This is a genomic window from Bacillus sp. FSL K6-0972 (assembly GCF_037976035.1).
GTDB lineage: Bacteria > Bacillota > Bacilli > Bacillales > Bacillaceae > Bacillus > Bacillus haynesii.
Window position 1 is genome coordinate 1,283,403 of the sequence record NZ_CP150260.1, and the last position, 111,071, is coordinate 1,394,473.

The 111,071-nt window shown below is 46.5% G+C and carries 133 protein-coding genes, 1 tRNA gene, 2 pseudogenes, 2 riboswitches and 1 other annotated feature (2 of these 139 cut by a window edge); of the genes and pseudogenes, 93 read left to right on the plus strand and 43 right to left on the minus strand.

Annotated features, from left to right (window positions below):
- On the plus strand, positions 1-766 hold the end of the coding sequence (locus MKX80_RS06425) for a carbamoyl phosphate synthase large subunit (protein ID WP_234112870.1). It extends 2,324 nt beyond the left edge of the window; the window shows 766 of its 3,090 coding nt (coding positions 2,325-3,090); the start codon falls outside the window, past its left edge; the stop codon is at positions 764-766.
- Complete coding sequence (gene argF / locus MKX80_RS06430) at positions 754-1,704, plus strand: ornithine carbamoyltransferase (protein WP_268315964.1); 951 nt, start codon at positions 754-756, stop codon at positions 1,702-1,704. Before MKX80_RS06425 ends, argF begins: the two co-directional genes overlap by 13 nt.
- A gap of 34 nt (positions 1,705-1,738) precedes the next feature.
- Here the strand turns inward: argF and MKX80_RS06435 are convergent, their stop codons facing one another.
- Positions 1,739-2,551, minus strand: coding sequence for an undecaprenyl-diphosphate phosphatase (locus MKX80_RS06435; RefSeq protein ID WP_065643386.1), 813 nt, complete (start codon positions 2,549-2,551; stop codon positions 1,739-1,741).
- Positions 2,552-2,732: 181 nt separating this feature from the next.
- On the opposite strand from MKX80_RS06435, the gene MKX80_RS06440 reads away from it, so the two are divergent.
- Complete coding sequence (locus MKX80_RS06440) at positions 2,733-2,912, plus strand: YjzC family protein (protein ID WP_003180573.1); 180 nt, start codon at positions 2,733-2,735, stop codon at positions 2,910-2,912.
- A 72-nt stretch (positions 2,913-2,984) separates the two neighbouring features.
- Here MKX80_RS06440 and MKX80_RS06445 read toward each other — a convergent pair whose 3' ends face one another.
- Positions 2,985-3,170 (minus strand): YjzD family protein, encoded by a 186-nt coding sequence (locus MKX80_RS06445; RefSeq protein WP_003180576.1) that lies wholly within the window; start codon positions 3,168-3,170, stop codon positions 2,985-2,987.
- A gap of 240 nt (positions 3,171-3,410) precedes the next feature.
- Between MKX80_RS06445 and MKX80_RS06450 the strand changes: the two genes are divergently transcribed.
- The 4 genes from MKX80_RS06450 (at position 3,411) to MKX80_RS06465 (ending at position 6,041) form a co-directional block, all read left to right on the plus strand.
- Complete coding sequence (locus MKX80_RS06450) at positions 3,411-4,145, plus strand: hypothetical protein (protein ID WP_234113171.1); 735 nt, start codon at positions 3,411-3,413, stop codon at positions 4,143-4,145.
- Between the two features lie 86 nt (positions 4,146-4,231).
- Positions 4,232-4,807, plus strand: a complete 576-nt coding sequence (locus MKX80_RS06455; protein ID WP_073426281.1) for a hypothetical protein — start codon at positions 4,232-4,234, stop codon at positions 4,805-4,807.
- Positions 4,808-4,891: 84 nt separating this feature from the next.
- The gene (locus MKX80_RS06460) at positions 4,892-5,845 is read left to right on the plus strand and encodes a BMP family ABC transporter substrate-binding protein (protein ID WP_073426282.1); all 954 of its coding nucleotides are present in this window, start codon (positions 4,892-4,894) and stop codon (positions 5,843-5,845) included.
- Positions 5,846-5,870: 25 nt separating this feature from the next.
- Entirely contained in the window at positions 5,871-6,041 is a 171-nt protein-coding gene (locus tag MKX80_RS06465) for a ComZ family protein (protein ID WP_073426311.1), read from the plus strand.
- 51 nt (positions 6,042-6,092) lie between these two features.
- Here MKX80_RS06465 and MKX80_RS06470 read toward each other — a convergent pair whose 3' ends face one another.
- Complete coding sequence (locus MKX80_RS06470; RefSeq protein ID WP_154997989.1) at positions 6,093-6,326, minus strand: hypothetical protein; 234 nt, start codon at positions 6,324-6,326, stop codon at positions 6,093-6,095.
- A gap of 169 nt (positions 6,327-6,495) precedes the next feature.
- Between MKX80_RS06470 and MKX80_RS06475 the strand changes: the two genes are divergently transcribed.
- From MKX80_RS06475 to MKX80_RS06515, 9 genes are all read left to right on the plus strand, one after another.
- Positions 6,496-7,434, plus strand: coding sequence for a beta-ketoacyl-ACP synthase III (locus MKX80_RS06475; RefSeq protein ID WP_073426284.1), 939 nt, complete (start codon positions 6,496-6,498; stop codon positions 7,432-7,434).
- Between the two features lie 21 nt (positions 7,435-7,455).
- Positions 7,456-8,694: a beta-ketoacyl-ACP synthase II gene (fabF, locus tag MKX80_RS06480; protein WP_073426285.1), complete on the plus strand. Its 1,239-nt coding sequence runs from the start codon at positions 7,456-7,458 to the stop codon at positions 8,692-8,694.
- An 87-nt stretch (positions 8,695-8,781) separates the two neighbouring features.
- Positions 8,782-9,570 carry a DUF2268 domain-containing protein gene (locus MKX80_RS06485; RefSeq protein WP_268328656.1) on the plus strand — a complete coding sequence of 263 codons (789 nt, stop codon included), beginning with the start codon at positions 8,782-8,784 and terminating at the stop codon, positions 9,568-9,570.
- Positions 9,571-9,761: 191 nt separating this feature from the next.
- Positions 9,762-10,736, plus strand: coding sequence for an ABC transporter ATP-binding protein (locus MKX80_RS06490; protein WP_075753440.1), 975 nt, complete (start codon positions 9,762-9,764; stop codon positions 10,734-10,736).
- 42 nt (positions 10,737-10,778) lie between these two features.
- Complete coding sequence (locus tag MKX80_RS06495) at positions 10,779-11,762, plus strand: dipeptide ABC transporter ATP-binding protein (RefSeq protein ID WP_216929470.1); 984 nt, start codon at positions 10,779-10,781, stop codon at positions 11,760-11,762.
- Between the two features lie 112 nt (positions 11,763-11,874).
- Positions 11,875-13,506, plus strand: coding sequence for a peptide-binding protein (locus MKX80_RS06500; RefSeq protein ID WP_182070870.1), 1,632 nt, complete (start codon positions 11,875-11,877; stop codon positions 13,504-13,506).
- A 75-nt stretch (positions 13,507-13,581) separates the two neighbouring features.
- The gene (locus MKX80_RS06505; RefSeq protein WP_182070869.1) at positions 13,582-14,532 is read left to right on the plus strand and encodes an ABC transporter permease; all 951 of its coding nucleotides are present in this window, start codon (positions 13,582-13,584) and stop codon (positions 14,530-14,532) included.
- An 18-nt stretch (positions 14,533-14,550) separates the two neighbouring features.
- A complete protein-coding gene (gene opp4C / locus MKX80_RS06510; RefSeq protein WP_075218384.1) occupies positions 14,551-15,465 on the plus strand; it encodes an oligopeptide ABC transporter permease in 915 nt (304 codons plus the stop codon).
- A 128-nt stretch (positions 15,466-15,593) separates the two neighbouring features.
- Positions 15,594-16,346 (plus strand): YjbA family protein, encoded by a 753-nt coding sequence (locus MKX80_RS06515; protein WP_182070868.1) that lies wholly within the window; start codon positions 15,594-15,596, stop codon positions 16,344-16,346.
- A 244-nt stretch (positions 16,347-16,590) separates the two neighbouring features.
- On the opposite strand, the gene trpS is transcribed toward MKX80_RS06515, so the two are convergent.
- A complete protein-coding gene (trpS, locus tag MKX80_RS06520; protein WP_182070867.1) occupies positions 16,591-17,583 on the minus strand; it encodes a tryptophan--tRNA ligase in 993 nt (330 codons plus the stop codon).
- Between the two features lie 52 nt (positions 17,584-17,635).
- Positions 17,636-17,857: a binding site (T-box leader), on the minus strand.
- A gap of 461 nt (positions 17,858-18,318) precedes the next feature.
- Between trpS and MKX80_RS06525 the strand changes: the two genes are divergently transcribed.
- From MKX80_RS06525 to spxA, 7 genes are all read left to right on the plus strand, one after another.
- Entirely contained in the window at positions 18,319-19,944 is a 1,626-nt protein-coding gene (locus MKX80_RS06525; protein WP_154994807.1) for a peptide ABC transporter substrate-binding protein, read from the plus strand.
- 95 nt (positions 19,945-20,039) lie between these two features.
- Positions 20,040-20,975: an ABC transporter permease gene (locus MKX80_RS06530; RefSeq protein ID WP_268310188.1), complete on the plus strand. Its 936-nt coding sequence runs from the start codon at positions 20,040-20,042 to the stop codon at positions 20,973-20,975.
- Between the two features lie 4 nt (positions 20,976-20,979).
- The gene (locus MKX80_RS06535) at positions 20,980-21,897 is read left to right on the plus strand and encodes an ABC transporter permease (RefSeq protein WP_003180613.1); all 918 of its coding nucleotides are present in this window, start codon (positions 20,980-20,982) and stop codon (positions 21,895-21,897) included.
- A 4-nt stretch (positions 21,898-21,901) separates the two neighbouring features.
- Positions 21,902-22,978: an ABC transporter ATP-binding protein gene (locus MKX80_RS06540; protein ID WP_182070866.1), complete on the plus strand. Its 1,077-nt coding sequence runs from the start codon at positions 21,902-21,904 to the stop codon at positions 22,976-22,978.
- A gap of 1 nt (position 22,979) precedes the next feature.
- On the plus strand, positions 22,980-23,903 hold the full coding sequence (locus tag MKX80_RS06545) for an ATP-binding cassette domain-containing protein (protein ID WP_154994813.1): 924 nt from the start codon (positions 22,980-22,982) through the stop codon (positions 23,901-23,903).
- Between the two features lie 230 nt (positions 23,904-24,133).
- Positions 24,134-24,712 (plus strand): GNAT family N-acetyltransferase, encoded by a 579-nt coding sequence (locus MKX80_RS06550; protein ID WP_003180619.1) that lies wholly within the window; start codon positions 24,134-24,136, stop codon positions 24,710-24,712.
- Positions 24,713-24,889: 177 nt separating this feature from the next.
- Complete coding sequence (gene spxA, locus MKX80_RS06555) at positions 24,890-25,285, plus strand: transcriptional regulator SpxA (RefSeq protein WP_009328833.1); 396 nt, start codon at positions 24,890-24,892, stop codon at positions 25,283-25,285.
- 31 nt (positions 25,286-25,316) lie between these two features.
- Here the strand turns inward: spxA and MKX80_RS06560 are convergent, their stop codons facing one another.
- Positions 25,317-25,979 (minus strand): TerC family protein, encoded by a 663-nt coding sequence (locus MKX80_RS06560; RefSeq protein ID WP_154994815.1) that lies wholly within the window; start codon positions 25,977-25,979, stop codon positions 25,317-25,319.
- Positions 25,980-26,150: 171 nt separating this feature from the next.
- Between MKX80_RS06560 and MKX80_RS06565 the strand changes: the two are divergent.
- From MKX80_RS06565 to MKX80_RS06600, 8 genes and pseudogenes are all read left to right on the plus strand, one after another.
- Positions 26,151-26,279 (plus strand): annotated as a pseudogene (locus MKX80_RS06565) (hypothetical protein).
- Positions 26,261-26,899, plus strand: a complete 639-nt coding sequence (gene mecA / locus MKX80_RS06570) for an adaptor protein MecA (protein ID WP_009328831.1) — start codon at positions 26,261-26,263, stop codon at positions 26,897-26,899. Before MKX80_RS06565 ends, mecA begins: the two are co-directional and overlap by 19 nt.
- Before the next feature lie 277 nt (positions 26,900-27,176).
- The gene (locus MKX80_RS06575; RefSeq protein ID WP_268332793.1) at positions 27,177-27,416 is read left to right on the plus strand and encodes a hypothetical protein; all 240 of its coding nucleotides are present in this window, start codon (positions 27,177-27,179) and stop codon (positions 27,414-27,416) included.
- The gene (locus MKX80_RS06580) at positions 27,413-28,249 is read left to right on the plus strand and encodes a glycosyl hydrolase family 8 (protein WP_268332794.1); all 837 of its coding nucleotides are present in this window, start codon (positions 27,413-27,415) and stop codon (positions 28,247-28,249) included. The genes MKX80_RS06575 and MKX80_RS06580 overlap by 4 nt, the downstream gene beginning before the upstream one ends.
- A 40-nt stretch (positions 28,250-28,289) precedes the next feature.
- On the plus strand, positions 28,290-28,466 hold the full coding sequence (locus tag MKX80_RS06585) for a hypothetical protein (RefSeq protein ID WP_268332795.1): 177 nt from the start codon (positions 28,290-28,292) through the stop codon (positions 28,464-28,466).
- Positions 28,467-28,742: 276 nt separating this feature from the next.
- Entirely contained in the window at positions 28,743-29,759 is a 1,017-nt protein-coding gene (locus MKX80_RS06590; protein WP_268342705.1) for a tripartite tricarboxylate transporter substrate binding protein, read from the plus strand.
- Between the two features lie 98 nt (positions 29,760-29,857).
- A complete protein-coding gene (locus MKX80_RS06595) occupies positions 29,858-30,313 on the plus strand; it encodes a tripartite tricarboxylate transporter TctB family protein (protein WP_234112882.1) in 456 nt (151 codons plus the stop codon).
- A 22-nt stretch (positions 30,314-30,335) separates the two neighbouring features.
- Entirely contained in the window at positions 30,336-31,841 is a 1,506-nt protein-coding gene (locus tag MKX80_RS06600) for a tripartite tricarboxylate transporter permease (RefSeq protein ID WP_043925626.1), read from the plus strand.
- 19 nt (positions 31,842-31,860) lie between these two features.
- Here MKX80_RS06600 and MKX80_RS06605 read toward each other — a convergent pair whose 3' ends face one another.
- Together MKX80_RS06605 and MKX80_RS06610 are read right to left on the minus strand one after the other, a co-directional pair.
- Positions 31,861-32,580, minus strand: coding sequence for a response regulator (locus MKX80_RS06605; protein WP_154994822.1), 720 nt, complete (start codon positions 32,578-32,580; stop codon positions 31,861-31,863).
- Between the two features lie 22 nt (positions 32,581-32,602).
- On the minus strand, positions 32,603-34,198 hold the full coding sequence (locus tag MKX80_RS06610; protein ID WP_154994824.1) for a sensor histidine kinase: 1,596 nt from the start codon (positions 34,196-34,198) through the stop codon (positions 32,603-32,605).
- A gap of 119 nt (positions 34,199-34,317) precedes the next feature.
- Here MKX80_RS06610 and MKX80_RS06615 point away from each other — a divergent pair, with 119 nt between their 5' ends.
- Positions 34,318-35,466 (plus strand): competence protein CoiA family protein, encoded by a 1,149-nt coding sequence (locus MKX80_RS06615; RefSeq protein WP_182070863.1) that lies wholly within the window; start codon positions 34,318-34,320, stop codon positions 35,464-35,466.
- A 212-nt stretch (positions 35,467-35,678) separates the two neighbouring features.
- The gene (gene pepF, locus MKX80_RS06620; protein WP_315941034.1) at positions 35,679-37,508 is read left to right on the plus strand and encodes an oligoendopeptidase F; all 1,830 of its coding nucleotides are present in this window, start codon (positions 35,679-35,681) and stop codon (positions 37,506-37,508) included.
- Between the two features lie 58 nt (positions 37,509-37,566).
- Here pepF and MKX80_RS06625 read toward each other — a convergent pair whose 3' ends face one another.
- The 5 genes from MKX80_RS06625 to MKX80_RS06645 all read right to left on the minus strand — a co-directional run bounded on the left by MKX80_RS06625 (position 37,567) and on the right by MKX80_RS06645 (position 40,964).
- Entirely contained in the window at positions 37,567-37,734 is a 168-nt protein-coding gene (locus MKX80_RS06625; RefSeq protein WP_234112886.1) for a hypothetical protein, read from the minus strand.
- Between the two features lie 411 nt (positions 37,735-38,145).
- The gene (gene spxH, locus MKX80_RS06630; protein ID WP_043925631.1) at positions 38,146-39,048 is read right to left on the minus strand and encodes a protease adaptor protein SpxH; all 903 of its coding nucleotides are present in this window, start codon (positions 39,046-39,048) and stop codon (positions 38,146-38,148) included.
- Positions 39,045-39,443: a thiol management oxidoreductase gene (locus MKX80_RS06635; RefSeq protein WP_154994830.1), complete on the minus strand. Its 399-nt coding sequence runs from the start codon at positions 39,441-39,443 to the stop codon at positions 39,045-39,047. The genes spxH and MKX80_RS06635 overlap by 4 nt, the downstream gene beginning before the upstream one ends.
- A gap of 282 nt (positions 39,444-39,725) precedes the next feature.
- A complete protein-coding gene (locus MKX80_RS06640) occupies positions 39,726-40,379 on the minus strand; it encodes a lytic transglycosylase domain-containing protein (RefSeq protein ID WP_154994832.1) in 654 nt (217 codons plus the stop codon).
- Positions 40,380-40,391: 12 nt separating this feature from the next.
- Positions 40,392-40,964 carry a CYTH domain-containing protein gene (locus MKX80_RS06645; protein ID WP_182070861.1) on the minus strand — a complete coding sequence of 191 codons (573 nt, stop codon included), beginning with the start codon at positions 40,962-40,964 and terminating at the stop codon, positions 40,392-40,394.
- A gap of 130 nt (positions 40,965-41,094) precedes the next feature.
- On the opposite strand from MKX80_RS06645, the gene MKX80_RS06650 reads away from it, so the two are divergent.
- The 4 genes from MKX80_RS06650 to MKX80_RS06665 are packed head-to-tail and all read left to right on the plus strand — an operon-like array spanning position 41,095 to position 43,848.
- Positions 41,095-41,460 (plus strand): hypothetical protein, encoded by a 366-nt coding sequence (locus MKX80_RS06650; RefSeq protein WP_154994836.1) that lies wholly within the window; start codon positions 41,095-41,097, stop codon positions 41,458-41,460.
- Positions 41,461-41,491: 31 nt separating this feature from the next.
- Positions 41,492-42,127 (plus strand): GTP pyrophosphokinase family protein, encoded by a 636-nt coding sequence (locus MKX80_RS06655; RefSeq protein WP_043925636.1) that lies wholly within the window; start codon positions 41,492-41,494, stop codon positions 42,125-42,127.
- A gap of 18 nt (positions 42,128-42,145) precedes the next feature.
- Entirely contained in the window at positions 42,146-42,946 is an 801-nt protein-coding gene (locus MKX80_RS06660) for an NAD kinase (protein WP_154995000.1), read from the plus strand.
- Between the two features lie 11 nt (positions 42,947-42,957).
- The gene (locus tag MKX80_RS06665; RefSeq protein WP_268342699.1) at positions 42,958-43,848 is read left to right on the plus strand and encodes an RluA family pseudouridine synthase; all 891 of its coding nucleotides are present in this window, start codon (positions 42,958-42,960) and stop codon (positions 43,846-43,848) included.
- Between the two features lie 14 nt (positions 43,849-43,862).
- Here MKX80_RS06665 and prpE read toward each other — a convergent pair whose 3' ends face one another.
- Positions 43,863-44,603: a bis(5'-nucleosyl)-tetraphosphatase PrpE gene (gene prpE / locus MKX80_RS06670; RefSeq protein ID WP_339228202.1), complete on the minus strand. Its 741-nt coding sequence runs from the start codon at positions 44,601-44,603 to the stop codon at positions 43,863-43,865.
- 272 nt (positions 44,604-44,875) lie between these two features.
- Here prpE and MKX80_RS06675 point away from each other — a divergent pair, with 272 nt between their 5' ends.
- The 10 genes from MKX80_RS06675 (at position 44,876) to MKX80_RS06720 (ending at position 53,692) form a co-directional block, all read left to right on the plus strand.
- Positions 44,876-46,720 carry a monovalent cation:proton antiporter family protein gene (locus MKX80_RS06675; protein ID WP_154994842.1) on the plus strand — a complete coding sequence of 615 codons (1,845 nt, stop codon included), beginning with the start codon at positions 44,876-44,878 and terminating at the stop codon, positions 46,718-46,720.
- 59 nt (positions 46,721-46,779) lie between these two features.
- A riboswitch (TPP riboswitch) is annotated at positions 46,780-46,888 on the plus strand.
- An 83-nt stretch (positions 46,889-46,971) separates the two neighbouring features.
- The gene (gene tenA / locus MKX80_RS06680; protein ID WP_216929169.1) at positions 46,972-47,673 is read left to right on the plus strand and encodes a thiaminase II; all 702 of its coding nucleotides are present in this window, start codon (positions 46,972-46,974) and stop codon (positions 47,671-47,673) included.
- Entirely contained in the window at positions 47,648-48,259 is a 612-nt protein-coding gene (gene tenI / locus MKX80_RS06685; protein ID WP_268342695.1) for a thiazole tautomerase TenI, read from the plus strand. Before tenA ends, tenI begins: the two co-directional genes overlap by 26 nt.
- The gene (gene thiO, locus MKX80_RS06690; protein WP_268315972.1) at positions 48,243-49,352 is read left to right on the plus strand and encodes a glycine oxidase ThiO; all 1,110 of its coding nucleotides are present in this window, start codon (positions 48,243-48,245) and stop codon (positions 49,350-49,352) included. The genes tenI and thiO overlap by 17 nt, the downstream gene beginning before the upstream one ends.
- The gene (gene thiS / locus MKX80_RS06695; protein ID WP_003180678.1) at positions 49,349-49,552 is read left to right on the plus strand and encodes a sulfur carrier protein ThiS; all 204 of its coding nucleotides are present in this window, start codon (positions 49,349-49,351) and stop codon (positions 49,550-49,552) included. Before thiO ends, thiS begins: the two co-directional genes overlap by 4 nt.
- Positions 49,553-49,558: 6 nt before the next feature.
- Positions 49,559-50,326: a thiazole synthase gene (locus MKX80_RS06700; RefSeq protein ID WP_009328814.1), complete on the plus strand. Its 768-nt coding sequence runs from the start codon at positions 49,559-49,561 to the stop codon at positions 50,324-50,326.
- Positions 50,323-51,333 (plus strand): thiazole biosynthesis adenylyltransferase ThiF, encoded by a 1,011-nt coding sequence (locus MKX80_RS06705; protein WP_003180683.1) that lies wholly within the window; start codon positions 50,323-50,325, stop codon positions 51,331-51,333. The genes MKX80_RS06700 and MKX80_RS06705 overlap by 4 nt, the downstream gene beginning before the upstream one ends.
- A 24-nt stretch (positions 51,334-51,357) precedes the next feature.
- Positions 51,358-52,176, plus strand: coding sequence for a bifunctional hydroxymethylpyrimidine kinase/phosphomethylpyrimidine kinase (thiD, locus tag MKX80_RS06710; protein ID WP_154994852.1), 819 nt, complete (start codon positions 51,358-51,360; stop codon positions 52,174-52,176).
- Positions 52,177-52,332: 156 nt separating this feature from the next.
- Positions 52,333-53,109, plus strand: coding sequence for an enoyl-ACP reductase FabI (gene fabI, locus MKX80_RS06715; RefSeq protein WP_003180687.1), 777 nt, complete (start codon positions 52,333-52,335; stop codon positions 53,107-53,109).
- Positions 53,110-53,212: 103 nt separating this feature from the next.
- A complete protein-coding gene (locus tag MKX80_RS06720; protein ID WP_154994853.1) occupies positions 53,213-53,692 on the plus strand; it encodes a CotO family spore coat protein in 480 nt (159 codons plus the stop codon).
- Positions 53,693-53,729: 37 nt separating this feature from the next.
- On the opposite strand, the gene MKX80_RS06725 is transcribed toward MKX80_RS06720, so the two are convergent.
- The 5 genes from MKX80_RS06725 to MKX80_RS06745 all read right to left on the minus strand — a co-directional run bounded on the left by MKX80_RS06725 (position 53,730) and on the right by MKX80_RS06745 (position 56,307).
- Positions 53,730-54,179, minus strand: a complete 450-nt coding sequence (locus MKX80_RS06725) for a CotY/CotZ family spore coat protein (RefSeq protein ID WP_154994855.1) — start codon at positions 54,177-54,179, stop codon at positions 53,730-53,732.
- A 150-nt stretch (positions 54,180-54,329) separates the two neighbouring features.
- Complete coding sequence (locus MKX80_RS06730) at positions 54,330-54,812, minus strand: CotY/CotZ family spore coat protein (RefSeq protein WP_043925650.1); 483 nt, start codon at positions 54,810-54,812, stop codon at positions 54,330-54,332.
- Between the two features lie 132 nt (positions 54,813-54,944).
- Complete coding sequence (locus MKX80_RS06735; RefSeq protein WP_154994857.1) at positions 54,945-55,451, minus strand: spore coat protein; 507 nt, start codon at positions 55,449-55,451, stop codon at positions 54,945-54,947.
- Between the two features lie 67 nt (positions 55,452-55,518).
- Positions 55,519-55,872, minus strand: a complete 354-nt coding sequence (locus MKX80_RS06740) for a spore coat protein (RefSeq protein WP_154994859.1) — start codon at positions 55,870-55,872, stop codon at positions 55,519-55,521.
- 48 nt (positions 55,873-55,920) lie between these two features.
- The gene (locus MKX80_RS06745; protein WP_154994861.1) at positions 55,921-56,307 is read right to left on the minus strand and encodes a spore coat protein; all 387 of its coding nucleotides are present in this window, start codon (positions 56,305-56,307) and stop codon (positions 55,921-55,923) included.
- A gap of 146 nt (positions 56,308-56,453) precedes the next feature.
- On the opposite strand from MKX80_RS06745, the gene MKX80_RS06750 reads away from it, so the two are divergent.
- From MKX80_RS06750 to MKX80_RS06770, 5 genes are all read left to right on the plus strand, one after another.
- On the plus strand, positions 56,454-56,810 hold the full coding sequence (locus MKX80_RS06750) for a DUF1360 domain-containing protein (RefSeq protein ID WP_182070856.1): 357 nt from the start codon (positions 56,454-56,456) through the stop codon (positions 56,808-56,810).
- A 76-nt stretch (positions 56,811-56,886) separates the two neighbouring features.
- On the plus strand, positions 56,887-57,012 hold the full coding sequence (locus tag MKX80_RS06755) for a hypothetical protein (RefSeq protein WP_255204428.1): 126 nt from the start codon (positions 56,887-56,889) through the stop codon (positions 57,010-57,012).
- A gap of 83 nt (positions 57,013-57,095) precedes the next feature.
- Positions 57,096-57,305 (plus strand): hypothetical protein, encoded by a 210-nt coding sequence (locus MKX80_RS06760; RefSeq protein WP_154994865.1) that lies wholly within the window; start codon positions 57,096-57,098, stop codon positions 57,303-57,305.
- 79 nt (positions 57,306-57,384) lie between these two features.
- Positions 57,385-57,516, plus strand: coding sequence for a YjcZ family sporulation protein (locus MKX80_RS06765; protein ID WP_011197781.1), 132 nt, complete (start codon positions 57,385-57,387; stop codon positions 57,514-57,516).
- A 126-nt stretch (positions 57,517-57,642) separates the two neighbouring features.
- The gene (locus tag MKX80_RS06770) at positions 57,643-57,900 is read left to right on the plus strand and encodes a stage VI sporulation protein F (RefSeq protein ID WP_003180710.1); all 258 of its coding nucleotides are present in this window, start codon (positions 57,643-57,645) and stop codon (positions 57,898-57,900) included.
- Positions 57,901-57,938: 38 nt separating this feature from the next.
- On the opposite strand, the gene MKX80_RS06775 is transcribed toward MKX80_RS06770, so the two are convergent.
- Entirely contained in the window at positions 57,939-60,218 is a 2,280-nt protein-coding gene (locus tag MKX80_RS06775; RefSeq protein WP_216929166.1) for an ATP-dependent helicase, read from the minus strand.
- Between the two features lie 121 nt (positions 60,219-60,339).
- Between MKX80_RS06775 and MKX80_RS06780 the strand changes: the two genes are divergently transcribed.
- Complete coding sequence (locus MKX80_RS06780) at positions 60,340-60,597, plus strand: hypothetical protein (RefSeq protein ID WP_176275948.1); 258 nt, start codon at positions 60,340-60,342, stop codon at positions 60,595-60,597.
- A gap of 37 nt (positions 60,598-60,634) precedes the next feature.
- On the opposite strand, the gene MKX80_RS06785 is transcribed toward MKX80_RS06780, so the two are convergent.
- The 10 genes and pseudogenes from MKX80_RS06785 to MKX80_RS06830 form a co-directional block, all read right to left on the minus strand.
- Positions 60,635-61,222, minus strand: coding sequence for a DedA family protein (locus MKX80_RS06785; RefSeq protein WP_043925657.1), 588 nt, complete (start codon positions 61,220-61,222; stop codon positions 60,635-60,637).
- Between the two features lie 95 nt (positions 61,223-61,317).
- The gene (locus MKX80_RS06790) at positions 61,318-61,497 is read right to left on the minus strand and encodes a hypothetical protein (protein WP_326849674.1); all 180 of its coding nucleotides are present in this window, start codon (positions 61,495-61,497) and stop codon (positions 61,318-61,320) included.
- Between the two features lie 152 nt (positions 61,498-61,649).
- Positions 61,650-61,748: pseudogene (locus MKX80_RS06795) on the minus strand (UTP--glucose-1-phosphate uridylyltransferase); the annotation flags it as partial.
- A gap of 31 nt (positions 61,749-61,779) precedes the next feature.
- Positions 61,780-62,175: a GtrA family protein gene (locus tag MKX80_RS06800; protein ID WP_268342694.1), complete on the minus strand. Its 396-nt coding sequence runs from the start codon at positions 62,173-62,175 to the stop codon at positions 61,780-61,782.
- A gap of 164 nt (positions 62,176-62,339) precedes the next feature.
- On the minus strand, positions 62,340-62,759 hold the full coding sequence (locus MKX80_RS06805) for a GNAT family N-acetyltransferase (protein ID WP_076790557.1): 420 nt from the start codon (positions 62,757-62,759) through the stop codon (positions 62,340-62,342).
- Between the two features lie 9 nt (positions 62,760-62,768).
- Positions 62,769-63,278, minus strand: a complete 510-nt coding sequence (locus MKX80_RS06810) for a YjcG family protein (protein WP_154994873.1) — start codon at positions 63,276-63,278, stop codon at positions 62,769-62,771.
- A 64-nt stretch (positions 63,279-63,342) separates the two neighbouring features.
- The gene (locus tag MKX80_RS06815) at positions 63,343-64,065 is read right to left on the minus strand and encodes an esterase family protein (protein ID WP_234112892.1); all 723 of its coding nucleotides are present in this window, start codon (positions 64,063-64,065) and stop codon (positions 63,343-63,345) included.
- 111 nt (positions 64,066-64,176) lie between these two features.
- Positions 64,177-64,632 (minus strand): helix-hairpin-helix domain-containing protein, encoded by a 456-nt coding sequence (locus MKX80_RS06820; RefSeq protein ID WP_154994875.1) that lies wholly within the window; start codon positions 64,630-64,632, stop codon positions 64,177-64,179.
- An 11-nt stretch (positions 64,633-64,643) separates the two neighbouring features.
- Positions 64,644-65,132 carry a DinB family protein gene (locus MKX80_RS06825; RefSeq protein ID WP_268342692.1) on the minus strand — a complete coding sequence of 163 codons (489 nt, stop codon included), beginning with the start codon at positions 65,130-65,132 and terminating at the stop codon, positions 64,644-64,646.
- A gap of 80 nt (positions 65,133-65,212) precedes the next feature.
- Positions 65,213-66,160, minus strand: a complete 948-nt coding sequence (locus tag MKX80_RS06830) for a YafY family protein (RefSeq protein WP_182070852.1) — start codon at positions 66,158-66,160, stop codon at positions 65,213-65,215.
- Between the two features lie 127 nt (positions 66,161-66,287).
- A riboswitch (SAM riboswitch) is annotated at positions 66,288-66,404 on the plus strand.
- A 64-nt stretch (positions 66,405-66,468) separates the two neighbouring features.
- On the opposite strand from MKX80_RS06830, the gene MKX80_RS06835 reads away from it, so the two are divergent.
- Both MKX80_RS06835 and metC read left to right on the plus strand, forming a co-directional pair.
- Positions 66,469-67,593 carry a methionine biosynthesis PLP-dependent protein gene (locus MKX80_RS06835; RefSeq protein ID WP_182070851.1) on the plus strand — a complete coding sequence of 375 codons (1,125 nt, stop codon included), beginning with the start codon at positions 66,469-66,471 and terminating at the stop codon, positions 67,591-67,593.
- Complete coding sequence (gene metC / locus MKX80_RS06840; RefSeq protein WP_154994883.1) at positions 67,583-68,758, plus strand: cystathionine beta-lyase; 1,176 nt, start codon at positions 67,583-67,585, stop codon at positions 68,756-68,758. Before MKX80_RS06835 ends, metC begins: the two co-directional genes overlap by 11 nt.
- A 45-nt stretch (positions 68,759-68,803) precedes the next feature.
- Here the strand turns inward: metC and MKX80_RS06845 are convergent, their stop codons facing one another.
- Positions 68,804-69,958 (minus strand): DUF819 family protein, encoded by a 1,155-nt coding sequence (locus MKX80_RS06845; protein ID WP_244958326.1) that lies wholly within the window; start codon positions 69,956-69,958, stop codon positions 68,804-68,806.
- Positions 69,959-70,176: 218 nt separating this feature from the next.
- Here MKX80_RS06845 and MKX80_RS06850 point away from each other — a divergent pair, with 218 nt between their 5' ends.
- The 4 genes from MKX80_RS06850 to MKX80_RS06865 all read left to right on the plus strand — a co-directional run bounded on the left by MKX80_RS06850 (position 70,177) and on the right by MKX80_RS06865 (position 73,423).
- Positions 70,177-70,746, plus strand: a complete 570-nt coding sequence (locus tag MKX80_RS06850; protein WP_234112894.1) for a MarR family transcriptional regulator — start codon at positions 70,177-70,179, stop codon at positions 70,744-70,746.
- Between the two features lie 453 nt (positions 70,747-71,199).
- Entirely contained in the window at positions 71,200-72,573 is a 1,374-nt protein-coding gene (locus MKX80_RS06855; protein WP_268343025.1) for a serine hydrolase, read from the plus strand.
- A 180-nt stretch (positions 72,574-72,753) separates the two neighbouring features.
- A complete protein-coding gene (locus MKX80_RS06860) occupies positions 72,754-73,188 on the plus strand; it encodes an SMI1/KNR4 family protein (RefSeq protein ID WP_182071045.1) in 435 nt (144 codons plus the stop codon).
- A complete protein-coding gene (locus tag MKX80_RS06865) occupies positions 73,148-73,423 on the plus strand; it encodes a hypothetical protein (protein ID WP_268310205.1) in 276 nt (91 codons plus the stop codon). The genes MKX80_RS06860 and MKX80_RS06865 overlap by 41 nt, the downstream gene beginning before the upstream one ends.
- Here the strand turns inward: MKX80_RS06865 and MKX80_RS06870 are convergent.
- From MKX80_RS06870 to MKX80_RS06880, 3 genes are all read right to left on the minus strand, one after another.
- Positions 73,420-74,358, minus strand: coding sequence for a glycoside hydrolase family 43 protein (locus MKX80_RS06870; RefSeq protein WP_234113177.1), 939 nt, complete (start codon positions 74,356-74,358; stop codon positions 73,420-73,422). The genes MKX80_RS06865 and MKX80_RS06870 overlap by 4 nt on opposite strands.
- A gap of 661 nt (positions 74,359-75,019) precedes the next feature.
- Complete coding sequence (locus MKX80_RS06875; RefSeq protein ID WP_016885898.1) at positions 75,020-75,103, minus strand: putative holin-like toxin; 84 nt, start codon at positions 75,101-75,103, stop codon at positions 75,020-75,022.
- Between the two features lie 207 nt (positions 75,104-75,310).
- Positions 75,311-75,383 (minus strand) — tRNA-Val (locus tag MKX80_RS06880).
- 398 nt (positions 75,384-75,781) lie between these two features.
- Between MKX80_RS06880 and MKX80_RS06885 the strand changes: the two genes are divergently transcribed.
- Positions 75,782-76,360, plus strand: coding sequence for a maltose acetyltransferase domain-containing protein (locus MKX80_RS06885; RefSeq protein ID WP_268343024.1), 579 nt, complete (start codon positions 75,782-75,784; stop codon positions 76,358-76,360).
- An 86-nt stretch (positions 76,361-76,446) separates the two neighbouring features.
- On the opposite strand, the gene MKX80_RS06890 is transcribed toward MKX80_RS06885, so the two are convergent.
- Positions 76,447-76,806: a hypothetical protein gene (locus MKX80_RS06890; protein ID WP_225852966.1), complete on the minus strand. Its 360-nt coding sequence runs from the start codon at positions 76,804-76,806 to the stop codon at positions 76,447-76,449.
- A 135-nt stretch (positions 76,807-76,941) separates the two neighbouring features.
- Entirely contained in the window at positions 76,942-77,832 is an 891-nt protein-coding gene (locus MKX80_RS06895) for a LysR family transcriptional regulator (RefSeq protein WP_182070845.1), read from the minus strand.
- A gap of 319 nt (positions 77,833-78,151) precedes the next feature.
- Here MKX80_RS06895 and MKX80_RS06900 point away from each other — a divergent pair, with 319 nt between their 5' ends.
- Entirely contained in the window at positions 78,152-79,981 is a 1,830-nt protein-coding gene (locus MKX80_RS06900; RefSeq protein ID WP_268343023.1) for an assimilatory sulfite reductase (NADPH) flavoprotein subunit, read from the plus strand.
- Positions 79,982-80,008: 27 nt separating this feature from the next.
- Positions 80,009-81,727: an assimilatory sulfite reductase (NADPH) hemoprotein subunit gene (gene cysI / locus MKX80_RS06905; RefSeq protein WP_268343022.1), complete on the plus strand. Its 1,719-nt coding sequence runs from the start codon at positions 80,009-80,011 to the stop codon at positions 81,725-81,727.
- A gap of 57 nt (positions 81,728-81,784) precedes the next feature.
- Here cysI and MKX80_RS06910 read toward each other — a convergent pair whose 3' ends face one another.
- Positions 81,785-82,672, minus strand: coding sequence for a LysR family transcriptional regulator (locus MKX80_RS06910; protein ID WP_154994901.1), 888 nt, complete (start codon positions 82,670-82,672; stop codon positions 81,785-81,787).
- A gap of 91 nt (positions 82,673-82,763) precedes the next feature.
- Between MKX80_RS06910 and MKX80_RS06915 the strand changes: the two genes are divergently transcribed.
- Both MKX80_RS06915 and MKX80_RS06920 read left to right on the plus strand, forming a co-directional pair.
- A complete protein-coding gene (locus MKX80_RS06915; protein ID WP_268343021.1) occupies positions 82,764-83,636 on the plus strand; it encodes a DMT family transporter in 873 nt (290 codons plus the stop codon).
- A gap of 47 nt (positions 83,637-83,683) precedes the next feature.
- Positions 83,684-84,061 carry a VOC family protein gene (locus tag MKX80_RS06920; RefSeq protein ID WP_154994905.1) on the plus strand — a complete coding sequence of 126 codons (378 nt, stop codon included), beginning with the start codon at positions 83,684-83,686 and terminating at the stop codon, positions 84,059-84,061.
- Between the two features lie 44 nt (positions 84,062-84,105).
- On the opposite strand, the gene MKX80_RS06925 is transcribed toward MKX80_RS06920, so the two are convergent.
- The gene (locus MKX80_RS06925; protein ID WP_154994907.1) at positions 84,106-84,654 is read right to left on the minus strand and encodes an IseA DL-endopeptidase inhibitor family protein; all 549 of its coding nucleotides are present in this window, start codon (positions 84,652-84,654) and stop codon (positions 84,106-84,108) included.
- Between the two features lie 430 nt (positions 84,655-85,084).
- On the opposite strand from MKX80_RS06925, the gene MKX80_RS06930 reads away from it, so the two are divergent.
- On the plus strand, positions 85,085-85,825 hold the full coding sequence (locus MKX80_RS06930; RefSeq protein WP_154994909.1) for a 3D domain-containing protein: 741 nt from the start codon (positions 85,085-85,087) through the stop codon (positions 85,823-85,825).
- Between the two features lie 56 nt (positions 85,826-85,881).
- Here the strand turns inward: MKX80_RS06930 and MKX80_RS06935 are convergent, their stop codons facing one another.
- The 4 genes from MKX80_RS06935 to MKX80_RS06950 form a co-directional block, all read right to left on the minus strand.
- Complete coding sequence (locus MKX80_RS06935; RefSeq protein ID WP_234112904.1) at positions 85,882-87,306, minus strand: MDR family MFS transporter; 1,425 nt, start codon at positions 87,304-87,306, stop codon at positions 85,882-85,884.
- A 16-nt stretch (positions 87,307-87,322) separates the two neighbouring features.
- Positions 87,323-87,901, minus strand: coding sequence for a TetR/AcrR family transcriptional regulator (locus tag MKX80_RS06940; protein ID WP_154994913.1), 579 nt, complete (start codon positions 87,899-87,901; stop codon positions 87,323-87,325).
- A gap of 352 nt (positions 87,902-88,253) precedes the next feature.
- A complete protein-coding gene (locus tag MKX80_RS06945; protein WP_154994915.1) occupies positions 88,254-88,667 on the minus strand; it encodes a regulatory YrvL family protein in 414 nt (137 codons plus the stop codon).
- Between the two features lie 154 nt (positions 88,668-88,821).
- Positions 88,822-89,028 (minus strand): DNA/RNA non-specific endonuclease, encoded by a 207-nt coding sequence (locus MKX80_RS06950; protein WP_234112907.1) that lies wholly within the window; start codon positions 89,026-89,028, stop codon positions 88,822-88,824.
- Between the two features lie 258 nt (positions 89,029-89,286).
- Here MKX80_RS06950 and MKX80_RS06955 point away from each other — a divergent pair, with 258 nt between their 5' ends.
- On the plus strand, positions 89,287-89,934 hold the full coding sequence (locus tag MKX80_RS06955; protein ID WP_154994919.1) for a poly-gamma-glutamate hydrolase family protein: 648 nt from the start codon (positions 89,287-89,289) through the stop codon (positions 89,932-89,934).
- 12 nt (positions 89,935-89,946) lie between these two features.
- Here the strand turns inward: MKX80_RS06955 and MKX80_RS06960 are convergent, their stop codons facing one another.
- Together MKX80_RS06960 and xre are read right to left on the minus strand one after the other, a co-directional pair.
- A complete protein-coding gene (locus tag MKX80_RS06960) occupies positions 89,947-90,603 on the minus strand; it encodes an ImmA/IrrE family metallo-endopeptidase (protein ID WP_154994921.1) in 657 nt (218 codons plus the stop codon).
- A gap of 188 nt (positions 90,604-90,791) precedes the next feature.
- The gene (xre, locus tag MKX80_RS06965) at positions 90,792-91,145 is read right to left on the minus strand and encodes an HTH-type transcriptional regulator Xre (protein ID WP_154994922.1); all 354 of its coding nucleotides are present in this window, start codon (positions 91,143-91,145) and stop codon (positions 90,792-90,794) included.
- Positions 91,146-91,317: 172 nt separating this feature from the next.
- Between xre and MKX80_RS06970 the strand changes: the two genes are divergently transcribed.
- From MKX80_RS06970 to MKX80_RS07100, 27 genes are all read left to right on the plus strand, one after another.
- The gene (locus MKX80_RS06970) at positions 91,318-91,578 is read left to right on the plus strand and encodes a helix-turn-helix transcriptional regulator (RefSeq protein WP_268293885.1); all 261 of its coding nucleotides are present in this window, start codon (positions 91,318-91,320) and stop codon (positions 91,576-91,578) included.
- Complete coding sequence (locus tag MKX80_RS06975) at positions 91,568-91,864, plus strand: hypothetical protein (protein ID WP_154994926.1); 297 nt, start codon at positions 91,568-91,570, stop codon at positions 91,862-91,864. Before MKX80_RS06970 ends, MKX80_RS06975 begins: the two co-directional genes overlap by 11 nt.
- On the plus strand, positions 91,865-92,689 hold the full coding sequence (locus MKX80_RS06980; protein WP_339228220.1) for a phage portal protein: 825 nt from the start codon (positions 91,865-91,867) through the stop codon (positions 92,687-92,689). It abuts the gene before it with no gap.
- Positions 92,589-93,389 carry an ATP-binding protein gene (locus tag MKX80_RS06985; protein ID WP_182070835.1) on the plus strand — a complete coding sequence of 267 codons (801 nt, stop codon included), beginning with the start codon at positions 92,589-92,591 and terminating at the stop codon, positions 93,387-93,389. The genes MKX80_RS06980 and MKX80_RS06985 overlap by 101 nt, the downstream gene beginning before the upstream one ends.
- A complete protein-coding gene (locus tag MKX80_RS06990) occupies positions 93,389-93,559 on the plus strand; it encodes a hypothetical protein (protein ID WP_165395376.1) in 171 nt (56 codons plus the stop codon). The genes MKX80_RS06985 and MKX80_RS06990 overlap by 1 nt, the downstream gene beginning before the upstream one ends.
- Positions 93,560-93,658: 99 nt before the next feature.
- The gene (locus MKX80_RS06995; protein ID WP_182070833.1) at positions 93,659-94,000 is read left to right on the plus strand and encodes a hypothetical protein; all 342 of its coding nucleotides are present in this window, start codon (positions 93,659-93,661) and stop codon (positions 93,998-94,000) included.
- A complete protein-coding gene (locus MKX80_RS07000) occupies positions 93,997-94,200 on the plus strand; it encodes an XtrA/YqaO family protein (protein ID WP_154994935.1) in 204 nt (67 codons plus the stop codon). Before MKX80_RS06995 ends, MKX80_RS07000 begins: the two co-directional genes overlap by 4 nt.
- Positions 94,201-94,318: 118 nt before the next feature.
- A complete protein-coding gene (locus MKX80_RS07005) occupies positions 94,319-94,822 on the plus strand; it encodes a sigma-70 family RNA polymerase sigma factor (RefSeq protein ID WP_182070832.1) in 504 nt (167 codons plus the stop codon).
- A gap of 144 nt (positions 94,823-94,966) precedes the next feature.
- On the plus strand, positions 94,967-95,767 hold the full coding sequence (locus MKX80_RS07010) for a terminase small subunit (protein ID WP_234112919.1): 801 nt from the start codon (positions 94,967-94,969) through the stop codon (positions 95,765-95,767).
- Entirely contained in the window at positions 95,764-97,086 is a 1,323-nt protein-coding gene (locus MKX80_RS07015; protein WP_339228225.1) for a PBSX family phage terminase large subunit, read from the plus strand. Before MKX80_RS07010 ends, MKX80_RS07015 begins: the two co-directional genes overlap by 4 nt.
- Positions 97,065-98,579, plus strand: coding sequence for a phage portal protein (locus tag MKX80_RS07020; RefSeq protein WP_154994940.1), 1,515 nt, complete (start codon positions 97,065-97,067; stop codon positions 98,577-98,579). Before MKX80_RS07015 ends, MKX80_RS07020 begins: the two co-directional genes overlap by 22 nt.
- Before the next feature lie 7 nt (positions 98,580-98,586).
- Positions 98,587-99,435 carry an XkdF-like putative serine protease domain-containing protein gene (locus tag MKX80_RS07025; protein WP_182070828.1) on the plus strand — a complete coding sequence of 283 codons (849 nt, stop codon included), beginning with the start codon at positions 98,587-98,589 and terminating at the stop codon, positions 99,433-99,435.
- A 17-nt stretch (positions 99,436-99,452) separates the two neighbouring features.
- A complete protein-coding gene (locus MKX80_RS07030; protein ID WP_339228227.1) occupies positions 99,453-100,388 on the plus strand; it encodes a phage major capsid protein in 936 nt (311 codons plus the stop codon).
- 103 nt (positions 100,389-100,491) lie between these two features.
- Complete coding sequence (locus MKX80_RS07035; RefSeq protein WP_023856716.1) at positions 100,492-100,866, plus strand: DUF3199 family protein; 375 nt, start codon at positions 100,492-100,494, stop codon at positions 100,864-100,866.
- Positions 100,863-101,219, plus strand: coding sequence for a YqbH/XkdH family protein (locus MKX80_RS07040; RefSeq protein WP_268293880.1), 357 nt, complete (start codon positions 100,863-100,865; stop codon positions 101,217-101,219). Before MKX80_RS07035 ends, MKX80_RS07040 begins: the two co-directional genes overlap by 4 nt.
- Entirely contained in the window at positions 101,216-101,704 is a 489-nt protein-coding gene (locus MKX80_RS07045) for an HK97 gp10 family phage protein (RefSeq protein WP_154994947.1), read from the plus strand. Before MKX80_RS07040 ends, MKX80_RS07045 begins: the two co-directional genes overlap by 4 nt.
- 12 nt (positions 101,705-101,716) lie before the next feature.
- The gene (locus MKX80_RS07050; RefSeq protein WP_154994949.1) at positions 101,717-102,157 is read left to right on the plus strand and encodes a phage portal protein; all 441 of its coding nucleotides are present in this window, start codon (positions 101,717-101,719) and stop codon (positions 102,155-102,157) included.
- The gene (locus MKX80_RS07055; protein ID WP_154994951.1) at positions 102,158-102,382 is read left to right on the plus strand and encodes a hypothetical protein; all 225 of its coding nucleotides are present in this window, start codon (positions 102,158-102,160) and stop codon (positions 102,380-102,382) included. It abuts the gene before it with no gap.
- The gene (locus MKX80_RS07060) at positions 102,382-103,728 is read left to right on the plus strand and encodes a phage tail sheath family protein (protein ID WP_268310213.1); all 1,347 of its coding nucleotides are present in this window, start codon (positions 102,382-102,384) and stop codon (positions 103,726-103,728) included. The genes MKX80_RS07055 and MKX80_RS07060 overlap by 1 nt, the downstream gene beginning before the upstream one ends.
- A 1-nt stretch (position 103,729) precedes the next feature.
- Positions 103,730-104,173 carry a phage tail tube protein gene (locus MKX80_RS07065; RefSeq protein ID WP_020451024.1) on the plus strand — a complete coding sequence of 148 codons (444 nt, stop codon included), beginning with the start codon at positions 103,730-103,732 and terminating at the stop codon, positions 104,171-104,173.
- A 164-nt stretch (positions 104,174-104,337) separates the two neighbouring features.
- Positions 104,338-104,787: a phage portal protein gene (locus MKX80_RS07070; protein ID WP_003180832.1), complete on the plus strand. Its 450-nt coding sequence runs from the start codon at positions 104,338-104,340 to the stop codon at positions 104,785-104,787.
- Positions 104,788-104,828: 41 nt separating this feature from the next.
- Positions 104,829-104,966 (plus strand): hypothetical protein, encoded by a 138-nt coding sequence (locus MKX80_RS07075; RefSeq protein WP_176276257.1) that lies wholly within the window; start codon positions 104,829-104,831, stop codon positions 104,964-104,966.
- Between the two features lie 3 nt (positions 104,967-104,969).
- Complete coding sequence (locus MKX80_RS07080; RefSeq protein WP_268342665.1) at positions 104,970-108,896, plus strand: transglycosylase SLT domain-containing protein; 3,927 nt, start codon at positions 104,970-104,972, stop codon at positions 108,894-108,896.
- Positions 108,889-109,545 (plus strand): LysM peptidoglycan-binding domain-containing protein, encoded by a 657-nt coding sequence (locus tag MKX80_RS07085; RefSeq protein WP_003180838.1) that lies wholly within the window; start codon positions 108,889-108,891, stop codon positions 109,543-109,545. Before MKX80_RS07080 ends, MKX80_RS07085 begins: the two co-directional genes overlap by 8 nt.
- 56 nt (positions 109,546-109,601) lie before the next feature.
- Positions 109,602-110,582: a phage portal protein gene (locus MKX80_RS07090; protein WP_268342666.1), complete on the plus strand. Its 981-nt coding sequence runs from the start codon at positions 109,602-109,604 to the stop codon at positions 110,580-110,582.
- A complete protein-coding gene (locus MKX80_RS07095) occupies positions 110,579-110,887 on the plus strand; it encodes a DUF2577 domain-containing protein (RefSeq protein ID WP_154994959.1) in 309 nt (102 codons plus the stop codon). The genes MKX80_RS07090 and MKX80_RS07095 overlap by 4 nt, the downstream gene beginning before the upstream one ends.
- 18 nt (positions 110,888-110,905) lie before the next feature.
- Positions 110,906-111,071 carry the 5' end (the start) of a DUF2634 domain-containing protein gene (locus MKX80_RS07100; RefSeq protein ID WP_043925288.1) on the plus strand. 260 nt of this gene lie beyond the right edge of the window, so only the first 166 of its 426 coding nucleotides appear in the window; its start codon is at positions 110,906-110,908; the stop codon falls past the right edge of the window.

Consider the following 111,071-nt stretch of genomic DNA (forward strand, 5'->3'; position numbering starts at 1 on the left):
TGAAAAAGCGGGCGTGCATTCAGGTGACAGCTACGCGATTTTGCCGGGGCCTTCGGTCACTCCGGAGATGAAAAGCGCCGCTCGGGATGCTGCCGCAAAAATTGTCCGCAAGCTCGGATTTAAAGGCATTATGAACATTCAATTTATAGCGGACGCGGATGAACTGCTCATCCTTGAAGTCAATCCGAGGGCGAGCCGGACAGTTCCGGTTGTCAGCAAAGTGATGGGAGTTCCGATGATCCCGCTTGCGGCGAAACTGTTAGCCGGTTCGTCACTCAAAGAATTGAAGCCCTCCGCCAAAAATTCACGCGGCGTTGCCGTGAAGTTCCCTGTCTTTTCATCACACGCTATTCAGGATGTCGATTTGAAGCTTGGGCCGGAAATGAAATCGACCGGTGAAGGCATGTATGTCGGCTTCAATCCGGAAAGCGCCCTGAAGAAAATCTTTGCGGGAATCTGGCAAACGAAAGGCTGCATTTACATGGAAGGGGCCGGGGAACTCTGTTCTCTCGCAGAGCAGGCAGGCTTCACCGTACAGTCGGACGATTTTTCGGGCTGGATCAAACGGAAAGACAAAGCGCTGCACATCCATTTAGCTGAGTCAAAAGAGGCGAGAAAGCAGCGGATGGAAGCCGTCACCCACGGTGTGGCGGTGATGACGGAGGAAGAGACGGTGCGGGCATTTTTGACGAGCGGGCATGGAACGACTAAAGCCGTGTCGCTAAAAGATTTATATAAAAAGGAAGTGGAGACATGTCTACTGTAAACATCGGGGCGACCCGGGAGATCAATCTGTCGGGCAAGGATTTTTTAAGCCTGAAGGACTTTTCAAAAGAAGAGATCGTCTATTTGCTGAAAGAGGCAGCAGCAATGAAGCAAAATAAAATTCAAGACATCTTTAAAGGAAAAACATTGGCGATGATCTTTGAAAAATCGTCGACGAGAACGCGCGTATCGTTTGAAGCCGGAATGGCGCAGCTCGGCGGAAACGCCCTGTTTTTAAGCAGTAAAGACATGCAGCTGGGCAGAGGGGAAACGATCGCAGATACCGCGAAAGTGCTTTCACGGTATGTCGACGCGATCATGATCCGCACATTCGAACACGAAAAAGTCGAAGAGCTTGCCAAGCACGCCGAGATTCCCGTGATCAACGGATTGACTGATCTTTTTCATCCGTGTCAGGCGCTTAGTGACCTCTTGACGATGCAAGAGATGAAAGGAACATTAAAAGGGCTGAAAGCCGTTTATGTTGGAGACGGAAACAATGTCGCACATTCGCTGTTAATCGGCTGCGCGAAGGTGGGATGCGACATTACGGTGGCTTCGCCTAAAGGGTATGAGCCGAATCAGGACGTGGTAAAACTGGCCGAGGCATTCGCCGAAGAATCCGGAGCGGCCGTCACAATCACAAATGATCCCGTGTCAGCCGTTCAACAAGCGGATGTCATCTATTCCGATGTTTTTACAAGCATGGGTCAGGAGGAGGAAGCCGAAGAACGGATGAACATCTTTGCTCCTTACCAAGTCAACGAAACGCTTGTCTCCCATGCCAAACCGGATTACGTCTTTTTGCACTGCCTTCCTGCCCACCGGGAGGAAGAGGTCACTGCAGAGATCATCGACGGTCCGAATTCAGCGGTATTTCAGCAGGCTGAAAACCGCCTGCACGTCCAGAAAGCTTTATTAAAAGCACTGTTATCTTAAATAAAAAACAGCTGATCAATTGATCAGCTGTTTTTTAGGCGAATATCAAAACGGCGATGCCGATGACAAAGCAGTAAATTGAGAAATAAACCAAGTTTCCTTTCGCCATAATATTCATGAACCAGCGCAATGAGAAGTATGTAGCTATAATCGATGCGATGAACGCAAACAAATAAGGAAGGAAAAGCTCTCCTAAACGCGGATCATGAAAAATATCGGTAATGCTTAAAATGGTTCCGCCAAGGCTGACCGGTATGTACAGTAAAAATGAAAACCTGAGCGCAGTTTCAGATTTGAGGCCGAGCGCCATCGCAGGAACGATCGTCGCTCCCGAACGGCTGATGCCGGGAACAAGTGCAACCATTTGCGACAAGCCGATGATCACGGCGTCTCTCAGTCTGATTTCGCCGTCGTTTTTCCGGCCGCGCAAATTTCGAATGAGAAACAATGCCAGACCCGTGATCAGCAAAGTAACCGCGGTGATCCGGACGCCGTCTTTAAAGAAAGCCGAAATCTCATCATCAAATAAAACGCCGATGACACCGGCAGGAATCGTGGCGATGATCAGATAGATGATAAACCTGAAGTCCGCTTTTCCTTTTTCATTTTTTGATGTGACATAAGACAGCCCGTTTACCGCCAGCCTGAAAATATCGTTTTTATAAACGAGAAGTACGGCAATTAAAGAACCGGCATTCATCAAAAGCTCAAAACTGAAGCCTTCAATGTTCAAGCCCAAAAAGTGCTGTGCCAGCACTAAGTGGCCGCTTGACGAAACAGGGATCGGCTCTGTGAATCCCTGAAGCAACCCTAAAAGGATATACTTGATCAACATTAAAAAATCCATGATATTCCTCCGTTTCCCGCAAGTTGTGACGCCCTTATAAAAGACGGAATGAACGGGCGATTCGTTTCAATTTTCGGAACGCTTTTCTCATTAAACTACACAAAGCAAACAGATGTAAAGATAAAATCGACATGTTTTTTGAGAGAACGGGGCAATCTAATGGTAAAAGGGAGTGAAGCAAATGGGACAGCAGCGTCAATTCCGGCCGGGCCAAAAAGCGCCCAATAATGGAGTGTATGTGGAGATCGGCGAAACGGGAAGCATGGTTCAGAACCCTCAGCAAATCAAATTGAGCGCCGGCGAGTTCTTCCCTGAAACCTCCAACCATAACCGGCTCTGGACATATAAAAGAAAGCCTTAAAAAACAGCCGTCGGTATTTTCGGACGGCTGCCTGCCTAAAGCAAAAAAACCCCGCTTTTTAAAGCCGGGGTTTTAATGTTGACTTGCATCCTGTTTAACAGGCATAATTTCTCCAAGAACAATAACGGCTGCGGTGATGATAAAGCCCATAATGACACTGGTTTGAAGGTCATACCCAGCACCGTTCATGGCGCCGACAATGTAGCAGGCCATCTGCGTCAAAAGAAATGTCCAGAAAAAAGCGACCACAAATCGCATGTTTCCCACCTCGTCCTTCTCATTCAATTCTAAAACTTATCATACCATATACATAGCCAGCTGGAAAAGACATTTTAGTGAACAAGACAGGGCTTTCAACCCTGATTTCAGAAATATCAGAAAGGGCATTTAATTAAAGTTCATTTTTCATCATGTAGACTGGGACTTTTCCTTATTCGTTTGATGCACGTACGACATAAAATAATGAGCAGATTACGGCAGGAAGGAGGCAGGCAAGTGATGAAAATAACCGAACGTTTTTTTCAAGTGGATTCAGAATGGAATGTGGTTCATCTTCCGTACAGACCGAACGGTTTTCTGGTGTTCATTTTCGGCGACCGGAACCATTTTGTCGGGGAAGATTCGAGCTTCTGGCTTCAGCATTACGGGAGGAATCAGCTTCTAACGGGCCTGAGAAACAAAGGCTATACACTGGTAAACAGCAATTTATTCGGCCGGCACTGGGGCTCCGAAAAAGCGGTTGCATACGCCAAACAGCTGATACATTACGTGTTCAAACAAGAGATTTTAAATAAAAAAATTCATCTATTGGCGGAAGGCACAGGCGCGCTTATTGCAGATGAACTCCTTCGCTTGATCCCGAACCAAATACGTTCTGCAGCGATGGTTAATCCTTGCCTCGATCTTCAGGCTCATCATAAACGAGAAAAAGAAAACAAGTTTTTCTACAAACAGTTTATTAAAGAAATTGCCGAAAGCTACGGAATTTCGGAGCGGGAGGCTGCCGATTATCCGTTCAAAAGCATCTCCCCTTATCACAATCTCGTGCCTGTCCATATTTGGCAAAGGCTGAACGGCTCACCGTATCCGTATATGATTCATGCCAAAACGTTTGAGGAGCGTCAGCTTAAAGGCCGTCACAGCGTGGGGCTCACCCTGCACCTGTCTGAACATCCTCAGCGCATTCATTCAGCAATCGCGAACTTTTTCAAAACGCATGAAAAAGTCTTATAGAGAATAGAATAATAGCAGCCCGCAAATGGTAAAAAGGGCTGTTTTTTGCTTGGTTAAAAAAGCTGAAACGAAAGGTGGTCCATCGAATGAAGCCGGCACTTGTATATGGAGCAGATGAGTTCTTCGGCCTTTCATTTTGTGAACATCTTCTTGAAGAGGGTGTAAATATAGATGTCAAGTTGGAGCAGACAAGCGACGAAAAAAAGTTGATGTACCTCGAAGAGCGGCTGATGTGGCTGGGAAGAAACCAGCATTTCCGCCTCATCGAAAAAGAGCTTGAAGCCCCGTACGAACAAGTCTTCATCCAATACACAGGCTCCGTGCCGGAAGAAGCGTTGGCTGCAGGCGTTGAAAACAAGCCTGTTATTCTGTTTGTCTATCAAGAACAATTCGAAGAGGCTTTACGGGCAAGCATGGAGGAAAAGGGGGTTGAACTGATTGTGCTTCCGGATCTGTTCGGTCCGTGGGACGTCAGGGCCGAGGATAAACAAAACAGGGACGGAGCGCTTTTTGTAAACGACGCGGCCGCACAAGCCGCTGCCTGTGCTGTCGAAAAAGACTTTTCAGCATTGCGGTTTGTACAGAGGACGCCATACGACAAAGCCGATGAGATCATTAAAGAATGGAACAGACAAATGTCTACATTTTTCGACAAAAAATAAGAAAGATCTTCCTAATTTACACTTGAAAGGATACAATAAAGATAGATTTGAATTGCTTTTTTTCGAAAGGGAGTTGAACATGGCATGGTGTACAGGCTTGTCGCGATTTTTTTCATTCTCCTGACGCTAAGCGGCTGCGGACAATCGCCGCTGAAAGGGAAAATTGAAAAAGTCGGTTTGCTTGTCCCTGATACGATAAGTGATCAAGTATGGGGAACCAAAGGATATAAAGGATTATTAAGAATACAATCCGTCTACAATGTCGACGTCTATTATAAAGAAGGAATCAACAATGATGCGGCCATTAAAATGGCTGTAGAAGATTTTCACAAAAAAGGCGTCAACCTCATCTACGGGCACGGAAGTGAATACGAAAAAGCCTTTAATGAGATATGCAAAGATTATCCTGATATTCATTTTGTTTTAATGAACTCTAAAGCCGAACACCAAAATGTGACAAGCATATCGCTTGAAGGCGAAGCGATGGGATTTTTCGGCGGAATGACGGCGGCCCATCAGTCAAAAACAAAGAAAATCGGAGTCCTCGCAACGTATAAATGGCAGCCTGAAGTAGAAGGGTTTGCAGAAGGAGCAAAATACCTCGATCCGGACATTGAGGTGATGACAGAATATGTCGGCCAGTGGGACGACAGTGAAAATGCCGTCAAACTGTATGAAAAAATGAAGGAGGCAGGCGCGGATGTTGTGTATCCGGCCGGAGACGGGTATAATGTCCCTGTCATTGAACAAATCAAAAAGGACGGGCTGTACGCTATCGGCTATGTAAGCGACCAGTCGGAATTGGGTGAGAATGTCGTTTTGACAAGCACCATACAGCATGTAGACGACGCTTATGAACTCACCGCCGACGAATTTAATAAAGGAACGCTTAAAGGCGGCAAGCGGTCATTTGACATTCAAGAAGGCGTCATCGAGATGGGGAAATTCAGCCCTGTTGTCGATCAGTCATTTCAAGAAGAGATGAAACGGCTGATTGACGAATACAAAAAAACGAACAAACTGCCAAACGAACATTGAGGTGATCAAAGTGCACGAAAAATCGATGGAATTTTTGCAAATTGCTATGAAATACGTTCCGGAAGCGAAGGCAGAGATGGAGAAAGCGGGAATCGAACTTTCGCCGGAAATGCTTGAGCCGTTCATGAACTTGTTTACAAAAGTGATGGCCGAGGCTTACGAGCTCGGTAAAGCGGACGCCGGTTCAGACGCCTGATGGAACGCCCGCAAACGGTTAAAAAGCCACTTTTCAGAAGAAGTGGCTTTTTTATATCTTATTTTTCAAAGCGCTGACCATTGATCCGATTTCTTTAAACACGGGCTTCAGCTCATCGATCGAATCCATGATTTGTCCGACTTGATTTAACACGTGCATGTAATCGGCTTCCTGGGAAACTTCAGCGTCTTCGGCGGTTTCGGTCTCCGCCTCCGGCTCTTCTTCATGCCTGCCGGGTGCGTTTGCACCAAACATCATTTTTGTGAAAAAATCGTCGTTCGCCACTCTTCATCCCCTCCTTTTTCATATATATCACTACTATATGAAGGTTTTGGTCTGCTAGATTAGACGAATATATTGCCAACTAAAAAAAAATAGGGTAGGATTAGTACCAGATACTAATAATTACTCATAACATTAGTTGGAAAAAATCATGAATAAAGGAGTCTTTCCTATGAAAGCTGGAATTATTGGAATCGGCCGGTACATCCCTGAAAAGGTGCTGACCAATTTCGACTTGGAAAAAATGGTTGAAACTTCTGACGAGTGGATTCGTACAAGAACAGGCATAGAAGAAAGAAGAATCGCAGCCGAAGATGAGATGACGTCCGACATGGCTGTCGCCGCCGCGAGAAGAGCGATGGAAGATGCAAACATCGAGGCGGAAGATCTTGATATGATTCTCGTCGCCACCGTTACTCCTGATCAGGCATTTCCGACAGTGTCCTGCATGATTCAAGAAAAGCTCGGTGCATTCAATGCCTGTGCAATGGATATCAGCGCAGCGTGCGCCGGTTTTATGTACGGCTTAGTCACTGGAAAACAGTTTATTGAAGCCGGAACGTATAAGCATGTGCTTGTCATCGGAGTTGAAAAGCTCTCAAGCATTACGGACTGGGATGACCGCAATACCGCTGTTCTGTTCGGAGACGGTGCGGGCGCCGCAGTTGTCGGGCCTGTCAGCGACGATAAAGGGATTCTGTCCTTTGAGCTCGGTGCAGACGGCAGAGGCGGAAAGCACTTGTACTTGGATGAAAAAGATCATACAATCATGAATGGCAGAGAAGTGTTCAAGTTTGCCGTCCGCCAAATGGGTGAATCCAGTGTAAATGTTATTGAAAAAGCCGGATTATCCAAAGAGGATGTCGACTTTTTGGTGCCGCATCAAGCCAACATCCGGATCATGGAAGCGGCGCGCGAACGTTTGGAGCTTCCAGTCGAAAAAATGTCTAAAACGGTTCATAAATACGGAAACACATCAGCTGCTTCTATTCCGATTTCTCTTGTGGAAGAGCTTGAAGCTGGTAAAATAAAAGACGGTGACGTCATTGTGATGGTCGGCTTCGGCGGAGGTTTGACATGGGGAGCCATCGCCATGCGCTGGGGCCGCTAAAAGAAAGGTGAGGTGCAACTTATGAATAGTAAAAGAGTAGTCATTACCGGATTAGGAGCTTTATCACCTCTTGGTAATGACGTCAAAACGAGCTGGAACAACGCGGTCAACGGGGTTTCCGGGGTCGGCCCGATTACAAGGGTGAACGCGGACGAGTATCCTGCTAAAGTAGCCGCAGAACTGAAAGATTTTAAGATAGAAGATTATATGGATAAAAAAGAAGCGAGAAAAATGGACCGCTTCACACAATATGCCGTTGTGTCGGCGAAAATGGCCGTGGAAGACGCGGGGCTCGACATTAACGAGAGCAACGCAGACCGGGTCGGCGTCTGGGTCGGTTCCGGGATCGGCGGCCTTGAAACGCTTGAACAGCAGTTCGAAACATTTTTAACAAAAGGACCGCGGCGCGTCAGCCCGTTCTTTGTACCGATGATGATTCCTGATATGGCGACCGGCCAGATTTCGATCTCTCTCGGTGCAAAAGGGGTCAACTCTTGTACGGTGACAGCTTGCGCAACGGGGACAAACTCAATCGGCGACGCCTTTAAAGTCATTCAGCGCGGCGATGCAGATGTCATGATCTCCGGAGGAACGGAAGCCCCGCTAACAAGAATGTCATTTGCCGGCTTTTCGGCCAATAAAGCGCTCTCCACTAATCCGGATCCGAAAACGGCAAGCCGTCCATTTGACAAAAACCGCGACGGCTTCGTCATGGGAGAAGGAGCGGGAATCGTCGTTCTTGAGGAGCTTGAGCACGCATTAAACCGCGGAGCGACAATCTACGCGGAAGTGGTCGGCTACGGATCAACGGGAGACGCCTATCATATCACGGCTCCTGCGCCAAATGGGGAAGGCGGCGTCAGAGCCATGAAAGAAGCGATCAAAGATGCGGGTCTGTCCCCTGAGCACATTGATTATATCAATGCGCACGGAACAAGCACACCGTACAATGATAAATTTGAAACGATCGCGATTAAAGAAGTGTTCGGAGAGCATGCCTACAAGCTTGCCGTCAGCTCGACAAAATCGATGACAGGGCACTTGCTCGGGGCTGCCGGAGGCATCGAAGCGATTTTCTCCGTCCTTGCCATTAAGGAAGGCATCATTCCTCCGACAATCAATATCGAAACACCTGATGAAGATTGCGATCTGGACTATGTACCGGACAAAGCCCGCCGCCAGGACGTAAATGTTGTGCTCAGCAACTCGCTTGGTTTCGGCGGACACAACGCAACGCTGATTTTCAAAAAATATGAATAACCGCAAATATAAACGGCTGCCATTTTAGATGGTGGCCGTTTTTTTTAGCATGCATACCATACAGATGAAAAAGGAGTGTGATCTAAAATGAGTATAGCAAGCACGTATGAATGGATTGAACAGGCTTCATCCGTGCAGGAATTGTCAAACTTTCTCATTCCGTACTTTAAAGGCGCTTCAAAAGCGGATGCGGCGGCGATTGTCAGCCACCTGCAGACCCACGGCATGTTCCGTTCGTGGACGGACGGTGAGCATACGATGAAGCAGCTTAAGAAAAACGGCGTATTTCAGCATGTCAGACGGGAAGAACAGCTGCTCTGCAAAAGATGGAACGGGCCGGATGTTCCGATTTTCATCCTGCCGGTCGATGAAAGAAACCGCAAAATCCGCGTCGAATTCGGCTCTAAATCAGGCCTTGCGTTCAGCGACAAATTATTTTTGTTTTTATCGGCCGATCTTCCCCGGTCATCGATTTCTGCTATCATGACGCACGAATATAATCACGTTTGCCGGTTAGAAAATATGCCGAAAGAAGAAAATAAGATGACGCTGCTTGATACAATTATTCTCGAAGGCCTTGCAGAATATGCCGTTTTTGAACGGTTGGGGGAAGCTGAAACAGCCGCATGGACGTCATATTACACCGAAAAACAGCTTCGCCATTTTCAAGACCGGTTCGTAAAGCCGCATTTCGAGCTGCGCCGACACGATGGCCGACTATTCTCCAATATTTTATTTGGAAAAGGACATTATCCAGACATGCTCGGATATGCTGTCGGTTACAGTATTGTAAAAAAACATTTATCGGCTCGAAATTTGAAGGTTGCCGATGTTTTAGCCTTTCCGTCAGAAGACTTTATAAAGCTATCGCTTTAAAATACTAAAATTATGGGATTAAATTAATATTATTACAAAAAATCAAAAAACTCCTTGCTTTTGTAATGATTATGTAATAATATACAACTATAAAATTTTAAGATAATTCAGTCATATTAAGAAAATTCTAAAAAAGTAATATATTAGTTTTTTGTGATATTTAACTTCTGGTCTATGGAAGGGGAATCTGGATGAGCGCATTGCTGGAAGTCAATGATTTAAAAACTTATTTTTTCAGAAAAAAGCAGCCGATACCCGCAGTGGACGGCGTCGATTTTTCAATTAAAAAAGGGGAGACCGTGGCGCTGGTCGGCGAATCGGGATCCGGTAAAAGCATCACGTCTCTGTCAATCATGGGACTCGTCGAGGGCTCGGGCGGAAAGATCATGAACGGTTCTATCAAGCTCGAAGGACGGGATCTCGTTACATACAAGGAACAAGATTTATGCAAGATCCGCGGAAATGAAATCTCGATGATTTTTCAGGAGCCGATGACCTCGCTCAATCCGGTTTTGACGATCGGCGAACAAATCACAGAGGTGCTGATCTATCATAAAAAGCTATCGAAAAAAGAAGCCGCCAAAAAAGCGGTAGAATTATTAAAGCTTGTCGGTTTTTCAAGGGCAGGCGAGCTGATGAAAGAATATCCGCACCGGCTGTCGGGCGGCATGAGGCAGAGGGTCATGATCGCCATTGCCTTAAGCTGCAATCCGAAGCTGCTCATCGCGGATGAACCGACAACAGCGCTTGACGTCACCATTCAAGCCCAAGTGCTGGAACTGATGAAAGACCTATGCGACAAATTCGATACCTCCATACTTCTCATTACCCACGATCTCGGCGTTGTGTCCGAAATTGCGGACCGTGTGATCGTCATGTATTGCGGACAAGTTGTTGAAAATGCCACAGTAGACGAACTATTCGATGAACCTCTGCACCCCTATACAAAAGGACTGTTAAACTCCATCCCTGTCATTGAAGGCTCCATTGAAAAATTAACAGCCATTAAAGGAAATGTGCCGACGCCTGACAACCTTCCGGCCGGCTGCCGGTTTGCTCCGAGGTGTCCGAGCGCGGTCGACAAATGCTGGGGAGCGCAGCCGGGCTTGAAAACGCGCCCGGACGGCCGGTCTGTCAGATGTTTTTTATATGAGGAGGGAGAATAAGGGATGACTTCATCAGCTGAACAATTACAGCCCGGACAGGAAATGAACCCACAACAATCCCTTCTGGAGCTGAAAGACATCAAAAAGTACTTTCCGATCCGCTCAGGGATATTTCAGAAAAAAATCGGCGACGTCAAAGCGGTGGACGGCATCAGTTTTTCGCTTAAACGCGGCGAAACGCTCGGCATTGTCGGTGAATCGGGCTGCGGAAAGTCGACCGCCGGACGGACGATGATCCGCCTTTATAAACCGACGGCAGGACAGATCTTTTACAAAGGCCGCGACATTTCAAGTTTGTCGGAAGAAGCGTTGAGAAAGAGCGTCCGCAAAAACATCCAGATGGTTTTCCAAGATCCGTTTGCCTCACTGAATCCGAGAAAAACGCTGCGTTCCATCATCAAAGAACCCTTCAACACGCATCATATGTACAATTTCAAAGAGCGCAACGAAAAAGCCGAAGAGCTTTTGGCTAAGGTCGGGCTGCACCCGTCGTTTGCGAACCGCTATCCCCACGAATTTTCCGGGGGGCAGCGCCAGCGGATCGGAATCGCGCGGGCGCTCGCCTTAAATCCGGAGCTTATTATCGCCGATGAACCGGTATCCGCATTGGACGTGTCAATCCAGGCTCAAGTAATCAACCTGATGGAAGAGCTTCAGGAAGAATTCAATCTGACATATTTGTTCATTTCCCATGATTTGAGCGTCGTCCGCCATATCAGCGACAGGGTCGGTGTCATGTATCTCGGCAAAATGATGGAGCTGACAGACAAGCATGAGCTGTACGACAATCCGCTTCATCCATATACGCAGGCGCTTCTGTCCGCCGTTCCCGTCACTAGGAAGAAAGGCGGGACAAAGCGGGAGCGAATCGTTTTAAAAGGCGAGCTGCCGAGCCCCGCCAACCCTCCGAAAGGCTGTGTATTTCATACGAGGTGTCCGGCCGCAAAAGCGGTTTGCGCGGAAGCCGAACCCGCTTTCAAGGAAGTGAAAACAAACCATTTTGTGGCGTGCCACCTTTACGAATAAAGGGGGAAGCCGTCACATATTAAATCCTTGAGAGGGGGAATGTCTTCTTTAAAAAACGGGGGTCAATCGGGTGGAAAGAAGGACAACAGTTTAATAAGGGGGAATTCATAAAATGAGCAAACGCAAAACAGGATTTTCAATTTTAAGCTTGCTGCTGATCTTATCGATCTTTCTAACGGCCTGTAACAGCGGCGAAGTCGGAGGGGACGAAAAGGAAGGCAAATCTGACGGGAAGCCGCAGCAGGGCGGAGACTTGGTCATCGGTTCTACAGGGGAGCCTACGATGTTCAACACTTTGTATTCAACCGATGCGTCAAGCTCTGATATTGAAGGGTTTATTTTTGACGGCCTTGTCGGCTCTGACACCGATTTAAATCCGACGATGAAGCTTGCTGAAAAAATAGATCAGTCGGAAGACGGCATAACGTATAACGTGACTTTGAAAAAAGGCGTAAAATGGCATGACGGCGAGGACTTTACGGCCGATGACGTCGTGTTTACGTATAACATCCCATTGAGCAAAGACTATGCCGGTGAACGCGGCTCCAATTTTGAAATGATTGATAAAGTGACGAAAAAGGGAGACTACGAGGTTGAATTCAAGCTTAAGCATCCGGACCCTTCATTTTTGCCTGTCTCTTTAAGCTACGGAATCCTTCCTGAGCATATTTTAGGGGACGTGCCGATTAAAGACCTTGGCGAACACGAATTTAACAGGAAAAAACCGATCGGAACGGGACCGTTTAAATTCGTAGAGTGGAAACAAGGACAGTACGTTAAAGTTGAAGCATTTAAAGATTACTACGGTGAAGGACCATACCTTGACACGCTGACATACAAAGTGATTCCGGATGCCAATGCGGCGATCGCCCAGCTTCAGGCTGGAGACATTAATTATTTCGTCGTCCCGGGCACTGATGTGAAGACGGTCGAAAAATTCGATCATGTCAAGCTTGAGTCTGATCTTGGCTTGAACTATTCATACATCGGCTGGAACGAAAAAAATGAGCTGTTTAAAGATAAAAAAATCCGCCAGGCCTTAACCCATGCGATTGACCGCGAATCGATCGTTCAAAATGTTCTGGACGGCGATGGGGAAGTCGCGAATATTCCGGAAAGCCCTGTATCGTGGAACTATCCGAAAGAAGCCGATATTCCGATCTTTGAATACGACCCGAAAAAAGCGAAGAAAATGCTCAAAGAAGCGGGTTGGGAAGATACAGACGGTGATGGCATTTTAGACAAGGACGGCAAAAAGTTCTCCTTTACCATTAAAACGAACCAGGGAAATAAAGTGCGCGAAGATGCCGCAGTTGTCATTCAGCAGCAGCTGAAAGAAATCGGTATCGAAGCGAAGCCGCAAATCGTCGAGTTCAGCGCTTTAATTGAACAAACGAGCGCGCCGAACTGGAATTATGATGCACTCCTGCTCGGCTGGAGCTTGGCGACCTTCCCTGATCAATATGACATCTTCCATTCCAGCCAATCGAAAGCGGGCTTAAATAACATATGGTACAAAAATGAAGAAGTCGATAAGCTTCTCGTCAACGCGAAGAAACTGAAGGACCGAAAAGAATATTCGAAAGCTTACGAGAAAATCTACAAAATGATCGCCGAAGATCAGCCGTATACATTCCTGTTCTATTACAACTACCACCGGGCGATCCCTAAAAACCTGCAAGGCTTCGAATTCCATCCGAAAAACGATTTCTATGAAGTGAACAAATGGTGGCTGAAAAAATAATCTAATATTCTCTAAAAGGGAGAGGGGATGTCCTCTCCCTGCTCTTTAAAATCCATGATAAAAGGGGAATAGAAGATGGTTACATACATTATTCGGAGAACGCTGATGTCGATTCCGATCCTGTTTGGGATTACCATTCTTTCTTTCGCGATCATGAAAGCGGCTCCCGGTGATCCGGTGTCACTGATGGTGGACCCGTCCATCAAACAGGCTGACCGCGAGAAGTTCATCGAAAAATACGGACTGAATGAACCCGAACATATTCAATATTTGAAATGGCTCGGCAATATGGTGAAAGGGGACTTCGGCACATCGATCGTCAGGAAAGGAACGCCTGTTATCGATTTGATTCTTGCCAGGCTTCCCAATACGCTTTTATTAATGCTCGTATCAACGATTTTGGCGCTTTTGATTTCGATCCCGCTCGGCGTGCTCTCGGCAAGGCGGCCCTATTCAAAGCTTGATTACGGCATTACGTTTACGTCTTTTATCGGACTTGCCGTTCCGAACTTTTGGTTCGGTTTAATTTTAATTATGGTGTTATCCGTTAATTTAGGCTGGTTTCCGACCGGGGGCGTGATGACGCTGAATTCGGGCTTTAGTTTGTGGGATCGGATTCATCACTTAATTTTGCCTGCTTTCGTACTCGCCACCGCGGATATGGCCGGGCTTACAAGATATACAAGGTCAAGCATGCTGGATGTGCTGCGCCAGGATTTTATCCGGACGGCGAGAGCAAAAGGTTTTAAAGAAAATCGGGTCGTGTACAAGCATGGACTGCGGAACGGACTGCTCCCGGTTGTAACGATTTTCGGACTGATGATACCATCCTTTATCGGCGGCGCGGTCGTGACCGAACAGATCTTCAGCTGGCCTGGACTCGGGAAGCTGTTTATTGATTCCGCGTTTCAAAGAGACTATCCCGTGATTATGGCGATGACCGTCATATCCGCTGTACTGGTTGTCATCGGCAATCTAATAGCAGACATTCTGTATGCGATCATCGATCCGCGGATTGAGTATTAAGAAAGAGGGGAGTTAATCATGACACAGCCAAATCCACAAGTGCCTTCAGCTGAGATCGGGCTTCAAGAAAACATTTCGCAAAAACCGGAAACGATGACAAAAATCTTTTTCGAGAAGTTTTTCAAAAACAAGCTCGCTGTCATCGGCGGAATTCTCTTGCTTATCATTGTACTGTCGGCCTTGTTTGCACCGCTGATTGCTCCATACCCGCCGGAACAGCAAAATCTCATGAATAAATTAAAAGCGCCGAGCGCGGAGCATTTGATGGGAACGGATAAATTCGGCCGGGATATTTTCAGCCGCCTGCTGTACGGCGCACAAATCTCGCTGCTCGTCGGTTTCGCGTCCGTCCTCGGCTCGATCACCATCGGAACCGTTGTCGGAGCCATCGCCGGCTATTTCGGCGGAATCATTGATGCCATTTTGATGAGAATTGTTGATATTATATTATCCATACCTGACATCTTTCTGTTAATCACGCTGGTCACTATCTTCCAGCCGGGCATAGATAAACTGATTTTAATATTTGCCTTGACGAGATGGACGACGACGGCGCGCCTCGTGCGGAGCGAGTTTTTGTCCTTGAGGTCGAGGGAGTTCGTCTTGGCGGCGAAAACGATCGGCACAAGAAATTACAAAATCATTTTTTCTCATATTCTTCCGAATGCGATGGGGCCAATTATCGTTGCCGCGACGCTTTCCGTCGGTACCGTAATCCTTGCGGAATCGGCATTAAGCTATCTTGGATTCGGGGTTCAGCCGCCGATGGCAAGCTGGGGCAATATGCTTCAGGACGCACAGAACTTTACGATTATGATCCAGGCGTGGTGGTACCCTCTGTTCCCGGGCCTGATGATCCTGCTCACTGTGCTGTGCTTTAACTTCTTAGGAGACGGACTCCGCGATGCGCTTGATCCGAAGAATATTAAATAAAAAGCTGAGGGGTGCCGCCCTTGGCTTTTTTTGATTGTAATTGCCATAATCTCAGCCGGTTGGAATAAATTCCTTCCCCCTTGCCTATACTGTGGACAACAGTTTTTATTAAAAGTGAGGGGTTAGAAATGTTGTTTCTTCATGATGTGTGGGTGAATTGGTTTGAGGGAGAAGAAAATGGCTACAACGTCTGCCACTTTCATGAATGGCGGAAGGAAGACAGTGTTGAATTGCTTGACCAGGTGCCTTTGTTAAGGGTGTCGTCTGTTTTGTTTCACTACATAGAAAATGATTTGTCAGAGCTTCCGGCCGAATTATTAAACGATGTTCATCAAAAAGCGTATATTCGCAAAAATCATGAGCGGACACAGCTTGATCATTGTTTCGTCGTAACGGATGGCATTGGTATTCTCGCGGTCGATACGGCCGGTTATACAATACCGGTAAGAAAAAGCCGCCTCATCCCGAGACAGGAGCAGCTCGTTTATGAAATGGTGAAGGACGTTGAAGCGGATACTTACGAGTTTGCACCAGAGAAGCTGCAATCTTCCAAGGAATACCACATTTTATCCTTATCACCGGAGCATGTCAGAGGATTAACGAGAAAAGAACGCCAGCTCAAACAGCTGCTGTTCATGGCGCTCGATCAGCTCAAAGGGCTTCAAAACCGAGCCGAAATCGCCTATTGGTACACCGAATGGAACCCGTATATGTATGAACAGATCAAGCGCATGACATTTGAAGAGATTTGGGACATGCTTTTCAATGAGACGATCGACGGGTGGTCAGACAAGCACAGGGACTTTTGTGAAAATTTGATTAAAGGACAGCCGTTTTTTGAAAAGCTTTGGGAAATTGAGAATGAGTCTAAAGTCAACTAAATGAAGAATCAAGACTGCCGGGAGTGCGGCGGTCTTTTTATTTGCAAAAGTGAAAATCCTATATTGAAAAATAAAAAATGTGAGCTGTCTTTCTGACAAAGCGGTCAATGAAGGACTGTAGATATGTGTTTTGAATCATTTATTATAGGAGTATCGTGATCCGAAGGCAGGTGAATTCGGAGCGGCGGCTGTTCTCTATGAAAAACACCTTCTGATTATCGAACAATCAGAAGGTGTTCTTGGATCAGCGTCTTTTTCGGCCAAGCCCCATTGCATTTTCCATTTTTTTCAGCATCTTGTTTGCTGTTTGATTTGCGCGTTCTGCGCCTTCGTCCAAAATCCGGTCCAGCTCTTCAGATTCGATCAATTCGTGGTAACGGTCTTGAATCGGCTTCAGCGCGCCGATAACGACTTCGGCGAGGTCTGATTTAAATTCGCCGTAGCCTTTGCCTTCGTATTTTGCTTCAAGCGCTTCGATTGAAACTTGTCCGAGAATCGAATAGATCGTCAGAAGGTTGGATACACCGGGCTTGTTTTCTTTATCATATTTGACGATTCCGTCGGAATCTGTGACAGCGCTTTTGATTTTTTTCTCGAGCTGTTTTGGTTCATCGAGCAGGGTGATGAACGCTTTTTGGTTCGGATCGGATTTGCTCATTTTTTTGAGCGGGTCGGCAAGCGACATAATGCGGGCGCCGACTTTCGGTATTTTAACCTCTGGAACCGTGAAGATGTCATTGTATTTCTTATTGAAACGCTCCGCCAAATTCCGGGTTAATTCAAGATGCTGCTTCTGATCTTCGCCGACAGGGACGACGTCTGTTCCATAAAGCAGGATATCGGCCGCCATTAATGGAGGATATGTCAAAAGCCCGGAGACGACGGCTTCTTTTCCGGCTGATTTATCCTTGTACTGCGTCATGCGCTCAAGCTCGCCGATGTAGGCGACGCACTGAAGCATCCATCCCGCCTGAGCGTGTGCAGGCACTTCCGATTGGATAAACAGCGTCGCTTTTTTCGGATCGAGGCCGATCGCCAAATACAGCGCGGCAAGGTTCCGGATGTTCTTTCTCAGCGCGAGCCGGTCCTGCGGGACTGTGATCGCGTGCTGATCGACGATGCAGAAGTAACAGTTGTAGTCATCCTGCAAGTCGACAAACTGCTTCATCGCTCCAATATAGTTGCCGAGGGTGACAGAGCCGCTCGGCTGGATACCGGAAAAAATCGTTTTTTTCATGTGAATCCCTCTTTCCATTTCAAAATAAAAAGGCCCATTCTTCCCTTAAAAGAAAAGGGACGAATGAACCGTGGTGCCACCCTGATTATTTCATTATGGTCAAAATGAAATCGCTCTAGACGTTTGTAACGGAGTCTTCTCCGGCTGAGCCTACTTATCCGTGTTCGGTCAGCTGCTCCGAAGCCCATTCCACATTCGCCATTATCCGCTCCCAGCACCGCGGACTCTCTTTAAATGGGGAGAAATGTGTACTCTTCTTCTTCATCGCATGTTATTCATAATTTTATTATATATAAATTTTAAATGAAAGTCGACAGCCTCGGGGAAAAGAAAACGAATACCGGGCTGAATAAAGTTGGCGCGGCAGCATCTGGTTCGATATAAAGAATGGTTAATGTTATACGTGTAAAACGTTTTAACCTGTAAAACATTAACTTTCCTTTTAATGTGGTTACGCTTTAAAACAGAGAAGTGTATTTGTACATTTGGCAGAAAACCTGACAATCATAAATAGTTTGAATAAAAAAATAATTGAAAATTAATATTGCAATAAATTATTCTATTAATTATAATGAATTTGTTCACCTCGGTGTTACAGGTTTCTTACATAACAAATATTCAGAAAAGACGAAACAGAGGAAAAAGTATGGCAAGTGGGCCTATTACTTTTTTATGATAAATCTGAATGTTCAGGAGTAAGGAACTAAAAAAACAAGAAATTGGGGGGGTTTCTCTTTGAAGAAGCGTTTGTCATTTATCAGTTTAATGCTCATTTTCACACTCGTCCTCAGCGCCTGCGGCTTCGGCTCAAGCTCCGGTGACGGCGGTAAAAAAGACAGCAAAGGGAAAGACACATTAAATGTCAACATTAAAACAGAACCGTTTTCACTACATCCGGGACTTGCAAACGATTCGGTGTCTGCGAACGTGCTTCGTCAGACTTTTGAAGGATTGACGACAATCGGTAAAGACGGAAAGCCGGTTGAAGCGGCAGCCGAAAAAATCGAAGTCAGCGACGACCAGAAAACATACACATTCACGCTCCGCGACGCGAAATGGTCAAATGGAGATCCTGTAACAGCAGAGGATTTTGAATACGCATGGAAATGGGCGCTCGACCCTAAAAATGAATCGCAATATGCGTATCAGCTTTACTACTTAAAAGGCGGGGAAGCAGCGAACACCGGCAAAGGGAAAATTGAAGATGTCGGCGTTAAAGCTGTTAATGATAAGACTTTAAAAGTCGAGCTTGAAAAACCGACACCTTATTTTACTGAACTGACAGCATTCTACACATATATGCCAGTCAATAAAAAGGTAGCAGAGAAGAATGCGAAATGGTACACAAACGCAGACGAGAACTACGTATCTAACGGACCATTCAAGATGGCGAAATGGAAGCACGGCGGAAACATCGTACTGGAGAAAAACGACCAGTACTGGGATAAAGACGCTGTTAAGCTGAAGAAAATCAATATGGCGATGGTCAACGATCCGAACACGGGTCTGAACATGTACAAAAAAGGCGAGCTTGACTTTGTAGGACAGCCGCTAGATCAGATTTCAACGGATGCGATTCCAAGCCTGAAAAAAGAAGGCCTGCAAATCGATCCGTTCGCATCGGTTTACCTGTACAAATTCAACACTGAAGCGGCTCCGCTGAACAATGTCAACATCCGTAAAGCCCTGACATACGCGATCAACCGCGAAGCGATCGTCAAAAATATCACGCAAGCGGAACAGCTGCCTGCGATGGGATTAGTGCCGCCGGCAGTCCACGGCTTTGAGTCCAATGAAGGTTATTTCAAAGACCATGATGTTGATAAAGCGAAAGAATACTTGGAAAAAGGCTTGAAAGAGCTCGGTTTGAAAAAAGCGTCAGACCTTCCGAAAATCACGCTTTCCTTCAACACGGATGAAGCGCACCAAAAAATCGCTCAAGCCGTTCAGGAAATGTGGAACAAGGAACTGGGCGTAGATGTCGAATTAGGCAATGAAGAATGGAACGTATACATCGATAAGCTCCATGCCGGAAACTATCAAATCGGCCGTTTAGGCTGGACCGCCGACTTCAACGACGGGATGAACTTCCTTGAAACATACCGCGACAAAGAAGGCGGAAACAATGATACGAACTGGGAAAACGCGAAGTATAAAGAGCTGCTGAATAAAGCATCAAGAGAAACTGATTCAGCGAAACGCATCGAGCTGATGAAAGAAGCAGAAAGCATCATCATGGATGAGCTACCGGTCGCGCCGATCTACTTCTACACAATGCCGTATCTTCATGATGAAAGCTTAAAAGACTTTGTTCTAACTGGTACCGGTGAGATCTATTTCAAAACCGCGCATTTTGAATAAAATTGCATGAAAGTATATGGGGCTTAGACTTTCCCCCCATATACTTTTATTTATGAAAAGAAGTTAATAGACTGAATATTCGGAGGTGTGTAAAATTGATTAAATTTTTAGGCCGTCGTCTTGTTTATATGTTAATTTCTCTCTGGGTTATCGTAACAGCTACCTTCTTCCTGATGAGAGCGATACCGGGCGGACCCTTTTCAGGCGAGAGGAAACTTCCCCCTGCAATTGAAGCCAGTCTCAATTCCTACTATGGTTTAGACCAGCCTCTTTTTAAACAATATCTCGATTATTTAGTATCGGTAGCAAAGTGGGATTTCGGGCCGTCATTTAAATATAAGGGACAAACTGTGAATGACTTGATCAGCTCAGGTTTTCCGATTTCTTTTACACTCGGATTGGAAGCGATTTGCCTTGCTCTGGCTTTCGGCGTATTGTTCGGCGTGATCGCCGCGCTTAAGCGAAACAACTGGCAGGACTACACAGCGATGATCATTGCGGTTGTCGGGATCTCTGTGCCGAACTTCATCATGGCTGCACTTCTCCAATACGTGCTGGCAATGAAGCTGGGCATGTTCCCTGTCGCGCAATGGGAGTCATGGGGACACACTGTGCTTCCTGCAATCGCTGTTTCCTCGATGCCGATGGCGTTTATCGCCCGTTTGACGCGCTCGAGCATGCTTGAAGTGTTGAGCAGCGACTATATCCGCACGGCGCGTGCAAAAGGTTTGAGCACACCGGCCGTTACGTTTAAGCATGCGATACGAAATGCCATCATGCCGGTTGTTACATATATGGGGCCAATGGCGGCGTCCATTTTGACAGGAACGTTTGTCGTCGAAAAAGTCTTCGGTATACCAGGACTCGGCATGCACTTTGTCACCAGCATTACGAACCGAGACTATACGGTGATCATGGGCGTTACCGTCTTCTTCGGGGCAATCTTGCTGCTTTGCGTCTTGATTGTCGATCTTTTATACGGCTTAATTGATCCGCGCATTAAACTGTTTGGCGCTAAGAAAGGGGAGTAAGAGGATGCAGCAAATACCAAAAGACATGTTTGAACCTGCAGCTGTTGACCATAGCGAAGCCGAAAAGATCTCAAAGAAAAACCTTTCTTTTTGGACAGACGTATTCTTGAGATTTAAAGAAAACAAGCTGGCGCTGTTTGGACTGGTGGTTCTGATCCTGATCGCTCTGATGGCTATCTTCGCGCCGGTGTTCTCAAGCTTTCAATATGAAGAAACGGATTTAACGAATGCGAACCAGCCGCCAAGCGGTGAGCACTGGTTTGGAACAGATGACCTTGGAAGGGACGTATTCGTCCGTACATGGGTCGGCGCGCGCATCTCGCTGACAATCGGACTCGCTGCTGCACTGATCGACGTTTTGATCGGTGTGATATGGGGTGCGATTTCCGGCATCAGAGGCGGACGTACGGATGAAATTATGATGAGAATTGCAGATATCTTATGGGCAATTCCTTCCTTATTAATGACGATCCTGCTGCTCGTTGTTATGGGAAAAGGCTTGATCACGATGATCGTGGCGATGGTTATTACGGGATGGATCAACATGGCGAGAATCGTCCGTGGACAAGTACTCCAGCTTAAAAATCAAGAGTTTGTGCTCGCCTCAAGAACATTGGGAGCGAAAAACTCGCGCATCATCAGAAAGCACCTGCTGCCCAACATCATGAGCCCGATCTTGGTCACCATGACATTAACCGTGCCTACGGCTATTTTCTATGAGGCGTTTTTAAGCTACCTCGGCCTCGGGGTTCCGCAGCCGCTTGCAAGCTGGGGAACGATGGCAACAGACGGTGTGCAGGGATTGGAATATTACCCGTGGCGCCTGTTCTTCCCGGCTACTTTTATCTGTCTGACCATGTTTGCATTCAACGTTATCGGCGACGGACTGCGCGACGCTTTAGATCCGAAGCTGCGTAAATAAAGGAGTGAGAAAGATGAAACACTTACTTGAAGTGAAAGATTTAGCCATTTCTTTTAAAACATACGCCGGAGAAGTACAGGCGATCCGCGGCGTCAACTTTCATGTTGACAAAGGAGAGACGCTTGCGATCGTTGGTGAATCCGGATCAGGTAAAAGCGTCACTTCACAGGCAATTATGAAACTGATTCCGATGCCGCCGGGCTATTTTAAAAACGGACAAATTTTATTTGACGGACAAGACCTGGTTCCGAAAACGGAAAAAGAAATGCAGTCGATCAGGGGAAAAGAAATCGGCATGATCTTTCAGGATCCGATGACTTCTTTGAACCCGACGATGAAAGTCGGCCGTCAAATCACAGAAGTGCTGTTTAAGCATGAAAAGATCTCAAAGGAAGAGGCCAATAAGCGGGCGATAGAGCTTCTCAGCCTGGTCGGAATTCCGATGCCTGAACGCCGCGTCAACCAGTATCCGCACGAATTCAGCGGCGGGATGCGGCAGCGCGTTGTGATCGCGATGGCGCTTGCAGCCAATCCAAAGCTTTTAATCGCGGACGAACCGACGACAGCTCTTGATGTGACGATTCAGGCGCAGATTTTAGAGCTGATGAAAGACCTGCAGAAAAAGATCGAGACATCCATCATTTTTATTACACACGATCTCGGCGTTGTTGCGAACGTCGCAGACAGAGTCGCCGTCATGTACGCGGGACAGATTGTGGAGATCGGTACGGTCGACGAGATTTTCTACAATCCGAAGCATCCGTATACATGGGGACTGTTGGCCTCAATGCCGAGCCTTGACAACGACGGTGATGAAGAATTAATGGCGATACCGGGATCTCCGCCTGATTTGACCAATCCGCCGAAGGGCGATGCCTTTGCATTAAGAAGCCCGTATGCAATGAAAATCGATTTTGAACAAGAACCGCCGATGTTTAAAATATCTGATACACACTATGTGAAGTCATGGCTTTTGCATCCGGACGCTCCAAAAGTCGAGCCGCCGGCGGCTGTCCAAAGCAAGATGAAAGAGTTTAAAAATCAGTATGAAAAACCGGTTCAAGTGAAAGAAGGTGAATGACGTGGCAGAAAAACTGCTCGAAATCAAGAATTTAAAACAGCATTTTTCAACACCGAAAGGGATTGTGAAAGCTGTTGACGGAATCTCTTTTGACATTTACAAAGGAGAAACGCTCGGTCTTGTCGGAGAATCCGGCTGCGGAAAGTCGACGACCGGCCGTTCGATCATTCGTTTGTATCAAGCGACTTCCGGAGAAGTCTTGTTTAAGGGAAAGAATGTCCACGACAAAAAGTCTGCCAAGGACCTTCTCGAATTCAACCGGAAGATGCAGATGATCTTTCAGGATCCGTATGCATCCTTGAACCCGCGGATGACGGTTGCCGACATCATCGCAGAAGGAATTGACATCCACGGTTTAGCCAAAACGAAAAAAGAGCGGCTTGAGCGCGTTCATGAACTCCTCAATCTCGTCGGCTTAAATAAAGAGCACGCGAACCGCTATCCGCACGAGTTTTCCGGCGGACAGCGCCAGCGAATCGGAATCGCAAGGGCGCTTGCGGTCGAACCGGAATTCATCATTGCCGATGAACCAATCTCTGCTCTGGACGTGTCCATTCAGGCGCAAGTCGTCAATTTAATGAAGGATTTGCAAAAGGAAAGAGGACTGACATACCTTTTCATCGCCCACGATCTGTCGATGGTCAAATATATCAGCGACAGGATCGGCGTCATGTATTTCGGGAAGCTTGTTGAATTGGCGCCGGCAGATGAACTGTATGAAAATCCGCTTCATCCGTATACACAATCATTGCTTTCCGCCATTCCGCTGCCTGATCCGGATTATGAGCGCACGCGCGTGCGGAAGGCGTATGATCCGTCTGTCCATCAGCTGAAAGGTGACGAACAAATGGAACTCCGCGAAGTAAAGCCCGGCCATTTCGTCATGTGTACAGAGGAAGAATTTAAAACCTATCAATCTAAATAAATGAAGCAGGAAGACAGCCTTTTGACGGCTGTCTTTTTTTAATGCCGAACAACCGCCGGCAATTTTTTTGAGAAAAAATTTGAAACCTTAGCGGAAGACAACCGTCTTAGTATATGTAGGTAACATGCTCAGCTCACTGAAGCTCCTTTCTAAAAAAGATTTTGTTTAAACTAAAAAGAAAGCGGGTATATCTAAAGTGTGAAATTAGAACATCCATAAGGAGCAAATCAATGAACTGGTATGAGAAGCTTAGCGAGTATTTCCCAATTGAAGAAATGAAATCAAAAGAGCACATGGAAGCATTATTAAAGGAACAAAACGATATTTACCATAAAGAAGAAGGCCGTCATCATGTGTTGATGTACGCTGAATTCGACTCTTTTATTTTCATCGACTATTTATTCGTTTCTAAAGACGCGCGAGGACAGGGACTTGGTTCCAAGCTGATTGAGAAGCTGAAAAAGAAAAACAAACCGATCCTCCTCGAAGTCGAGCCCGTGGATGAAGATGATGCCGATACGGCGAAACGTCTAAAATTTTATCAAAAGGAAAACTTTAAACACGCTGAGTCGATTGGTTACCGCCGCCGGTCACTTGCAACCGGCAAAGTGAACAAAATGGAGATTTTGTATTGGTCTCCAAAATCAAACACAGAGAAAGAAGTGTTTGACGCGATGAAAGAAACGTACGAAAAAATCCATACATACAAAGATGAGAAATGGTATGGAGAATCTTATGAAGATGTGGATGACGTCCTTACAATTGTTGACGATCATAAACAGAAGAACATTTTCGATGAATTAAGCTAAATGAGAATAACACATGGCATAAAAAAGCAAAAGTCGCTGGATTGTCAAAAAATTTCTGTTACAGACTGTTCACACTTACTTTTTTATAGTATAATACTCAATAAAGATTACTTTTTTAGAGTTATTTCAATTTAAGAATAGGCTAATTTCATTCTACTTTTTAAGGAGTGAAGCAATATGGTTACATTATATACATCCCCAAGCTGCACGTCTTGCAGAAAGGCGCGCGCATGGTTAGAAGAACATGATATTCCGTTTACGGAAAGAAATATTTTTTCAGAGCCTTTATCAATTGATGAAATAAAAGAGATTTTACGAATGACGGAAGACGGAACAGACGAAATTATTTCAACCCGTTCCAAAGTGTTCCAAAAGCTGAACGTCAACCTTGAAACAATGCCGCTTCAAGAGCTGTACCAGCTCATCAATGAACATCCGGGCCTTTTGCGCCGTCCGATCATCATTGACGAAAAGCGCCTGCAGGTTGGATACAACGAAGACGAAATCCGCCGCTTCCTGCCGCGCAAAGTGCGCACATTCCAGCTTCGTGAAGCGCAGCGTCTCGCAAACTAAAAGAAGGCTGAATTTTTCAGCCTTCTTTTTTTTAATGCTTTTCACTCGTCTGTTCATAATAAATACTGGCTAAAATCACAAAAATAACCGTAAGGACGGGCAGCAGCATTTCGAGGGTGCTGTGCTGCGCCATAAAGGAAGACAACTCCTGCTCCCTGACAATCATTTCGCCGCCAGTATAAGCGAGCAATCCGCTTCCTGCGTATATGAAGAGCGGGAATTTAGCAAGGGCCGCTTGAATCAGCCTGCTGCCCCAAATGATGACCGGAACGGAGACCATCAGGCCGACAACGACAAGCATCAGGCGTCCGTGCGAAGCTCCAGCGACCGCAATCACATTATCAAGGGACATGAACAAATCGGCAATCACGATGATGCGGATCGCCTTAAATAAAGATGTCCCGCCTTTGACTTGCTGGGCATCTTTTTTCTCGATCAGAAGCTGATATCCTAAGTACAACAGGAAGATTCCTCCGATAAATTGCAGATAAGGAACCGCGAGCAGGTACACTGCTGCCATGGTTAGCGCGATTCTCATCATGATGGCGATCAATGTGCCGATGATGATCGCTTTTTGCCTTTGCCGGGGAGGCAAATGACGGCTTGCCATTGCAATCACAACAGCGTTGTCGCCGCCAAGTATGAGATCGATTCCGATGATCACAAGGAACGACATCAGTATATCGTGTTCCATCAACTGGCACCTCGCTTTGCCTTTGGGACTTGCCTAAAAAGTCGCCCAAATCTATAGCTGCTGCTTGTACAACTAATATATGAAGCAGGCCGGAAAATATGTTAGCTTGACCTTGGAGGCGTTTTTATTTCTTTTCCGCCTTTTTTATCATAAAATAGAAAATAAAGATTGATCAGGGATAAGGTTAAGAAGTGGACGTAATGGGTAAAGTGTAGTAAAGTACAATTAATTGGGAGCTTAGTTATCCCTTCAACATCTTACAAAGAAGGGAAGGTTGGCAAATGGAAATCGAAAGAATAAACGAACACACGGTTAAGTTTTATATTTCCTACGGAGATATCGAAGACCGCGGGTTTGACAGAGAAGAAATTTGGTACAATCGAGAACGCAGTGAAGAGCTTTTTTGGGAAATGATGGACGAAGTGCACGAAGAAGAAGAGTTTGCCGTTGAAGGCCCCCTTTGGATTCAAGTGCAGGCCCTTGACAAGGGATTGGAAATCATTGTGACAAGAGCTCAGCTGTCCAAAGACGGACAAAAGCTGGAACTGCCGATTCCTGAAGATAAAAAACAGCATGTAGCAGAAGAAAGCCTTGATGCTTTGCTTGACGACTTTCAAAAAGAAGAGCAGGCAGAAGAGCAGAAACTGCAGTTTGTTTTAAAATTTGACGATTTTGAGGATTTAATCTCACTGTCAAAAATGTCTGTCAGCGGTTGCCAAACGACATTGTACTCTCATGAAAACCGCTATTATTTATTCGTGGATTTCAATGAACTGCCTGATGAAGAGGTGGAAAACCAGCTGAGCATTCTGCTGGAGTATGCCTCAGAATCAAAGATGACGATTCATATGCTGAAAGAGTATGGAAAACTGATTGCAGCGGATCATGCTCTTCATACAATAAAAAAGCACTTTGCATAAAAAAGCCGGTTTCTTTTGAAGCCGGCTTTAATTTTCTCCGTTCCTATACACAGTGGGAACAAATATAATAAAGACAATGATAAGAAGTATTTTCATTAGTTTAAGTTCCCCACAGCTTCAATCCTCCCATTCTGCATCATTCAAACGGCTTACCACTTTCAAAAGAAAACAATTATTTCGGCCCAAACCGAATAGGTCAATATCATCTATACACTTCCCAACCTCAATGATTAAGATGGATGAGGTATCATGACAAATATTGAAAGGTGAGAACGATTTGAAACGAAAATGTTTAAAATGGATCATGGCTGTCTTTATTGGTTTAACATGTTTTTGTGCTGCTTATTCTCAAACAGCCATGGCGGCCGTACATTCCAAGACCCCGGATATTCTCGGAACAATGGGCAAAAACAATTTGAATCAGGCCTATAAAAAGTATTTTGATGCGAAAGGCGATGGTAAAGGCGGATCGCTGTTTCATTATATAAGGACGGTTCAGCTTACATCGCTTCGATGACGGACGATAACCTGGGCAATGGTTATTACAGCGTCAAAACAGAGGGTATGAGCTATGGGATGATGATTACGCTGCAAATGAATGATGAGTATAAATTCCAAAGGCTGTGGGTTTTCGTCCGCAAACATATGCGCCATTCTGACAGAAATGACAGTTTGTACGGCTACCATAGCTGGCATATGAAAACGAACGGCTCTGACGTGCAAACCATTGATCAGAACGTTGCATCTGACGGCGAAGTCTGGTTTGCTGCAGCGCTCATGATGGCGTCTGGCCGCTGGGGTGATAAAAAATACCCGTATGATTACAAAGCGCGGGCTCAAGACATGCTTGACGCTTTGGCCGGTGACGGCGAATACGCCAAAGCTGGCAAGGAATCGAGAGTTTTTATTAAAAACAGCAAGGATCAGCGCTATGCGATGGTTCGATTCGGCCCTTATGTCAATTGGACGGATCCTTCCTATCACGTTCCTGCTTTTTTTGAGTTATTCGCTAAAAGCGCCAGAAGCAGTCAGCAGTATTTTTGGAAAGATGCAGCAAACAAATCTCGAACATACTTGTCAGAAACGACGTTTAAAAGTGTTTTAAATAACGGATCAACCGTCACCAATGCCGCCACAGGGCTCTTTCCTGATGAAGCCGGCTTCGACGGTGTAAGCGACGCGGCACATTCCTCAACGGAAACAGACCGCAATTTCAGTTATGATGCCTGGCGGACGGTGTCTCATATCGCCATGGATTATGCACTTTGGTCCTCGGCAGATAACGCATATCGCACCAGCGAGCAAAAAGCGGTTAACAAGTTCTTGACGTTTATGAAACGGGGCCCATGAATATACGCTGAATGGGACGGCCGTTAAAAAAGGAAGTCCGGTGGGCCTGATTGCCGCAAATGCAGGCGGCGCGACTGCAGCAAGCGATGCTTCATTAAGGACAGGGTTTGCCAATGCGTTTAACAGCGCATATATTCCTGAAGATTATTACGGATCCTGCCTTTACATGTTGAACAGCCTGGTGGCAAACGGCAAATTTACGATGTATCTTCCTTAAAGAATGTAATTTCAAATTGATAGACTGACCCTTCTCTGCGGAGAAGGGTTTGTTAATTGGCAGGAGTATTCCGTCGTTGTGAGTCTTTCGTAAATATCCTCTCCTTTGATGAAGAAGTGTAATTGTAATGAGTATCAGGGACTTCAACCCCCATCTATATTTGGGGAAGGTTTTTTTGTGAACTTTATGAACAAAAAGAATATTATGCAGTTAAACTGTGCACGGAAAGACAAGGAAGCTATAATGAAAGCGATTACAATAAAGGGGGAGCACAACATGACAAAGAGGGGCAGATGTTACGGCTTTACGATTTTACTTGCGTTTGCGCTGATTTTGGGAGGATGCGGCGGAAACACGGCTTCAAATAAAGCCGCGAATGAAAAAGACTTTAAGCCTTCAAAAGCAATTGAGGTCGTTGCGCCTGCCGGAGCCGGCGGGGGATGGGATACAACGGCCAGAACGATCTCAAAAATCTTGGGTGAAGAAAAATTGATTGAAAAGATGGCTGTCGTCAACAAACCGGGCGGCGGGGGAGCGTCCGGATGGTCGTATGTCCACCGCAAAAAAGGTGATAATCATACGTTGTTTGTCACATCACCGCCGATTTTGTTCGTGCCTTTAAACGGACAATCCCAGTACGGCCACAGTGATTTTACGCCGATTGCAAGCGTGATTGCCGATTACGGAGCGTTTGTCGTTCATAAAGATTCGCCTTATCAGTCGATGACAGACCTTGTGGATGCGCTTAAAAAAGATCCGAAAGCAGCCTCTATTGTAGGGACGTCTTCTCCGGGAAGCATGGACCATATGCAATTTGTCAGCGCTGTTCAAAAGGCGGGCGTTGATGCGAAAGAGCTGAAATACATTACGGCGCAAGACGGCGCCGGAATGAGCATGCTGCTCGGGAAAAAAGCCGACGTCTACTCGACGGGTGTCGGTGAAGCGGCCGAACAGGCGCGCGCCGGAAAAGTCAGAGTGCTGGCCATCACCGCTCCCGAGCGCATGAAAGGAGATACCGTCAAGGATTTCCCGACTTTAAAAGAGCAGGGAATAGATGATGAATTTACGGTCTGGAGAGGATTTATGGGACCTCCGGGAATGAGTGGGTCCGCCGTAAAGTATTATGAGGAAAAAATCAAAGAGATGATGGAAAAAGACAGCTGGAAATCGATTCGGGACAGCTATGGGTGGACGGATAACTTTATGGGCCATCAAGAATTCAAAGACTATCTTGACGCTCAATATAAAGAAATGGAAGCGCTCCTTGATGATATCGGATTGGGTGACAGATAAAATGGTCTCCGCAAGGTTGCCGGTCCGCAGGGCCTAAAAGCTTTGCCCGACACAGCCGGCGACCGGCAAGCTGAAATCGAGAAAGGCTGGTGTAAACCATGAGAATCACAAACCGGGCCGTTTCTGTCATCATTTTGGCTGTTGCAGCCATTTACTTGGCGCTCAGCTTTAATTTAGACAGCTATCCGTACGCGGTAATCGATGCGGATGTGCTGCCGAAAAGTTTAGGCATATTACTTCTCATTTTGGGAATATTTCTGTTTTTTGAAAGAGATCAAAAGGATACAACGGTGAAAAAGCTGTTTCAGCTGAAGAAAAAAGACGTCAAAGTCATGATGCTTTGTGTTGTTTCTCTGTTGATCTACATTTCGGTTTTAGAATTCATCGGATTTTTGCTTTCTACGGTGATGCTGCTGATCGTTTTGCCCGCGGTGTTGGGATATCGAAATTGGAAAACGGCTGCGATCGTTTCACTAATTTTCAGCAGCACAATTTATTTTTCATTCAATTATGTACTCAACATCATGCTTCCACAGGGGGTTATGCCTCTTTAATCGAACATAAGGAGGGAAGTGCATGTTAGATAGTATCTTATACGGGTTTCAGGTGGCGCTGACTCCGCAGAATATCATGTTCGCGTTTATCGGGGTGCTGATCGGGACGGTTATCGGGATGCTGCCCGGGCTCGGGCCGATCACCGCGATTGCCATTATGATCCCATTAAGCTATGGAATGGACCCGGCCTCCGCGTTAATTTTGATGGCGGGCGTCTACTACGGAGCGGTCTTTGGCGGTTCAACGTCATCGATTCTGTTAAATGCCCCCGGAGTGGCGGGCACTGTCGCAACATCGTTTGACGGCTATCCGATGGCAAAGCAGGGGAAAGCGGGAAAAGCCCTTGCCATCGCTGCAATTTGCTCCTTTGCAGGCGGAACGATTACCGTGGTTGCGCTGATGCTCGTCGCGCCGACAATGGCAAACATTGCGGTGACATTTGGGCCGACAGAATATTTTGCATTGATGATGCTCGGCTTGGTGGCGATTTCAAGCCTTTCCGAAGGATCGACGGTTAAAGCGCTGATCTCTGCGACATTGGGCTTTATGACGGCTACCATCGGGATTGATCCGCAGACGGGGACCGAACGGTTTACATTCGGTGCGGCAAGCCTTCTGGAAGGAATCGATTTTCTGATCGTGGCTCTCGGTTTGTTTGCACTTGCTGAAGTTGCGTTTTTAATCAAGACGCGGAACAAGCCGATGACAGAGGGAGCGTCTCAAGTCGGCAGCCTGAAGGTGACGAAAAGCGAAATGAAAGAGATTTCGGGACCGATCGCAAGGCATTCGGTCATCGGATTTTTGCTCGGCATCCTGCCTGGTGCAGGGGCGACGATTGCATCATTTATTTCTTATATTACGGAGAAAAGAATCTCAAAACATCCTGAAACGTTTGGCAAGGGAAATATTAAAGGAGTCGCTGCACCTGAGACTTCGAACAATGCGGCAACGAGCGGCGCATTCGTACCCCTCCTGACACTCGGAATTCCCGGATCAGGGACAACGGCCGTCCTGCTCGGAGCACTTTTGGTCGTCGGCGTTCAGCCGGGACCGCTCATGCTGACGGATCATCCCGACGTGTTCTGGGGCGTGATCGCAAGCATGTATATCGGCAATTTATTTCTGCTGATTTTAAATTTGCCGTTAATTCCTTTCTTGTCAAAAATTCTTCTGATTCCGAAGCAGCTTTTGATTTCGCTCATATTTGTTTTCTGCCTGATCGGCGTCTATGCCGTGACATTTAATGTCGTACACCTTTATATTCTCGTGTTCTTCGGGATACTCGGATATTTTATGAGAGTGCTGTCTTTTCCAGCGGCTCCGTTTATTTTGGCTTTTATTCTTGGAAGTTTGATGGAAGAATCATTCAGACAAGCGATGACGCTGTCATCAGGAAGCCTGTCCGTGTTTTTTGAAAGTCCCGTCACAATCGGTTTATTGATTACGGCTCTTTTGTCTCTCATCGTGCCGCCGATTTCCCGGGCAATGAAGAACAGAAATAAAAAGTCGATCGATTTGGAAGGCTAGGCTTTTGATGTCCGGAACGCTACGTTTCCGGACTTTCATTTTTTACGGGCTTGTAGCGCCGCTCGGGACGCCCGACGGTTCCATAGTAAAGTTCTGTTTTTACATGCTTTTCGGCAGCTAAAAATTCTAAATAACGCCTTGCGGTCGTCCGGCTGACACCGATGGTGCGCCCGAGGTTTTCGGCGGTGATGCCATCGCTGTTTTCGCTTTTGTTTAAAACACCGGCTACTTTTTTCAGCGTCAGGCCGTCGATTCCTTTCGGATAATCGGCTTCAGCGGTTTGTTTTTCTTTCATGATACTTCGCCTTTTTGCCATCAAGCTGTCAACGTCTGTCTGATCGATTGAAGACATTTCATTTACCTTGAGGCGGTAAGACCGATAGTTTAACAGCGTTTCTTTCAGCCTGGAAAACATAATCGGCTTGATCAAATAATCGACGGCTCCCGCGCGAATCGCCTGTTCGACATATTCGACTTCCTTAGCCGCCGTAATCATCATCACGTCTGTATGCCTGAGCTTTTGTCTGATCAGCCAGAGAAGCTCCATACCGGAGCCGTCCGGCAGAAAAATGTCGAGCAGGACAAGGTCGGGTTTCACGTCCGGAAGCAAATCTTTTGCATCTTGAAAGTTTTCTGCGATTCCAATAACAGAAAATCCTTCAATTTTGCTGATCAGTTTTTGATGAATGTCAGCGTTCCTGATGTCATCCTCCACGATAAACACTTGTAATGCTTTCATAGGTCAGTCCCCCAGCGTTTCTCTATTTTGGTATCACGACAGTAAACAATGCTCCGCCAAGGTCGCTTTTATCCGCTTTAATTTGCCCGTTTAACGCATTGACGGCTTCTTTGACTAAAAAGAGGCCGAGACCGCGGTGGTTAGCCGCTTTTGTCGAATAAAACTTTTGAAAGATCCGCTCCTGTTCCCCCGCGGGAATACCGTCTCCCGAGTCTTCGACTTCAATTAATATGTGATCTCCCCCGTCTGACAAAAAGACAAGGATGCTGCGGTCTTTTTTGTGGGAAACGGCGTCAAAGGCATTCTCAATCAAATTTCCCAAAATCGTAATGAATTTCCCTTTATCCATTTCCTCCGGCAAAGCGTCTAATTTTGAGCTCTCATCGATTTCCAGGTTGATGTGCAGCTCTTTGGCTCGGTTGACCTTTCCCAGCAGCAATCCGGAAAGAAGCGGATCAGGAATCGAATGGATGAGAAATCGCAGCATTTCCTGATGGCTTTTATTCTCTTTTTGGATCAATTCGAGCGCTTCAGAATAGCTTTCCAGCTGAATCAGTCCCGCGATTGTATTCAGCTTGTTTGAATATTCGTGAGTCTGGGCTCTCAGACCTTCCGCGTATTGCGAAGTTTGCGCCAGCTTTTTGGAAAGTTCGTCAATATCCGTCTTTCTCCTGAAGCTCGCAACGGCACCGCGGATTTTTTCGTTTTCGAAAATCGGCACTCTGTTGACGATTAATTCTTCGTTTCCGATCGTTAATTCCTGATCTTTTTGCGCCGTTTTCGTTTTCAGCACTTCGGGGAGCAGCGTATCCGGAAGAAGCTCTGAAATCGGTTTGCCGAGCCACTGATCTTCGCTTTCGACGCGAAGCAGCTCACACGCTTTTCTATTCAAAAGCGTGATTTCTTCATGCTTATTGATGGCGATCAAGGCCTCGTGCACAGATTCTGTAATCGCCTGTTTTTCAGTATATAATTGATTAATTTCATAAGGTTCAAGGCCGAAAATGGACTTTTTGACATTGTGGGAAATATAGACGGCTCCCAAAACCCCCATCAGTACGACAAATCCCAATAAAAATATTAATTTTGTCTGATATTGATAGACGATATCCTGAATATTTTCTTTTAAAAAACCGACTGAAATGATTCCGACGATTTCGTCGTTTTCATTATGGATCGGCGCTTTGCCCCTGATAGCCGGGCCAAGCGTGCCGACGGCATCCGAAATGTATGCTTCTCCTTTTTCAAGAGCGCGCTGATTGTCTCCGCCGACCATCGGTTTGCCGATTTTTCTCGGATCCGGATGAGCATAGCGAATCGCATCCGCCGAGCCGATCACGATGTAATGCGCACCGGACTGTTTTCTCGCATTTTCTGCAATTGGCTGAAGGGTTCGAGACGGATCATCCGTTTCAAACGCTTCCTGAACGGAAGGCATCTGGGCGAGCGTTTTCGCCATATCGAGCGCTCTGGCTTGGATTTGTGTTTTTAAAGAATTTTCTAAAATGATTAAATAGAGGCCGCTCATGACAGAAAGCAAGATCAATAGCAGGGTAAGAATCAGCAAAGTGAGCTTGGTCGTCAGCTTCCGTTTGATGTCAAAAACTCCTTTTCTCAAAATTTCGAGTTCTATAATACTACTTTATATAAAATCGGCCCGAATTTGAAGCGTTTTCAAAAAAAGGAAAGCTCCCGTCCATGTTGAATACTTGATCAAACAGGAAGGAGAGAGACAATATGTTCAGCGCAATGATCGATCAAGAAGAGATCATCTGTCTTGCCGACGGATATAAAACCGAAGATCTCAAGCGATTGAGAAAAAGACATGCATTTTACTGTCCGGTTTGCCGGTGTGAACTCGACTTGAAAATCGGTCCCGTCAAGCTCCCGCATTTCGCTCATAAGCCTGGTGAAGCATGCCCGGTGCCCCATGAACCGGAGAGTCCCTACCACCTGAAAGGAAAACGGCTGTTGTACGAATGGCTCGGCAGACAAGGATTCAGCCCGGTGCTTGAACCGTATTTGCAAGAGATCAGACAAAGGCCCGATTTGCTTCTGGAACACGAAACCCGCCAGGTTGCGGTTGAATTTCAATGTGCGAATCTCAATGCGGCAGCATACCGAAAACGGACGGAAGGCTTTCTCAAACTGGGAATCGAGCCGTTGTGGATTCTCGGCGGTAACCGGGTAAGACGCTTGACGGGGAGTTTTTTTCAGCTTTCACGGTTTCACTGGCAGTTCATTCAAAAAAGCGAGAAGCCTCTCAAGCTCCTGTTTTTTTGCCCCGAACAAAAGGCTTTCATCATCCTCGAACACCTGATTCCCTTTCAAACAAACAAAACATCCGCATCCTTGCGTTTTCTTCCCCTTGCTGATGCAGGCTGGGGCGATTTAACCACCCGAGAAAGCCGTTCGACTCTCCAGCTTAAAGGTTGGAAAGAAAACATCCGCAGTTTTCGAATGTCGACCGTGCGTTTTTTATCAAAAGAAGCGAAGCAGATTGCCGCGCTCTTTTATGAAAAGTATCAGCTTCCGCTCCCGTTTTTCCCCTCTGAAGTCTTTCTCCCGGTGCCCTCAGGCTATATTTTTGCCCACCCGGTTTATGTGTGGCAAGGGTACCTTTTCTTATTTATGACGAAGCATGATGCGTTTCGCCTGCAGTCTGCGGTTCATTATATGGACTGGCTCATCAAAGGCAAAAGGCTGAAGCTGAGATGGAGCGGACGGAAAACGGCTGCGGAGGCCGTTTGTGAATACATTTGTTTTTTGCATAAAAAAGGATTTTTGGAGAGGAAAGAGGAATTTTATTATTCCGCGGGTTCTGTTGTTCCGGAGCCGCGGCTAGAGGCGCTCTTAAAAAGGGATGAACATTATTTTTCCGAATGATTATCAAGCCTTTCGTTCAATCTAAAGAAAGGAAGGTGGTGTCCGGGCTGTTTCAGATCAAAAGATATGTATTTTATTTTTTAACGGCGGGATTTTGTGTCTTTTTTTTCGCATATGATTTGACAAAAGACGGTGAAAAAACAGAAGATAAACACAATACAAGTTTATTGGACAACAATGGACTTGGAGTAAAGAAAGCGAGGGGATTGACAGTGGCTGAAGAAAAAAAATCGAAGAAACTGCCTTCAAGAGAAGAGGTGAGGCAAGAAGACACGTGGAGACTTGAGGATATCTTCCCGTCAGATGATGCTTGGAACGAGGAATTTCAAGCCGTTAAAGAACTGCTGCCCAAGCTTTCCGAATTCAAGGGCAGGCTCGGCCATTCCGCCGATGAATTATATGAAGCGCTGACTTATCAGGATAAGGTGATGGAGCGTCTCGGGAAGCTGTATACTTACGCTCACATGCGCTATGATCAGGATACGGGAAATTCTTTTTACCAAGGCCTCAATGATAAAGCGGCCAACCTCTATACCCAGGCTGCGAGCGCCACGGCCTACATGGTGCCGGAAATATTATCGATTCAGGAAGAAAAGCTTCAGCAGTTCCTGTTGGAAAAAGAGGAGTTAAAGCTTTACTCACACGCTCTCGAAGAAATCAATAAAGAGCGTCCTCACGTGCTGAGCGAGGAAGAGGAAGGGATTTTGGCCGAAGCGTCTGATGTTCTTTCATCTCCTTCCAATACGTTCGGCATGCTGAATAACGCCGATATGGAATTTCCGGAGATCACCGATGAAAATGGGGAAAAGGTGCAGCTCACGCACGGCAACTATATCACCTTTTTGGAAAGCGAGAACCGCGATGTCCGCCGCGCGGCATTCAAGGCGGTTTACGAAACATACGGCCGTTTTAAAAACACGCTCGCTTCCACGCTCAGCGGAGCTGTGAAAAAAGACAACTTTTATGCGAAGGTTAAACATTATAAATCGGCGCGGGAAGCGGCATTGTCGCGCAACAGCATTCCTGAAGAAGTCTACGACAATCTTGTCAGCACGATCAACAAGCATCTCCCGCTTCTTCAACGCTATGTTGAGCTTAGAAAAAAAGTGCTTGAGCTTGATGAAGTGCACATGTATGACCTGTATACCCCGCTGGTAAAGGATTCCGGAATGAAAGTCACATACGAGCAGGCAAAGGACTATATGCTGAAGGGTCTTAAGCCTTTGGGGGAAGAATATTCATCCATCCTGCAAGAAGGATTGAACAACCGCTGGGTCGATGTGTATGAAAACAAAGGAAAACGAAGCGGCGCCTATTCTTCAGGAACCTACGGAACCAATCCGTATATTTTGATGAACTGGCAGGACAATGTCAACAACTTGTTTACGCTTGTCCATGAATTCGGCCATTCCGTGCACAGCTACTATACGAGAAAATATCAGCCTTACCCGTACGGAAACTACAGCATTTTCGTAGCCGAAGTTGCTTCTACAACGAATGAAGCGCTTTTGGGAGAATACCTGCTGAATACAATCGACGATGAAAAACAGCGGCTCTATATTTTGAACCATATGCTTGAAGGCTTTAAGGGAACGGTTTTCAGACAGACGATGTTTGCCGAATTTGAACATGAGATCCATGTCAAAGCTCAGGAAGGGGAACCGTTGACACCTGAGCTGTTAACGAGCATATACTATGATTTGAATAAGAAATATTTCGGTGACAATATTGAGATTGATAAGGAAATCGGTCTTGAGTGGTCAAGAATTCCGCATTTCTATTACAATTATTATGTATATCAGTATGCAACAGGCTTCAGTGCAGCTCAGGCGCTCAGCCAGCAGATTTTAAAAGAAGGAAAATCGGCTGTTGACCGCTATATTGAATTCCTGAAAGCGGGAAGCTCTGATTATCCGATTGAAGTACTGAAAAAAGCCGGCGTCGATATGACATCTTCAGAGCCGATCGAAGCTGCGTGCAAAAAGTTTGAAGAGCAGCTGAACGAAATGGAAGAACTTCTGCAAAAAGTCAATCATTCATAAAACCCGAATGCATTGAAAGGGGCTGCCGGTCATACCGGCAGCCTTGTTCGCGATGCTGTCAAAAACCTTTAAACGTTTTGCGGTGGTTAAGGCGGTTGATCGTAAAAAGGATTGATATAAATAAGAGGGGAGACGTAATATAAAGGGGAAACATATTCATCAACCCTAAAATGTTCAAGACGAAAAAAAATAATATTGATGCAAGTCCCAAAATGATCTGAAGCATAAAAACCCTCCTAAGGACTGATAAAATATAACAGTGGGAGCGAGGCGCAAAAAGCGCAGCAAAACCGGGCACGAGCCCGCATAATTCGTGGTTTGGCAGCGTTCAGCGGGCTCGTTTTCTTTGTTACTTTGATCATATGATGGACATCTATTATTTATGTTTTTGTGACAAAAATGTGAAAACTAATTAAATCAGTTGTCAAAACTCGACATGATTTGATATTATAAAGATGTGAAATTGATCACAAACAAACATTTACCCCTTTGTTTGACCGTGAAAAATTTCTCCCATCCCCTTTGTTGTCGTTAAGACATAATAGAAACCGCGCTTATCCCGGCGCGGTTTCTTATTGACTTAAAAAGGAACGTGCGTTCGTTTTTTGTGCGAGAAAAAACACGGGAGAAACCCGTGCTATTTTTCGCATTGATAGAGCGGTCCGGCATCGTGATGTTCGTTTATATAGCGCCAGAACATGCCGTGTTTGGCTTCCACTCTTTCGACTTTGCGGGCGAACGCGAGCTTTTTCATTTCCCGTTCCACCTGTTCGAGCGTCCAGTCGTATACGACGGCAATCTCTTTGTCGGCTACAAATTGAAAGTATTCGATAAAAAGTTCGAGCGGCGGTGTTTGTGAAGGCTTCGGCTCATCGCCGAGCATCTCAAACAATACTTCTTCGTAAATCTCATATGAATAATTTCCGGTTACTTTTAAGCCTTCTCCTTCGCGGAGGCTGTTAAAAAACGTAAGAGTCGGAACAGATGCCACTTCCATTTCGGCAGCGATTTTCAAATCGCATTGCAGGGCTTTCACGGCGCTCTGCGAATGAAGATCCCTTTTGAATTCCTCCAGATCGAGCTGTGTATGCTCTGCAATCGCTAACAGCACCTGTTCTTCGGTGATATCCTGCTGATTGAGAAACAAGTTTTCCTGCATGCATCTCAAAAACTGCAGCCCTGCTTTTCTGCCTTGCAGTTCCGCCGCTTTTAAAGCGAGCGAGGCAAGGTAAGGTGCAGAGAGTGCTTTGTCATGCAGGAGCGTCCCGTCACAAGACATGCCAGATCTGCATGCGATCTTTTCCCAAGCCTCTGCGAGGCGGTGCTTTTTACGCTTCTGAACGTTCAGCGCTGTGATGCTGCATGCGGCGATGATCCTTAATGTGAAAAAGCGGCCGTAGCGGATTTTCAACTTTTTGATCGCCGGCTCCAAAGCCCAGCATTCGGGAGATAAAGGGTCGACAAACATATAAATTTCCATCGGTTTTTGCGGATGTCCGTGGCAATGGGAGAAAAATTGGTCACGCTGATTAAGTGTCAATGTGAACCATCCTCCATTTTAGGCTGATTTACCATATGTCTGGCTGTCAATGTCAGCCTTTCAAAAAGAAATTCCCTGATTTCGCCCTTTAAATCGACATGATCCATTGCCTCTTTCATACACGAAAGCCATGCGTCCGCCCGTTCCGGTGTAATTGGAAACGGCAGGTGCCGCGCCCTCAGCATCGGGTGTCCGTGTTCTTCTGTATAAAGCGGCGGACCGCCTAAATATTGCGTTAAAAATTGCTTCTGCTTTCTTGCCGTTTCCGTTAAGTCGTCCGGAAAAATCGGGTAGAGCAGCGGATGCTGCTTTACACGTTCATAAAAAGTATCAACAAGTTGCGATAGAAGCTCTTCTCCAATCGCTTCAAAAGGTGCGTTAAACGATTGTCCCATGTTGACTACTCCTTTTAATATGGCTAATAGGAAAATATACCGATTCCTATTGCAAAAAAATATTTATCTTGTGCATCATTTATTATTTCAAGATTGTATATACTTATTTTAGCAACCTCGTTCCATTTCTACAAACAAACCGACTTCTGCCTGTAGGCGAAAATCGCTGTTTTTGTTTCAAATATCATATCATATTCGCTTATTAAATGTGTATTTTTAATACCGGGAGGATCAAAGAGGAAGTAAAAGCAGGCAAAAAAGCCGGAAAGCGTCCTTTCCGGCTTAAGCGTAGTAATTTGTGGTGATTTTTTTTACATAATTTTGCGTTTCTTTAAAAGGGGGAATGCCTCCGTACTTTTGGACATTTCCCGGCCCGGCATTGTATGCCGCTAATGCGAGCTTCACATTTCCGCTGTATTTATCAAGCATCTGTTTCAAGTATTTTGTTCCGCCTTCTATATTTTGTACGGGGTCAAAAGCGTTATTCACGCCGAGCGCTTTCGCCGTGGACGGCATGAGCTGCATCAGGCCCATGGCGCCGGCCGGGCTGACCGCTTTCTCCTGATAGCGCGATTCCTGCTTGACGACGGCATGAATCAGTTTCTCATCGACTCCGTATTTTTCTGCGGCGTTTTTGATGATCTGGTCAATGCTCTGATTTTGGCTGCCGAAAGAGACGGGTTTCGCTGCGGCAGATGGGACGGCCGCAATTGCTGCAGGCTTTTCAGCTGTCAGCGGCGCCTGAAGCTGAGACGCTGTCGAAACAGCCGGAACAACCGCGGGCTGTGAAGACTCCAAGCCGCCGACATTGCTTAAATATTGGTTTAAAATCGAGCTGAAATCAAAACCCGCATCTTCGGAACCGCTGTCTGAAGCCGGATAAAACGACCGTATCGCCTGGAGTTCCAAGAGGGCGGCCAAATGGTTGATGTTCATTGTTTTCCCACCTTATTGATCTTTAAGTTTTTGCTCATAAAATCGGACGATTTTGTTTTTGGTTTCACGCTCAGGGATGCCGAACGATTTCAGCAGTTCAGAGAAATCCCGTTTTCCGCGTTCATAGTCTGTCACTTCGAATTCGATTTCAAAGTCTTCTACCATTAAGTATCGGCTGTGGTCCAAAACAATTAAGCCCTGCGGCAATTTTTTTTCTGCACGGCTTGTCGCAAGCGTTCCGAAAAGGATGAGCTCGTCCTGTTCAATGCCGAGGTGCCTCAGGCGATCACATACCAGCCCATGCGGAATCGTGAACGTTTCGAATTCTGGCTTCCGGGTCAGCTCCTGGTGGGTTTCCATCAGTCCGACAGGCGCCGGCTCTTTTAATGTCAGTACAAATCGCTGCTGTTTTTCGCGAATTCTTAAGGCCGCTCCTTTTTCTTTTAAAGAAAAGGAAGGCGTATCGTAATAATGGTTTTTTTGTATAACAAATTGCTCGGAGGTAAATTGATAATATGATTTGATTTTCTCAAATTCTTTTTTTGTCAGCATATTTTTAAATTCGATTTCAAGTTCCTGGCTCATTCTTTAATTTTTTCATCCTCTCAGCTGGTAAAATTGCATTTTCCTTATTATCTCTTGAGAAGGAACGTTTATCAATATTGAAGCTGATATGATAAAATGAATCTGTACTTTTATTGTAAAGGAGAGCATTATGCAGAACAGAATTGAGATTACAGAAGCCAATCTGCGAAACGACCGGCTGGTGTTGACCAGCGAAATCAATGACGGAGCGGAGCGGAAACCGGCCGGACGCATGCTGACAGACTCCGATCATTTTGCATTTGTATACATACTTGAACAGGACGAATCCTATGAATACGTCATTTTAAACGAAGGCATCTGGTCCGATCTTAAAGCGGCTCTGGACGCCGGTCTTCCTGTGTTTTTACATATCGGAAACTCGGAGCTGGAGCTTAACGGATTCCATGATGAGCTCGGATATTTAATAGAGAATATTAAAGATAATGCAAATTATGGCGAAGAAATGGAAGAGAGAGTGAAACGGATATTCCTCTAGAAAAAAAGGCGATGAAATTGGGGGAAGGTTTATGGATGAAAAACAATGGGAGCATTTTTTAGCGCCGTACCGGCAGGCTGTTGAAGAGCTGAAAGTGAAGCTGAAAGGGATCCGGACCCTTTACGAATACGAGGAGGAGCATTCACCGATTGAATTCGTGACGGGGCGGGTGAAGCCTGTTCCGAGTATTCTTGAAAAGGCCAAGCGAAAAAACATTCCTCTGCACAACATTGAAAGCATGCAAGATATTGCCGGGCTCAGAATCATGTGCCAATTTTTTGAGGATATTCGCATTGTCGTCGATATGCTTCTGGCGAGAAAGGATTTCACGGTGGTGGATAAGCGCGACTACATCGCGGAACATAAAGAGAGCGGCTACCGCTCCTACCATCTCGTCGTGCTGTATCCTTTGCAGACAATCAACGGGGAAAAACAGATTTTGGTTGAGATTCAAATCCGGACGCTGGCGATGAATTTTTGGGCGACGATTGAGCATTCTTTAAATTATAAATACAGCGGCAACATTCCGGAAAAAGTAAAATTAAGGCTTCAGAGAGCTTCGGAAGCAGCATCAAGGCTCGATATGGAAATGTCCGAGATCAGGGGCGAGATTCAGGAGGCTCAGGTGGCATTTTCACGCAAGAAAAAGGATGAGGATGACGGATAGGGGAAAGGAGATTGAATGATGAAGTTTGCGGTATCGTCCAAAGGAAACGCGGTTTCAGATTCATTGAAAAGCAAAATTCAGACGTATCTGCTCGATTTCGGTCTTGAATGCGATGAAGAAGAGCCGGATATCGTCATTTCCGTCGGCGGTGACGGAACGCTCTTATACGCATTTCACAAATACAGCGGCCGCCTTGACAAAACGGCTTTTGTCGGGGTTCATACCGGGCATCTCGGCTTTTATGCCGACTGGGTCCCGAATGAGATTGAAAAACTCGTGATCGCGATTGCGAAAACGCCGTATCAAATTGTTGAATATCCGGTATTGGAAGTCATCGTCCGCTACAATGACGGCAGCGATGAAGCGAGATATTTGGCGCTGAACGAATGTACGATCAAGAGCATTGAAGGGACGCTTGTGACGGATGTCGAGATTAAAGGGGAACTTTTTGAAACGTTCCGCGGCGACGGCCTTTGCCTGTCGACTCCTTCAGGAAGCACGGCATATAACAAGGCGCTCGGCGGTGCGATTATTCATCCGTCCATCAGGGCAATCCAGCTGGCTGAAATGGCGTCCATCAACAACCGGGTGTTTCGGACGGTCGGATCTCCGCTTATTCTGCCTGAGCATCACACTTGTTTAATTAAACCGATTAATGATGTGACGTTTCAAGTCGCGATTGACCACTTGACATTGCTGCATAAAGACGTCAAGTCGATTCAATGCCGCGTCGCAAACGAAAATATCAGGTTTGCCCGCTTTCGGCCGTTTCCGTTTTGGAAAAGGGTCCAGGATTCCTTTATCGGAAAAGGAGAATAGGAAGGTTTGCTGTGAGCGATTTTTTGATGAAACAGATCATAACAGAAGAGGACAGCGGGGTTCTTTTGAAAGAATACGTCCAGCGGCTGGGCATTTCAAAAAGGATGCTGACGGACATCAAATTCGGAGGCGGCGATCTGCTGGTAAACGGCGGGCATGTAACGGTCAGATACGTTCTTCAAAAAGGGGACGAGCTCGTCATTCAGTTCCCTCCGGAAAAAATGAGCGAATCTTTGCGCCCGGAAGAAGTGCCGCTTAATATTTTGTTCGAAGATGACCACGTCCTCGTATTAAATAAACAGCCATGCCTGTCGTCGATTCCCTCGCGTGAGCATCCATCAGGCAGTCTGGCGAACGGTCTGATTCATTATTACCAGCGGACGGGCGTAAACGCGACCGTTCACCTGGTGAGCAGGCTTGACCGCGATACATCGGGTGTCATGCTTGTAGCCAAGCACCGCTTCGCCCACTCACTTTTATCTGGACTGCAAAAAAAGGGAGCCGTCAAACGGCAATACCGGGCGGTCGTCCACGGTTTGATCGCAGAAGAGCAGGGAACGATCGATGCGCCGATCGGCAGAAAATCATCGAGCATCATCGAGCGTGCGGTGATCCCGGACGGGCAAAAAGCGGTGACGCATTTTTGGGTGAACAGGCGCTTCAGCGGCATGACGGACGTCTCTATCCGTCTGGAAACCGGGAGAACCCATCAGATCCGCGTCCATATGAGTCATATCGGATATCCCTTGTGCGGTGATACGCTGTACGGTGGAACCCGCGGCTTCATCAATCGGCAGGCGCTCCACAGTGAGAGATTGACGTTTTTTCATCCGTTTACAATGGAAGAGCTGACGTTTCAAGCGCCGGTGCCGCATGATATGAGACAGTTGATAGAGAGCTGAATAAGCTCTCTTTTTTATGGCTCCATGCGGAATCTTGACTCATCATAAGGCAAAGAGGAGGGGACAGATTCGGTTGTCCGTTCGGGGAATCTGAAAGCGGTCAGCCTGTTGCCGAATACACAACCGGTATCGATATTGATCGTATGATGAACCATCCGCGGGCGTTTGACAGGGGTGTGGCCGTACACCACCCACGGCTCGCCCTTGTAATGAGCAGCCCAGTCCCGCCTGACTGGCCGTCCGTCAGGCAGCGTTTCCCCTGTGATATCTCCGTAGAGCACAAACTGTTTTACTTTTCCGACAGGCTTTTTGCCGATGTCATCCGCTTTGATGCCGGCATGTGCGACGACAAGTTCGCCGTTATGCAGGATCTCATAAAGCGGGGCCTCCTCATAAAGGCGCATGAAAAGCTCTCTGATTTCCTTCTGTTTTTGTTTCGGAAGGTTTCTGTATTCAGCCGCCGTCGTTTCCAGCCCGTGCTGCAGCTTCACCGGATTTCCTTTGAAAAAACGGTACAGCTTATTGCAGTGATTGCCGGGTACATATCGCACAGCTCCTTCTTCAACGGCACGTCCTACAAATTCAACGACCTCCAGCGATTTTGGCCCTCTGTCTGTTAAATCCCCGAGAAAGACAAGTGTTCTGTTTTCCGGATGAACGGGAAACCCTGATGTCAGCGAGTAGCCGAGCTTTTCAATTAGCGCAATCATTTCATCATAGCACCCGTGAATATCACCGATTACATCGTAATTCATGCGTTTCCACCTCCTGTCCGTTTATTTTTCATATGTATATACATTGCCCCGAGCCATATATAAATAAAGCTTCTGCAACTTTCGGCGGAGAAAATCAGGCATATTACTTTTTTTTCTGAGCGAGCATTGTTAAAATCGATTTTTACACCTGTGAGAAAAGAGTTCAGACGGTTCTTTTCCCACATGAAAATGTCTAAAAATATGTCCCTTTTATTTTTAAAAAAGGGAACGCTAATCATACCCGGAAACCGGTTTAGAGGAGGTACCAGTTTATGGAGCACACATCTGTCTCATCTTTAGTTGTCGTACTGATTATCGCATTTTTAACGCCCATTCTGCTGCACCGTTTCAGGTTAAGCATACCGGTGGTTGTCGCTGAAATCATCATGGGTCTTATTATCGGAAAAAGCGGGTTCGATCTGGTGGCCCAGCACGATACATGGCTCGAAACTTTATCGATGCTCGGATTTATCTTTTTAATGTTTTTAAGCGGGCTTGAAATCGATTTTTCCGTATTTGAAAAAGGAAAGAAAAAGCAGCTGCTTCCGAGCGGAAAGGAAGCGCCGAATACGTTTAAAACGGCTTCCGTCATCTTTATTGCCGTCTTTATATTATCGCTCGGCCTCTCTTACAGCTTTGTCATGGCAGGATTTATTGACAACGCCTTTTTAATGACGCTGATCATTTCGACAATTTCGCTTGGGGTTGTCGTTCCGACGCTGAAGGAAGAGCGGCTCATGAAGACGAATATCGGCCAGATTATTTTGCTTGTCGCCGTGATTGCCGATCTTGTCACGATGATACTGCTTGCGGTGTTCGCCTCAATCTACGGCGACGAAAACAGCAATATGTGGCTGCTAATGATCTTATTTGCCGCAGGCGTCGTTTTATACCTTTTCGGAAGGGTATTTAAAAAGCGGCCTTTTGTCGAAGTGCTGTCAAAAGGCACGATCCAGATCGGCACAAGGGCGATATTTACGCTGATCATCGTACTCGTGGCGCTTTCCGAGTCGCTCGGTGCAGAAAACATTCTCGGCGCGTTTTTAGCCGGGGTGCTTGTTTCGCTGCTTTCGCCGAACAAAGAGCTCGTTCAGCAGCTTGATTCATTCGGCTACGGGTTCCTCATCCCGATCTTCTTTGTCATGACAGGCGTCAAATTGGACATTTGGTCGCTGTTTGGCAATCCGAAAATTTTAGTGATGATCCCGCTTCTGTTTGTGGCTCTGTTAATCAGCAAAGTCGTTCCGGTGCTGTTTTTGAAAAAGTGGTATGACATGAAAACCGTGCTGGCTTCCGGTTTTCTCCTGACTTCCACGCTTTCTCTGGTGATCGCGGCGACAACGATCGGCGAGCGCATCGGCGTCATTGACGCGCAGATGTCCGGCGCGCTGATTTTGGTGGCTGTCATTACATGTATCATCACACCGACCGGCTTTAAAAAATTAATGCCGAAAACGGAAAGCGAAAAAGAGAAAAAGACGATCACCTTTATCGGCGCGAATCAAATGACGCTGCCGGTTACGCTCGAACTTTCTCCAGAAGATTATCACGTCAGAATCCTGCATGTCCGGCAGGAAAAGAAGGAAGAAAAGCTGGCGGATCCGGTGTTTGATGTTGAAGTTTTGCCTGATTATGAATATGAGACGCTTCAAGCATTCGGTGTTTTTCAAACGGATATACTCGTCGTGGCCACGGGCAGCGAAGAGCGCAATACAGGGATCGCCCTTTATGCGAAGGAGCAGAAAGTCGCAAGAATTATCGCCAGCGCAGATTCTCCAGACGCTGAATCCAGGCTGAAAGAAAACGGAATTGATACATTCTCCATTCTGCTTTCTACGAAAACGCTGCTGCGCGCGCTTATCGAGGCGCCTGGCGTTATGAAACTCTTGACGAACCAGGATGCGTCGCTGTATCAGATCAATATGAGCAATGAGCGATTTGACGGTGTCCTGTTAAGGGAGTTTCCGTTTACGGGAGATGTCATCTTCGTCAGGATTTTCCGCGGGGTTGACAGCATCGTGCCCCACGGGGATACAAGGCTGCAAATGGGTGACAGGCTGATCGCCACCGGTTCGCGCGAATATATTGCGGAATTGAAAAAAACGCTTGGAGACTGACGCTTGACCATTTTGCAATTCGTGATAAGATAAAAGTATAAACTGAATGAACAAGAAATGTTTTCCACTAGGGGAGTCCTTGATAAGGGCTGAGATAAAAGTGTGACTTTTAGACCCTCATAACCTGAACAGGTTCAAACCTGCGTAGGGAAGTGGCACGGTATTTGAGTATGTATATATGCAAATTCCAAACCACTTTCCTTGCGGGAAAGTGGTTTTTTTATGTTCAGAATCGAAGGAGGAGCCTCGAAATGAAGTTTTCAGAAGAATGCCGAAACAGCGCTGCAACATGGTGGGAAGGCAGTTTTGTCCATCCGTTTATTAAAGGAATTGGAGACGGTACACTTCCGGTTGACCGATTTAAATACTATGTCATGCAGGATTCCTACTATTTGACCCACTTTGCCAAAGTCCAATCCTTTGGAGCGGCATATGCTCACGATCTATATACGACAAGCCGGATGGCCGAACACGCGAAAGGCACATATGAAGCCGAGATGTCGCTTCACAGGAAATTCACCGATCTATTGGGAATCACAAAGGAAGAGCTGGAGTCGTTTCAGCCGTCGCCGACAGCGTATGCGTACACATCGCATATGTACCGTTCTGTCGTCAGCGGCAGTTTTGCGGAAATACTGGCTGCGTTGCTTCCTTGCTATTGGCTTTATTATGACGTCGGCGAAACGCTGAAAACGTGCAGGCCTGACAACGCGATTTATCAGGAATGGATCGCGACATACGGAGGCGACTGGTTTAAAGAACTTGTGACAGAACAGATCAACCGCTTCGATGAGCTGGCTGAAAACGCCGATGAGAAAACGCGCGCGAAGATGAAGGAGAACTTTGTCATCTCCAGCTTCTACGAATACCGGTTCTGGGATATGGCCTATCAAAAAGAAAGCTGGTCAAAAAGCGGGGTGGATCAGCTTGCATCTGCACGCGATCACCGATGACAAGCACTCTGTGGAAGAGCTTGCAGCAAAAATCATTTCGATTCAAGATGCCGTTGACTTTATCCACATCAGGGAAAGGTCAAAAAAAGTAAGCGAAATATCGAGCTTAATCGAACGCCTGGCCGAAGAAGGCGTTGATAAGCGGAAGCTCATCATCAACGACAGGGTGGATATCGCTTTGTTTTATCACATTCACCGGGTTCAGCTGCCTTCACACGGATTTTCCGTCAAAAGTGTGAGGAGCCGTTTTCCGCATTTGAAAATCGGAAAGTCCGTACATTCACCAGAAGAAGCGGTTCAGGCTGAAACTGAAGGTGCAGATTACGTGCTGTTCGGCCACATTTTTGAAACGGACTGTAAAAAGGGCCGGAAAGGAAGAGGGACTGCGAGCCTGGCTGAAGTAAAGGCGGCTGTCCGCATTCCGGTCATTGCGATCGGAGGCATTACCGAACAACGTCTGGCGGAAGTCAAAATGGCAGACGGCATCGCCGTGATGTCGGGGATCTTTTCCCATGACAGACCGGATGAGGCGGCCGCGCGGCTTGCCTGTCTCGCGAAGGGAGATTCATATGAGAAAGCGCTATGATACGATCGTGATCGGCGGAGGCATCATCGGGACATCCATCGCTTATCATCTTGCAAAAGCGGGAAAAAAAACGGCCGTGTTTGAAAGCGGGGAAGTCGGCAAAAAAGCGACGAGTGCAGCTGCGGGTATGCTCGGCGCCCATGCGGAATGCGATAAACCCGGTACCTTTTTCGAATTCGCCAGAGCCAGCCAAAAAGCCTATCAGCGGCTGACGGGCGAATTGAAAGACATAAGCGGCATTGATATCAGAAGGCATGACGGAGGGATATTAAAGCTGGCATTTTCAGAAAGCGACCGCGAACACCTGATGCAAATGGCTGCACTGGATTCTGTGGAATGGCTTGAAGCTGATGAAGTATATAAGCTGGAACCGCATGCAGGAAATGGGATTTTCGGCGCTAATTTTATTCGGGACGACATCCATGTCGAACCGGCTGCAGTGTGCAGGGCATTTGCCAGAGGGGCCCGGACGCTCGGTGCCGATATCTTCGAGTATACGCCCGTTTTATCGGTAGAACCAGAAGCGGGGGCCGTCCGCGTCACAACCGCTTCGGGGATCGCGGAGGCGGAGCACGCTGTTATTGCAAGCGGTGTGTGGAGCGGAGCTTTCTTTAAACAGATCGGCATAGACAAAAGGTTTTACCCCGTCAAAGGGGAGTGCCTATCCGTATGGAATGACGGCATCCCTTTGACGAGGACGCTTTACCATGATCATTGCTACATCGTTCCGCGTCATAGCGGAAAGCTTGTCGTCGGCGCGACAATGAAGCCCGGGGATTGGAATGAACAGCCGGAACTTGGCGGAATCGAGGAGTTGATCCGAAAGGCCAAGTCGATGCTCCCTGACATTGAATCCATGAAAATTGACCAATGCTGGGCCGGATTGCGACCTGAAACAGGGGATGGCAATCCATATATCGGCACACACCCTGAAAATGACCGGATTTTGTTTGCTGCCGGACATTTCAGAAACGGCATCCTCCTGGCACCTGCAACCGGTGAGATGATGGCAGACATGATCCTCGGCAATCCAGTCAAAACAGAGTGGATCGAGGCGTTTAAAGCGGAGCGAAAGGAGGCTGTGCACAGGTGAACATTCAGCTCAACGGCCGGAAAATAGAGTGGAGAGATGACGGCGGCACGATTTACGATTTGCTCGAGTCCTACAATCTGGAAAATCGTGTTGTCGTTGTTGAAAAAAACAGGCAGATTATCGGAAAAGACCAATATCAATCAGTCAAACTGGAAGAACACGATGTCATCGAAATCGTTCATTTTGTCGGAGGGGGATAAACCGTTATGTTAAAAATCGCAGATCGTCAATTTTCATCAAGATTATTGCTCGGTACAGGGAAGTATCCGTCATTTGAGATTCAAAAAGAGGCCGTCAGCGCATCTGAATCGGAGATCCTGACGTTTGCCGTCAGACGGATGAATATTTTTGAAGAATCTCAGCCTAATTTTTTGGAGCAGCTCGATTTAAGCCGTTATACGCTTTTGCCGAATACGGCAGGAGCAAAAACGGCTGAGGAAGCCGTCCGGATCGCCAAGCTTGCCAAAGCAAGCGGTCTTTGCGACATGATCAAAGTCGAAGTGATCGGCTGTGACCGTTCGCTTCTGCCGGACCCGGTAGAAACGCTGAAGGCGTCAGAAACCTTGCTTGAAGAAGGCTTCATTGTACTGCCGTATACATCGGATGATGTCGTCCTCGCGAGAAAACTTGAAGAGCTCGGCGTGCACGCCATTATGCCCGGGGCCTCTCCGATCGGTTCGGGACAAGGAATCATCAATCCGCTCAACCTGTCGTTCATCATCGAACAGGCTAAGGTTCCCGTTATCGTGGATGCCGGAATCGGTTCTCCGAAAGATGCGGCATACGCAATGGAACTCGGCGCTGACGGGGTACTTTTGAACACGGCAGTGAGCGGGGCGAAAGATCCGGTCCAAATGGCGAAGGCTATGAAGCTTGCCGTTGAAGCGGGCAGGCTCGGATATCTTGCCGGACGAATTCCGGAAAAGAACTACGGCATCGCCAGCAGCCCTGAAGAAGGGAAGTTGACGATTTGACCGGCAGGTATTCAAGACAGGAGCTCTTTCACCCGATCGGACCGGACGGCCAGGAAAAATTAAGCCGCGCCCGCGTCCTCGTGATCGGTGCTGGGGCTTTGGGCGCGGCCAGCGCAGAAATGCTGGTGAGGGCCGGGGTCGGTTCGCTGACGATAGCCGACAGGGATTATGTGGAATGGAGCAATCTCCAGCGCCAGCAGCTCTATACGGAACAGGATGTGATTGATCATATGCCAAAGGCCGCCGCCGCTGAAAAAAGGCTGCGCCTGATCAACAGCTCTGTTCAAGTAACCGGAATCGTAGCGGATGTTACTGCGGAAAAAGCGCTCGAGCTTGCGGAGGAAGCGTCCCTGATCGTCGATGCGACGGATAATTTTGAAACACGGCTGATCATGAACGACGCGGCGGTCAAATTAGGCATCCCTTTCCTGTACGGCGCGTGTGTCGCAAGCTATGGCATCACATATAGCGTAATTCCGGGAAAAACGCCGTGTCTTCATTGTCTTTTGGGGCATTTGCCTGCGAATACCATGACATGTGACACAGCAGGGGTGATCGGTCCGGTCGTCCAGCAGGTTGCCGCATACCAGGTAACAGATGCCCTGAAGCTGCTGACCGGGCATGAACCGTCAGGGATGCTCCGCTCATTTGATATTTGGACAAATGAGCGGTCTGAAGTCCGGGCTGACACGCTTAAACATGAGACATGTCCGACGTGCGGAAAAGGTGAGTTTCCGTTTCTTTCAGCTGAAAACGAAACAAAAGCAGCCGTTCTTTGCGGCAGACAAACGGTTCAGATCAGGCCGGCCGCGGAACAGCCGCTGGAACTGGAATCGCTTGCTGCCAAATTAAAAAAAGCCGGTTTAAATGTGACGGGAAATCCTTATTTAGTTTCCTGCCGTGCGGAGGATTTTAAGTTCGTGATTTTTCGGGATGGACGTGCTTTAATTCACGGAACGAATGATATCAATCGCGCGAAAACGATATATCACAGGTGGATTGGCTAAAAGGCCGAAGGGAGTGCAAACATCATGAGCATATATAAAGCATTAACAATCGCCGGATCGGATTCAGGAGGCGGAGCCGGCATTCAAGCCGACATTAAAACATTTCAGGAGCTTGGCGTCTTCGGCATGACAGCTTTGACAGCAGTCACTGCGCAAAATACAACAGGGGTTCACGGCGTCTACCCGCTTTCTCCGGAAGCGCTCGGCGCACAGATTGATGCAGTGGCAGAAGATTTAAAACCTGACGCCGTGAAAACAGGGATGCTGTGGAGCGCGGAGATGATTGAGGTCAGTGCTGAAAAAATTGCAACATATGAGCTTAAACGTGTGATCGTCGATCCTGTCATGATCGCCAAAGGCGGCGCTTCACTATTGAATGAGGAAGCTGTTGAAACATTGAAACGGCGCCTTCTTCCGCTTGCTTATGCGGTAACGCCAAACATTCCCGAAGCCGAAGTGCTGACAGGGAGAAGCATTCAAACAATGGAAGACCGCAAAAAAGCAGCTCGTGACTTGCATGAAATGGGCGTCCGCAACATTATCATCAAGGGAGGTCATCAGCCTGAGGATGGCAAAGTAACCGATCTCCTTTTTGACGGAGAGACGTTCACAGAAAAAACCAATTCCTATATTAAGACGAAAAATACCCATGGAACAGGCTGTACATTTGCCGCGGCTCTTACGGCACAAACAGCGAAAGGAAACGGGATTCAAGGAGCTTTCCGCATCGCTGAGGCTTTCGTCCACGAAGCGGTTGTACACAGCCTTGATTTTGGAGCCGGCCACGGACCGACCAACCATTTTGCATATCAAAAGTTATCCAACGCAGGGTTGGAACTGTAGTCCCGCAATAAGAAAGAATCAATATCGCGGCAGAGCATCAAAAACGGTCTCTGCCGCTTTTTATATTCTGAAATTGTCAGCCTGCTATTAATTGTGATACTATATATTATGATCAGGTACTAATAAAATGTTAATCATTAGGAGGATTTCATACATATGAATTTATCACTAGAAGGCCGGAATATCGTCGTCATGGGTGTAGCAAATAAACGAAGCATCGCATGGGGAATCGCCCGCTCGCTTCACAATGCAGGCGCAAGACTGATTTTTACGTATGCGGGTGAGCGGCTTGAAAAATCGGTCAAGGAGCTGGCTGATTCTTTGGAGCGAAACGATTCAATCGTACTTCCTTGTGATGTCACAAATGACCAGGAAATTGAAGCATGCTTCGCCGACATCAAAAAAGAAGTCGGGGTCATCCATGGCATTGCACACTGCATCGCTTTCGCCAACAAAGAAGACTTGGCTGGCGAATACTTAAATACTACCCGCGACGGTTTTCTGCTAGCACACAATATCAGCTCTTACTCTCTGACAGCGGTCGCTAAAGCGGCGCGCGGCATCATGACTGAAGGCGGAAGCATCGTCACGCTGACATACCTTGGCGGCGAGCGCGTTGTATCCAACTACAATGTCATGGGTGTTGCGAAAGCATCGCTTGATGCCAGCGTCAAATACTTGGCGAGCGATCTCGGAAAAGACGGAATCCGCGTCAACAGCATTTCCGCAGGGCCGATCCGGACATTGTCCGCAAAAGGAATCAGCGACTTCAACTCGATTTTAAAAGAAATCGAAGAGCGCGCGCCGCTTCGCCGCACAACGACTCCGGAAGAAGTCGGCGACACGGCTGCTTTCCTGTTCAGCGACCTTTCCCGCGGCATGACCGGCGAAAACCTGCATGTTGATTCAGGCTACCATATCATCGCGCGATAAAATAGCGCTAAAAAAGCAATCCGCTAAAGGATTGCTTTTTCTTTTCTTCTGATTTCTCCTTTTTTGCATATAGATATACCATGAACAGATCGGAGGGATCAAGATGTCTAGCAGAAAAAACGATGCGGAGCAAAAGCCGCTCATGTATATTGTGCAGCCGGACTATGATAAGGCAGAGGCGAACATGCAGGATATTCTGATTAAAAGAAAGAAGAAAGCAAAGCCCGACGCTTCCGAACAAAAAGCCCTGCGACAGGAACAGCAGGATGAAGCCGCCCGGCCCGACGAAAAAGCCGACGCTGAAGCGGTGCTTAGCGATGAGGCGAATCGGTCCCAAAAAGGAGTCAAACCGATTAAAAAGCCGCTCAGCAAGATGACCATCGCCGAGAAAATCGACTTTTTGGCAAGCCTTCCCGGCAATATGCCGAAAACCCTTTGTCTCATTGAAGCAGATGGGAAGACATACAGGGGAACGATCGTCGAAAAGAAAGGGGGTTCCGTATTTGTCAGAACGTCGAGCAAAGGGGCTCCGGCGGAACTGCCGATCGAGAGCATTACTTCCTTGCACCCGCTCGGCTTTTAAATTCACACGATAAAAAAAGTCCCGATTCAGGGACTTTTTATTTTGAACGATTGATCAGTTGCGGATTTAAGCATTCGATCGCACAGAAGCATTCCAGATCCACTTCAATGCAGAAATTTGTTTTTTCCAAGCGGAACACATCGCAAATTTTGTCTTTATCTTCCGTGAAATCGAGAACGCGGCGATTATCATCAAAGGCAATCAACAACCTCAATGTAGCGCAGCAGTCATCAATCTTTTCAACTCTGAAAAACACGGTGCTGAAGCAAGGGCCTGCCTGAAGCTCTCCGACATTTCCAAACGCTACGAACGGCTTAGACTTTGAAGTGTATATAATAAACGGAATGGTGTCGCCTAAGTGTCTCGAAGGGGAAAGCAGGTTGCTGAAGCAGCTTGTCGGGCAGCCTTCTTCCTCAATGGCGTTTTGCAGATCGTGAATGTTTTCAACGGCTTCGCACACGCAATTTTCGGCTGAACATCTCGTCATGTTATGATCCCTCCTAATTCAGGATTTAAAATTTCGTTTTTCGGCCTGGCCTTTCTATTGGTAAAAGGAGCTGCCGAAAGCCGGCAGCTTTCGTGAAAAGACTGGCATCAAGCCGATCATATCGGCCGGCTTGATGCAGTCCGACACCTTTTAACCGTGGTGCTGATTGTGTTTTTTGTCTGCTGCGCGATCAACTAGGTCAGGTGACAGACATTGAATCGCGCAGAAACAAGTCAAGTCAACCTCAATGCAAAAGTCCGTTTTCTCAAGCCCGAAAAAGTCAGGGTCACAAGGATGGCAGACGCTTAATGTGTCGCCGTTTATGTCCACAGGCCTCAGGATTGAAAGCGTTGCACAGCAATCTTTTAGACTTTCTGCACGGAAGAAAATCGATTCGAAGCACTGCATATCATCTGAAAATCCGCCGACATTTCCAAATGTTGAAAATAAACCGCCTTTTTTGTCGTACAAAAGGAACGGAATGGTGTCTTTACCGGAAACCGTCGGACTCAGCAGATTGCCGAAGCAGCTCGTCGGACATGTTTCTTCAACTGCATCCTGTTCTTTTATAATTTGTTCTACTGCATCGCATACACAATTTTCATGCCGGCCATGGTGTTTTCCGCAGCTCATGGATTTCAGCTCCTTTTTATAGGGATATTTGACTTTAGTCTTTAACAACATATGTACCCGTGCCCTTGTTGGTGTGGGTAATCGTCTATAAAAATGAAGAAAAGCAGAGCTTGATGGCTCTGCTTTTTTGTATTAAAGGAGTCCGACGATAAGTGTTGCGATAACAACTGTAAGCGTTTGGACAGCTGTGCTGACCAAGACGGCGACATCGGTATCTTCTGTTGTAACTGTGACATCGCGTGAATTGTCGATAATTAATTTTTGACGGTTTGTTTGCTTGTTTGCTGTCACTTGCAGCAAGTCTTGTGATACAAGCTCGGCGAGATCAGCATCGTCAATGATTGCCAGAACGATTGTAACAATTGCCGTCTGTACCGCAGTCATAACAGATGCGACAACTTGAGTATCCTCTGTAGATACTCGGATATCGCAAGAATCCTTGATGATAATCGTCTCATCTGACAGCTGTTTGTTCAGGTTAAGCTGGTCGAGCTCCTGATTGATAAATGCATCGTTTTTGCCGCATTTGCAGTTGTAATCGTCACAAACGTGTTTCTTTGGATGTCTCGGATAATACTCTGTTCCCGGATGCTCGCATTCAGGATCTAATGCAACCCAAGAATATGGTCTAGTTTCCATTTGTTTTCCTCCTTCCATTTACTATTATTAAATGTTTGAAGGCTCGAACTTGTATATGGCAGATACCCTACTCCAAATCCCCATTTTTTTCTTCGGTTTGGGCGGTGTTCTCCTGCTGCCTTCTCTGTCTCAGCTTTTCTCTTAATTTATTTTTACCTGAACGTTCTCTTCTTCGTCTCGGGCGTTCTTCGGATTGTGATGATGCTTCATTGTTCGCTTCTTTCTTCTTTTCCTGCTGCCGCTGGATGAGAGCCTCGGACTGCGCCTTTAAATCTTCGAGTATTTTTAAGATGTTTTCTTTTTCTTCCTCAGACAGTGTCCGCACATTGTCTTTTGAAACGCCGTGTTTTCTAAGGATATTTTGCACAAGCGTATTAGTCAGCGGATTTACTTCCGCTTTAAGCTTTTCGCGATCTGCCAATTGTTTTTCACCTCAATTTCTTAAAAAATATTAGAAAGAAAGGAAGGCTTAAAGTATGTCAAGCTCTGTGATAAGCGCGATCAGCACTTCGGTTAAAACTTGGACGGAAAGCAGAATCTCCAGCGAGGAAAGCGTAATGGTGACATTGCGGCTGCCGATGACTTTGATGATGACTCTTCTCCAGCTCTGCAGCCTGTGTACGGCTAAAACGTGTTCTGAGACGATGTCTGCTGTATCCTCGTCTTCGATCGCAAGCTGAGCCGATAAAATCGTCAAAGAGATCACAATGGCTTGTAAAGAGAGAGCTGCTGTTATGTTTGCCGTGTTTACGGTGACATGTTCTGAATCAATCACTTCAATGAGCTGGTCATATTCCCGGTATAATTCGTCAAATGTTTCTGCGTACAGCGCTTCGGCTTTTTCATGAAACGACATAACTTTCACTCCTTTCTTATCCACACTTTATTAAATGCAGACCGGTACCATAGCGGAATGAGGAAAACATACATTTCAGCACCCAAATTTGCTGTTTTAGGGAAGGCGGTTCCGGCATATATTTGGAAACAGGAAGGGGGAGCCCTGTGATACAAAGCTGGTTTTTATTTATTTTATTTTCTATCGCGGTATTTCGGCTGACGAGGCTGATTGTGTTCGACACGATCATGGCGCCGTTTAGAAGTCTGTTTCATGAAGAGGTTGAAGAAAAAAACGAAAAAACGGGAGAGACCGAGACGTATCTTGTCATGAAAGGAAAAGGCGTGAGAGCGTGGGTCGGCGAGCTGTTGAGCTGCTATTGGTGCACGGGCGTGTGGTGTACCGCGTTTTTGCTTGTTTTTTACGCATTTGTTCCGGCCATTGCCGAATGGTTGATTCTTCTGCTTGCCATCGCGGGTTTTGCTGGAGTACTGGAAACGATCGTGTCCAAATGGCTCGATTGAATGGGGATTTATCATTAGCAACTTTGAAAAGAAGACTCATATAATGGCGTATAAGCATGAGAAAGGAAGGAATGCAATGAGACAAGTGAAAAGAAGGCAGCAAGGCCGATTAACGAACGCTTCCAGCAATCATCAGTCCACTTTCTCAAAAAAAGTGAAGAAAAAAGGCTGCGGATGCGGCAAAAAAAGGAGAACCTATTAATATCAAAAAAAGCCGGACTATATCCGGTTTTTTTGTTGCCAATTTTCCTTCTGATGCATACACCATCATAAGGGGGAAAAGCGATGAATTTATTTGAACAGCTGGTTGAATCGATATCCCGCCAACACGATCAAACGCAAGCCGGCCATGACCGGGTGATCTTTGAGCAGCAGAAAGAACTGGAGACGTTTGACCGCTCGGCCGAACAGTTCGGCAGGCAGATCGAAGCGTTTGCAGAGAATGCCGAAAAATGGCTGGGAGAGGACGGGAGTCTGCCAGGCATTTTTAAATAATCCACAGAAGCCCTATGCATCAATCCAAGCGAATCCTATCAAATGTCATATCGTGTAGGGAGAAAAGGAGGTGCTTTAGATGGGCTTTTGTTGCGGAGGCTACGGCGGTGGCTACAGCGGAGGCTATGGCGGCGGCTATGGTTCAACGTTTGTATTGATCGTTGTCTTGTTTATTCTTCTAATTATTGTCGGCGCTTCTTTTAAATATTAGTTTTTGAGTTGATGCGAAGAGGGCGGCGGCATGTGTGCCGGGCTCTCTTCTTTTTGAACGGGAAAAGCACAAGGCTTTTCAAGCATGCATAAGATAGCGTATCACTCCCAAAAAGGAGGCATAGGTATGGACAATCAATTTTTCAAAAACATCGAAAAGAAAACGGGCGTCAGCATGAATGACGTCATGCAGCTCGCAAATTCGCTGCAAAATGCCAACTTCAAGGATGAAAAAACAGTCCGCAGCGTGATTAAGCGCGTCGCTAAATTGGCGAACAAACGGGTTCCGCAGGAAATGGAAGATAAGATTGTTGAATCCATTGTAAGCGGCAAGGAAAAAATGGATTTCAATACGATCGCGAAAATGATGAACAGCAAAAAATAAACACCGCGCCTTCCGATAAAAGGAGGGCACGGTGTCTTTTATTGCAGCTGGACTTGGGGATTCGGGCGTAAAATAGGCTGTAAAAACCTTGAGCGGTATGCCGTTCTTCCCCTTCTGAAGGAAGGGACGCTGATATACAGGCGGTCCTCGGCCCGTGTCATGGCGACATACAGCAGCCTCCGTTCTTCTTCAAGAGCGGTTTCATCGCCTTTTCTCGCTGTCTCCAGGGCAAAGTCATGCGGAATCGAGCCGTCCTGCACTCCCAGGATATAGACCGTTTTAAATTCAAGCCCCTTCGCACGGTGAATCGTCAAAAGCTGAACACCGTATCCGTCAGCTTTTTGCTTTTCGGCGGCTCTCATATGATCGACATGCTCAAGAAATTCGGGGATCGTTTTGAATTTTTTTGCCGCTGTTTTGAGATCCCGCAGATCGTCAGACCCTTTTTCGAGCTTGTTTCCTTCGTTTCCGCGCTTTTTCAGGTAATCGGAAAAGCCCATCTTTTCCTCTGCGAAAGAGATGGCTTCAACCGGTTTCATCGTTTTTAAGCCTGTGAAAAAAGGAACGATTTTTTTAATTTTATCAAGCTGAAACGGTTTGATGTCGGTCAGTTTTTCAAGCGCCTGAACCATCGTGCAATCTTCTGTAATCGAGAGCGCTTTAAGCGTGTTTAAAGCGGACTGCTTGAGAAAGAGGGCGGGTAAAATCTGTTTGACGGCTTCCGCGTCATCCTGATTTTGGCTTAAGTAGAGATAGGCCAGCATCTGCCGGACGATCCTCCTGCTGTAAAACGACCGGACCCCTTGTTCAGCCGTGTACGGAATGGCTGACTGGTGCAGACGTTCAAAGATTGCGCGGCCGCTGCTGTTTGTCCGGTATAGGATGGCGAAGTCATCAGGTTTTGCGCCCATTTCAATTTTTTCTTGGATATCAGAGACGATCATAATCGCTTCTTCCTCTTCATCATAAGGATAAAATAAGAGCGGTTTTTGGCGGTCATCTCTCGCGGCGCTTAATGTTTTCGGAAAACGCTTTTTGTTTTTCTTCACGACCATATCGGCGCTTGCCACTATCGGATGGCTCGATCTGTAATTCGTCGTGAGGCGGACCGTTTTCGCCTTCGGATAGTCTTTTTCAAAATCGAGTATAAAAGAAGGGCTGCTGCCTCTAAACGCGTAGATTGACTGGTCATCATCCCCGACACAGGTCAGGTTGTTTTCGGGGCTTGCCAAGAGCTTGATGATGGCATATTGAACAGGGTTAATGTCCTGAAATTCATCGATCAAAATCGCGTGAAAGCGCGTCTGGTATCGTTTTAAAATGTCCGGCTGTTCTTGGAACAGCTGCCAGCATGCAGATGCCATATCGTCGAAATCGAATTGGCGCCGCGCAGCTTTTTGTTCTTCATAATGACGGTACAGCCGGTGAACCCGCTTTTCCCATTCGTCTTCAAGCGGAATCTGTTCGCCCGGAAGATAAGCGTTCTTCCAGTAGCCGATCTGCTGGATCGCCTGGTCAACCGGAAAGTCTTTTTCATCAAGCCCTTCTTCGGCAAGGGCCATTTTGATGTACTGTTCTTTTTGCCATTCCCATTTTAGCAGGTGCTCACCATTCCATTTGGCCGGATCATGGTGATAAAGAATTTTGTAAAAAAAGCTGTGGAAGGTGCCTGTCACGAGGCGGTTCACAGTCTGCATCGGCAATCCGTATTGCGACGCCATCCGCTCTTTCATTTCTTTCACGGCTTTTGTCGTGAATGTGACGAGCAAAATCGCAGAAGGCGGGATATCAAGCCGGGATATCATATAAGCCGCCCGCGCGGTTAATACCCGCGTTTTTCCGCTTCCCGCGCCGGCCAGAACGAGAAGGGGTTCTTCGGGGGCCGTCACGGCGGCAAGCTGTTTTTCATTTAGCGGCACATTCGGAAAGACCGGTTCCGGAGCCGTTTCTGCCGCTGGAGAGAAAGGAGAATGGATGGAAGCTTCGCGAGGCGGCGTCCAGAAGTCCGCGTCCGCCTTCTTTTCCTCTCCGATCGCTTTGCCTTTCGGAAGGCGGAACATGCCGCTTTCAGTATAATCGTTCTGTTTGGTTTTCTCTGTCTCCTCATTTAAGCATGCTGCTTCACATTGAGAAAAATCCCCGTTTTCCCGGTGGAAAAAATGCGGTTCTTCATGAATCGACAATTTCAGTCTGAGCGGCAAGCCGCAATGTTTACACGTAATTCTGTCTTTTCTTGCTTCATCAAAGAGGAATTGCAGGTGTTCTCTCGAATATGTATGTATATGAATGTCTCGGTTATTGAATCGGGCGCATTTCAAAAAGAGGTCCTCCAATTAATGGGTAGTCGTCTAGTGTCATGAGACAACGTCTATCATATCAAATGAAAACCGTTTAAAACAGTAGATTTTTGGGAATTAAAGCTGATGAGGAGGAGATCGAATGGGGTATTTACCGCCTGTCCGCAATGATCAATATATACAGTACGCCAATCGCAGCATCGGCCAAAAATCGAACTATGCTTATATACAAAAAACCGCCAATATCCCAAGCGAGCGCGCCTACCGCGAAGTCGAAAAAAGAGAGGAAAACCAGACTGCGGCTTTTAGTCGGGTCATGGAAAAGAAGAGGAGAAAAACGCTCAACCGCCGTGTTGCGGAAAAGGCGGAAAGCGGCCGCTATGTCAACGAATCCGTTTGAGATGAAACAAACCCCGGCTTTTATACCGGGGTTTTCGTTATTTTCTGCGCAGTTTTTTGAGTCCGAAATACAGAATAATCATAGCGGCCGCCCCGATCATAATCGGAATCGTGTACGTTCTCGCTACATTTTCAACATGGTCCCACCGGCTGCCGAGCTGTACGCCGAGGTAGACGAATAGTATCGACCACGGTATGATGGCGAGCACTGTCAGACCCGTGAATTTTAAAATTGGCATTTTCGCAATGCCAGCCGGAATGGAGATGGCGTGCCTGACCACGGGAATGAAGCGGGCAGAAAAGACGACGCCTCCGCCGTATTTCTCAAACCACTTTTCGGCTGTTTGAATGTGATGCTTTTGGATCAATAAGTATTTTCCGTATTTGTATAAAAACGGCCGTCCGCCGTAGTAGCCGATCCAGTATAAAAACAATTGAGCAATCGTTCCCCCGATGACGCCGGCGATCACGGCCCCTGTCATCGTAATAGAGCCGTTGGACACCAAGTATCCGCCGTAGGCCAGTACGATTTCACTCGGGATGATTTCGATCATTAAACCGATCGCAATGCCGAAATAGCCAAGATCGGTCAGCCACATTAAAATATCATTCACTATGCTTCCCATTTTCGTTTTTTCTCCCTGCTTTTGATTTCATCAGCCGAACGTTAGAGCAGCCGCCGGGACGTTTCCCTGCCGCCCGCGCGGGAAACAAGCGAATCTCAAAAAACGTCCGGATACGCTCTGTGCCATTGCCATGCGCTTTGAATGATGGTTTGTAAATTGCTGTATTGCGGCTTCCAGCCGGTATCTTCCTGCAGTGTCCGGCTGTCCGCCACCAGCACTGGCGGATCCCCCGCTCTGCGCTCGTCCGTTTTTGCTGCAATGCTTCGCTCTGTCATGTTTTCCGCGGTTTCAATGATTTCTTTTACGGAATGTCCGGCCCCTGTCCCTACATTATAAACATTTTGCTTCAGTCTGTCTTCATATAACCCGTAAAGGGCCGCCAGGTGGGCGGAAGCCAGATCGAGGACGTGAATATAATCCCTGATGGCATAAGAGCGATTTCCGTACTCGCTTTAAAACTGCCCAGCTTGTCTCCGATATCAAAGCGGCTTCCTTCCAACTTGCGTGCTGGGATGACTGCTTTTTTTACTTTCATGGTTATTCACTCCTGGTCTTTTTTATGAATCTGTTCCGGGTTCTTGAAACACCCAAAGCCTGTTTCCGATAAAGTTGATCGCCATTCCCGCGACTGTCGCGGACATTTTGCTGACAAAAAGGGACAGGCCGGCTTTTTGAAAGATATACAGAAGGACAAATGTAGCGCCCGCTGCTGCAAGATTGATCATGATAAACCGGATGATCTCCGCGCCATGCGCTTTTTCCTTTACTTGAAACGTCCATGTCCGATTCCAGATATAGCTGTTTGCCACGCCTGCCGAATAGGAAAACAACTGTGCGGCCAGGTAGGGGACGTGGAGCGACGTAAGGAGAAAAAACACGACGAAATCAGCGAGTGTGTTCCCGGCTCCGACTGTTCCGAAACGAACGAGTGTGGTGATGTTGTTTTTGTTCATAACGGCATTCGGCTGTTACCTCCCGACTATTTTGTGTAGGGCTTCGTAAAAGCTTAGAAACAACTTTAATAGACAATGTTGAATAAACGATAAACAAAAGATGAACAAACTATGAAATGTTTTCTGAGGAAAAGAAAAACCGTTCCGCTTAAAAAGCGGAACGGTTACTTTTTGACCATTTTGACATGGGGGATATTCGCATCTAAAAATTCTTCAGACACGACCTTATAGCCGTGTTTTTCGTAAAAGGGAACAGCCTGTGTCTGCGCGTTCAGCATGAATTGAGCCGCGCCTTGCTTGGCGGCTTCCTCTTCAAGCGCCTGAATGATCAGGTTGCCGACGCCGAGAGAGCGATGGCTTTTCAGCACACAGATTCGTTCAAGTTTGCCGTAGCCGTCGACAAGCCGGAGACGGCCAGCGCCGATCGGCTCTTTTCCGTCATAGATGACGAGATGTGAAGATTCCTGATCAAGATGATCCATTTCTTCTTCCGGTGATACGTGCTGCTCCTTGATAAAGACTTCCTTTCTAACAAAGAAGGCGTCTTCAAGCTGTTGTTGATTCTTCACAATGACGGCTTCCACTGGCTTTCTTCACGCTCCTAAAATAAAAGTTTCATAGACGGTCCATGATCCGTTGTCCAATTGGTAAAGCAGGTGAAAGCGGTCGATGACTTCTTCGTGTGACGCGTCTCTCATTTTCAGCGTGCCGAGGACGTCGGAATGCTCATCATCTGACAGCTTTTGTGCGACTGTGACATGGGGAACAAACGCATATTCGGGTTTGCCTTCCAAAACGCCGCTGTACATTTTTTCATGAAGCTGCGTTAATTCCTCTGTCGGTTCGGCTTTCATGTAAATGACATTATTGACGGGGGCAAAGGAACTGAATTTTGTAATCTTCAGCGTGACCGGTTTCAGCTCTTTTGAAAGCTCCCTCAGGTGTCGAACGACGCCCTCGATCTCGTCTTCAGACACTTCGAAAGGTGTTCTTAATGTAAGGTGGGGCGGAATTAAAGCGTAATTCGGGTCATAGCGTTTTCGGTAGGAATTTGCAATGTCCTGAAGTTTTTTTGATGGAAATAGCACAATACCGTATTTCATTTTGTTCCCTCCTTAAACAATTGATATGGTTTAGTATATCAAAGATGGGCCGATATACAGAGAGCTACAGCATTTTTTTTAAAGCGGGGGTGATGAGCGGCTGCCAGTACGTCCACTTGTGGTCGCCGTCGAAAGCTTTGAAATCGTAGTTTGTCTGCTTTTCTTCAAGCAATTCTTTTAATTGCTCATTTGGACCTGTGAAGTCCAAAATTTGATCATCGGTCGTTTTGACTTCGGTTTCCTTCTCGCCGATTTGGTGGCAAATTGAAATAAGCTGCAGGGAATCGGACTGTTTCACTTTATCGAGAACATGGCGGTCGACATAAGGAGACTGCATAATGACGTTCCCGAACATATTCGGGTAGTCGAGCGCCGTCATGAGAGAGACCGTTCCTCCGAGCGAATCCCCGATCAGCGTCCTGCCTGATCCGACTTGGTATGTCGGATACTCTCTGTCGGTGAAAGGGACGAGTTCATTTGCCAAAAAACGTTTATACGCTTCGAATTTTGACCCTTCCGGATGGTATGTAAGCCTTCTTTCCTGTACGTTTTTGTACGGAATGCCGATGATGATGCTTCTTTCGATTTCACCGTTCGCCAACAGTTCTTCCACCTGCCTGCTGATGCGCCCGAGCCGGAAATAGTCATGTCCATCCTGTGCGATGATCACATGATATTTGTAAAGCGGCGAGAAGGATGACGGCAAATAGACGAGAAGCTCCATTTCCTCGCCGAGCTCTTCCGAAAAAAGCTTTTTCTCCTGAATGACTCCTGTTTTCATAGCCAAGGTGAATTCCTCCAGAAATAATGTTTGTGAACGTTTCCATTCATTGTAACACGAAATTCTCTTGTGAAAGAAGCAAAAAGAGCTGCCGATTTGTTCGGCAGCCGTGATTTTTTATGATCGTTTTTTTTCGTACCATGGCGTTGACGGTCTATCCGGAGGGTATCCGTATCGCTCGCGGTACCTTTTTCTTTCCGCTGTGAAATCCCACCAGCTTTTACCGCTTTCGGGATCGTTGGCATAATGGACGATGCAGCGCAGCGCATCTTCTGCACAAGGGTCTTCCCAGTAGCCTTTCAGTTTTTCGAGGCGGATGATCAAATCCGCACCTGATTCATGCTTGATGTCATCGAGAGAATAATAGCCTAGGTCAACGGCGCACTGCGCCATTTTCGGCCCGATGGAAGGAACCGTTTGAAACTGGGCGAGCGCTTTGATGTATACGGCGCGTTTCAAAGACGAACCGAGCGCATGTGCAAGGGCGGACAGATCCATATGTGCCGTGTTTTTTATTTTTACCTTGGCTGTCTTTAAGTTTGACCGTTCTTCTTTTGTCAGAGGCAGCTTCATATGATCACCTTTTAAAGATAAAGATCGAACATGTTGACGTCATAGCCGAGCTGTTTTAAATAATTAAACAGCTGGGCCCTGTGATGGAAGACGTGGGTAAGCGTTTCTGTCAGCCAGCGGCTTTGGGTCATCCCTTCATCGAGGTAAAACGGCTTTGTCTTCTTCGTCAAAAATTCCTCGTCGGAAAGGGAGGTCATATACGTTTGAAAAGCGTCGAATCCTTTCTGCATAGCTTCAGCCATTTGGTCAACCGACTGCAATGCACCATATTTCTTTTCAATCCGGGCGATGACGTCCTCTTCCTTTTCCTGCATGATGGCCAAGTCGGCTTCAGGGATGGCCGCCAAATGACTTGCCAGTTCTTTCAGGCTTCGCATGCGGTCGGCGGGCCGGTAAGACCAGTCAGATTCCTTCACTTTTTTCAGAAGATGACACGTGGAGCGGATGCCCGTCTCCATTTCGTGGAACAAATCGCCACGCAGCGCTTGAACTTGATTCATTTGCTTCATCCTTTCCATTTGGTTTTATTCTAAAAGTATCACCTAATCCTGACAGGCTTTGTCATGATTCTTAAAAAAAGTCAGCCGTACTTCGCTAAAATGTCAGCAGCCTTTCGTTTCAGCTGAAGCTTGATTTCCGCGGGTTCTTTTACAGTTGCCTCAGTGCCGAGGTTCCACAAAAGTTCCCCGAAATACTCAAGTTCAGACCTGGGGATGTTTGTATCGATCGCCCCCGTTCCGTCATCCCGCATGGTGAGGATCTTGAATAAATCCACATCAGCCGCAGCCCGCCTGGCTCCTCTGCGTGTCAGTTCCGCTTGCAGCCGCACCGGTTCAGGGCACTCGCTCTCCGAATGTTTGATCCAGCTGAGAACCGATGGATAGGGAAGCTGACGGGCCTGCCCGCTGTCCGCTTTTTCCGCACGGAGGATGCGGTCGGCGCGGAACAGTCTAAACGCCTGCCTTTTAAAGCAATAGGCCGGACAGTACCAGAAGCCGTTCCAGCTGTATAAGCCGATGGGCTGGATGGATCTCTCATTGCAATCGTCTGTTCCGTCATAAACGACCGTCAAAACGGATTGAGTGGTAGCTGCGTCAAGAAGCGTCTCTAAATGTTCGGCGGCTTTTGGTCGATGCGGATTCCAGAACACGATTCTGTCTTTCATCGCATCAATCCGCTCCTGTGTTTCCGCGGGAAGGTGACGGTAGAACTTTTTTAAAACCATCCGCGTTTCCGCATCAAAGGGGAGCGATCCGAAAAACTGCAAAGATTGATACGCGAAAAACATAGCCGCCGCCTCTGATTGTGTAAAAAAGAGCGGCGGAAGCACAGGCTCATTCAGCAAATAATAGCCTCCGTTCGCGCCTGTTTCAGAATAGATCGGGACGCCGAGTGCGCTCAGCTCGTCCAGATCGCGGAGAATCGTCCGGTAGGAAACTCCGAATTCTGCTGCGAGCTCCCCGGCCGTAAATTTTCGTCTTGTATGAATGGTCATCATCAATTCGATTAATCGCTCTGTTTTGGGCATCTGATTCCTCCGATCCGGTCATTTGATTTCATCATACCATGTTCAATATGAAGAAAGATTTAAAAATGACCCTTGAAAAATGTCTTGAATTAGGTTAAAGTAAAGAACAATCAGAATATTGAAGAGATTCTTATCACGAGAGGTGGAGGGACTGGCCCTTTGAAACCTCAGCAACCGGTCTGCACTGACGACGTCAGTGTACCAAGGTGCTAAATCCAGCAAGCAGATGCTTGGAAGATAAGAAGAAGCGAATAATCCCCCTTCTTCTTATGAAGAAGGGGTTTTTACTTTTTAAAGGATGGTGTCATATGACTGAACATGTACAAACAACGCTGGCGCAAATCGGCAACCGCAGTGATGAAATAACCGGAACCGTCAATCCTCCCGTTTATTTCTCTTCTGCGTACAGGCACAAAGGAATCGGGGAATCCACAGGATTTGATTACATTCGCACAAAAAATCCGACAAGACAGCTTGTTGAAGATGCAATCGCGAAACTCGAAGGGGGAACGCGCGGCTTTGCGTTCAGTTCTGGTATGGCTGCCATTCAGACGATCATGGCTCTGTTTCAAAGCGGGGATGAGCTCATCGTTTCATCCGATTTGTACGGGGGAACATACCGCCTTTTTGAAAACGAATGGAAGAAATACGGACTGCGCTTTTTATACGACGATTTTTCAGACGAAGACTGTATCAAGTCGAAAATCACGGACAATACAAAGGCCCTGTTTGTAGAAACGCCGACAAATCCGCTCATGCAGGAAGCAGACATTCAAAAAATCGCGCAAATTGCCAAAGAGCACGGCTTGCTGCTCATTGTCGACAATACGTTTTATACACCGGTTCTGCAAAGGCCGATTGAGCTCGGCGCTGATCTTGTCATTCACAGCGCGACGAAGTATTTGGGGGGTCATAACGACCTTTTGGCGGGGCTTGTCGTCGCAAAAGGCGAAGAGCTGTCTGAGGAAATGTTCCAGCACCAAAACGCCATCGGCGCGGTATTATCGCCGTTTGATTCGTGGCTCTTAATGAGAGGGATGAAAACGCTGGCTCTTAGGATGAGACAGCATCAGGAAAACGCCCGTGAGCTCGCGGCCTTTTTGGAAGAGCAGGAGGAAATTGCCGATGTTCTTTATCCGGGAAAAGGTGGCATGCTGTCATTCCGCGTTCAAAAAGAAGAATGGGTCAATCCGTTTCTAAAAAATCTTAAGACGATCTGTTTCGCCGAAAGCCTCGGCGGAGTCGAAAGCTTCATCACCTACCCGGCGACACAGACCCACATGGATATCCCGGAAGACATCCGAATTGCGAACGGCGTCTGCAACAGGCTTCTGCGCTTTTCAGTCGGAATCGAACACGTCTCAGATTTGAAGCAGGATCTCAAAGCTGCGCTGGAAAAAGTGAAAGGGGAGGCGGTTCCGCATGAGTCATGAAAACTGGACGCTTGAAACAAGGCTTGTTCATAACCAAAATAAAACGGACGGAGCAACCGGAGCCGTCAGCGTGCCGATCCAGCACGCGTCAACCTTTCATCAAGATTCTTTTGACAAATTCGGCGAATATGACTACAGCCGGTCAGGCACACCGACAAGAAAGGCGCTTGAAGACACGATAGCCGAGCTTGAGGGAGGGACGAGAGGATTTGCTTTTTCATCCGGAATGGCTGCGATTTCCACCGCCTTTCTGCTTTTGTCAAAGGGCGATCACGTGCTCGTCACAAAAGATGTGTACGGCGGCACTTACCGGATGATTACGGAAGTGCTGAGCCGCTTTGGGATTGAACATACTTTCGTCGATATGACGGATTTAAATGAAATTGCTTTAAACATAAAGGAAAACACAAAAGTCATCTATCTTGAAACACCGTCAAATCCGACGCTCGGCATTACGGATATCAGAGGGGTCGTCAAGCTTGCCAAGGCGCACGGCTGTCTGACGTTCCTTGACAACACGTTCATGACCCCGGCGCTGCAGCGACCGCTTGAGCTCGGCGTCGATATTGTGCTTCACAGCGCGACGAAGTTTTTAAGCGGACACAGCGACGTATTATCAGGCCTTGCCGTCGTGAAAGACAAAAAGCTCGGAGAAGAACTCTATAAACTACAAAATTCGTTCGGCGCTGTTCTCGGCGTCCAAGACTGCTGGCTTGTGCTGAGAGGGCTGAAGACGCTCCAAGTGCGGCTTGAAAAAGCAAGCAGGACGGCTCAGCAGCTCGCCGAATTTTTCGAAAAACATCCGGCCGTCAAACAAGTGTATTATCCAGGGCTGTCTTCGCATCCGGGTGCATCCGTTCACAGGCACCAGTCATACGGCGCCGGCGCCGTCCTTTCGTTCGAGCTGGAGAATTCAGAAGCCGTGAAACAGGTCGTGGAACATGTCTCTCTTCCGGTCTTTGCCGTCAGCCTCGGCGCTGTGGAGTCGATCCTTTCTTATCCGGCGAAAATGTCACACGCTGCCATGCCGAAAGAAGAGCGGGAAAAACGGGGAATTACCGACGGCCTTCTGCGGCTGAGCGTCGGCGTGGAACATGCCGATGATTTGCAAGCCGATTTTGCTCAAGCATTGGAAGCCGTATCCGGAGCCCTCGCCCGTTCATAAAAGAAGCCGCGGATTCTTCAGGGAATCTGCGGCTTTTTTGGCCGTTTAAACGAGGGTGGAAAACCATGTGCCCAAGAGGGTGCCGACATAATTACCAATCAAATATCCGAACGTCCCGACCAGCATCACCGGAGCAACGAGGCCCTGCCAGCCTTTGGCAATCGCCATCGCCGCCGCTGTTGTCGGACCGCCGACAGATGCGTTGCAGGCCAAGAGAATTTCCTCAAGCCGAAAACGAAACAGCTTTCCGGCGAAGAGCGATACAATCAGGTTGGACATGGCAACCACAAAGACAAATGCAAGGAGGAGCGGGGCGTTCATGAAGATGATTCGCAAGTCTGCCGGAATGCCGATCACGACAAAGAATAAGTAAATCAAATAAGTCCCGATTTCCTGTGAGCCGCGCAGCCGTTCAAAATAGCGGGGAAAGGCGATCGTCAGCAAAATTGTCAGCGTCGTCAGCAGCAGGAACTGGTCGCCCAGGATAAAGGCAAGAAACTGAAACCCGCCGTCAGAAGCAAAACGCTCTTTGAAAAAGGCCGCTGCTTTTACAGATACAGCAACGATCGCAAAGGCGGTTCCGATGTTTAAAGCAATGTCCTGTAAGGACATCTCTTTTCTCTTCCAATAGGCTTCCGCCTGATTTTCGCGGCCGCCCGCCCCTTCTTGAACGCCAAAGCGTTTTTGAAACCATTTAAGCGCCGGTATCCCCATTAAAATGAAAAAAAGAAGAGCCATCATAAAATTATCCGCAACCACCGTCGATGATACATACTCACCGGGAGTTGAGAACTTCGCAGCCATCGCCGCAAAATTCACGCCTCCTCCGATATAAGAGGCACTGATCATCCCGCCGATTTTATCAAGGTGCGGAATCTGATGCTTAAACAGAAAAAAAGCAATGACGCTTCCGGCCGCAGTGCCGAGGGCGCTGATACAAAATATCATCAAAAGCCTGCCGCTTTCTTTCAGGATCTTCCGCACATTGATTTGAAAAAGCAGCAAAGGAATCGCAAGCGGAACAACATAGGACCACACCGCATCATAAACGGGCGACTCGGCCGGAAGAATCCCTGCATTCGTAAACAGCATCGATCCGCCCAGTGCCAGTACAGCCCCCGATACAGCCGCAGCCCAGCGAAACCGCTGCTCCAAATAAATGCTCACAGCCGCCCACACCGCAATAAACCCCCAAAGCATCCATGCATCATCCGGTGAAATGAGTGAAGATTTCAAAAATAACCCCCCTGTTTGCGATTGGTATTTTGAATTATCTGATAATTAAATAGTGTAAAACGGAATGCCTAATTGATCAATGATAATAGATTCAGAAAAAATAGTCACCATGTTGACAAGTTTGCTGAAAGAGGGTATTGTAAATTTGTCAACATGTTGACTATATTTAAAGGAGAGAACAAATGGACATCAACGGCTTAATCAACGAATTACATTTGATGCAGCAAAGCTATGCGACATTGTTTTCAGTTGTCAATAAGGTACAAACCCGAGGTGACGAATACATGGAAATATTAACGTCCAGGCAACATATGGCGCTCATCGCCATCGCGCATTTGCCGACTGAAACTGCCACGCTTACGAATATCTCCAAAAAGCTTGGCACAACCAAACAAACCGCCAACAAGTTGATGACCGGCCTGATCAAAAAAGGCTATGTCAAATCAGTGCCAAGCCAAAAAGACAAACGCTCCATTAATATTGAAATGACCGCTGAAGGAAAGAAAGCGCTGGTGGATTGTTCCGAAAGGTCCGTCTATTTCTTGGCCGACTTGTTTCAGCAGTTTACATCCGAAGAGGTTGCGACATTTTGGCGGCTGTTGCAAAAGCTTTACCGTTTTGACGGTGAAGAACAGGACGGTTTTGAGGAGAATGCAAACATTCAGCTTGGCGTGGGGAATCCGTTAGATACAGAAAAGATTCTCGGAGAATTTGAGAAACGCCGCTATGGAGGAGAAAATGATGAAAAATGATCTTCATGCAAAAGTAACAATTTTTAAAATAAAGGTAAAGGAGAAGCTGTATCATGCAAAAGATAGATTCCGGCAGACAAAAGAAACCTTTCGCCGCGGCACGAAATTAGACAGGACAGGACCCTTTTTCTCAAGTTGCATTGCCCTGATCATCATTGGATGTTCCTGGGGGACAGACGCAGAATGGCTCGTCTGGTTAGGGGCCACAAGTCTTTTAAGCAACGTTTTATTGCTGTTTGCAACATTTTTTCGCCGCAATCAACAGTCAATTTGACATTCATTGTGCTGGATCTAATGGATCGTATCGTAGATCAATCAATGACTTGCGAAAAGGATGTTCAGAAACTTATTAGAATTGTAGAATAGTGATTTCAAAGACAAGAAACCATTCTTGTCTTTTTTCAGTTGAAACCTCTTATTTCCATATGCGTATAAAGAAAGGGAGGTGGAAAAGTGAAACAGAACAAAAGAGAACAACTTGTTAACCTGTTTAGTGTGTTAAATGAAAAAAGTCAGATCAACGCGGCGGTGTTAGTCGCTGAAGACGGAGACATTCTTTATCAAGGCGCCTTCGGTTATGCAAACTTGGTAGATAAGCGTTTATTGAAGGAACATTCCTTATTTGAATTAGCATCGCTATCCAAGCCGTTCACTGCTTTGGGCATCCTTCAATTAGCACAGCAAGGGGCATTGAATGTTGAGGATCCCGTAGAACGGTGGATAACCGGATTTCCCTATCAGGGCATAACGATTCACAATTTATTGACACATACGTCGGGTCTGCCCGATTATATGGAGTGGTTTCTACAACATTGGGATCATAACAAGATTGCTGTTAATCAAGATATCGTTGATATGCTGATGAATCATCAGCCGCAACGCTATTTTGCCCCGGGTGAAGCTTGGCTGTACAGCAATACGGGATATGTGCTGCTTGCGGTTATCATTGAAAAGGCATCCGGTCTGAGTTTTGCTGAATATATGAAAAAAAGTATCTTTGAACCGGTGGAAATGCGGAACTCAAGGGTGTATAACAGAAGGCTTCAACCTGAAACCATTGAGAACTATGCGTATGGATATGTGTATGACGTGCATACAGCACAGTACGTTCTGCCTGATGACCTTGAAGAAACAAAATATGTCTGCTATCTTGACGGGATTCAGGGGGACGGAACCGTAAACTCAACCATTCATGACTTATATTTGTTTGATCAAGCCTTATATACAGATTGTTTGATCAATCAAGTCTCAAAAGAGCTTGCTTTTTCTCCCGCGTCTCTGAAAAACGGAGAGTCTATAGATTACGGGTGTGGATGGGTGCTTCGGGATAGTCCTGAAACAGGGAGAATTGTCGGTCACAGCGGCGGCTGGCCAGGCTATTCAACCGTAATGATCCGATATATCGATCAACGAAAAACCTTCATTTATTTGAGCAATGTGGAACAGGATGATGAATATGAACAGGCCATCTTTGAAGCCGTTGAAAATATCCTGTTTGACAAGGCCTACAAAATCCCTGATCGCCCTGCCGATAAAAAGAAAAAAGAGATCGATCCGGCCATTTACAAAAGATATGTCGGAAGTTATTCACTTCAGGATGGCACCGCCGCTGATGTGACAGTTGATAAGGACCGGATTTATATGCAAATCACCGGACAGATCCGTTTTGAATTATTTCCAGCCTCGGAAACGCGCTTTTTCCTCAGGTCATTGTCTGTTGAAGTGGAATTTATTTTGGAGAATGGTATGGTAACCCGCTTGATTATATATCAAAATGGCGCAGAGGAAGAAGCGGTGCGGACAGTGGAATCAAACAGCAAGCTATGACCGTTTTGATTGAGAGTTTGGCGGCCTGGCTCTGTTGTCTGTCAGGAGGAAATTTATCGTTGGAAGGTTGATTATGTAATTTGGGGATATCTGCCCGGCTGAATTTCCTGATGAAACATCAAGCGAATATTCATAGTAAAGGTGCACCATCTAAAAGGATGTCTAAGGAGGTTAATGAGGCTGAACAAATTTAATTTTATAAAAAATAGTCATCATGAGTTTTATGAGCTAAAAGAAAACGATCTAATAAAAGCGGAAGATAGACTTGGTTTTCTATTTCCTAAAGAGCTCAGAGAATTTTATTTAGAGATTGGGTACGGGTTTATAAATGGGAATAATAATGCAATAAACAGACTTTTAGATCCCGCTACTATCGCAGATATCACTTTAAGGGAAGATATTTACGAATTTGACCCTGATTTAGATGATATATATGAAGATGAAGACAAGCTTGTTTTTTATGAGGTAAATGAAGGTGTATATTTAACGCTTGATTTAAATGATACGGATAAGTCTCCAGTATTCTTTTTGGATAAAAAAATAGCTGACTCTCTAGAGGAATTTATTAAAAAAGTTGATCAAAATAATCGATACTTTGAAGATATGGCAGATTAAATATTTTTTTGATTTGACCTTGATTGTCTTTTGCCTTTCAAGACTTTCTTCCAAAAAGGAAAATGGGGCACTTTTAAAATCCGTTTTGTTATACGCAGATGTAGGATCTGTTGAACGAGCCCTGGATGATGAATATAGTGGCATGATCATTTTGGGATGGAGTGTTTATACAGCTGGAACTGCTAAAATAACAGTAAAAACCAAGCAGAAAACATCTGCTTGGTTTAAAAACTAATACTTCGGCCAGCCTTTGGAATCCCAGTTTAAATCATTGATCAGCAGCTTAGGCGCCCCGTTGTCAAGCGCATCATAACCATGTCTGACGATGATGTTGCCGTTCACGATATCTGCGCCGCCTGGGCCCTTCCATTGGTCGTTTCCGGAATCGAGGATTGTGCCTCCGCCTTCCGTCATTTTCTTGCCGCTTTTGTCATAGTAAGGTCCCGTAATTTTGGTTGAGCGGCCGTAAGCGATCTTATACGTGCTGTTCACACCTTGACAGCATTTATCGAACGAAACGAATAAATAATAGTAGCCGTTTTTATATGTGATAGACGGCGCTTCAACCGCTCCGCCATGGCTCGGTCTTGATGCGATGGAATAAACCTTCCCTGTAGGTTTCATCGTTTTTTTATCAAGCTTTGTCAGCTTGATGCCGCTCCAAAACGAGCCGAAGGACAGCCACGGATTTCCTTCTTTATCAACGATCATTTCAGGGTCGATCGCATTATAATTGTTCGAGGTCGTCGTCCGGGTGACAAGTCCGTCGTCGCGCCAATTTCCGGAAGAGATTCGGTCTGTTGAAGCGAGTCCGATCGCCGAAGTATTGGAGCCGAACGCGGATACCGCATAATAAAGCCAATAGCGACCATTATAATAGCTGATATCAGGCGCCCATTGGTTTTTTTCATGGTTTGGCACGTACTTTTTCCACCATGATAATGGAGTTGGAAATATACTTGGCGCTGCGCTCCACGTTTTTCCGTCTGTCGATTTGATGACGCGGATTCCATTGCCGATACCAGTACCGAATGTATACCATGTATTTCCTTCTTTAATCATGGAAGGATCATGAATAACGTTGTCTCCTTTTGTATCCCAAAAAGCCGCAGATGTTGGTTCAGCTGCCGAGAAAATAAGCAGAAAAAATAAAATAAAACCAGAAATGATAGATTTAGCCACAGTTGTTCTCCTTTCAAATTTCGATGTCCTTTAACAATCGGCCCTCCTTTTTAGAGAAATATTTTCCAACAACACGCACTTTATTTTAGCAGGGGTTCGGCCTCTCTCAATCAGACAAAGGACTTGTTTTTTAGTCCTGAAATAAAGCATAAAACTCAGAAGATACCCATATTAAAAAAACAATCACCCAAAAGTCATTTCGTTGTCTGAATCTTAAAGGGGTGATGTAATTATTTTGACTCATCTTGGAATATTTTTAGATTGGATGAATTATAAAACCTTTGAGATGTTCTGGAGAAAATAATGTGGATTATAAAAAGCGTTGGAGGAGAGCACGGTTTGCCCTCGAATATCTTCATTTGCCCCGGAAGGTGAATGACACTTTTAGTTGATTTAGTGGTTTGAAATTGGTAATATGAATTTGAAGATAGACTGTCAAAATTAAATGCATCACAAAAAGACCACAGGTGCGTCTCCAACGCACGGGTCAAACGTTCAGGTGTATTTTTTCTTTAAGAAATGCATAAAATAAAAAAGACCCGACTGCGTCAACAGTCGAGTCGCGTGTACAAATCGGCCCAACAAGGGCTTGGCTCAGTCATTTTAAAATAGACTTTCCCTATGAACTTTACCAGGGCTCAAGGGAAGTCTATTTTTCTTTCTTCGACAACACGGCAATTAACATGCCAAAAGCAATCATTAACGAGATTGTTTCGAATGTCGTCATAAGCATCACCCCCTTTCATAGGGGATGAGCCAGCTTCCCTTGAGTGAGCCCGAACTTTGTACAAAGAATATTTTACCATAACACTTTCAATCAGCGGCTGTTTTTTGTTGAATGAAGACAGAGTTTTTAGAGGTGGGAATTGAAAAAATCAAACGCAAAAACAGCAGGAAATCCGTTGGAAATCAACGTTTTTCCTGCTGTTTCGATTCGGTATGATTCCGACTGGGCTCGAACCAGCGACCTCTACCCTGTCAAGGTAGCGCTCTCCCAGCTGAGCTACGGAATCATGATATGTAACACTGGGTATTTGTTTTGCTGACAAGTTCTATTATATGCAGATTAGATGGGTTCGTCAACTGTTTTTTTAATTTTTTTTGAGAGAACTGAGAAAGAGGCTTGCAGACTCCCGCGCGTTATGAAAAAATCGGCTTATATAGACATCAAACGGGAGCGGGGATTGAATGGATCTGATACTTAAAAGCATTGATAGTACTTTAATTGTAGTTTTAGCCGTTTTTTTCATTTGGAAATTCGTTTATGAAATCAAACATGAGAAGAGGAGCGCTGTTATTTTGCTTTTGCTGCTCATCAATATTTATTTTATCGTAAAAGTGTGCGGTTTAGTCTTGCAGTTGCTGTAGAACAGAAAGCGAATATAAGATACCTGTCAAGGAGATCAAACCAATGAAAACAGAAAAGCAAAAAATGCTGGACGGAGAGCTTTATCATGCTTCTGATCCGGTGCTGTGCCATGACAGACTCAAGGCGCGCAAAATGACGAATGAATTCAACCATTCGAACGAAATCAACGACAATAAAAGGACCAAGCTAATCAAAGAGCTGTTTGGATCAACAGGGGAAACGATCCACATCGAACCGTCGTTTCGCTGTGATTACGGCTTTAACATACATGTCGGGGAAAATTTCTTCGCCAATTTTGACTGTGTTTTCCTCGATGTATGCGAAATCCGGATAGGCGATCATTGTATGCTCGGACCGGGTGTCCATATTTATACGGCGTCCCATCCGCTCGATCCGTCCGAAAGGATAAGCGGTGCGGAGTACGGAATACCTGTCATCATCGGCCGGAACGTTTGGATTGGCGGCAGTGCGGTCATCAATCCCGGCGTCAAGGTCGGCGACAATGCAGTGATAGCTTCCGGAGCCGTCGTGACAAAAGATGTCCCGGACAATGCCATCGTCGGCGGCAATCCGGCGAAAATACTTAAATACGTTGACGGCAAAAACACCAATTCTATGTGATTGGTGTTTTTATTTTGGAATAGTCACGGTGAAAGTCAGAGCTGATCAAACATCCGCGGAAGCAGTTTCCTCCCGCGGATAAGGTGCTATCGGGTGACCGTAATATTGTTGATGACCAGCTGTCCCAATGAATTGAGATAAGAAAATGTCGCTTTGCCTGGGCTGACGGCTTTTACGTACACGCGGTCCGAAGTGATTCTGACGGTAATGGCGCTGCCGCTGTAGGAAACGTTCGAAATGCCGACGTATTGATCTTCCTGTCCGACTTTCATCGGCCTGTTGATGACGATCGCCTGAGGGGCGATGATTCCTTGTGCAGATGCGTGAGAAGAGAGATTTTCAGTTTTAGAGAGTTCCTGGGCTTGTACATGCATGGGACTTCCTGAAACAGCAAGCATACCCGCCAGTAATGATGAAGCAACTAAACTTTTACCTAACCACTTCATAACCATCATCTCTTTTCCTATGTGATGATTCCAGGATATGGTATTACCGACCGCTAGTCAATCGGTTCCAATGATGATTCACACATTGGACAAACGAAAACAAACAATTCGTGAAGCGGCAGGAAGAACGGATCATCATCCCGAAGCTGTTCTTTTGTTCAAAGCGTTAATGAAGGTTTTCACATTTTTCTTGTCCTGCATGACGGGTGAATATATATAGGAAAGCGTCCTGTTAAAGGTTTGATTTTTCAGCCGGATCACGGAAAGGTTTCCGTGCTGTACGTCTCTTTCAATGACGCTTTCAGACAGGAGAGACAGCCCGATGCCCGTCATGAGCGTTTCTTTGATCCCCTGGTTGCTGCTGATCGTCAGAAACGACTTCACTTTTAAACCGTTTGAACGGATGACATGGTTTAAGTATTCGCGTGTGCCTGAGCCAACTTCGCGCGTTACCCACGTTTGATTTTGCAGATCGGCCATTGTCACGTCCTGTTTGGCCGCAAGCGGATGATCGCTTGAAGCAGTGATAAACAATTCGTCCTGCATAAAGGCGTGTACAGAAAGCTCTTTTTCATTTGTCTGTCCTTCGATCAAGCCGATGTCCACTTTGTACAGGCGGACGGATTGCACGATTTCTTCCGTATTTCCAATGACGGCCTTGAGTTCGAGCTCAGGATATTCTTTTTGAAGGTCGAACAAGAGCGATGGCAAAATATATTCGCCGATTGTGAAGCTTGCGCCGATTTTCAGCTCGCCTTTGATCGAGTTGTGGTGATCGAGAATGTCTTGACGCGTTTGTTCATAGATGGTGATCATTTGTTTGGCGCGGTCGTATAAAATTTCACCGGTTGGCGTGATTTTTAAATATTTCGGAGAGCGTTCAAATAATTTCGTCTGGAATTCTTTTTCAAGATTTTTAATGTGCATGCTCACGCTCGGCTGCGACATAAGAAGAAGCTCGGCCGTTTTCGTGAAATTTTTGACTTCTGCAAGGGTAACGAATGTCTTCAGCGCATCATAATGCACACGAATCTCTCCTTTATTAAAAATCTTAATAGCTGTGATAATTAATATATATTTTACTAATGTTGAGTATTCCAGTAAACTTTAAATTAGAATCTTTTTTAGGAATGTTTGGTTTGAAGCAGGCTGACGCCGAGCGGCAAAGGGGACGTGATGAGTGAGCGCTTACAATATTTCTTAGCAGCAAAAGCCGTGATCGACAGATGTTTTGTGTCAATAAAACCGATTTGATTTATAGGAATAGTGGATATATGATGAGTGTAATCCTTTTCCGTTTCAAAACAAGTCATGATTTTTTTATTCCTTAGTGAGGTGGATATCGTTGCAACTTCAGGTAATGAACAGTCCTTTTAATCAGGAGCAGGCAGAGCTCCTCAACCGCCTTCTGCCAACTTTGACGGCATCACAAAAAGCCTGGCTGAGCGGTTATCTGGCGGCTGTGCAAACCGCCGATGCCGCGGCGGCGCTTGAAACATTGCCGGCGGAAGTTCCGGCTGCAAGCCCGGCCCAGCCTGTTTCCAAAGAAGTGACCATTTTATTCGGATCGCAGACAGGAAATGCACAGGGACTTGCCGAAAACGCGGCTAAGACACTTACAGAACGGGGATTTCAAGTCACCGTCTCTGCAATGAGCGATTTTAAACCGAATCAATTGAAGAAACTAAAAAACCTCCTGATCGTCGTCAGCACCCACGGTGAAGGGGATCCGCCGGACAACGCGCTGTCATTCCATGAATTTCTCCATGGCAGACGGGCTCCGAAGCTCGATGATCTCCGTTATTCTGTGCTCGCTCTTGGCGACACATCGTATGAGTTTTTTTGCCAGACCGGAAAAGAGTTCGATCAGCGGCTTGGTGAGCTTGGGGGCACAAGGCTCCATCCGCGCGTCGATTGCGATCTCGATTATGATGAGCCGGCTGCAACATGGCTTGACGGTGTCATCTCAAGCTTAAACGAAGGACAGGAACAGGGCACAAGCGCCGCACCTGCTCAACCGGCATCTCCGCAAGCCACAGGAGGAGAAACGGTATATTCGAGAAAAAATCCGTTCAGAGCGGAAGTGCTGGAAAATTTGAATTTAAACGGCCGCGGCTCAAATAAAGAAACGCGCCATCTTGAATTATCGCTCGAAGGCTCAGGCTTGACTTATGAACCTGGTGATGCGCTCGGCATCTTTCCGGAAAATGACCCGGAACTCGTCGATATGCTGCTGGCCGAGCTGAAATGGGATCCGAATGTTACCATCACTGTTGATCAAGGGGAAAACCTTTCACTAAAAGAAGCGTTGACTTCTTACTTTGAAATTACGGTGCTGACAAAGAAATTCATTCAGCAGGCGGCAGAACTCATTGAAAATGAAAAGCTGCGCGAGCTTGCCGCTTCGGAAAATGCGGATCAATTAAAAGCGTATATCGCCGGCCGCGACCTGATTGATTTTGTTCGGGATTTCGGTCCGATCGCAGCAGCTCCGCAGGAATTTGTTTCGATTCTTCGAAAAATGCCGCCGCGTCTTTATTCGATCGCATCGAGCTTCGCTGCAAATCCGGATGAAGTGCATTTGACGATCGGTGCTGTCCGCTACAATACGCACGGCAGAGACCGAAAAGGGGTCTGCTCGGTTTTATGTGCCGAACGCCTTCAGCCTGGCGACACGCTGCCTGTTTTCATTCAGCCGAATAAAAACTTTAAGCTGCCGGAGAATCCGGAGGCTCCGATTATCATGGTCGGTCCTGGCACAGGCGTTGCGCCGTTTAGGTCATTTATGCAGGAGCGCGAAGAAACCGGAGCACCGGGTAAATCATGGATGTTCTTCGGCGATCAGCATTTCGTCACCGATTTCTTATATCAGACAGAATGGCAAAAGTGGCTGAGTGACGGCGTGCTGACAAAAATGGATGTCGCGTTCTCGCGGGATACGGAAGAAAAAGTATATGTACAGCACCGCATGCTGGAGCACAGCAAAGAACTGTTTGAGTGGCTTGAAGAGGGAGCGGCTTTCTACGTTTGCGGTGACAAGAACAACATGGCCAAAGATGTTCAGAACGCATTGCTTGAAATTATCGAAAAAGAAGGCGGCAAAAGCCGTGAGGAAGCTGAAGCCTACCTGGCAGAAATGAAAAAGCAAAAACGCTATCAGCGCGATGTATACTGATTTTGATTGAAAGGGGACTTTTTCAACATGGGGAACGAAATTTTAAAAGCGCCTGAAGGCCCGCCGAGCGATGTAGAACGCATTAAGAAAGAAAGCAACTATTTGCGCGGCACCCTGAAGGAATCGATGCTCGAGCCGCTTTCAGCCGGAATTTCCGATGACGACAACCGTCTGATGAAGCATCACGGCAGCTATTTGCAGGATGACCGCGATCTCCGCAATGAGCGTCAAAAGCAGAAGCTTGAGCCGGCGTATCAGTTCATGCTGCGCGTCCGGATGCCGGGCGGTGTCGCAACGCCTGAACAGTGGCTTGTCATGGATGAGCTTGCCCGGAAATATGGAAACGGCACATTGAAGCTGACAACCCGGGAAACCTTCCAAATGCACGGCATTTTAAAATGGAATATGAAAAAAACGATACAGTCGATCCATTCAGCCATGCTAGATACCATTGCAGCATGCGGCGATGTTAACCGGAACGTCATGTGCGTTTCCAATCCGTATCAATCAGAAATCCATGCAGAAGTGTATGAATGGTCGAAAAAGCTGAGTGATGACCTCCTGCCGCGCACACGGGCATATCATGAAATCTGGCTTGATGAAGAAAAAGTGGCCGGTACGCCTGATGCGGAAGAAGTCGAACCGATGTACGGACCGCTGTATCTGCCGCGGAAATTTAAAATCGGCATCGCCGTTCCGCCGTCAAATGATATCGACGTATTTTCACAGGATCTCGGGTTTATCGCGATTGTGGAGGATGACAAGCTCATCGGCTTCAACGTCGCGATCGGCGGCGGCATGGGCATGACCCACGGGGACAAAGCAACGTATCCGCAGCTTGCCAAAGTCATTGGCTTCTGCAAGCCTGACCAGTTATACGATGTCGCCGAAAAAACGATTACGATCCAGCGTGACTACGGAAACCGCTCGGTTCGCAAAAATGCCCGCTTCAAGTACACGATTGACCGCCTCGGCTTGGAAACGGTCAAAAACGAACTGGAAAACCGCCTCGGCTGGAGCCTCGCTGAAGCAAAACCGTATTATTTCGAGCATAACGGCGACCGCTACGGCTGGGTCAAGGGCGTAAAAGGAAGATGGCACTTTACGATGTTTATTGAGGGCGGTCGTGTTACTGATTATGATGATTACAAGCTGATGACCGGCTTAAGGGAAATAGCCAAAATTCATACTGGTGATATCCGCCTCACAGCCAACCAAAACTTGATCATTGCAAATGTCACAAGTCAAAAGAAGAAAAAGATCAGCGAGCTGATCGAACAGTTTGGTTTGACTGACGGCAAGCATTATACAGCGCTCCGCCGCAGCTCGATCGCATGCGTCGCACTGCCGACGTGCGGATTGGCGATGGCCGAAGCGGAACGGTATTTGCCGAAGCTGATTGACAAAATTGATGAAATCGTTGTAGAAAACGGTTTGAAGAATGAAGAGATTACGATCCGCATGACAGGATGCCCGAACGGCTGCGCCCGCCATGCGCTCGGCGAAATCGGCTTCATCGGAAAAGCCCCGGGCAAGTACAACATGTACCTCGGCGCGGCTTTTGATGGCAGCCGTCTGAGCAAAATATACCGGGAAAACATCGGTGAAGAAGAAATTTTAAAAGAACTTCGCGACATTCTTCCGCGCTATGCGAAAGAACGCAATGAAGGAGAACATTTCGGAGATTTCGTCATCCGCGCCGGAATTGTTAAAGAAACGACGGACGGAACGAATTTCCATGATTGATGGTCATTTTAAAAAAAATGCCTCAGCCCTTTGATTGGTGCTGAGGCGTTTTTCTGTTTACGAAAATGACCGGGCCGTTTCCGATTCGATGATCATTTTCATAAACTCGGCAGCCGCAGGTGTTGCTTCTTCAAATGAAGGTGTAATCAGGCCGACCTCGCGGATAATTTGAGGAGAGATGTCTTTTTTGATTAACTGATGGGACACGGAGGAAAGCGAAAAGTTTGAAATCAAGCCGATCCCCAAGTTGTTATTGACCATATTGACCAATGTTTCCGCGTTTTGCACAGTCAGATTTTCTTTTAATTCGAGGCGGTGTTTTTGAAAGATTTGAGATACGGCAATTTCGTGCCCGCCTTTACAAAAAATCAATTCATTTTGATGTTTTTTCAGATCAATGAATGGTGCGTCTTTTAAGTGATGATATTGCTCAGGAATGACGGCCGCCATCCGGTCTTGGAACAATACTTGACTTTCGAACCCGTCAAATGGAGAGGCGACGATTCCTAAATCAACCAGGCGAGTTTCAACCCATTGCTTGATTTGATCAGAGGTACCCTCGATCAGCTCGATTTGTACGAGCGGATATTTTGATCTGAAGGAGGCGATAGCCTGCGGCAAAATATTCGCTGAGACGGCAGGGAACGAGCCAACCTTAACTTTCCCCCTGAGCAGATGATTTTCTTGATCGGCCACCTGGTATATTTTGTTTTCAATCACGATCATCTGTCTGGCCAGTACGACGATTTCCTTCCCCGCGTCAGTGAGCTTTATCTTGTTTTGTTTATCCCGAATCAACAATTTGACCCCGAGCGACGTTTCCATACTTTTTATAGCTTTGCTCACGGCCGGCTGTGAAATATACAGTTCGTTGGCGGCTTCTGTCATATTTAGTGTCTCCGCGACTTTCACAAAGATGTGAAGGCTGTTCATATTCATAACCAATTGGTTATACCCCCGATAATAAAAATGTATTTCAGTTATATGTCAATATAGCATATGCTGTACATGAAACAAAGAAGAAAGGTGACGGGTTATGTTTAAAGTACTTTTTGGAATCATCTCTGTAACACTTATTTGGGGGTATACCTGGGTGACAATGAAAATCGCAATCACTGACATTCCCCCTGTTTTATTTTCGGCACTGCGGCTGTTCATCGGAGCAGTTCCTTTGTTTGTGATTCTCTTGTTCAAAGGAAGGAAACGTTCAATAGGAAAGGAGAATATCAAGCATTATCTGGTGATGAGTTTATTGATGGGTTTAGGTTATATGGGGGTGTTAACTTACGGCATGCAGTTTGTCGATTCGGGAAAAACGTCTGTTTTGGTGTACACCATGCCCATTTTTGTTACTGTCATCAGTCATTTTAAATTAAACGAGAAAATCAATGTGTATAAAATGCTCGGTTTGTTTTCTGGTTTGATCGGTCTTTTGTTTATATTAGGAGGAGGGATTCTGCATGTTGATCAAAACGTCATATTTGGAGAACTTTGTGTTTTAATCGCAGCGCTCAGCTGGGGCATCGCCAATGTTTATAGCAAACTGAAATTTAAACATACAGATATGATTCATATGAATGCATGGCAGCTTCTCACAGGGGCGGTGATGTTATTGATCTTCTCTTTTATACTGGAACCGTCCCGGCCGATTCACTGGTCAAATGAAGCGATCTTGTCTCTTTTGTTTAACGGTTTATTCTCTACGGCTTTGACGTTCGTCGTTTGGTTTTGGATACTGAATCAAATCGAAGCGTCAAAAGCATCGATGGCTTTAATGTTTGTCCCCGTATTAGGCCTTTTATTCGGCTGGCTGCAGTTGCATGAACAGGTCACATTCAGCATCCTGATCGGCGCATTCATGATCTGTATCGGGATTTTTATGAATACTTATCAATTTAAAAAAGTGTAAAAAAAGGCAGAGGGTCTATATGGTAATATGAAATGGGAGGGAGATTGATGAAAATCGAACACATCGCCATATGGACGAACAATTTAGAGGAAATGAAAGATTTCTATACCCGGTTTTTTCACGGAAAGGCGAATGAAAAATACGTCAACCCGAAAAAGCATTTCGAATCATATTTCATTCAATTTGAATCGGGAACACGGCTTGAGCTGATGAGACGCCCCGATCTTGCAAAAGGAGAGGAAAACGCTTGCGGCTATGCACATATGGCGTTTTCCTTAGGATCGCGGCAAGAGGTTGACGAGATGACGAGCCATTTTGAAAAGGAAGGATACCAAGTTGCCGGAAAGCCGCGCGTCACGGGAGACGGGTATTATGAAAGCGTCATTCTGGATCCTGACGGCAACATCGTTGAGCTGACCGTTTGACGGCAAAAAGCTAATGTCCGTTTTTAGACATTAGCTTTTTTCGTTTAGATGGCAGCATCGAGCTGATTGATTTTCCATTTGTTGTTTTCTTTCACAAACGTGATCTTTCTTTTCGCGGTCACTGATCCATCCAATGCCGGTACGGAAAATTCATATGTGCGGGTATTATTTTTTTGTGAGATCAGTTTGATTTTTGCCTTGTCCCATCCTAAGAGGTTATCCCCATCGCCGACAGGCACAGCCATTTTTCCTTTATAAGAAATGATGTTGTATTTTTCAAATCCTTTTTTAATGGCGTCTTTTGTGAAAACTGGTGTCAAGTAGTCTGTTAATTTTGCTTTTGTGCTGAATTCACTGCACATATACGTATATGGAAGACCGCGGTATTCAAATGTTTTGGATTGGCAAGTTGAGTTTTTCGCTTTTGGATTGTGGCCGCTCATCGTATTCCAAAAGTGCTCCCGTGCCTGCAAGGTCATTTGCATGACTTGCTTATTTGTTAAATTCCCTGATGTTTGATTTTTCGCTGCGAGAGACGCTCCGGCAGGCAAGATCAGTAAAACAGCTAATAAACAAGCGATTAACTTTTTCAATGTTCCTCTCTCCTTAAATATATCTCTTATGTTACAAATGTTACAATAATTACAGATAGATTACAAGAGGTTTGCGAGAAAAATTTTCCTCCGCTGTTTTCTTATATATGACGACATAAAAGCAGCTGGGGTTTACGTATATTGATTCGTTTCCCGGATTTCTCTGCTCATAAACACAAAAGCATCATGTTGAAAAAACATCTTATACTGAAAAAGAATTCCAGCTTAAACCTGCGTCAAAAGCAGGAAAGAGAACGACTGAAACATAAATGAATAATGTTGTTAAAAATCAGAATTTTATATAAAATCAAACTTTACCAGTAAAAAAACTGTAACGAAATTCGCATCAATCTGTCATAGCGATGACATTTTGCTGTGTTACGATTTTCCCTGTTAGTTTCAAAAGGGCTAACAAGGGAGGATTTAACTTATGAAGAAGACAATCATGTCCTTGGCTGCAGCCGCGGCTATGTCGGCGACTGCATTCGGAGCGACTGCCTCAGCAAAAGAAATCGAAGTTCAAAAAGGAGACACGCTCTGGGGGATTTCTCAAAACTACGGAATGAACCTCAAGGACTTAAAAAAATGGAATCAGCTTTCTACAGATCTGATTTTACCGGGTCAAAAGCTGAACATTTCTTCTCAAGAAGAAAAATCTGAAGAAAAGCAGTACACCGTTCAGCCAGGGGACACGCTCTCAAAAATCGCAAAAGAGTTCGGTGTGACTGTAAGCGATCTTCAAAAACGGAACAACCTGAAGTCAGACTTGATTATTGCAGGGCAAACGCTTGCGATAAACGGAGAAGCAGGAGAAACGGCTGCAACAGCACCTGTGAAACAAGAGTCCGCGCAAAAACAAAACGATCAGCCTGTCAACGTGCAAAAGGAAATCACAGTGACAGCAACTGCGTATACGGCAAATGACGGGGGCATTTCGGGCATCACAAAAACGGGAGTCGACCTGAATGCGAACCGTGATGCGAAAGTCATCGCGGTTGATCCAAGCGTGATTCCGCTCGGTACGAAAGTATATGTGGAAGGCTATGGCGAAGCGACGGCTGAAGATACCGGCGGCGCCATTAAAGGCCATAAAATAGACGTATTTATTCCAGATAAAAAAGACGCTTTCAATTGGGGCGTCAAAACCGTAAAGGTCAAAATTTTAAACTAATATAAAAAAATGCAGGAGGCGTTTCATGCCTCCTGCATTTTTTTGAGGACCGATATTTATGCTGCATGATGTTCCGCGCGTCTGCTTTTCACAAAAAACGAAATCACAAGAGCAGCGGCTGCAAAGACGATGGCTACGAAATAAACCATATGAACGCCTTCTGTCATGCCTTGCATGTGCAGCTCCTGACGGCTGCCTCCTGAAGAATGCGCGATAAAGCGATTCGAAACGGTCGTCAGGATCGTCGTGTACAATGCCGGACCGATGGCCCCTGACACTTGATTGACCGTATTCATAATCGCCGAACCATGCGGGTACAGCGGTTTTGGCACCTGGTTCAAACCGAGCGTCATAATCGGAGCCATCGTCAACCCGACGCCGAGTGTGAAGCCGGCGTACAGCATCATTCCGACCGCCATCGGCGTATCGCTTGAAATATTCGTAAACAGCGAAAGGACGGCAATCACAATGATCAATCCGGTGATCAACAGCGGTTTAAAGCCAAGCTTATCAAACAGGCGTCCTGCAACAAGAGATGTCATCGCCAGGACAAGGCCGCCCGGCAGCATAAGAATGCCTGTATAAAGCGGTGACAGCTCAAGCGCCATCTGGAAGTAAAGCGGCAAAATCAGCATCATCGAAAACTGCAGCATCATCACGATCCACATCAGGATAACCGAGACGGAAAAAATTTTTGAACGAAACGGCCTCATATCTAGCATCGGCACTTTCAATTTGAGCTGGCGCATGACGAACAATATTAATCCGATGACACCGGCCGCCAGTCCGATGATGACTTTCGGACTGCTCCAGCCCGCTGCTTCCCCGGCGTTGCTGAAGCCAAAAACGATTCCGCCAAACCCGACGGTCGATAAAAGAATTGATAATATGTCAATTTTCGGATACGTCAGTTCGGTTACATTTTTCAAGCGGAACGCCGCATAAAAAATCATGAAGACCGATACTGGCAGCATCATGAAGAAAACAACCCGCCATGAATAATGCTCGACAATATAGCCTGATATGACCGGACCGATCGCCGGGGCAAATAAAATAACGAGCGTGAGGATCCCGGTCATCGTTCCGCGTTTTTGCGGCGGAATTAAAGTCAGTATCACATTCATCACAAGCGGCAATATCAGGCCCGTACCCGAACCCTGGATGATCCGTCCTGCGAGAACGAGCGGGAAGACCGGAGCGATTCCGGCCAGCAAGGTTCCCACTGTAAATAACGTCATCGCAGACAGAAACAGCTGCCTTGTCGTAAAGCGCTGCATTAAAAACGCGGTAATCGGCACAGCGATGCCGATCATGAGCATATATCCGGTTGACAGCCACTGGGCCGTGTTCGCTGAAATGCCGAAATCGTCGATGATCTTCGGCAAAGCCACATTCATGACCGTCTCATTAATTAGAGCGAGAAAATTTCCGACGATTAAGATTGCGATAATCATGAAGGAGCCTTTTTTAGCTTGTTCCATTTGCATGTCCCACCCTTTATGATCGTTTTAGTAAAAAAGGAATTTGTTCGGCGGCTGCACTAAGGGGCCGGCCGCTTTTTTTCGTCACTGAGAGCACATACGCACCCTCAATCATCGCTTGTATCGCGACGCTCAGCGTCTCGGCAGTTTCCGGCGCATAGCCTGACTGGAGCAGTTTATCCTGATAGACAAGCTGCCAGTCTTGATAAACCTGTTCACACGTTTGGCGGAGCCTTTCGCTGAACGACCACGTTTCTGCGGCGACGGATACGATCGGAATATCATCGTTTTCTTCCATGATGTACTCCTCGATTCCGTCAGCCATCATCTGGATATAAGATTGAAACGCCTTGACAGGATCAGCTTCACGGCGGATCACTGACAATATATACGCTTTGATTCTTTCCCCGGTTAATTGAATCGCTTCTTGCGCCAGCTCTTCTTTGCCGCCGGGAAAATAATAATAAAGCGATCCCCGAGGCGCTCCGCTTTCGGCTGTGATTTGGCTCAGACCTGTGGCATGGTAGCCTTGTTTGCGGAACAAGCGTGAAGCCGCCCGCAATATTTTGTCGCGGCTGCTCATTTTTTCTGCCATTCTATCATTCCCTTATACTTTATACTGATCGGTCTATATAATTTTAACGAAAAAAAAGACCTTTTTTGAAGGCCTGTTTTAAAAAAAGGACGATTTGTCCATATGGGGGTTCACCGCGAATCCGCTGAAGGCTTCAGAAAGCCGGCAATGAGAGGCGCCACAGCAATCGCTGCCAAGATCGACAAAAGGCTGTCAGATATGAAGTGAACAAAAGCAGAGTTGATGGTATAGAGTGCGAGCACCGTTAAATAAACGGCCAAAAAAACATAGCCGAACATTTTCTTGCGGAACGGTCTTTTGAGTTGAAATGAAAAACGTCACTGTTCTGTTCTCCCTTCGCAGGAAATGTTTCTCAATCCTCGTATGTCTGGTTTCTTTCTTTGTTGTCTTCAAATGCCAGATGAATGACAAATAAAAACAGACAGGCGATGATTTCGACATCCAGCGGGATGGTGATGCTGTCCATCAATTCATCAGCGAGATGGATGGCAAGCCACGTAAAAAAACATTCGATCATAAAGGTCACGGCTTTATGCCCGATCATAAAGCTCAGAATTTTTTCCGGGATTTCAAACAGCGCGCCGAGGCCAAAAGATAAAAGGATATACCAGAAGAGCGACCAGGGCGATTCGTATGTAACGCCGAAAATCGCAAAAAAACCGGCAACGCCGAAATAATAAGACCCGAATAAGAGCGTAAACACAGTGAGGATCAAAAGAAAGATCATAGTCACTGCGAACATGGTACCGAGAGTTTTTTTAATCATTAAACATTCATTCCTAATCATGCAGTGTATATTCATGATATCAGAAAAATATCCGGTTGTGAGTTATAAATGAGATTTGGGGGTTAAAGTTTGTGTGGATGAAGGGAGTGAAGAGAGCGTTCTAAAAATTTTCTAATGGGTTTTTCGAGACTAATTAATCACCATATATCATATTTGGAGCGTTTTCATAAGGGCTGCAATCAGGAGGAAAGGATCTAACCTCAACTGTTCTTCCTGTATCGAGATGTTTAGCCCACATGTTTTCGATCTTTTTCCATTCTCCTTTATTTAAGTTACCATCCATCGGCACAAGGTTGTCAAGCTTTCCAGACCCTTCAAATATACTTGCTGCCGCCTTCATCGGTTTTTAAGCGATCTTCATGTTCAGAGTCTTGGATAGCATTTTCCTCAAGTACTAAAGTTTCAATCATTTTAGGGTTTACCACTTTATAGAGTGGGATTGGTGAATTCAAGAAAATGAACCTTTTGATTTAGGTTATATTCCTATTGAAAGAGATTTTATTTGTCATTTCATTTTCCTGGAGGCAACATATTTACAACCGCTGCGACTCCCGGTACACTACATAAAAACAGGACAGGCAGGTGCAAAAATCGAAAGATGAAGCGGGCTTTAACTGACCAATATGGCAGCTTTACAGAGATGGTAGAAAACGAAATAGAAGGGACCGATTATTCGGTGGCTGCGCGGGATGCAGGGAGCGCTCTGCTTGTGATGGCTCCCCACGGGGGCGGAATCGAGCCGGGCATCAGTGAAATTGTCAGGGCTTTTGCAGAGGGTTCTTCGGTTTATTTATTGGAAGGATTGAAAAGGCGCGGCAATAAGAGTCTTCATGTGACAAGCGCCCATTTTGACTGCCCGCTTGCCGTGCGAATGGCTGCGGGACATCGATATATACTGGCGTTTCACGGATATGATGAGCCTATCCGCCGGCATACGCTCATCGGGGGGACAGATCGAAGGCGCGCCTTGATGTTTGCGGAGACATTGGAGATGCACGGTTTTTCTGCGGAGCTGGCCGCTGAAAGGGGATATCTTTCAGGTACAAACCCTGCAAGCATCAACAATCGCTGCCAAACCGGTTTAAGCGTGCAATTTGAAATCAGCACTGCCCAGCGGAAGGCGATGTTTGAGAAATTCACATTAAAGGGCAGGCGAACGTCTCAAAATGAGGTGTTTTCCCGCTATGTCAAAGCTTTGAAGGAAGGGGCCCGCATCGCATATGGGCCGAGTGCAGCCGGCAGCTGAGCCGGCTGTTTTTTATTTTCTCAGCATATACGCCGGCCGGCTTTCTGCCGCGACCAATTTGCCGAGGCCGTTTGCTGCTGCGTACGGGCGGCGGGTTTCCCGCCGGTAGCGTGCAAGTTCGTCTTCTTCTTCAAGACGTGCAGCATTCGCTGATTCGCTTTCTTGGGAAATGCTTGCCATCCACGCCTCATGAAACTGGATCCCGGCTTGCCGTTTTTCAAAGAGCTCGATCCGCTTGACAGCGAACGATTCCGTGACTTTAAAGAGGTCGGCGATCATTTTAGCGGCTTGGCATCGCAGCTGAGGAAAATCCATTTTTAAAAGCATAAAAGTAGGGACGCAAAAATGGTACATAAATTGATTGGCCTGGAACTCCTGCAGCTCCCTAAACATCTGATTCATGTAAAGCTGGTTTCCCGCATGCTTTAATACGTGGCACAGCTCATGGGCAAAATCCTCCCACTGCTTTTCCTTTGAAAGGCTGCTGTTGAGAATAATGCTGTACATGCCGTCATGCTTAATCATCATGCTGTTGACATTTTCATAGTGAATCCAAATATTAAAATGAGCGGCTATGCGATTCATATCAATGTGGTGAGGTTCAAAAAAACCAAACTTTTGATACATATTTTTGACGTATTCTTCTAGGTGAGACAAATAAAACTTCAATACGAGACACCCTTTCGAACGAATGTTCTGTTTTTAGCGGGAAAGAAAAGCCCGTCAAAGGGGCTGTCATGATTTCATGCAAATCTATCATATACGATGAGCAGCCTCTTTAGCAAATCTTTCCCTTTTTTGTCGTCTTATCTATTAAATCGGCGCTCACCAGGTCATGCTTAATAAAAATTCCTTATTTATCCGTTTTGTTTATCTCCGGGCTTTCGTTTCTTCTCTTTTTCTTTTAAGTATTGAATGAACTCGATGGCCTGCTGTCTGCTTTCGGGGGAAAATTCCTGCATGTCGCGGTATGCAATTTGCAGATCCGGATCTGCGATTTCGTCTTCAATCGTTTTTTTCTTTTCCGTTCCTGTCAATAGATAGTCAATCGTCACTTTATAGTATTCGGCGAGTTTTTTTAATGTTTCATAGTCCGGCTCGCTTCTTCCGTTTTCGTAATGGGAGTAGCGGGCCCGAGATACACCGATCTGCTTCGCCACTTCTTCCTGTGTCCGTTTTCCTCTCAGGCTCTTCAGTCTGCCGCCTAACATAGAATGACCTCTCTTCCTCAATTCGGCATGTTTATCTCTATTATAGATACAAAATGTATCGAAATAAACATATGATAAAAAAAGTATCAAAAAAGTGTTGATGATAAGAATTGTATCGTATATAATCAAACCATCAGATACGTATTGTATCAAAAACAGGGAGTGAGAACATGTGCGAAAACGGTTGATCGAAGAGCGTTCTAAGAGGGGATGGACGCAGAAGCAAGTGTCGGAAAGACTTGGACTCTCCGAGGTTTATGTTCGCAAAATCGAAAGGGGAACACGCAATCCCGGCAGAGAAACGATGCTGAAATTCGAAACGCTTTACTCATTGCCTGATCGATTGCTGTTTCCCGATCTTTTTCAGGTCTATATGGATACATATTGTATCAACGAAGCCCTGTATGAAAGAAGGCGATGTCATGAATCTTGAACATCCGATGGTCACGCACATTCGAACGCACGGCTATCCAAAGGAAGCCGACAGAGAGCAAATGCGAAGACCCGGCGGACTCGCCGGATATCCACAAGGAGGCAGCATGGGTAAAATTGTGATTTCCTACAGCTCAGACCGGTTTGATCAATGGCGGCTCGGCGAAGCCGGGGGATTCATCGCTTTTACGAAAGACGGCAAGCCTGTATTCCAATTCGATCATAAAGGCCAATACGAACGGTACCTCAGGCTGAACTGCAAAAGGCAGAAGGAAGGGGGAAGATGAATGTCCCGTCCGCTGAATCAAAGCTATCCCTTTTCGGTTTACTCAGGGCTTTTAACACCTGTGCACTACGAGAAAATAGGCAATGCCATTTGGCTGTTTTTATGGTGCATCAGTTCAACAACAAAGGAAATCAAACGCGATGGGATGACATGGGGCATCGTGCTCGGCAACAAGCCGCTGAAAGCAGCAGAACTGGCTCTTCAATTCGGCGTCAACGAAAAAACGATCAGAAGGTGGCTCGCTCTTCTCGAACGAAACGGCTACATTGCGGTCACAAGAGCGCCTTACGGAATGATTTTGTCAGTCAGACATTCAAAGAAATTTGCCTATGCCAGCCATGTCCGAACAGAACTGCCTGATCGGACAGAAGAGACTGGCCGTGCGGACAAGCTTGTCCAATCCAATAAAGATATCACACAAATAAACACAAAACATAATATGAGTTCCATAAAAACAATAGCAGAACGATTTGCCGCTCTCAGGTCTTTGCAGGAAGGAAAGCCTGTCCATCCCTCATCAAAAGACTACCAGGCCATCGCCCGGATTGTCGCCCGCGGAGTGTCTCTTCCGCAAACAATCAAATGGCTTGAACAATGCTTTGAGGAGTATGAGACGCGGCGCCGAAGCCGCCATGAAACGATCAAGGTCTTCAGCTACTGTGAAAAATATATCATCGGCCGGCTGGCTGAAACGGAAGCGAAAACAACTGTCAGGAGGGAGAACAATGCCCAAAAGAACAATCGAAGAGGTCATGGACGAACTAAGGAACAGGAGTCGTCTATCACAGGGGGACAAACCGGAAGAATCCGCCGCAAAACGGTATGACTGTCCGAAGTGCAAAGATGAACTCGGATTTATCGAACGGCGCGGAACGATGGAAGTATGGGTATCATGCACCTGCCGCGAATGGCGCAAAGCGCAAAAGCTGTTGAAGTCGAGCGAAATCACCGAACAATTTAAAAACTTAAACTTTGCTCAATTCAAGACGGAAGGAAAGCACCAATCTGTAAAAGAGGCGTATGAATGCGCCGTTGAATATGTACAAGCTTACCGGGACATTCAGGAAAGCCGCAGAAACAGCATCGCGCTCTTGGGACGACCCGGTTCAGGGAAGACTCATTTGCTGACGGCCGCCGCCAATGAGCTGATGAGGAAGCTTTTCGTACCCGTCCTTTATTTTCCGTTTGTCGAAGGATTCAATGATTTAAAACAGGACTTTTCGTTGCTTGAGGATAAGCTGAACCGAATGAAGCAAGTCGATGTGCTGTTTCTCGATGATCTGTTTAAGCCGGTGGGAGGCAGGCCGCGGGCGACGGAATGGCAGATCGAACAGACATATGCCGTCGTCAATTACAGGTATTTGAACCATAAGCCGATCATGCTGTCCAGCGAGCTAAGCGTTGAAGAAATTGTCAGCATAGACGAAGCGCTCGGAACGAGGCTGGTTGAAATGTGCCAGGACTTTCTCGTCGTCCTGAACGGGAGCTCTTTCGGCATCAATCATAGACTGGAGGGGATGGTTTGATGTGCCCGCTATGTAACGGGAGAAAATCAGTCCATCAGGACGCAAGGATCGGAACGATTTTCCGCGCTTGTCCAAACTGCCGCGCTGAAAGCGGTGATTTGACGGATGTGATCAAACATCTGGAAGCGCTGATTGCAAAAATGAAAACAAGGGTGAAACAAGGTGCTTAAATGTTTAAAAGCTATGATTCTCATCATCTGGACAGCTGCAAAAAGTGACGCACAAATGAAACGATGGCACGAAGAAGACGGAAAGTGAGGAAGACATACGTGAAGAACGAAAGTGAGGCGTACAGCCCATCACCATGGCGCGTCGTCAGAACAAATACCGACCTGTACATTTATTCAGCATACAGCAAAGCCGAAAAGAAACGGTTTCCTTATTCCAATGGGCGGGTGATTGCCAAAGTCGCCGACTACAGCGCATATTCCAAGGAAAAAAATGCCCGCTTAATCGCTGCGGCTCCCGAACTTTTGACCGCAGCGAAGCTCACGCTTGCCTATTTGAGGCGAAAACGGCCCGCTCCCAGTGATTCAGTTGAGAATCAATTGATGAATATTTTAGAAAAAGTCGTCGCAAAAGCGGAATTTGAAGAGGAGGAAAAAAGATGAACCATCCGGCAAAGTTAACAGATATCCACGCTACAACGCTTGCAAGCCGCATCAAAAAAGGAAAGGTGACGGTAATCGTCCTTGACGGAATGAACGGCACGGCATGGCAGGCCGAGGCGCCTGAACACGGCAAAACCGTCATTGAAACGAGAAAGGGAGACCTCGCAAGGGTCGAATTTGAAATCGGCTATAAGCTATAGCTCTACAACTTGAATATTTGTCCAAGACGGAAAGCCTGCGGACGCTGATCAGATGCACATCTTACTGTGCGGCTGATTGGTGTCCTTTTTTATTTCAAAAAAACGGAGGTACACCAAAATGGAAGATTTACTTTTTGAATATAAAAGAGCGCTGAAAAACACGAAAAAGCTGTATCGGCCCTATCAAGATGAACAAGGGCTGACAGCTGAACAGCTGAAAGATAAAAAACTGATCAGAAACATGATGACCGATTTGGAATATGTGATCGACTGGCTTGAAAACGGAAGGGAGCCGGGAATCAGACGGGCGATTGACAGGCGAGATGCTTATAAACGGATGCTCCTGAAAGATCCGCAGATCATCGACACGTTCTCAGCACAGATTGCATTTGAACCGGCTCAGGAAGTGTCAGCATACGATAAAGCCCGGATTGAAACCGCACTGTCTGCCCTTACGGCACGTGAAAAAGAAATCTTCATTTTACATAAGGTCGAACAGTTTTCCTATGAGCGGATTGCCACCATGCTCGGCATCAAAAAGTCCACTGTTCAAACCAATGTGAAACGGGCACAGCTGAAAATCGCGAAACAAACCGAAAAGCCTCTCGATTGTATGGCATAACGATATATCTGTCTTTTGTCATACGTTTGCCACCTATAAGTGAAAAGAGAAAAAAATATAATGAGACATACTATTATAAATGGAAGATTCATATAGCGATGAAATATTACTGTTTCCGAGGATGAGAGGCGGTGAAGATGAACAATGCCAAGGAAAAGGGATCCAAAAAGGGATGAAGCTTTTCGTCTCTATCAAAAATACGGGGGAAACATTACGAATCTTGCAATCGCAAGAGAACTCGGTGTTTCAAATAAAAAAATCAGCGTTTGGAAAACCCGCGACCGCTGGAAAGAGGCTTTAAACGGGGATGACACGAACCGAGGAAAAGCAGACATCCACAATGAAGGGCTGAATGAACGGCAGCGGCTGTTTTGCATCTATTATGTGAAAAGCTTCAATGCCACCCAAGCGGCGATAAAAGCGGGCTATTCCCCGGCCAGCGCCCATGTGACAGGCTGCCGGCTTCTAAAAAACGAAAAGGTGGCCGATGAAATCAGGCGGATCAAAAAAGAAATGGTAGGGGAGATATTCGTCGAGGCGATGGATGTTCTCCAAGTCTATGTGAAAATCGCGTTTGCCGATATGACCGATTATGTGACTTTCGGCAAAAAAGAGGTACAGGCTGTCGGAAAGTCCGGACCGCTGTTTGATGAAGAAAACAATCCGGTTATGAAAGAGATCAGCTTTGTCGATGTGAAACATTCCGACCTCGTCGATGGTACAGTCATCACGGAAGCGAAACTTGGGAAAGAAGGAATCGCAATCAAGCTGGCCGATAAAATGAAGGCGCTCGATAAGCTCTCACAGTATTTTGACCTTTTCCCTGATTCATTTAAGCGGAAAATTGAAGATGAGAAGCTGAAGCTCGCCAAACAAAAAGCCGACAAAGATGCGGAACCAGGTCCCGTTGAAGTGGTCATCGCCCGAAAAGGTGATCCGGCTTGATCATGAAAGAAGTCAATCCGCATTTTGAAGATTATTTGTTTAACTGGGATCAGACGTTTCAATTTCTTGTCGGCGGATACGGTTCGTCGAAAAGCTATCATACCGCTTTAAAAGTCGTATTAAAGCTGCTTCAGGAAAAGCGGACTGCTCTTGTCGTAAGGGAAGTGTTTGAAACACACAGGGATTCGACTTTTTCTTTATTCGCATCCATTATCGATGAGCTGGGTGTTCATAAGGCGGCCGAGGCGGTTTCTTCACCGATGCACATCAGGTTTGCAAACGGCAGCCGGATTATTTTTAAAGGGATGGACAACCCCGCGAAATTGAAATCTATCAACAACATCTCGCTGATTTGGATTGAAGAATGTTCGGAAGTGAAGTATGAGGGCTTCAAGGAACTGATCGGCCGGCTGAGGCATCCTGATCACAGGCTGTATATGATGTTGACGACAAACCCCGTCAGCCAGTCAAACTGGACGTACAGACACTTTTTCAAGGATGAGCGGAACAAGCGGTCTATTTTGGATGATGAGGTCTTGTATAAAAAGCGGGTCGCTGTCGTCGGTGATACGTATTACCACCATTCCACAGCGGATGACAACCTGTTTTTGCCGAAAAGCTACCTCAAACAGCTTGATGATATGAAAGCATATGATCCTGACCTGTACCGGATTGCCAGAAAAGGACGGTTCGGGGTAAACGGCACCAGGGTTCTGCCGCAATTTGAAGTGATGGAGCATGAGGAGGTCATGAGACAGATCTCCGCCATTTCCAACCCGCTGAAGAGAACCGGAATGGATTTCGGATTTGAGCAATCCTACAATGCCGTCGTCCGGGCGGCCGTCGATCCCGACAAAAAATATTTATATATCTATTGGGAGTACTACAAAAATAAAATGACAGATGACAAGACGGCCGAAGAGCTTAACGAATTCACGGTTACGAAAGAGCTGATCAAAGCTGATCCGGCCGAACCGAAAAGCATTCAGTTTTTCAGGCAAAACGGTTTCAACATGACCGCAGCCCGCAAGTTCCAAGGCTCACGCCTGCAATATACGAAAAAAATCAAGCGGTTTAAAAAAATATTCTGTTCTGACCGATGTGCCAATACGATCTACGAATTGCAGCCGCTGACCTATGCGACGGATAAAGACGGCAATCTGAAGGAGGATCAGTTTACAATTGATCCGCACACGCTTTCCGCGCTATGGTACGCGCTTGATGATTATGAAGTCACCGATTTGAAGGCTGAGCCGGAAGCGAGAAAACGGCCGAACAGGAAAAGGGGGAGAAGCGTATGTCCACTCAGCAAACGGTAAGAGCGAAAGTCATGAAATCCCGTTTTCACGGGCCTGTAACAAAACAAATCTATGAAGATCAATTTTCGGAGATCTACGGCGATGATATTATCGCTCCGCCGTACAATTTGAAAGAACTGAAAGCCATTGCCGAATATTCTTCAATTCTCCAGCAATGCATTGACGCCTATAAAACGAATATTGCGGGTTTCGGGCTCGATGTAGAATACGCTTTTGATTTTAACGGTGCGGATGTGAAGCCCGATAAGAAAAAAGCTGCTGAGACCGATTGGACAAGGCTTGAAGATTTTTGCCGCCATCTTCATTTTGATGAATCGGCTGAAACGATTTTAAGCCATATGATAGAGGACCGCGAAAAAACGGGGAACGGGTTTTTGGAGGTGCTCAGAAACGGTGCGGGGCAGCCGGCCGGAATTGAATATCTCGATGTCAAAAATATGCGCGTATGCGGATTTACAGAACCGATCGAAGTTGAATTCGCCTACATGGAAAACGGATCGCTAAAAAACATCAAAAGGGAAAAAAGGTTCCGCAAGTACGTTCAGATGATTGACGGCAGGAAAGTGTACTTTAAAGAGTACGGCGATCCGCGGATCATGGATATGACCACCGGAGAGTTTGACAGACAGACTCCTCCTGAACGAAGCGCGAATGAAGCGATCCATTTTAAAATCGGCAGCGGCATCTACGGCGTTCCCCGCTGGATCGGAAATATTGTCAACCTGTACGGAGCGAGGAAAGCGGAAGAGCTGAATTATATGTACTTCAGACAAGGCCGGCACGTACCCGCCGTCATTACGGTTGAAAACGGCATGCTCTCAGAGGCTTCGTACAGAGAGCTGCAGGAATACATGAACGACTTGGAAGGCGTTGAAAATGCCCACAAATTTTTGCTCATCGAAGCGGAGGGGATCGCCCAGGAAAAAGACATTCACGGCAGCCAGGACATTACGCCGGTGAAAGTTGACATCAAATCCCTCGCCGAAATTTTGCAGGAAGATGCGCTGTTTCTTGAATATGACGAGAAAACGCGGAATAAAATTCGCTCTTCCTTCAGGCTCCCGCCGCTCTACACTGGTGATGCCCATGAATATAACAGGGCGACAGCCGATACCGCCCGCAAAATCACCGAAGAACAGGTTTTTGAACCGGAGCGGAAAATATTGATCGGCAAGCTGAATACGCTGTTTCTCCGTGATTTAAACATTTTTCACGCGAGGCTCCAGCTGAAAGGACCGGACTTTCGCGATCCGCTTGAGATTGCAAAAGTACTCGGTCCTTTTATTCAGGCGGGAGCGGTATCTGCAAATGATTTGCGCGACCTGGCCGGCAGAGTGCTCGGCAAGACGCTTGATGAATGGCCGGAGGAAGAATTCAGCAGGCCGCTCGTTTACCAGGAAAGCTTAAAGAATAATGAAGCGGAAGCCGGAGCACTGCTGCCTGAACTGCAGGAAGCCGTCGAGACATTGAAACAGATCACTGAAAGGAGGTGAACACTTCGTGCCGAGAGAGCTTAAAAATGCCAAGATCAATTTCGTCAGTTATGTCGACAAAGCGGCGAACAAAAAGAAATTTTTCATGACGAAGTCGAGTGAACCGCCGACATTTCAAAAGGAAGTCAAGCTGATTGCAAAAGCCGAGGATGAAAAGAAGCTCGTCTACGGCGTGGTCTACGAGCCGGACATTGCGGATGCCCACGGCGATTTTATGACGGCTGAAGAAATCCAAAAAGCCGCCCACGGTTTTCTGAAAAATGCCCGGAAGATCGACAAGGATCACAATTTCCAGGGAGGCGTCGGAGAAGTCGTGGAGTCCTACGTAGCGCCTGCTGATTTTGAAGTAAACGGCGAAACGATTGTGAAAGGCTCTTGGGTGCTGGTGACAAAAGCCGGTGATGAGATCTGGGAACAGATTAAAAAAGGAAGCATCACCGGCTACAGCATGGCGGGCACTGCCGAAACGGTCGAGCACCCGCCCCGCGCCGGCTCTGAAACCGATGAGACCGGCAGTTTCTTTCAGCTGTTTAAGCAGTTTTTTGCCGGCGACAAACAAAAAACGGGAGAGGAAGAAAAAAAGATGAAACGATCAGAAGTTCAAGGAACGATTGAAGCCGTCTTGGCTCCGCTTCTCAAACGTCTTGACGATTTGGAAGGGGATAAAGCGGCAGACGAAAAAGAGCAGCAGACAGACCAAGACGCACATGTGAAGGAAATCGTCGAGGACATGCTCGCCCCTCTTATTGCACGCATTGAAGCACTCGAAAAGATGAGAGGCGCCTCAAAGCAGGCAGCGGCTGAAAAAGACGGGGAAGAAGAAGTTAAAAAATCGATTTGGAGCGGATTGCTTTAATTTGGAGGAGGAAGACAATGAGAAATCAAGAGATTATTCGTAAAGCCGAGATGTCGCTTGCGACGCTGAAAAGCGGAGGATTAATGAATCCGGCGCAGGCTTCTGCATTTATTCGAATGGTGCAAAACACGCCGACAATTTTCAGCGAATCGCGCGTGATTCAAATGGAAAACGACTCGCAAAAATTTGAAAAGATCGGTTTTGGCCAGCGGATTTTAAGAGCGGCTGATGAAGGTAAAGCATTGGCGAAAGACCAATTAACCGCACCGGTGACCAGCACGGTCGAGCTGAATGCAAAAGAAGTCATTGCTGAAGTCAACATTACTTATGACACGCTCGAAAATAACATTGAAAAAGACGGCCTTCAACAGACATTGATGCAAATGCTGGCGGAACGGGCTGCTGTGGATATTGAAGAACTGATCGTCAACGGTGATGTCGCGTCTTCAGATCCATATCTTGCCCAGCTCGACGGGATCCGGAAGCAGTCGGTCTCCCACATCGTCGATGCGAGCGGGGAGCAAATCAGCCGACAGCTTTTCAAACAGGGGCTGAAAGCTGTTCCGGCAAAATATATGCGCGTTCCACAGGAATTCAGATTCTACACATCGCTCGGTCAGGAGATTGAATGGAAAGACCGCGTCGCAGACCGTCAAACCACTCTCGGGGATGCGGCAGTTCAGGGCGGACTTTCAACCGCTTTTGGCGTGCCTGTTAAAGGGGTCTCAAATATTCAGCCGTATTCATACGGAGAAGGAGATGCGGCCGCCGAAGCATCAGACATTATTTTGACACATCCGAAAAATATCATTCTCGGTTTCTCGCGCAATATCAGAATTGAAGTCGATAAAGACATTCGCGCACGCAAATTTATCATTGTTCTGACGGCAAAACTGGATAGCAAATTCGAAGAAGAAGACGCGGTTGCAAAAATCGTCAATGTAAAAGAGTAAATGCCTTAGTCCGAACGCTTCCAATGAAAGCATAGCCGATCGGCGGGGAACGAGTCCGTGCGCCCCGGACAACAGCTAAAAGCTCTGGAAGGATGTGATGAACATGCTGATCACGCCCGACGATATCATCCAATATTCCGTTATTGAAGCCGTGAAAAACCGGCCGCAGGAATTGCTACGGCAGGATATCCTTGAAGCTGAAGCGGAAGCCGAGCAGATAACGGGGCATCGTTTTACAGATGAAAAATATGATCCGCTGCCGGAAAAGGCAAGGCTCGCTTTGCTGCAACTGGCACAATACTTTGCATTGAAAAACGGTGATGAATCGCTTTTGAAAGGCTACAAATCTGAGAAATTGGGTGACTACTCCTATACGCTCTCAAGAAGCGGAGGCCTGGCGAAGCCCGACGTCTATAAACTGCTCGAAGAATTTATTCTTGATTATGAATCTGTTCGATTTAAGGTGCGGCCGCTATGAGCTACAAAAAATTATTAAGCGACCGCTGTGATATCTATCATCTAAAGGAAGACCAGGCCGAGGAAGCAATGTACGGCATTCCCGCGCCATACCTGCAGCCGATCCGCACATACGGGGACACACCTGATCTTCAAAATGTTCCCTGCTATTTTACGGAAAAAAACCAGTCGATCGTCCAGCAAGAACCCGAACAGGTCATTTATCATTCATATTTGGCCCATTTTCCGGCGGATGCAGATGTGCGCCTTCACGATCAGGCGGTCTGGAACGGTGTCAGCTACACGCTTCAGCAGCCGCGCAACATCAAAGGCCATCACCTGGAAGTCTTAGCGGTCAGGGATGAAAAACTATGAAAATCAAAGGATTGAAACAGCTGTCGCAGACGCTGGAAAAAGCGGGGCAGAGCGGCTTTCGAACTGAAGCTGCCAAGTGGCTTGAAAAGGCGGGAACCGATTTTTTGGACCTGGTCCGTGACGAAATCGTGCGCGCCGGATCGATTGATACCGGCAGCCTTTTGCGCTCGTTCAAGCGGGGGGCCGAAGGGAACAGGTGGGAAATCGAAAAAGGCGGACTCACGCTTGAAGTCGGGACGGAGTTAGAGTATGCCTCATTCGTAAATGACGGCCATTGGTCAGGCGGAAAAGATGAAGTCAGGTGGATTCCGGGACAATGGCACGGCGGCCGGTTTCAATATGATCCCGGTTCATCGTCCGGCATGGCCTTAAAACGGCAATGGGTAAAGGGAACAGGCTATTGGGAGCATGCGCTTTACATATTTGAGCGTTTATTTGAAAAACGCCTGCATGAAAAGCTGCAAAAATGGCTGAATTCCCTGTAAGGAGGTGAAGCTTTGAACGACGAAACGGGATCTGTCATGAATTTCTTTTATCAAGTCTTTCCTGTCGTCTGTTATGAAAAGGAAATACCTGACCATTTTCAAATACCGTCGCTATATTTTCCTCCCCCTTCTGTTTTTGATGAGAATGATACGGTTTCAACATTTAAAAAAGTCTTCACCCTGAATGTGAAACTGTTTCACCATGATTCGCAGCAGGCTCACGATCATGCCGAGCGCATTGCAGACGCCGTAAGGGAAGCGCGGCACATCATACCGCTCATTGGCCGATCGGGTAAAGGCACAGGGGACAGCTTGAGGATCAGCCGGATCGAGACGAGGATAGGGGATTCCGGCACCGCGTCCATTATTATTCAATGGAACAGCCGCTATTGGTACAGACGGGAAAACGAACTTTCTCTGGAAACAATTGATTTTACAAACGGGGTGAAATAATTGACAGTCAGCAAAAAAACAAAGACAGAAGCAAAAAAGGCGCCTCAAGAGGAACGTGAAGCGCTGTTCTACATCGAAGATCTGAGGGAGCACGCGAAAGAGCTCTTCGGCATTAAACCGGAAGTTCTCGACGGTGCTCTTTTTCATGTGAAAGAAGAGCAGATTTCAAAACCTGAGGCAAGTCAGCTTATTCAAACATTTTTAGCCAAGGAGGTCATGAATTAATGAACGGCGGAACATTTACACCAGGCAAAGAAAAAGATCGTGCCGGCATTTATTTTAATTTTAAAACGACAGCAGAGGAACGGGTTTCCGTCGGGGACCGCGGCACAGTTGCCCTCCCTGTCGTCATGAGCTGGGGGGAGCCGAAAACATTCGTATCGATTTCCAGCATTGAAGATTTAAATAAAAAAGTAGGATTGAACATCGATGATCCGTCTCTTCTGCTTTTCCGCGAAGCGAAGAAAAACGCACAGACCGTTTTGCTATACCGTCTGAACACAGGGGCGCCGGCGAAAGCCCAAATCGGCGAAACGCTGAGCGTAACGGCAAAATACGGGGGCGAGAAAGGAAACGACATCTCGATCCGCATTTCCGAAAATGTGCTCGATTCTAAAAAGTTTGATGTCACAACCTTTGTCGGAACAGATGAAGCTGACCGACAAACCGTCAAAACGGCAGAAGAGCTTACCTCAAATGCGTACGTCGCGTTTCAAGGGGAAGGCGCGCTTGAACTGACAGCGGGCACAAAGCTGGAAGGCGGAGAGAACGGAACAGCAAGCGTTGCCGATTACACCGCGTTTTTGGATGCTGCCGAAACGGAATACTTCAATACGATCGCACTTCCGGTTGCAGACAATGAACAGCTGAAAGCCACTTTTGCTGCTTTCATCAAACGCCTTCGCGACAAGCAGGGCCAGAAAGTCCAAGGCGTTGTCGCCGATTATGCCGGAGATTATGAAGGCATCATTAATGTAACGGGAGGCGTCGTGCTGGAAGACGGCACAGAAATCACTCCTGAAAAAGCGACGGCATGGGTTGCCGGAGCAAGCGCAGGCGCGACTTTTAACCAGTCGCTCACATTTGTCGAATACGAAGGAGCTGTTGATGTCCTGGACCGTCTGGATGAAGACCAGGTCATCGAACGTCTGAAAAAAGGCGAGTTTTTATTTACGTTTGATGCACGCGATCAATCGGTCAGCGTCGAAAAAGACATCAATTCTTTAACGAGCTTCACTGCCGATAAGAACAAAAAATTCTCGAAAAATAAAATCATCCGCGTTCTCGATGGAGTCAACAATGACCTGACCCGCGAATTAAAGGCTTTAATCAAAGCACGAAAAGCAAGCGGCAGCGATATCCCTGCATCAGATGATGGTTTGCAGTACGTCAAAACGCTGATCATTCAGTATATGACGGCGCTTCAGGAAGCCGGCGGCATCACCGGTTTTGATTCTGAAAGCGATATTGCCATTACACTGAATGAAGACCGCGACGGGTTTTTAATTGATTTGGCCGTTCAGCCGGTTGATGCAGCAGAAAAATTCTACTTTAATGTGGAGGTAAAATAATATGGCATTAAAAGCGCAAAACACGATTTCCGGAAAAGAAGGCCGTCTTTTTCTCGACGGACAAGAGATGGCTCACATCAAAACATTTGAGGCAAACGTCGAAAAGAATAAAGCTGAAGTCAATATTATGGGCCGCCGCATGACGGGCCATAAGACAACAGGTGCAAACGGCACTGGAACGGCGACATTTTATAAAGTCACATCTCAATTTGTCACATTAATGATGAACTATGTGAAAAAAGGCGAAGACCCGTATTTCACGCTCCAGGCCGTCCTTGACGACCAGTCATCAGGCCGCGGAACGGAACGGGTCACACTGTATGACGTGAATTTTGACTCAGCCAAAATCGCCGGCCTTGACGTCGACTCAGAAGCGCTCGAAGAAGAAGTTCCGTTCACATTTGAAGATTTTGACGTTCCCGAAAAACTGAAAGATACGTTTTAAAAAAGAGCCCCGTATCCCGGTTTTCAAACATAGGCTGCAAAGGCTGGTCTTAAAGAAGGAAGCCGATTCAGTAGTCAGGACATATGACACCAAGCACTCTCGCCAAGCCGAGGGTGCTTTTTCATTGCCAATTTAAAAATTGAATGTTAAAGGAGCAAGCAGACATGAGTGAAAAACAAGAAGAAAAAGTATATGATTTATCCTTTTTTATGCCGGGACAAACCGTTGAAGCCGAAGAAATCAAAGTGCCGATCTCAAAGCGGTTCGTCGATAAAAAGGGCAATGTCATTCCGTTTGTGTTTAAGCCGATTACAACCGAGCGCATTGACGAGCTTGAAAAAGAAAATACAACTTATAAAAACATCAAAGGCAGAGGCCGCGTCAAGGATCTCGACACCCAGCGCTTTTACGCCAGAATCGCCATTGAATCGACGATCTATCCTGATTTCCGTTCAAAGGAATTAAGAGAAGCCTATAAAACGGCCGACCCGGTCGAAGTGGCCAAACGCGTTCTCTCTGTCGGAGGGGAATATGCGAACTGGCTCAACAAAGCGATTGAAATCAACGGCTTTGAAGACGATCTTGAAGATCTGGAAGAAGAAGCAAAAAACTAATCAAGGATGGGAATAAAGAAGCGGTGTATCTCTATTTCGCGATGCACGAACTTCACTATTCTCCATCCCAGCTCCGGGAGCTGTACGAAGCCCCAAAACCGTTTAAAGCATTATTATACGGACTCATCAGCTACAAACTTCAGATCCTGGAAAAAGAAGCGCGGAAAGGAGGTACATAATCCATGGCAAAACTGACGGCACGTTTTGAACTTGAAGACCGGGTGTCTAAGAAGCTGCGGAGGATTCAGAAGGGGTTTAAAGACCTGGAAAAAAGACAAAAAAAGCTCAGCCGCCCGTTCACAATGCAAATAAAAACGAAAACAGCAGAGAAAACATTGAAAAAACTAAATGTTTTCTTAAAAGCCAACCTGAAATCATGGCAGCTTGAAATTTCAGCAGTTGATAAGGCCGGCAGAACCATCGACAATATTTCAAATCAGCTCAAACAAAAGCTGCCTGACAACTATCAATTTTCAATTGTAATAAATGATCAGGCGACACCGGGCATTCAAAAGATCAGAAGCATCATGTCTGATTTGGCATCGGCTGAATACTTCTTAACTGCAGCCGTTAACGACCGAGTCACCCCGGCAGTTCAAAAAATTTACGGCTACATGAAAGGTGCATTGCAAAAAGGATACTCTGCAACCCTCTATGTCATTGATAAAATCACCCAGACAGCCAGCAGGATTTCCTCCTATTTGAAAAATCATTTAGCAAGGGAATATCAGGCCACCCTTACGATTAACGACCAGGCCACCGCGAAATTGAATGCCTTGCAAAAAAAGCTCGATGATATTGAAAAGAAAAGAACAAAAAATGATCAAGGAATGCAAAGCTCAAAAACAGACGAGAAAAATGAATCAGGCAAATCTCCTGAGGCTAGTCAGGCAAGTTCCATTTGGGATACGGTTTTGCAAAAAGGGAAAGAGAAACTTGGAGAACTAACTAATTTTGGAAAAGGAAAGCTCGCAACATGGTGGCAGGGTAAAATAGATGAATATAAAAAAAAGACAGTCGAAAGATTAAAAGAAAAAATTGCTGAAAAAATCTCAATTAATCCTGAAAAAATGATGGATAACCTATTTGATAAAGGCTTGGATAAGCTTCTGGGAAAAAGCAATAAAAAGAAAGACAACAAAGAAAATGCCACAAAAAAACCTGTGAAATGTGTATGTTGTTGCTGCGGTAAAAGGGGAAGGTCTTTAACAAACGATCCGAAAACGAGCAAAAAGCCAGGTAGCAAAGGCGAAAAGTCCGACAATAAAACAGGTTCAAAACAAAATCGAACAAAGAAGCCGGGCGGAAAGTTCCTTAAAGGGCTTGGCAAGTTTGGAAAAGGTGTCGGGAAAAAAGTTCCGTACCTTGGAGCTGCACTGTCTGCGACAGAATTACTAGATATGAACAAAGAAAACGCAGGCGAAAAAGTCGGTTCAGCAGGCGGAGGAATTGCCGGCGGTTTAGCTGGTGCAGCAGCAGGTGCGGCAATTGGCACAGCTATTCTCCCTGTGGGGGGAACGGCAATCGGCGGTGCTATTGGAGGCTTAATCGGAAGTACAGGCGGCTCAAGCATCGGTGAATATTTCGGGAAGATGTTCGATGACAACGGCGGTGTCGAGAAAGCGTGGAATACGATAAAAGATAAATCGGCTGAGGCACTCGGAGCCATTCAAGAAAACTGGTCGATGATAGCAGGTTGGTTTACAGATAACGTCTGGAATCCGGTTGTCGGCAAGGTGGTCGAAGTAGCGACAGGGATCTGGAATCAACTGACAACAGCCTGGACGATGATTCAGGAAACATTCATGACAGTGGCGGGCTGGTTTGCGGAAAATGTCTGGAATCCGATTGTCGGCAAGGTGATCGAAGTAGCGACAGGGATCTGGAATCAGCTGACAACAGCCTGGACGATGATTCAAGAAACATTCATGGTTGTCGCCGGCTGGTTTGCAGAGAATGTCTGGGATCCGGTCGTGGGCAAAGTCATTGAAGTAGCGACAGGGATCTGGAATCAGCTGACAACAGCCTGGACGATGATTCAAGAGACATTCACGGTTGTCGCCGGTTGGTTTGCGGAAAATGTTTGGAACCCCGTGGTTTCAAAAGTCATTGAAGTGGCAACCGGAATATGGGATCGTTTTCAATTCACATGGAACATGATCAAAAGAATTTGGGGCGCGGTTTCCTCATGGTTTATAAATACGGTTTGGAATCCGTTAAAAAATACGTTCTCAACCGTAAAAGAAGCGATTGGAGAAAAATTTCAAGCGGCCAAAAAAACCGTAACAGACATTTGGGAAGGCGTCGCCGGCTGGTTTGAGAAAAATATTCAAAAGCCAATTGTAAAGATTGCAGGATTGATAAGCGACGGTTTTGAGAAAGCATTCGGCTGGGTAGGCAAAATATGGGAAAAGGTTGGCGGCGGTATTGATGCCGTCATCAACTTCATGACAGGAGAAGATCCTGATAAAAATGCCACAGGCGGCTACATCACAAAACCGACCATCTCCTGGATCGGTGAAGCCGGAAACGAATTCGTCATCCCGACGGAAAACAACCGGGGACGCGGGAAGATGCTGCTTGCCCAGGCCGCGACCAAGCTCGGTATGCGTGTTGTTGACGACATGGGAGCCGCGGCGGGAGACGGGGGAACTTCTTCTCCGGTTTCAAGCACAGCTTCATATTCGGCTTCTGTGTCGCCTGCTGTCGGCGTCGGGAATATAGAGGCAGAGGCGCAGGCTTTCGGCCGGGAATTCACCGGCGGTTTTGACAAAGGGATCGGCTCAAACGCTCCTTCCCTTAATCAATGGAAGCAAAAAAACATCAGCAAGCCGTTTAGCAGCCTGCCGGCAGAATCGTCTAACTACGGAAAACAGACGGTTGCCGGGTTCGCTTCCGGGCAAAATGCTTCCGCGACCGGAACCGGCGGTTTTCTTCAAGCAAAAGTAAATGCGCCTTATCAAACAACGGTGAAAACGTCATCTTCCTGGGGCGCAAATACAGTCAGAAACTTTGCATCCGGGCAAAATGCGACACCGACCGGGACGTCACAGTATGTTGATAAAAATATCAACAAGCCGTTCCTTGATTCGAAACAGTCGGCTGCAGGCTGGGGATCGGGAATGGTCGGACACTTTATCAGCGGCATGAATGGAAAAGGCAGCGAAGTTTCTCAAGCTGCAAAAAACTTGGCGAAAAAAGTGGAAAAAGCGTTCCGCGAAGAACTAGATATTCATTCTCCGTCCCGGGTTATGATGAGTCTCGGGCGTTTCGCGTCGGTCGGGATTGTCAAAGGTTTAAGCTCTGTCGATGTCAAAAGTTTTGCGGAAAAACAAGCGGGCTCACTGGCAGCTTCGTTTTCCGGAATCGGCGCCGTCGGCGGAAATGTAAAGTCGTGGCTGATGCAGGCGATCATGGCTACCGGTTCACCGGTGTCGTGGCTACAGCCGCTTTCTGTCATTGCTCAAAAGGAATCCGGCGGAAATCCGCGCGCCTATAACGGCTGGGACATTAACGCTAAGCGGGGGGACCCGAGCAGAGGCTTGATGCAGACGATCGGCCAAACGTTTAATGCTTACAAAGGAAAAGGAATGAATGATATTTTCAATCCTGTTCACAACGCGGTAGCGGCCATCAACTACATCAAATCGCGATACGGGTCGCCATTTAACACCCCAGGGATTAAAAGCATGGCAAGAGGCGGAGCTTATAAAGGCTATGCCAACGGTGGCCTGATCACTAGCGAGCAGATCGCCCGCGTGGGTGAAGGCGGCAAGCGCGAATGGATCATTCCCGAAGAACGCGGCATCCGCGGCAGATATCTGCTTCAGCGGGCTGCAGGCGCGCTCGGGATGGAAGTGCATGACCCGGCTGAAGGGTCAGGTTCAATTTCAAACGGTCAGGCGGCTGCAGCCACCGCAGGTGGGGCACGATCCCGGCAGCCGGCTGAAAGCGGCGTCAAAGAAGTCAACATCTATATTACCGGAGACAATCATTATCACAGTGAGCGCGACCAGGAAACATTGATTGCGAAAATCAAGCGCGCTCTTGTCGATGAGCTTGAACGGGATATTCATATTGGGACGAAAGGAAGCGTAGCTTATGACTAAATCCGTGTACGAATTTTGGCTGACACAAGGAAAGGAAAAGCTGCGCCTCCCTGTGCTTCCCGAGCAGCTTGACGTCAGCAATAATCTTGCCAACGAATCTGTAAAGGTGTCAAAATTCGGCGAGGTCACCTTTATCAATGAACCGGGAGCAAAGACGATTTCATTTTCGTCTCATTTTCCGAAAAAGTATTCTCCGCTCTCCGAATACAAAGGGTTTCTTTCGCCGGAGAACGCGATTCTCAAAATTGAGAAGTGGATGAAAGCAAAAAAACCGGTTCAATTTCTCGTGACGGGAACGAAGATCAATTTCACATGCAGCATCGAAAACTTTTCGCATCGTGAGGGTGAAAAGGATATTGGCGACCGCGATTTTGATCTCACATTAAAAGAATATCAAACAGCATCACCTCGGAAGATCAAACAAAAAAAGAAAACGAAGAAAAAACGGCCGTCCAAACCGGCTCCAAAAATGTACACTGTCAAAAAAGGCGATACGCTCTGGCACATCGCAGGCCGTTTTTACGGAAACAGCCAGGAATGGCGGAAAATTTGGAATGCGAACAAACAGGCGATGATCAAACGAAGCAAGCGAAATATCAAACAGCCGGGGCACTGGATTTTTCCGGGGCAAAAGCTGAAAATACCATAAAACGAAGCGCCGGGTGAACCGGCGTTTTTCTGTTAAATCAAAAGCAGGGGATAGCGATGATCGAATTATTTGTCATAAAAGAAAGCGAATGGTATGAACTTGTCACCGAAAGCGTCACCTTGGAAGGAGAAAGGTACCAGGCCCCTCGTTCGATCGAAGCGTCGATTGTGATCAAGCAGGGAAGCCACAAATATTACAGCGTGCAGGAAGGCGATACCGTTTTATTTAAATGGAAAGGAAAAGAACTGTTTCGCGGAATTGTTTTCAGCAGGGTGCCGAAAGAATATACGCTTACGTTTAAAGCGTACGACATGCTTCAGTACTTGGTGAAAAATCAGGATGTATATGTATTCTCGAACAAAACGGCCGCTGACATTGTCAAACGAATTGCGAGCGACTTTCAAATTCCCAAAGGCGCTATTGCAAACACGGGGCATACGATTAAATCGCTCGTCTTTAAAGACAATACGAGCCTATATGACATCATTTTAAAAGCGCTGCGGGAAACAAAAAAGCAAACCGGAAAAAACTATCAGCTGTATGCCGAAAAGGGAAAGCTGTGTTTAAGAGCGTGGCCCGAACCGGAGAATATCTGGGTTTTGGAAACGGGTGTGAACATTACGGATTACACTTACAGTACGTCAATTGATGAAACAGCAACCCGGGTGAAACTGAGAAAGCAGAAAGATAACAAAACCTATACCGCATCCGCCAGCGATGAAGCCGGTATGAAAAAATTCGGCGTACTCCAGTACACAGAGACGGTTTCGGATGATATTAACGAGGCGCAACTGCGCGACCGGGCGAAGAAGATACAGGCGGAAAAGAAAGGCGTCAAAAAAGAGCTGAAAAGCATACAGGCGCTCGGCATACCGGAAGTTCAAAGCGGACTGCCGGTTTATATATCGATTCCGGAAGCGGGCATTAAAGGGACCTATTGGGTTGATAAAGATAAACACGATTTTACAGGGACAAAGCATGTGATGACGATTGATGTCGTCGCTAAAAACACCATACCTGAAGGAGCGTCTTCATGAAATTAAGCGATGCGATAAAAGAGCTGGCTCTTGGAGCCGTAAACGCTGAATCGCCTGTTGATGTCATGCCGGCTGAAGTCGTGTCCGCTTCTCCGCTTAAGCTGAAGCTCCGCAATCATGATAAATTGGTGATCCCCTCCGACTTACTGGTGGTGGCCAGGCATTTGACAGAACATACGGAACAGATCCGGATTGACGGAGAAGACAAAACGATTCGCTTTTACAATCAATTGCATGCCGGCGACCACGTGATGATTGCGGCCATGCCTGGAGGGCAGTCGTTTTTTGTGATTGACAGGATATAGGAGTAGGAGGTGGCTCGGGTGGCTCTTTCACCGGAAGTATCTTTTGAAGATATCGAGGATGACAGCGAAGTGATTGAGACTTCAAAAACGTACAAAATTGATTTTGAAACAGGCAGGATGACGGGTGATATGATTTCAGGACTCGAAGCGGTCGAACAAATGGTTTACATGGCGCTGAGAACTG

What these genes read in the sequence shown, in the direction of transcription:
- MKX80_RS07065 (WP_020451024.1), top strand. Translation starts at nt 103,730, where the DNA reads ATGGCATTAAAAGCGCAAAACACGATTTCCGGAAAAGAAGGCCGTCTT.
- MKX80_RS06945 (WP_154994915.1), bottom strand. Translation starts at nt 88,667, where the DNA reads ATGATTAAAAAAACTCTCGGTACCATGTTCGCAGTGACTATGATCTTT.
- MKX80_RS06500 (WP_182070870.1), top strand. Translation starts at nt 11,875, where the DNA reads ATGAGCAAACGCAAAACAGGATTTTCAATTTTAAGCTTGCTGCTGATC.
- MKX80_RS06675 (WP_154994842.1), top strand. Translation starts at nt 44,876, where the DNA reads ATGGAGCACACATCTGTCTCATCTTTAGTTGTCGTACTGATTATCGCA.
- MKX80_RS06810 (WP_154994873.1), bottom strand. Translation starts at nt 63,278, where the DNA reads ATGAAATACGGTATTGTGCTATTTCCATCAAAAAAACTTCAGGACATT.
- MKX80_RS07080 (WP_268342665.1), top strand. Translation starts at nt 104,970, where the DNA reads ATGGCAAAACTGACGGCACGTTTTGAACTTGAAGACCGGGTGTCTAAG.
- MKX80_RS07005 (WP_182070832.1), top strand. Translation starts at nt 94,319, where the DNA reads ATGGAAGATTTACTTTTTGAATATAAAAGAGCGCTGAAAAACACGAAA.
- spxA (WP_009328833.1), top strand. Translation starts at nt 24,890, where the DNA reads ATGGTTACATTATATACATCCCCAAGCTGCACGTCTTGCAGAAAGGCG.
- MKX80_RS06850 (WP_234112894.1), top strand. Translation starts at nt 70,177, where the DNA reads ATGGACATCAACGGCTTAATCAACGAATTACATTTGATGCAGCAAAGC.
- MKX80_RS06845 (WP_244958326.1), bottom strand. Translation starts at nt 69,958, where the DNA reads ATGCTTTGGGGGTTTATTGCGGTGTGGGCGGCTGTGAGCATTTATTTG.
- prpE (WP_339228202.1), bottom strand. Translation starts at nt 44,603, where the DNA reads ATGAATTACGATGTAATCGGTGATATTCACGGGTGCTATGATGAAATG.
- MKX80_RS06700 (WP_009328814.1), top strand. Translation starts at nt 49,559, where the DNA reads ATGTTAAAAATCGCAGATCGTCAATTTTCATCAAGATTATTGCTCGGT.
- MKX80_RS07000 (WP_154994935.1), top strand. Translation starts at nt 93,997, where the DNA reads ATGAACCATCCGGCAAAGTTAACAGATATCCACGCTACAACGCTTGCA.
- MKX80_RS06980 (WP_339228220.1), top strand. Translation starts at nt 91,865, where the DNA reads ATGTCCCGTCCGCTGAATCAAAGCTATCCCTTTTCGGTTTACTCAGGG.
- MKX80_RS06825 (WP_268342692.1), bottom strand. Translation starts at nt 65,132, where the DNA reads ATGAATCAAGTTCAAGCGCTGCGTGGCGATTTGTTCCACGAAATGGAG.
- MKX80_RS06495 (WP_216929470.1), top strand. Translation starts at nt 10,779, where the DNA reads ATGAACCCACAACAATCCCTTCTGGAGCTGAAAGACATCAAAAAGTAC.
- argF (WP_268315964.1), top strand. Translation starts at nt 754, where the DNA reads ATGTCTACTGTAAACATCGGGGCGACCCGGGAGATCAATCTGTCGGGC.
- MKX80_RS07090 (WP_268342666.1), top strand. Translation starts at nt 109,602, where the DNA reads ATGATCGAATTATTTGTCATAAAAGAAAGCGAATGGTATGAACTTGTC.
- MKX80_RS06990 (WP_165395376.1), top strand. Translation starts at nt 93,389, where the DNA reads ATGTGCCCGCTATGTAACGGGAGAAAATCAGTCCATCAGGACGCAAGG.
- MKX80_RS06800 (WP_268342694.1), bottom strand. Translation starts at nt 62,175, where the DNA reads ATGAACAAAAACAACATCACCACACTCGTTCGTTTCGGAACAGTCGGA.
- MKX80_RS06440 (WP_003180573.1), top strand. Translation starts at nt 2,733, where the DNA reads ATGGGACAGCAGCGTCAATTCCGGCCGGGCCAAAAAGCGCCCAATAAT.
- MKX80_RS06560 (WP_154994815.1), bottom strand. Translation starts at nt 25,979, where the DNA reads ATGGAACACGATATACTGATGTCGTTCCTTGTGATCATCGGAATCGAT.
- MKX80_RS06915 (WP_268343021.1), top strand. Translation starts at nt 82,764, where the DNA reads ATGTTTAAAGTACTTTTTGGAATCATCTCTGTAACACTTATTTGGGGG.
- MKX80_RS06735 (WP_154994857.1), bottom strand. Translation starts at nt 55,451, where the DNA reads ATGGAAACTAGACCATATTCTTGGGTTGCATTAGATCCTGAATGCGAG.
- MKX80_RS06550 (WP_003180619.1), top strand. Translation starts at nt 24,134, where the DNA reads ATGAACTGGTATGAGAAGCTTAGCGAGTATTTCCCAATTGAAGAAATG.
- MKX80_RS06635 (WP_154994830.1), bottom strand. Translation starts at nt 39,443, where the DNA reads ATGGGACAATCGTTTAACGCACCTTTTGAAGCGATTGGAGAAGAGCTT.
- MKX80_RS06465 (WP_073426311.1), top strand. Translation starts at nt 5,871, where the DNA reads ATGGAATTTTTGCAAATTGCTATGAAATACGTTCCGGAAGCGAAGGCA.
- MKX80_RS07030 (WP_339228227.1), top strand. Translation starts at nt 99,453, where the DNA reads ATGAGAAATCAAGAGATTATTCGTAAAGCCGAGATGTCGCTTGCGACG.
- MKX80_RS07010 (WP_234112919.1), top strand. Translation starts at nt 94,967, where the DNA reads ATGCCAAGGAAAAGGGATCCAAAAAGGGATGAAGCTTTTCGTCTCTAT.
- metC (WP_154994883.1), top strand. Translation starts at nt 67,583, where the DNA reads ATGAGTCATGAAAACTGGACGCTTGAAACAAGGCTTGTTCATAACCAA.
- MKX80_RS06835 (WP_182070851.1), top strand. Translation starts at nt 66,469, where the DNA reads ATGACTGAACATGTACAAACAACGCTGGCGCAAATCGGCAACCGCAGT.
- MKX80_RS06455 (WP_073426281.1), top strand. Translation starts at nt 4,232, where the DNA reads ATGAAGCCGGCACTTGTATATGGAGCAGATGAGTTCTTCGGCCTTTCA.
- MKX80_RS06890 (WP_225852966.1), bottom strand. Translation starts at nt 76,806, where the DNA reads ATGAAGTGGTTAGGTAAAAGTTTAGTTGCTTCATCATTACTGGCGGGT.
- MKX80_RS07075 (WP_176276257.1), top strand. Translation starts at nt 104,829, where the DNA reads ATGCACGAACTTCACTATTCTCCATCCCAGCTCCGGGAGCTGTACGAA.
- MKX80_RS06655 (WP_043925636.1), top strand. Translation starts at nt 41,492, where the DNA reads ATGGATGAAAAACAATGGGAGCATTTTTTAGCGCCGTACCGGCAGGCT.
- opp4C (WP_075218384.1), top strand. Translation starts at nt 14,551, where the DNA reads ATGACACAGCCAAATCCACAAGTGCCTTCAGCTGAGATCGGGCTTCAA.
- MKX80_RS06920 (WP_154994905.1), top strand. Translation starts at nt 83,684, where the DNA reads ATGAAAATCGAACACATCGCCATATGGACGAACAATTTAGAGGAAATG.
- MKX80_RS07045 (WP_154994947.1), top strand. Translation starts at nt 101,216, where the DNA reads ATGAAAATCAAAGGATTGAAACAGCTGTCGCAGACGCTGGAAAAAGCG.
- trpS (WP_182070867.1), bottom strand. Translation starts at nt 17,583, where the DNA reads ATGAAAAAAACGATTTTTTCCGGTATCCAGCCGAGCGGCTCTGTCACC.
- MKX80_RS06940 (WP_154994913.1), bottom strand. Translation starts at nt 87,901, where the DNA reads ATGGCAGAAAAAATGAGCAGCCGCGACAAAATATTGCGGGCGGCTTCA.
- MKX80_RS06730 (WP_043925650.1), bottom strand. Translation starts at nt 54,812, where the DNA reads ATGAGCTGCGGAAAACACCATGGCCGGCATGAAAATTGTGTATGCGAT.
- MKX80_RS06625 (WP_234112886.1), bottom strand. Translation starts at nt 37,734, where the DNA reads ATGCTTCAGATCATTTTGGGACTTGCATCAATATTATTTTTTTTCGTC.
- mecA (WP_009328831.1), top strand. Translation starts at nt 26,261, where the DNA reads ATGGAAATCGAAAGAATAAACGAACACACGGTTAAGTTTTATATTTCC.
- thiO (WP_268315972.1), top strand. Translation starts at nt 48,243, where the DNA reads ATGAGAAAGCGCTATGATACGATCGTGATCGGCGGAGGCATCATCGGG.
- MKX80_RS06535 (WP_003180613.1), top strand. Translation starts at nt 20,980, where the DNA reads ATGCAGCAAATACCAAAAGACATGTTTGAACCTGCAGCTGTTGACCAT.
- MKX80_RS06605 (WP_154994822.1), bottom strand. Translation starts at nt 32,580, where the DNA reads ATGAAAGCATTACAAGTGTTTATCGTGGAGGATGACATCAGGAACGCT.
- fabF (WP_073426285.1), top strand. Translation starts at nt 7,456, where the DNA reads ATGAATAGTAAAAGAGTAGTCATTACCGGATTAGGAGCTTTATCACCT.
- MKX80_RS06600 (WP_043925626.1), top strand. Translation starts at nt 30,336, where the DNA reads ATGTTAGATAGTATCTTATACGGGTTTCAGGTGGCGCTGACTCCGCAG.
- MKX80_RS06595 (WP_234112882.1), top strand. Translation starts at nt 29,858, where the DNA reads ATGAGAATCACAAACCGGGCCGTTTCTGTCATCATTTTGGCTGTTGCA.
- MKX80_RS06660 (WP_154995000.1), top strand. Translation starts at nt 42,146, where the DNA reads ATGAAGTTTGCGGTATCGTCCAAAGGAAACGCGGTTTCAGATTCATTG.
- MKX80_RS06830 (WP_182070852.1), bottom strand. Translation starts at nt 66,160, where the DNA reads ATGCCCAAAACAGAGCGATTAATCGAATTGATGATGACCATTCATACA.
- MKX80_RS07070 (WP_003180832.1), top strand. Translation starts at nt 104,338, where the DNA reads ATGAGTGAAAAACAAGAAGAAAAAGTATATGATTTATCCTTTTTTATG.
- MKX80_RS06785 (WP_043925657.1), bottom strand. Translation starts at nt 61,222, where the DNA reads ATGGGAAGCATAGTGAATGATATTTTAATGTGGCTGACCGATCTTGGC.
- MKX80_RS06755 (WP_255204428.1), top strand. Translation starts at nt 56,887, where the DNA reads ATGAGACAAGTGAAAAGAAGGCAGCAAGGCCGATTAACGAACGCTTCC.
- MKX80_RS06780 (WP_176275948.1), top strand. Translation starts at nt 60,340, where the DNA reads ATGGGGTATTTACCGCCTGTCCGCAATGATCAATATATACAGTACGCC.
- MKX80_RS06725 (WP_154994855.1), bottom strand. Translation starts at nt 54,179, where the DNA reads ATGACGAGATGTTCAGCCGAAAATTGCGTGTGCGAAGCCGTTGAAAAC.
- MKX80_RS06460 (WP_073426282.1), top strand. Translation starts at nt 4,892, where the DNA reads ATGGTGTACAGGCTTGTCGCGATTTTTTTCATTCTCCTGACGCTAAGC.
- MKX80_RS06580 (WP_268332794.1), top strand. Translation starts at nt 27,413, where the DNA reads ATGACGGACGATAACCTGGGCAATGGTTATTACAGCGTCAAAACAGAG.
- fabI (WP_003180687.1), top strand. Translation starts at nt 52,333, where the DNA reads ATGAATTTATCACTAGAAGGCCGGAATATCGTCGTCATGGGTGTAGCA.
- MKX80_RS06435 (WP_065643386.1), bottom strand. Translation starts at nt 2,551, where the DNA reads ATGGATTTTTTAATGTTGATCAAGTATATCCTTTTAGGGTTGCTTCAG.
- MKX80_RS06615 (WP_182070863.1), top strand. Translation starts at nt 34,318, where the DNA reads ATGTTCAGCGCAATGATCGATCAAGAAGAGATCATCTGTCTTGCCGAC.
- MKX80_RS06935 (WP_234112904.1), bottom strand. Translation starts at nt 87,306, where the DNA reads ATGGAACAAGCTAAAAAAGGCTCCTTCATGATTATCGCAATCTTAATC.
- MKX80_RS06950 (WP_234112907.1), bottom strand. Translation starts at nt 89,028, where the DNA reads ATGAAGGCGGCAGCAAGTATATTTGAAGGGTCTGGAAAGCTTGACAAC.
- MKX80_RS07020 (WP_154994940.1), top strand. Translation starts at nt 97,065, where the DNA reads ATGTCCACTCAGCAAACGGTAAGAGCGAAAGTCATGAAATCCCGTTTT.
- MKX80_RS07085 (WP_003180838.1), top strand. Translation starts at nt 108,889, where the DNA reads ATGACTAAATCCGTGTACGAATTTTGGCTGACACAAGGAAAGGAAAAG.
- MKX80_RS07035 (WP_023856716.1), top strand. Translation starts at nt 100,492, where the DNA reads ATGCTGATCACGCCCGACGATATCATCCAATATTCCGTTATTGAAGCC.
- thiD (WP_154994852.1), top strand. Translation starts at nt 51,358, where the DNA reads ATGAGCATATATAAAGCATTAACAATCGCCGGATCGGATTCAGGAGGC.
- MKX80_RS06720 (WP_154994853.1), top strand. Translation starts at nt 53,213, where the DNA reads ATGTCTAGCAGAAAAAACGATGCGGAGCAAAAGCCGCTCATGTATATT.
- MKX80_RS06985 (WP_182070835.1), top strand. Translation starts at nt 92,589, where the DNA reads ATGCCCAAAAGAACAATCGAAGAGGTCATGGACGAACTAAGGAACAGG.
- MKX80_RS06820 (WP_154994875.1), bottom strand. Translation starts at nt 64,632, where the DNA reads ATGAAGCTGCCTCTGACAAAAGAAGAACGGTCAAACTTAAAGACAGCC.
- MKX80_RS06975 (WP_154994926.1), top strand. Translation starts at nt 91,568, where the DNA reads ATGAATCTTGAACATCCGATGGTCACGCACATTCGAACGCACGGCTAT.
- MKX80_RS07040 (WP_268293880.1), top strand. Translation starts at nt 100,863, where the DNA reads ATGAGCTACAAAAAATTATTAAGCGACCGCTGTGATATCTATCATCTA.
- MKX80_RS06760 (WP_154994865.1), top strand. Translation starts at nt 57,096, where the DNA reads ATGAATTTATTTGAACAGCTGGTTGAATCGATATCCCGCCAACACGAT.
- MKX80_RS06790 (WP_326849674.1), bottom strand. Translation starts at nt 61,497, where the DNA reads ATGACAGAGCGAAGCATTGCAGCAAAAACGGACGAGCGCAGAGCGGGG.
- MKX80_RS07095 (WP_154994959.1), top strand. Translation starts at nt 110,579, where the DNA reads ATGAAATTAAGCGATGCGATAAAAGAGCTGGCTCTTGGAGCCGTAAAC.
- MKX80_RS06640 (WP_154994832.1), bottom strand. Translation starts at nt 40,379, where the DNA reads ATGAACATCAACCATTTGGCCGCCCTCTTGGAACTCCAGGCGATACGG.
- MKX80_RS06505 (WP_182070869.1), top strand. Translation starts at nt 13,582, where the DNA reads ATGGTTACATACATTATTCGGAGAACGCTGATGTCGATTCCGATCCTG.
- MKX80_RS07060 (WP_268310213.1), top strand. Translation starts at nt 102,382, where the DNA reads ATGAACGGCGGAACATTTACACCAGGCAAAGAAAAAGATCGTGCCGGC.
- MKX80_RS06645 (WP_182070861.1), bottom strand. Translation starts at nt 40,964, where the DNA reads ATGAGCCAGGAACTTGAAATCGAATTTAAAAATATGCTGACAAAAAAA.
- MKX80_RS06445 (WP_003180576.1), bottom strand. Translation starts at nt 3,170, where the DNA reads ATGCGATTTGTGGTCGCTTTTTTCTGGACATTTCTTTTGACGCAGATG.
- MKX80_RS06485 (WP_268328656.1), top strand. Translation starts at nt 8,782, where the DNA reads ATGAGTATAGCAAGCACGTATGAATGGATTGAACAGGCTTCATCCGTG.
- MKX80_RS06590 (WP_268342705.1), top strand. Translation starts at nt 28,743, where the DNA reads ATGACAAAGAGGGGCAGATGTTACGGCTTTACGATTTTACTTGCGTTT.
- MKX80_RS06450 (WP_234113171.1), top strand. Translation starts at nt 3,411, where the DNA reads ATGAAAATAACCGAACGTTTTTTTCAAGTGGATTCAGAATGGAATGTG.
- MKX80_RS06765 (WP_011197781.1), top strand. Translation starts at nt 57,385, where the DNA reads ATGGGCTTTTGTTGCGGAGGCTACGGCGGTGGCTACAGCGGAGGCTAT.
- MKX80_RS06770 (WP_003180710.1), top strand. Translation starts at nt 57,643, where the DNA reads ATGGACAATCAATTTTTCAAAAACATCGAAAAGAAAACGGGCGTCAGC.
- MKX80_RS06475 (WP_073426284.1), top strand. Translation starts at nt 6,496, where the DNA reads ATGAAAGCTGGAATTATTGGAATCGGCCGGTACATCCCTGAAAAGGTG.
- xre (WP_154994922.1), bottom strand. Translation starts at nt 91,145, where the DNA reads ATGTTAGGCGGCAGACTGAAGAGCCTGAGAGGAAAACGGACACAGGAA.
- MKX80_RS06885 (WP_268343024.1), top strand. Translation starts at nt 75,782, where the DNA reads ATGAAAACAGAAAAGCAAAAAATGCTGGACGGAGAGCTTTATCATGCT.
- tenA (WP_216929169.1), top strand. Translation starts at nt 46,972, where the DNA reads ATGAAGTTTTCAGAAGAATGCCGAAACAGCGCTGCAACATGGTGGGAA.
- MKX80_RS06515 (WP_182070868.1), top strand. Translation starts at nt 15,594, where the DNA reads ATGTTGTTTCTTCATGATGTGTGGGTGAATTGGTTTGAGGGAGAAGAA.
- MKX80_RS06490 (WP_075753440.1), top strand. Translation starts at nt 9,762, where the DNA reads ATGAGCGCATTGCTGGAAGTCAATGATTTAAAAACTTATTTTTTCAGA.
- MKX80_RS06745 (WP_154994861.1), bottom strand. Translation starts at nt 56,307, where the DNA reads ATGTCGTTTCATGAAAAAGCCGAAGCGCTGTACGCAGAAACATTTGAC.
- MKX80_RS06930 (WP_154994909.1), top strand. Translation starts at nt 85,085, where the DNA reads ATGAAGAAGACAATCATGTCCTTGGCTGCAGCCGCGGCTATGTCGGCG.
- MKX80_RS06875 (WP_016885898.1), bottom strand. Translation starts at nt 75,103, where the DNA reads ATGCTTATGACGACATTCGAAACAATCTCGTTAATGATTGCTTTTGGC.
- MKX80_RS06955 (WP_154994919.1), top strand. Translation starts at nt 89,287, where the DNA reads ATGAAGCGGGCTTTAACTGACCAATATGGCAGCTTTACAGAGATGGTA.
- MKX80_RS06650 (WP_154994836.1), top strand. Translation starts at nt 41,095, where the DNA reads ATGCAGAACAGAATTGAGATTACAGAAGCCAATCTGCGAAACGACCGG.
- cysI (WP_268343022.1), top strand. Translation starts at nt 80,009, where the DNA reads ATGGGGAACGAAATTTTAAAAGCGCCTGAAGGCCCGCCGAGCGATGTA.